The sequence below is a fragment of the Burkholderia sp. BCC0097 genome, assembly GCF_902832985.1.
Lineage (GTDB): Bacteria > Pseudomonadota > Gammaproteobacteria > Burkholderiales > Burkholderiaceae > Burkholderia > Burkholderia orbicola.
Genome location: NZ_CADFDM010000003.1, coordinates 115,344 through 228,798 on the forward strand (window position 1 = coordinate 115,344; position 113,455 = coordinate 228,798).

The following is a 113,455-nucleotide window of genomic DNA, read 5'->3' on the forward strand; positions in this document are numbered from 1 at the left end:
CTGGTACACGTACTGGGCCACGCTCGTGTCGCAATGGCAGGCGCGCCGGATCGAGCAGCAGGCGCTGGCCGAAAGCCTGTTCGCCTGCGCCGACTACCTGCTCGCACGCGCGCAGTTCTACGACCTCGACGCCGATCTCGACGAGTGCTACCGCAATCTCGTCGCCCGGCAGATCACCGCGGTCGAAACGCAGGAAACCGCGCGCGACATCGTGCTGCGCAACCTGCCGAAGCTGCGGCGCGGCAAGCTCGATCCCGGCCGCACGACGATGTACAACCTGTTCATCAACAGCGTCGACCTGCACGAGCTGTTCGTCGGCGCGCACACCGATTACCCGCTCGTGCGCAACACGTTCGGCGGCTCGGACCTGATCATTTTCTATCGCGACCTGATCCGCAAGGCCGCGGCCGATCTCGAGGAGGTCGGCCTCGCGGTGCTCGAAAACCGCGCGCCGCATTCGCACATCAGCGTGAAGGCCGAGCTGCGCGCGATCGAGTACGAAATCGAGCTGATGCGCAAGAAAAACTTCGCCGCCACCCACGCGGAAGCCTATGCGGCCGTGGTCGCGACGTTCCGGCGCATCTGGAGCGCGACGCGCCTGATCGACCGGATGCGCCGCAACCTGTCGGGCCACACCGATCCGCAGCAAACCGAACTGAAGATCGACAAGGCGCTCACGCGCTTCCTGCAGCGCCGCCGCATGTCGCCGCTGCTGATCTTCTCGAACCTGAACATGCGCTCGCCAAGCTTTCGCCATGCGCTGCGCGTGACGATCGCGGTGGCGGTCGGCTTCTGGATCGGCCGGCTGCTGCCGCTCACCAACGCATACTGGATCGTGATGACGACCATCATCATCCTGAAGCCCGGCTATTCGCTGACCAAGCAGCGCAACGCGGCGCGTATCGTCGGTACGCTGATCGGCTGCGCGGCGAGCGTCGCGCTGATCTACACGGTCAAGGATACGCACCTGCTGATCGCGATCATGTTCGGGTCGATGGTGATGAGCTACAGCCTGCTGCTGTTCAACTATGCGGCGAGCGTCGTGTTCACGTCGTCGTACGTGCTGCTGATGTTTCACCTGCTCGCGCCAGGCAGCATGCGGATCATCGGCGAACGCGCGATCGACACGGTGGTCGGCTGCATGATCGCGATCGCCGCGAGCCGGCTGTTCCCGTACTGGGAATACCGGCTGATGGGCAAGCTCGTCACCGACATGCTGACGTCCACCCGCAAGTATTTCGAGGCCGTGTGGCGTGCCGGGCGCGGCATGTCGCCGCCGCCGGTGCCGACCGCCGACGGTGCCGCCGTCGTCGCGGGCGTCGCCGCCGCGATCGAATCCCCGACGGCCAGCCTCGACGACGACTACCGCTACCGGCTCGCGCGCAAGGACGTGCACATCGCGTTCGCGAATCTCGGGCAGGCGTTCCAGCGGATGATGATCGAGCCGAAGGCGCACCAGCGCTTCGTGCCCGAACTGAACGACCTGCTCGTGCAGACGCACGTGCTCGGCGCGCAGATCACGGCCGCCGCGCCGCTGATCCGCAGCGCATGCGCGGCCGACGGCGGCCTCGTCCACGACGATGCGCTGCAGCGCGGCCTCGCCGCGGTGCTCGACAATCTCGAGAAGGCCGAGGCCGGCGAGCCGCCGCCCGCCGACCAGCTCGAAACGTCGAAGCAGATCACGCGCGATCTCGATGCGATGGTCGTGTCCGCGGAAAAATCCGACGCGGTCGGCGCCGAACTCACGCACGACCTGAAGGTGCTCGCGCACCAGTGCAAGCAGATGCTCGCGTCGTCGCTGCTGATCCGCAAGGATGCGAGCGTGATCCGCCTGCCCGCCTGAGCGCGGAGGTCCGCGCCGGCAGGCCGGCCCGCGCACGACGCGGCCGGCCAGCGGCGCGCTTCGATTCAACGATTCCCGAAGCATGCTCCACCCGCTCCACGCGGCCCGCGCATCCGGCGCGCGCCAGGTCTCATTCCGCACGCCGCGCCAGTCAGGGAATACCCGATTCCGGTCACCGGGTCCCGCTTGTTATCATTCGTCCACACCCAAGTTGTATATACAACTTGGGCCAATCGAACCGGCCCTGCTCGCACGGTTCGTCGCATAAAACGATCTCGGAGACTCGATGAAAAACTTGCAGCGCCACCTGAGCGCGCGGCACATCCGCTTTCTCGCGCTGGGCTCGGCGATCGGCACGGGCCTGTTCTACGGCTCCGCGTCCGCGATCCAGCTTGCCGGCCCGGCCGTGATCCTCGCGTACATCCTGGGCGGCGCGGCCGTCTACATGGTGATGCGCGCGCTCGGCGAGATGGCCGTGCGCGAACCCGTCGCCGGCTCGTTCGGCCACTACGCAACCGAGAACCTCGGCCCCTTCGCGGGCTTCGTCACCGGCTGGACCTACACGCTCGAAATGGTGATCGTCGCGATCGCGGACATCACCGCGTTCGGCATCTACATGGGCTTCTGGTTTCCGGACGTCCCGCAATGGATCTGGGTGCTCGGCGTCGTCGCGATCATCTGCGGGCTGAATCTGTGTCACGTGAAGGTGTTCGGCGAGCTCGAATTCTGGCTGTCGATCATCAAGGTCGGCGCGATCGTCGCGATGATCGGCGGCGGCGTCGCGATCCTGCTGACCGGCATGCGCTTCGGCCATTCGGCCGACGTGCCGACCTTCGCGAACCTGTGGAACCATGGCGGCTTCTTCCCGAACGGCATCGGCGGGCTGATCGCGTCGCTGTCGGTCGTGATCTTCGCGTACGGCGGGATCGAGGTGATCGGGATGAGCGCCGGCGAGGCGAAGGACCCGGAGCGCGTGATTCCGCGCGCGATCAACGCGGTGCCTGCACGCATCCTGCTGTTCTACGTGCTGACGATGGTCGTGCTGATGTCGATCAGCCCGTGGACGGGCGTCGGCAGCGACGGCAGCCCGTTCGTGCAGATCTTCTCGGCGCTCGGCGTGAAATCGGCCGCGACGATCCTGAACCTCGTGGTGATCAGCGCGGCGATCTCGGCGATCAACAGCGACATCTTCGGCGCGGGCCGGATGATGTTCGGGATGGCGCGGCAGGGTCAGGCGCCGCGCGTGCTGATGACGACGTCGCGCCACGGCGTGCCGTGGGTCACGGTGCTCGTGATGGCCGGCGCGCTGTTGGTGGGCGTGCTGCTCAACTACCTGATGCCGAAGGACGTGTTCCTGGTGGTCGCCGCGATCGCGACGTTCGCGACCGTGTGGGTCTGGCTGATGATCCTGCTGTCGCAGGTGGCGATGCGTCGCCGTCTGTCGAGTGCCGAAGTCGCCGCACTGAAGTTCAAGGTGCCGCTGTGGCCCGTCGCGCCCGCGCTGACGATCGCCTTCATGGGCTTCGTGATCGTGATGCTCGGCTGGTTCGAGGATACACGCGTTGCGCTGTATGTCGGCGCGGCATGGCTCGCGCTGCTCGCGGCCCTGTTCTACGCACGAATCCGTCCGAAATTCGCACCTGCGTCACGTTGACGCACGGCTGACTGGCCGATGCGGCGCGCTGGTTCCGACGCGCCTTTCGATGCCCCGGTTCCGCGCGGCGCCCGTCGCACCGGAAGCCGCGGATCGACTCCCGTGGCATGCCCCCCGTACGCGACCCAATCGGGCCGCGTCGCGGCGCGTCAGTGCGACGCCGCGCTCGCGGCCTCGGCCGGATGGGCCTCGTCGTACGCGTGCTTCTGCGAAATCGCGTTGTACAGGATCGTCCCGATCACGAGCAGCACGGCCACGACGATCAGGATGCTCACGTTGCGGACAGGGTTCTTCTTGCGCTGATCGTTCATGGTCGGTGCGGCTCCGTCAAATTCGTCGAAGCGGGCATTCTACGCGCTTGCGCCCACACTGCGCCGCCCCGTTCGCCGCCTTGCGGCCCTGGCTTCTCCTCCGCTTTCCGCCAGCTTTCGATTGTTAATCGTTCCCATTTCGATCTAGAATCCGAAGTCTTTCATTTTGTAATGTTTCGGGTCGCTCGGGCGGCAGGCGCGCCCCGGAACGCTCCCTCGTCCACCTGCCGCACCGGAGTCTTCATGTCGAATCCGCGCACCCGCCTGCTGCCGCTCGCCGGCGCCCTCGCCCTGGCTGCCGTTGCCTTCGCGCCGCTTGCCCACGCGGCCGAGGAAGTGAGCCTGTACACCACCCGCGAGCCGAAGCTGATCCAGCCGCTCATCGACGCGTTCACGAAGCAGAGCGGCGTCAAGGTCAACACGGTGTTCGTGAAGGACGGCCTGCTCGAGCGCGTGAAGGCGGAAGGCGCGCAGTCGCCGGCCGACGTGTTGATGACGGTCGACGTCGGCAACCTGCTCGACCTCGTCGACGGCGGGCTCACGCAGCCGGTGCGCTCGAAGGTGCTCGACGACGCGATACCCGCGAACCTGCGCGCCACGAACGGCGACTGGTACGCGCTGTCGTTGCGCGATCGCGTGCTGTACGTCGAAAAGGACCTGAAGGTCGACGCATTCCGCTACGAGGATCTCGCCGATCCGAAATGGAAGGGCAAGGTCTGCATCCGCTCGGGCCAGCATCCATACAACACCGCGCTCGTCGCGGCGATGATCGCGCACGACGGCGAGGCCGCGACCGAAAAATGGCTGCGCGGCGTGAAGGCGAACCTCGCACGCAAGGCGACCGGTGGCGACCGCGACGTCGCGCGCGACATCCTCGGCGGCATCTGCGACGTCGGCCTCGCGAACGCTTACTACGTCGGCCACATGAAAAACGCCGAACCGGGTAGCGATGCGCGCAAATGGGGCGACGCGATCAGGGTCGTGCGCCCGACCTTCGCGAATACGAAAAGCGGCGGCACGCACGTGAACATCAGCGGCGCGACGGTCGCGAAGCACGCGCCGCACAAGGCCAACGCGGTGAAACTGCTCGAATATCTCGTGTCGCCGGAAGCGCAGGCGCTGTATGCGCAGGCGAACTACGAATACCCTGTGCGCGCGAACGTGAAGCTCGACCCGGTGATCGCCAGCTTCGGCACGCTGAAAGTCGATCCGCTGCCGCTGGCGGACATCGCGAAGCATCGCAAGCAGGCGAGCCAGCTCGTCGACAAGGTCGGCTTTGACAACTGACGCATCGCCTCCGGCCCGCGCCTATCGCGAGCCGCGCGGCCCACGTCCGCGGCTGCGACTACGCGCGGGCAGCCTGTGGCTGCTTGCGGCGCTGACGATCGCCGCGGCGGTCGCGGCGCCGCTCGCGGTGCTCGTGGCCGCCGCATTCGACGCCGATCTCGCGCACTGGCGGCATCTCGCCGAATTCGTCCTGCCGCAGGCGCTCGTCAATACGCTCCTGTTGCTCGCCGGGGTCGGCACGATCGTGTCGATCGTCGGCACCGGCTGCGCATGGCTCGTCACCGCCTACGATTTTCCCGGTCGCCGGATCCTGACCTGGGCACTGCTGCTGCCGCTCGCGGTCCCCACCTACATCGTCGCGTTCGCGTATCTCGATTTGCTGCATCCGATCGGCCCCGTGCAGGGCGCGATCCGCTGGCTGCTCGGCTTCGACAGCCCGCGCCAGTTCCGCCTGCCCGACCTGCGCTCGCTGCCCGGCGCGATCTTCGTGCTCGGCTTCGTGCTGTACCCGTATGTCTATCTGAGTACGCGCGCGATGTTCGTCACGCAATCCGCGAGCCTGCTCGAAGCCGCGCGCACGCTCGGCGCGGGCCGCCTCGCGACGTTCTGGCGCGTCGTCGTGCCGTTGGCCCGTCCGGCGATCGCGGTCGGCGTGAGCCTCGCGCTGCTCGAAACGCTGAACGATATCGGCGCGTCGGAATTCCTCGGCGTGCAGACGCTGACCGTGTCCGTCTATACGACGTGGATCACGCGCTCCGATCTCGCCGGCGCCGCGCAGATCGCGCTGGCGATGCTCGCGATCGTCGTCGGCATGATCGCGCTCGAACGCTATGGGCGCCGCCGCCAGCGCTACGCGCACGGCCGGCGCATGCGGCCGATCGCGCCGTGCCGCCTGACCGGCGCGGCCGCGCTGGGCGCCGCCGTGCTCGGCTGGCTGCCCGTCCTGCTCGGCTTCGGCGCGCCGGCCGCGTACCTCGCGGTCGAAACGGCCAAGCGGCTGCACCTCGTCGGCGGCGTCTCCGCGCAACTGATGACCGGGCTCGCGAACACGCTGACGATCGCGACCGCCGCCACCGTCACGACGCTCGCGTGCGGGCTCGTCGTCGCGTGGGCCGCGCGCGCGCAGCGTGACAGCGCCCGTGCGGGCCCTGCCCGCCTGTGCGCGCGGATCGCAAGCCTCGGCTACGCGGTGCCAGGCACCGTACTCGCGATCGGCCTGCTGATTCCGTTCGCGGCGGCCGACCGGCTGTTCGGCGCGGCGCTCGGCCGCGACGGGCTGCTGCTGATGGGTTCGGCGACCGCGCTCGTGATCGCCTATACCGTGCGTTTTCTCGCGATCCCGGCCGGCGGCATCGAGGCCGGCCTCGCGCGCATTCCGCCGTCGCTCGAACAGGCCGCGCGCTCGCTCGGCGAGACGGCCAGTGGCACGTTGCGCCGCGTCCACCTGCCGCTGTTGCGGCCCGCGCTCACGACGAGCGCGCTGCTGGTGTTCGTCGACGCGATGAAGGAGCTACCGGCCACGCTGCTGCTGCGTCCGTTGAATTTCGACACGCTCGCGACCTGGCTGTATGCGGAAGCCGCGCGCGGCACCTATGAAGAAGGCGCGGTCGCCGCGCTCGCGATCGTGCTGGCCGGGCTCGTGCCCGTGATCCTGCTCGCACGCACCCGCCACAAGATCGGAACCTGACACCGTGAACCTGCTCGAACTCGACGACCTCTGCGTCGCCTACGACACGCCGCACGGCCGCCGCACCGTGGTCGACGGCCTGAGCCTCGCGCTGCCGCGCGGCGACATCGGCTGCCTGCTCGGCGCGTCCGGCTGCGGCAAGACCACCGTGCTGCGCGCGATCGCCGGCTTCGAACCCGTGCGCATGGGGCGCATCGTGCTGGACGGCACGCCGGTCGCGGCGCCGTCGCTCGACGTGCCGCCCGAGCGGCGGCGCATCGGCATGATGTTCCAGGATTACGCGCTGTTTCCGCACCTGAGCGCGGCCGACAACGTCGCGTTCGGCCTGCGGCGCATGCCGAAGGGCGAACGGCGCCTGCGCGTCGCGGAGCTGCTCGACCTCGTCGGCCTCGCCGATTCCGGCGACGCGTATCCGCACGAACTGTCGGGCGGCCAGCAGCAGCGCGTCGCCCTCGCACGCGCCCTCGCGCCATCGCCGGAATTGCTGCTGCTCGATGAGCCGTTCTCGAATCTCGACGTCGATACGCGCGAGCGGCTTGCGTTCGAGCTACGCGACATCCTGAAGCACACGGGCCACACCGCGATCCTCGTCACGCACAATCAGGCGGAAGCGTTCGCGATCGCCGACCGGATCGGCGTGATGAAGGACGGCCGGCTCGCGCAATGGGATACGCCGTATGCGCTGCACCATCATCCGGCCAGCCCGTTCGTCGCGGATTTCGTGCGCCGCGACGCGCTGGCCGACGAACGCGCGCGCGCACTGGCGCGCGGCCGCTGAAGCCGCGCCGCCGGCGCGGCGACAGGCCCGTCAGGCGGGCTCGGCCAGATCGCGCACGGGCAGCGCGGTCGAATACTTGATCTGCTCCATCGCGAACGACGAACTGACGTCGAACAGCGGCACCGTGCGGATCAGTTGCTTGTAGACGCGGTCGTAGTCGTCGATGCCGGCCACGACGACGCGCAGCAGGTAATCGGTCTCGCCACTCATCCGGTAGACCTCGACCACTTCCGGCATGTCGCGCACCGCCTGCGTGAAACGCTGCGCCCATTCCTCGGTGTGCTGGTTCGTGCGGATCGCGACGAACACGGTCGTGCCGACGCCGAGCTTGCGCGGATCGCACAGCGCGACCTGCGCGCGAATCGCGCCGGTTTCCTTCAGCCGCTGCACGCGCTTCCAGCACGGCGTCTGCGACAGGTTCACGCGCTGCGCCAGCTCCGCGATCGGCAGCGTGGCATCCGCCTGCAGCAGCTCCAGCAGCTTGCGATCGATGGCGTCCATTTCTCCATTCCCTCGTCGATAGAAATTTATTCTATTCATCCTGCCCAACGGGGAACAATATGAAAAGTGTCTCGGCGCGTCGACCGGTGTAAATACCGATCCGCCGCGCGCGCCGCCCCAAACGAAACAGGCGACGCCACCCGCGAAGGGTGGCGTCGCCCGACATCGTCGCGCGTCGCGGCTTGCACGCCGCGCCCGGGCCGGCGCTCACACGCCGCCGGCCGCCACGCCGATCAATACGCGACCGTCGCGATCTCGCGCACGAAGCTGTCCTGCTCGAGCGCGTCGACGAACGCGACCGCGTAGTCTTCCGCCGAGATCTTGCTGTTGCCCTGCGCGTCCACGATCAGCTTTCCGACGCCGGTGCGGAACGTGCCCGTGCGCTCGCCCGGCGCGATCAGCGCGGCCGGCGCGAAGAAGGTCCAGTCGAGATCGGTGACCGTCTCCAGGTAGTCGAATGCATCGCGGTGCGCGAGCGCCTGCGGCTTGTACGCGTCCGGAAAACCTTCGGTGTCGACGAGCTGCTTGCCCGGCGCGACTTCGAGCGAACCGGCGCCGCCTACCACGACGAGCCGCTTCAGGCCGGCCTGGCGCGTGCCGGCGACCAGCGCCTTCGCGGCCGCGACGACTTGCGCCGCATCTTCCTGCTTCGGGCCGTACGCGCTTGCGACGACGTCATGGCCCGGCAGCGCGGCGGCGATGCTGGCCGCGTCGAACAGGTCGGCCGCCTTCGCGGTGATGCCGTCGCCGGATGCACCCGGATGGCGCGACAGCGCGGTGACGCGGTGGCCGCGTCGCACGGCTTCCGCCGCGATGCGCGAGCCGATCGTGCCGGTGGCGCCGAACAGCGCGATATTCAACGAACGTTGCGTCATATCGATTCTCCAGTAATGAAAATATGTAACACAGTTAATTACACATAAGGCCGAAAAAAACGGGGTGAAGCCCCCGTTGCGCCGATCGCCGCGCGTACGCGCCGTCCGGCTTCCTGCCCTGCCCGCCGTCGGTCACCCGCCGGCGCGCGCCGCCCGTTGCGTGCGCTGCTCCCGATCCAGCATGTCGGCTGTCACGTCGACCAACGTGCGCGTGGCGAGCGAAGCCTCCATCGCGCGCTGCGCGTCGCCGATATAGCCGGTCAGCACGCCCTGGATGTGCCGCCCGACGAGACACGCCGGATTCGGCGCCTCGCGGTGCAGCGCGAACAGTTGCGCATCGTCGACCGCGCGATACACGTCGAGCAGCGTGATCTCACCGGGCTCGCGCGCCAGCAGCGCACCGCCGCCCGCGCCGAGCTGCGACGTGGTCAGGCCCGCGGCCGCCAGCATCGACAGCAACCGGCGAATCAGCGCCGGATTCGTATTCACGCTGCCCGCGATGATGTCGGACGACAACGGCACGCCTTCCTGCATCGACAGCAAGGCAAGCACGTGAACGGCAAACGCGAACCGGCTGCTGGTATTCATTCCTGACTCACTCGGCGACGCCGGCCGACCCGCAACCGGCGACATGTGTAACCATCATAATTACATTTTGCGAATCGTGCAAGCCCGCGTCATTCACTGCTCGCGGGTTTGGCCCCCGCGGCGCTCTGCTGGCTCCACTGCTGGAGTTTCTTGCCGGCTTCGGCGATCTTCGCGCCCGCTTCGGAAGCCGCATGCGCGACGACCGCGGACGCCGCCGCGTCGATCTGCGCCTGCGCCGCCGATGCGAGGCCGCTCGCGGACAGCGGCGGCACGGCCGACGCCGCGGACGCGATGCCGGCCTTCGCCGCGTTGATCTGTTGATTGACGGTGCTCGCCACCTGGTCGAGCGCCTTGGCCGCATTGTTCGCGGCATCGGCGGCCGCGCTCGCGGCCGTATCGGGTTGCGCGGCCGGCGTGCCGGACTTCTCGCAGCCCGCGAGCAACAGCAGCGCACCGGCGGCCACGGCCGTCAGCACGAACTCGGGCACGCGACGCGCCCGCGATGTCTTCATGTTCATCAGCAATCTCCGGCCGCGCGTGGCGCGACCTCGTGGTTGGACCGGTGTCGATGATACCGCCTGTGGAACAGGCCAAATGACGACCCGTTATTAAAAATGCCTTTCAATTTCGGATTCGTCTGATTCAATCGCACGCGCCACGCCTCTAAAGTGGGCACGCTTCGCTCCGCTTCGTACGTGTCCCCCTTTTCCTCGTTTTCCTCGTTATGGCTTTCCTCGTCGACTGGCTCATCGCTCTGGCCGCGCTGCTCGCCTCCACCCTGTTCCTGTGCCTGCGTGCGCCGTCGGCGCATCGCCTCGCCGAATCCGGGCGTCCGCGCCGCATCGCCTGCGCGCGCCTGCTCACGCAGGCCGTGATCGGCTTCTGGACCGCGGCCCTGATCGTCGCGCAAGGCATCCTAGGCGCCGACGCCGACGGCCAGTCCCTCGCGGGCTTCGCGGCGCTTGCCTTCGCCTCGCTCGGGCTGACGACCGTCGCCGCCTACTGGTCGGCCTGCGCGCTGAGGCTGCGCCGGCCGCCCGCGCTGTTCGCACGGCACTGACGCGCCAGATCGGTGCGTGATACCGCATCACCGCGCACCGCCTCGTTCATCATACGCACCAGTTCAGCACGTCTCGCACCACCTGCGTGCAATCGACGCGCCGCTCGAGCGGCGCCGATCCCGCCTCGATCCCGTGCACGATTCACCGGAATGCCGCATGGCGAGGCATCCAGGCACCAATTCCACGCAATCGTTCCCCAGCTTGGCTCGATATTTGCATTCCTTGCCCGTTTTTTGCGCAAGGAAGCCACGGCATGGATGGTCTGAAATCCGGCGTCGACACACTGTTCCTGTTGATCGGCGCCGTCATGGTGCTCGCGATGCACGCGGGCTTCGCGTTTCTCGAACTCGGCACGGTCCGCAAGAAGAACCAGGTCAACGCGCTCGTGAAGATCCTGGTCGACTTCTCGGTGTCGACGCTCGCGTACTTCTTCATCGGCTACACGATCGCGTACGGCGTCGAATTCTTCGACGACATCGGCACGCTGTCGCAGCACAACGGCTACGCGCTCGTGCGCTTCTTTTTCCTGCTGACGTTCGCGGCGGCGATCCCGGCGATCGTGTCCGGCGGCATCGCCGAGCGCGCGAAGTTCAACCCGCAGCTCGTCGCGACGCTGATCATCGTCGGCTTCATCTATCCGTTCTTCGAAGGGATCGCCTGGAACGAGCGCTTCGGCGTGCAGGCCTGGCTCGCGCACGCGTTCGGCGCGCCGTTCCACGACTTCGCGGGCTCGGTCGTCGTGCACGCGTTCGGCGGCTGGGTCGCGTTGCCGGCCGTGCTGCTGCTCGGCGCGCGCCACGGCCGCTATGCGAAGGACGGCCGGATCGCCGCGCACCCGCCGTCGAACATCCCGTTCCTCGCGCTCGGCGCCTGGGTGCTCGCGGTCGGCTGGTTCGGCTTCAACGTGATGAGCGCGCAGACGCTCGACAAGATCAGCGGCCTCGTCGCGGTGAACTCGCTGATGGCGATGGTCGGCGGCACGCTCGCCGCGTGGATGGCCGGCCGCAACGACCCGGGCTTCACGTACAACGGGCCGCTCGCGGGCCTCGTCGCGGTATGCGCCGGCTCCGACGTGATGCACCCGATCGGCGCGCTCGTCACGGGCGCTGCGGCCGGCGCGCTGTTCGTCGCGATGTTCACCTGCGTGCAGAACCGCTGGCGCATCGACGACGTGCTCGGCGTCTGGCCGCTGCACGGGATGTGCGGCGCGCTCGGCGGCCTCGCGGCCGGCGTGTTCGGGCTGCCGGCGCTCGGCGGCCTCGGCGGCGTGTCGTTCCTGTCGCAGCTCGTCGGCACGCTCGGCGGCATCGCGATCGCGACCGCGGGCGGCGCGCTCGTCTACGGCGCGCTGAAGGCGACCGTCGGCCTGCGTCTCGATCGGGAAGCCGAATTCGACGGCGCCGACCTGTCGATCCACCGCATCTCGGCCACGCCCGAGCGCGATTGAGCGCAAACGCTTGCGACCGGCGTCCGTCAGCTCGCCTGACGGACGCCCGACGCTTCATTACGTTTTCGATTCAAAAAACTTTCATCTAGCGTCCTTACACTTCCGTCCAGTTTTCAATATGCCTTCGCGAAGCTTGCCGCTCGCCCGCTTCGCGAAGGCCATTCTTCCAACAACCGAAACTGGACTCCACATGCCCGCGTTGCCCAATGCTTCCCGTCGTCAGGCCCTGAAGATCCTCGCCGGCGCGCCGATGCTTCCCCTTTCCGGCCTCGCGCTGCCGGCCCTGCTGACGGGTTGCGGCGGCGACGACGGTCCCGCGTCGACGCCGGCGCCGGTCGCCGCTGCCTATACGTCGGCGGCATTCTCGGCGATGGCCGCGCCGACGCTCGACAACGCGGCCGCGATGGCCACGACGACGGTCGGCTCGACGCTGTCGGTGTCGTTCTCGGACGGCTCGTCGCGCAACTTCAAGCTCGCGTACAAGCCGTTCTTCGTGACCGGCGACATGGTGCCGGACGGCAAGGGCGGCACGACGCTCGCGGGCGGCTACTACGACATCAACAACCAGCCGATCATCGATCGCTCGGTCGCCGGCAAGGAGCGCCAGTTCTATTCCGACTGCCCGGACGGCAGCTCGCTGCTGACGCTGAAGAACGCGAACGTGCCCGGCGTGAAGGGCAACACGGTGTTCGCGGTCGTGCAGTTCGAATACACGACGCGCGACCAGGCAAGCGCGTCGCAGTACGGCCAGCTGCCGTCGCCGATCGCCGTGCTCACGCTCGACCAGGATCCGGCCACCGGCGCGCTGAAGGTCGTGAAGTACCACAACGTCGACACGTCGAAGGCGCACGGCCTGTGGATCACCTGCGGCGCGAGCCTGTCGCCTTGGGGCACGCACCTGTCGAGCGAGGAATACGAGCCGGACGCGACGAAGGCCGCGACCGACGCGCAGTTCAAGGCATTCAGCAAGAACACGTTCGGCGACGAGACGAAGGCGAACCCCTACCACTACGGCCATCTGCCCGAGATCACCGTGAATCCGGACGGCACCGGCACCGTGAAGAAGCACTACTGCCTCGGCCGCATCTCGCACGAGCTGATCCAGGTGATGCCGGACCAGCGCACCGTGATGATGGGCGACGACGCCACCAACGGCGGCCTGTTCATGTTCGTCGCCGACAAGGCGGCCGACCTGTCGGCCGGCACGCTGTACGTCGCGAAGTGGACGCAGACGTCGTCCGCCGGCGCCGGCACCGCGACGCTCACGTGGATCAAGATCGGCCACGCGACCAGCAGCGAGATCGAAACGCTCGCGAACACGCTGAAGGCGTCGGACATCATGGATCTGGTGACCACCGATCCGAACGATGCGAGCTACACGAAGATCCACTTCGGCGGCAAGTTCAACTGGATGCGCGTGAAGCCGGGAATGGAAAAGGCCGCCGCGTTCCTCGAAACGCACCGCTATGCGGCGCTGCTCGGCGGCAGCATGGCGTTCACGAAGCTCGAAGGCACGACCGTGAACGCGAAGGACAAGATCGTCTACACGGCGATGTCGCGGATCGAAACGTCGATGGTCAAGGGCAACGCGGTGTCGCGCGACGTCGCGGTCGACAAGAAGATCGCCGCGGGCGCCGTCTACGCGCTGAACCTGAAGGCCGGCCAGCGCGACACGACGGGCGGCGCGATCGACAGCGAATGGGTGCCGGTCGACATGGGCGCGCCGGCCGCGCTGGTCGGCGAGGATCTCGCCGCGGCCGACGCGCTCGGCAACCTCGCGAACCCGGACAAGATCGCGAACCCGGACAACCTGAAGTTCTCCGAGAAGCTGCGCACCCTCTTCATCGGCGAAGACTCGGGCATGCACGTGAACAACTTCCTGTGGGCGTACAACGTCGACACGAAGTCGCTCTCGCGGGTGCTGTCGTGCCCGGCCGGCGCCGAATCGACGGGCCTGCACGCGGTCGACGAGATCAACGGCTGGACCTACATCATGAGCAACTTCCAGCACGCGGGCGACTGGGAATCGCCGCTGCACGACAAGGTCAAGCCGACGCTCGACCCGCTCGTGCGCGCGAACTACAAGGATCGCTTCGGCGCCAGCGTCGGCTACCTGACGGCCGAGCAGACCAGCATCAAGCTCGCGAAGGGCTGATTCCCACGCGAGGAGGAGGCGTTGCTCCGTTGACCGGGCGCCTCCGACCAGGCGTCGTTTCTTCATCACCGTTCATTCGTCGGCGCTCCACGCCGTTTCACGCGCGATGCCCACTGCGGGCGTCGCGCTTTTTTTTGCGTGCGGGGATCGTGAGAGCGGCGCACATCGCACCTGCAAGCAGGCGCGAAGCAGCCCTGGACAGGCGTTTGCGGCGATCGGGGGATAATACGGGCCTGACGCGTCCGGGTGGACGGTCGGAAAGACAGGCAAAAAAAAGCGCCACGGAGACCGTGGCGCTAAAAAAGTTCTAGCCATTCCGAGGGCCGTGCTAGAACCTGAGAGACTGCGCGAAACATCGTTGCCGGTTAAACTCTTGAAACGATGTTTCGAAAACGTGAGACATTCTTTCCGTTTCCGCCCGACAAGTCAAGCGGTATTTGCACCGGTTCATGCACTTTCCGGCAACGCTCATTTGAGCGTTTTCCTAATAAACCAAGGGTGAACCCGTAAAATCTCATCGAATGACCGGTTCACCCGCGGAACATGCATCCTTTGACAATAGTCCTACAATACCAACAAAATTGAAATCGAGTTTCGGAATTAGAGAGAATCCCTCGTGTCGACAACTGTAACCTCTCCCGCGTCGCGGGACCGTGAATCGTCGCCCGACGAGATCACCGCCCTCGCCCGCGGCCTCGCCGTGCTGCGCCGCATCGCGGCTGCCGACGCCCCCGTCAGCAATCGCGAACTGACCGAATTGACCGGCATCCCGAAGCCGACCGTCTCGCGTATCACCGCGACGCTCGTCAGCGCCGGCTTCCTGTTCCAGTTGCCCGACAGCGAGCGCTTCGTGCTGACCGCGTCGGTGCTCGAACTGAGCCACGGCTTCCTGCGCAACTTCGACATCCGCGCGCGTTCGCGGCCGTTCATGATCGAACTGGCCGAACGCACGTCGCTGTCCGTGCATCTCGCGGTGCGCGACCGCCTCGACATGGTCGCGATCGACGTGATCCGCCCGCGCTCGGCCGTGCTCGTCACGCGCCTCGAGATCGGCTCGCGGATGGACATCGCGCGTACGGCCGTGGGGCGCGCGTACCTCGCGGCGCTCGAGGACGACGAGCGGAGGCAACTGCTCGAGTCGCTGCGCACCACGGCCGGCGACGACTGGCCGCACGTGTCCGCTCGCCTCACGCCCGCGCTCGACGAAGCGATGCGCGACGGCCACGCGATCGCGATCGGCGAATGGCGCGAGGGCCTGAATGCGGTCGCGGCCGGTTTCGTCGGCCCGTCCGGTCAACGCTATTCGGTGAATTGCGGCGGCGCGGCGCACCAGTGTCCGCCCGAATGGCTGCAGGAACACGTGGTGCCCGCGCTGCAGGAATGCATCGCGAAAATCACCCGCGAAATCGGCGGCGCGCCGGCCCGGCGCGTCGGCGTGTAATCGTTTCGTCATCGCCGTGTCGCGTTCTGTAACGACCGTAACCCGTTGAAAGATAGACCGCTGGACTGTAACGGGGACGGCACGTAGGATCATGCCCATCGTCGCGCCGCATTCGCGGTGCGCACCGCTCTTTTCCCGCGGATCGGCGGGGCCCCGGACCGAGCCGGGCCGCCCCGTCCCGTCACCCGCACGCCCACGCGCAGCCCAGCAGTCCGATTTTCCGGCCCGCCGCGCCGTCTTCCTGACAGAACACGATGGATAACGAACAAAAGCCCACGCCCCCTTCGAAAGACTCCGCGCCCGCCGCTGCACGGCGCCCGCGCCGCACGCTTCTGATCGGCACCGTCGCGGTCGTCGTCATCGGCGGCCTGCTGTGGTGGCATCCGTGGAACCGCACGCCCGCGACAGGCAGTTCGGCGCAAGGCGCGGGCGCCAGCGCGGCCGCAGGCAGCCATCGCGGCCGCGGCGGCCCCGCTGCAATGGCGAACGTTCCGCAGCCGGTGCAGGTCGCCCCCGTGACGCAGGGCGAGATGCCGATCGTGCTGTCCGCGCTCGGCACCGTCACGCCGCTCGCGAACGTGACGGTCAAGACGCAGCTGTCGGGCTACCTGCAGTCGGTGTCGTTCCAGGAAGGCCAGATCGTCAAGAAAGGCGACGTGCTCGCGCAGATCGACCCGCGCCCGTACCAGGTCGCGCTCGAGAACGCCGAAGGCACGCATGCGCGCGACGCGGCGCTGCTCGCGACGGCCCGCCTCGACCTGAAGCGCTACCAGACGCTGCTGTCGCAGGACTCGATCGCGTCGCAAACCGTCGATACGCAGGCATCGCTCGTCAAGCAGTACGAAGGCGCGGTGAAGACCGACCAGGCCGCGATCGATTCCGCGAAACTCAATCTCACCTACGCGCGCATCACGGCGCCGGTCTCCGGCCGCGTCGGCCTGCGCCAGGTCGACCCCGGCAACTACGTGACGCCGGGCGACACCAACGGCATCGTCGTGATCACGCAGTTGCAGCCGATGAGCGTGATCTTCACGACGTCGGAAGACAACCTGCCGCAGATCCTCAAGCAGGTGAACGCCGGCCAGAAACTGTCGGTCACCGCCTACAACCGCAACAACACCGTGCCGCTCGAAACGGGCTCGCTCGCGACGCTCGACAACCAGATCGACACGAGCACCGGCACGGTCAAGCTGCGCGCGAATTTCGATAACAAGGAAGGCATGCTGTTCCCGAATCAGTTCGTGAACACGCGGCTGCTCGTCGACGTGATGCGCAACGCGACGATCGTGCCGACCTCCGCCGTGCTGACGGGCTCGATCGGCCAGTTCGTCTATGTCGTGAAACCCGACAACACGGTGACGGTGCGCAAGGTCACGGTCGGCCCGGTCGACGGCGAACGCACGAGCATCGTCAGCGGCGTGACGCTCGGCGAGCGCGTGGTGACCGACGGCTCGGACCGTCTGCGCGAAGGCTCGAAGATCTCGATTCCGGCCGACAAGCCGAAGGACGCATCGGGCGCGCACGGCGCACGGGCCGCATCGGGTGCATCGGCTGCGTCCGGTGCCGGCGGCCATCGCGGCGGACACCGGCACGGCGCGTCGCAAGCCGCGGCCCCCGCGGCCCAGTAACGCGCGGGCCGCTCGATGAATCCATCCCGCCTCTTCATTCTCCGGCCGGTCGGCACCGCTCTCCTGATGGCGGCGATCATGCTGGCCGGCCTCGTGGCGCTGCGCTTCCTGCCGCTCGCCGCGCTGCCCGAGGTCGACTACCCGACGATCCAGGTCCAGACCTTCTACCCGGGCGCGAGCCCGGAAGTGATGACGTCGTCGGTCACCGCGCCGCTCGAACGCCAGTTCGGGCAGATGCCGTCGCTGAACCAGATGTCGTCCCAAAGCTCGGCCGGCGCGTCGGTGATCACGCTGCAGTTCTCGCTCGACCTGCCGCTCGACATCGCCGAACAGGAAGTGCAGGCCGCGATCAACGCAGCCGGCAACCTGCTGCCGTCCGACCTGCCCGCTCCGCCGATCTACGCGAAGGTGAACCCGGCCGATGCGCCGGTGCTGACGCTCGCCGTCAAGTCGAAGACGCTGCCGCTCACGCAGGTGCAGGATCTCGCCGACACGCGCCTCGCGATGAAGATCTCGCAGATCGCCGGCGTCGGCCTCGTCAGCCTGTCGGGCGGCAACCGCCCGGCCGTGCGAATCCAGGCGAACCCGACCGCGCTCGCGAAGTACGGGATGAACCTCGACGACCTGCGCACGACGATCTCGAACCTGAACGTCAACACGCCGAAGGGCAACTTCGACGGTCCGACGCGCGCGTACACGATCAACGCGAACGACCAGCTGACGAGCGCCGACCAGTACAACAGCGCGGTCGTCGCGTACAAGAACGGCCGCCCGGTGATGCTGACCGACGTCGCGACGGTCGTCGCCGGCTCGGAGAACACCAAGCTCGGCGCGTGGGTGAATTCGGACCCGGCGATCATCCTGAACGTGCAGCGCCAGCCGGGCGCGAACGTGATCGCGACCGTCGACGCGATCAAGGCGCAGTTGCCGAAGCTGCAGGAAACGCTGCCGGCCGCGCTCGACGTCGAGATCGTCACCGATCGCACGACGATGATCCGCGCGGCCGTGCGCGACGTGCAGTTCGAGCTGCTGCTCGCGGTCGGGCTCGTCGTGCTGGTGATGTACCTGTTCCTCGCGAACGTCTACGCGACGATCATCCCGAGCCTGTCGGTGCCGCTGTCGCTGATCGGCACGCTCGCGGTGATGTACATGGCCGGCTTCTCGCTGAACAACCTGTCGCTGATGGCGCTCACCATCGCGACCGGCTTCGTCGTCGACGACGCGATCGTGATGATCGAGAACATCGCGCGCTACGTCGAGGAAGGCGAATCGGGGCTCGAGGCCGCGCTGAAGGGCTCGCGGCAGATCGGCTTCACGATCATCTCGCTGACGGTGTCGCTGATCGCGGTGCTGATCCCGCTGCTGTTCATGGGCGACGTGGTCGGGCGCCTCTTCCATGAATTCGCGATCACGCTCGCGGTGACGATCGTGATCTCGGCGATCGTGTCGCTCACGCTCGTGCCGATGATGTGCGCGAAGCTGCTGCGCCACTCGCCGCCGCCCGAGAGCCACCGCTTCGAGGCGCGCGTGCACCGCGCGATCGACTGGGTGATCGCCCGCTACGCGGTCGCGCTCGAATGGGTGCTGAACCGCCAGCGCTCGACGCTCGTCGTCGCGCTGCTGACGCTCGGGCTGACCGCCCTGCTCTATGTCTACGTGCCGAAGGGCTTCTTCCCCGCGCAGGACACCGGCGTGATCCAGGCGATCACGCAGGCGCCGCAGTCGATCTCGTACGGCGCGATGGCCGAACGCCAGCAGACGCTCGCGGCCGAGATCCTGAAGGACCCGAACGTCGACAGCCTCACGTCGTTCATCGGCGTCGACGGCAGCAACATCACGCTGAACAGCGGCCGGATGCTGATCAACCTGAAGGCGCGCGACGAACGCACCGAAACCGCCGCGCAGATCATCCGCGACCTGCAGCAGCGCGTGTCGAACATCACCGGCATTTCGCTGTTCATGCAGCCGGTGCAGGATCTGACGATCGACTCGACGGTCAGCCCGACGCAGTACCAGTTCATGCTGACGAGCCCGAACTCGGAAGAATTCGCGACCTGGGTGCCGAAACTCGTCGCGCGACTGCAGCAGGAGCCGTCGCTCGCCGACGTCGCGACCGACCTGCAGAGCAACGGCCAGTCGGTGTACATCGAAATCGACCGCGCGAGCGCCGCGCGTTTCGGCATCACGCCGGCGACCGTCGACAACGCGCTGTACGACGCGTTCGGCCAGCGCATCGTGTCGACGATCTTCACGCAGTCGAATCAGTACCGCGTGATTCTCGAATCGGAGCCGAAGGAGCAGCACTACGCGCAATCGCTGAACGACATCTACCTGCCGTCGGCCGGCGGCGGCCAGGTGCCGCTGACGTCGATCGCGTCGTTCCACGAGCGGCCGTCGCCGCTGCTGGTCGCGCACCTGTCGCAGTTCCCGTCGACGACGATCTCGTTCAACCTCGCGCCGGGCGCGTCGCTCGGCGAGGCCGTCAAGGCAATCGAGGCCGCCGAGAAGGACATCGGGCTGCCCGGCTCGTTCCAGACGCGCTTCCAGGGCGCGGCGCTCGCGTTCCAGGCATCGCTGTCGAACCAGCTGTTCCTGATCCTCGCGGCGGTCGTCACGATGTACATCGTGCTCGGCGTCCTGTACGAGAGCTACATCCACCCGATCACGATCCTGTCGACGCTGCCGTCGGCCGGCGTCGGCGCGCTGCTCGCGCTGATGATCACCGGGCACGACCTCGACATCATCGGGATCATCGGCATCGTGCTGCTGATCGGCATCGTGAAGAAGAACGCGATCATGATGATCGACTTCGCGCTCGAGGCCGAACGCGTCGAAGGCAAGCCGCCGCGCGAGGCGATCTACCAAGCCTGCCTGCTGCGCTTCCGGCCGATCCTGATGACGACGCTCGCCGCGCTGCTCGGCGCGGTGCCGCTGATCGTCGGCTCCGGCGCGGGCTCCGAGCTGCGCCAGCCGCTCGGGATCGCGATCGCCGGCGGCCTGATCGTGTCGCAGGTGCTGACGTTGTTCACGACACCCGTGATCTACCTCGGCTTCGATTCGCTCGCGCGCCGCGTCCGCAGCTGGTTCGAGCGGCACGGGCCGGGCGCCGATGCAGGCAAGCACACGGGTGCATAACCGATGAACCTGTCGCGCCCCTTCATCACCCGCCCCGTCGCGACGACGCTGCTCGCGCTCGGCGTCGCGCTCGCGGGCCTGTTCGCGTTCATCAAGCTGCCGGTGTCGCCGCTTCCGCAGGTCGACTTCCCGACGATCTCGGTGCAGGCGTCGCTGCCGGGCGCGAGCCCGGAAACGGTCGCGACCAGCGTGACGAGCCCGCTGGAGCGGCACCTCGGCTCGATCGCGGACGTCTCCGAAATGACGTCGACGAGCACCGTCGGCAATGCGCGGATCATCCTGCAGTTCGGCCTGAACCGCGACATCGACGGCGCCGCGCGCGACGTGCAGGCCGCGATCAACGCGGCGCGCGCCGACCTGCCCGCCGCGCTGAAGAGCAATCCGACCTACCGCAAGGTCAACCCGGCCGATTCGCCGATCATGGTCGTATCGCTGACCTCGGAGACGGCGTCGCCTGCGAAGGTGTACGACGCCGCGTCGACGGTGCTGCAGCAGTCGCTGTCGCAGATCGACGGAATCGGCCAGGTCACCGTGAGCGGCTCCGCGAACCCGGCCGTGCGCGTCGAGCTCGAGCCGCAGTCGCTGTTCCACTACGGGATCGGCCTCGAGGACGTGCGCGCGGCGCTGGCTTCCGCGAACGCCAATGCGCCGAAGGGCGCGATCGAGTTCGGCCCGCAGCGCTTCCAGCTCTATACGAACGACCAGGCGTCCCAGGCGTCGCAATACCGCGACCTCGTCGTCGCCTACCGCAACGGCTCGGCCGTGCGGCTGTCCGATCTGTCGGACGTCGTCGATTCGGTCGAGGATCTGCGCAACCTCGGCCTGTCGAACGGCAAGCGCGCGGTGCTCGTGATCCTCTACCGCTCGCCCGGCGCGAACATCATCGAGACGATCGACCGCGTGCGCGCGGCGCTGCCGCAGCTCACCGCGTCGCTGCCCGCCGACATCACGGTCACACCGGTGCTCGACCGCTCGACCACCATCCGCGCGTCGCTGAGGGACACCGAACACACACTGCTGATCGCGGTCAGCCTCGTCGTGATGGTCGTGTTCCTGTTCCTGCGCAACTGGCGCGCGACGCTGATCCCGAGCGTCGCGGTGCCGATCTCGATCGTCGGCACGTTCGGCGCGATGTATCTGCTGGGCTTCTCGATCGACAACCTGTCGCTGATGGCGCTGATCGTCGCGACCGGCTTCGTCGTCGACGACGCGATCGTCGTGCTCGAGAACATCTCGCGGCACATCGAGAACGGCAAGTCGCGGATGCAGGCCGCGTTCGACGGCGCGCGCGAAGTCGGCTTCACGGTGCTGTCGATGAGCATCTCGCTCGTCGCGGTGTTCCTGCCGATCCTGCTGATGGGCGGGATCGTCGGGCGCCTGTTCCGCGAGTTCGCGCTGACGCTGTCGCTCGCGATCGCCGTGTCGCTCGCGGTGTCGCTCACGGTCACGCCGATGATGTGCGCGCGCCTGCTGCCCGAACAACACGACCCGCAAAGCGAGGGCCGCTTCGGGCGCTTCCTCGAACGCGGTTTCGCGCGCATGCAGCGCGGCTACGAGCGCTCGCTGTCGTGGGCACTACGCCGGCCGTTCTTGATCCTGCTGACGCTGTTCGCGACGATCGGGCTGAACGTCTACCTGTACGTCGTCGTGCCGAAGGGCTTCTTCCCGCAGCAGGACACCGGGCTGATGGTCGGCGGCATCCAGGCCGACCAATCGACGTCGTTCCAGGCGATGAAGCTGAAGTTCTCTGAGATGATGCGGATCGTGCAGGGCAACCCGAACGTGAAGAGCGTCGCGGGCTTCACCGGCGGCACGCAGACCAACTCGGGCTTCATGTTCGTCACGCTGAAGGACCGCACCGAGCGCAAGCTGTCGGCCGACCAGGTGATCCAGCAGCTGCGCCCGCGGCTGGCGGACGTGGCGGGCGCGCGCACGTTCCTGCAGGCGGCGCAGGACATCCGCGTCGGCGGCCGGCAGAGCAACGCGCAGTACCAGTTCACGCTGCTCGGCGATTCGAGCGCCGACCTGTACAAGTGGGGGCCGATCCTGACCGAGGCGCTGCAGAAGCGCCCCGAACTGACCGACGTGAACTCCGACCAGCAGCAAGGCGGCCTCGAGGCGATGGTGACGATCGACCGGGCGACGGCCGCGCGGTTCGGCATCAAGCCCGCGCAGATCGACAACACGCTGTACGACGCGTTCGGCCAGCGCCAGGTCTCGACGATCTACAACCCGCTGAACCAGTACCACGTCGTGATGGAAGTCGCGCCGAAGTACTGGCAGAGCCCGGAGATGCTGAACCAGGTGTGGATCAGCACGTCGGGCGGCAGCGCGAACGGCTCGCAGACCACCAACGCGGCCGCCGGCACCTTCGTCGCGACCTCGGCCGGCACGTCGAGCGCCGGCACGGCCGCGCAGAGCGCCGCGGCGATCGCGTCCGATTCCGCGCGCAACCAGGCGCTCAATTCGATCGCGGCGAGCGGCAAGTCGAGCGCGTCGTCGGGCGCGTCGGTGTCGACCTCGAAGTCGACGATGATCCCGCTGTCGGCGATCGCGACGTTCGGGCCGAGCACGACGCCGCTGTCGGTCAACCACCAGGGGCTGTTCGTCGCGACCACGATCTCGTTCAACCTGCCGCCGGGCGTGTCGCTGTCGCAGGCAACGCAGGTGATCTATCAGACGATGGCGCAGATCGGCGTGCCGCCGACGATCGTCGGCAGCTTCCAGGGCACCGCGCAGGCGTTCCAGCAGTCGATGAACGATCAGCCGATCCTGATCCTCGCGGCGCTGCTGGCCGTCTACATCGTGCTCGGCATCCTGTACGAGAGCTACATCCACCCGATCACGATCCTGTCGACGCTGCCGTCGGCCGGCGTCGGCGCGCTGCTCGCGTTGCTGCTGTTCAAGACCGAGTTCAGCATCATCGCGCTGATCGGCGTGATCCTGCTGATCGGCATCGTGAAGAAGAACGCGATCATGATGGTCGACTTCGCGATCGACCAGACGCGCAACCACGGGAAGTCGTCATTCGACGCGATCCACGAGGCGTGCCTGCTGCGCTTTCGCCCGATCATGATGACGACGATGGCGGCGCTGCTCGGCGCGCTGCCGCTCGCGTTCGGCAACGGCGACGGCGCCGAGTTGCGCGCGCCGCTCGGGATCGCGATCGCCGGCGGCCTGGTCATGTCGCAGGTGCTGACGCTCTATACGACGCCGGTCGTCTACCTGTACATGGACCGGTTCCGCGTGTGGGCCGAGAAGCGCCGCAACCGCCGCGGCAATACCGGCGGGCCGGCGGTCGCGGGCGAGTGACGAAAGCGGCTGCCCTTCCGAGCTGCCCCCAAGAGTTGGGACATTATCCCGACCCTTGGGGGGTCATGAACCGCCTGGATTTCCTGGACAGCGCCGAGCGTTAGTGTCCGGTCTTTCAGCGGCCGTCTTTTGCGCTTGATTGCCGGGCTTGATTGCCTGCCGCAATCGGCTATCGTGTGTCCATGCCCACCGCCGCCCCGCCGCACGAGAACCCGCCATGAACGTCCAGCTCAACCACACGATCGTCTGGTGCCGCGACAAGCATGCGTCGAGCCGCTTCCTCACCGAACTGCTGGAATTGCCGCCGCCAACGCCGTTCGGCGCGATGCTGGTCGTCGCGCTCGACAATGGTGTGTCGCTCGATTTTTATGAACAGGCGGGGGAGATCCGGTCGCAGCATTACGCGTTCCTGATCGACGAAGCCGGCTTCGATCGCGTGCTCGCCCGCATTCGCGAACGCGGACTGTCGCACTGGGCCGATCCGGCGAAGCGCCAACCTGGCGACATCTATCGCCACAACGGCGGACGCGGCGTGTATTTTGACGATCCGGACGGTCACTTCCTCGAAGTGATGACTCAGCCGTATGGGCTGAACCGGTAGCGCGGCAGGCCGGCATTGCGCCGGCCCGGATGACACGGCGCGGGGTGTCGCCCGATTGCGGACGAAACCCGGCCGATCGTCAGACTGTCGCCGGCTGCCAGCTACCGTTACCCGGCTACTCGGCGGCGGCCGTCGTCTTGCGCGGCCGGCGCGCGCGCGGTGCCGCCTTGCGGGCCGGTTTCTTCGGCTTGGCGGCGGCCGGCGCTTCGGCAGCACCTTCGGGCGTCGCGTCGACCGGCGCGACGTCGTGCGACGATTGCGCGGCCTCGTCCCGAGCGCCGGACGCGCGAAGCGCCGGTTCGGCTGGCGCCGCCGCGTGCCGCTCGTCATGCGCTGCATCGCGATGCGATTCGTCCCCCCGCTGGCCGGGCGCGTGCGCATCGCCACCGTGCGTCGCATCGCTCTGCGCAGCGGCGTCCGGCTTGCCGGCCGCGGGGCGACCGGCACCCTTCGCGGCCGCGCCCTTCTTCGCGCCGGTCTTCTTCGCCGCGCTCTTGCGCGCACGCTTGCGGCCATCCTTCGCGTCGCCGTGCGCTTCGGCCACGTCGGGCGTGGCGGGCGCATCGGGTGTTTCGGCCGGCGTCGCATCGGCAAGCTCGGCAAACTCCGCGTCTTCCGCGTCGTCCGCCTCGACCTGCGCGCTTTCATGGACAACTGCTTGCGCACGCTGCCCGCGACGGCGCCCCTCGCGGCCAGCCGGCACCGACTCCGCCGCGCGCGTACCGTAGTGGCCGCCGTGGTGTGCCACGCCGCCTTCACTCCCTGCGGCAACGTGCTCGGCTGCGGCCGACTGACGAGCCCGCGACACGAACGCGCCCGACTTGTCGTCGCGTCCCACTTCGAGCAGCCCGCGCGCCTGCGCCTCGTCGAGCAGGTTGCCGAACGCGCGGAACCCGTAGTACGACTCGTTGAAATCCGGCTTGCGGCGCTTGATCGCGCTCTTGAGCACCGACGCCCAGATCTTGCCGACGTCGTCGCGCTCCGACGCAAGCGCGTCGAACGTCTCGACCGCGAGCGCGATCGCCTCGGCCTTGCGCGCATCCATGTCGTGCTTGCGCGACGGCTCGTCGGGCCGCTTCGCGCCGCCGTTGCCCGCGCGCTGCTGCTGTTCGCGCTTCGCGAGCGCACGCTGCTGCTCGCGCACCAGGTCGTCGTAGAAGATGAATTCGTCGCAGTTCGCGACCAGCAGATCCGACGTCGATTTCTTCACGCCGACGCCGATCACCTTCTTCGCGTTCTCGCGCAGCTTCGACACGAGCGGCGAAAAATCCGAATCGCCGCTGATGATCACGAACGTATCGACGTGCGACTTCGTGTAGCAGAGGTCGAGCGCGTCCACGACGAGCCGGATGTCGGCCGAGTTCTTGCCCGACTGGCGCACGTGCGGGATCTCGATCAGCTCGAAGCTCGCCTCGTGCATCGACGCCTTGAAGCCCTTGTAGCGATCCCAGTCGCAATAGGCCTTCTTCACGACGATGCTGCCTTTCAGCAGCAGGCGCTCCAGCACGGGCTTGATGTCGAATTTCTCGTACTTCGCATCGCGCACGCCGAGCGCGACGTTCTCGAAGTCGCAGAACACGGCCATGCTGACGTTGTCCAGGGGTAATGCCATGTGTACTCCAACCGGTGGGCCGCCGCGTTATTCACACGTAGCGGCGAAAAATGCATCGCGCACATGATAGCCGGTCGGCGCGTCATTCCCGCATCCGTGTGAATGAATGAACGCCGGTGCGCCGCGGGCCGGTACGCCCGCAGCCGGTACGCCCGCAGCCGGTACGCCCCTTATTACACACCCGCCGCCGGGTCGATTCGACATTACACTTGAGTTATCGGTCGTCCGTCCCTATCTGGATGGATGACGCATCGAGCAAGGAGCGGTTTCATGACGACGAAGGTACTGCTGATTGGCGCGACCGGCCGGACGGGCCAGGCCTGCGCGGATCTGCTGCTCAAGCAGCCGGAGTTCGAGGTCACGGCGCTCGTGCGCCGGCACGGCTATGCGCTGGCGGGCGCAAGGGTCGTCGAGGCCGATCTGACGAACGATTTCTCGCACGCGTTCCAGGGCATCACGCACGTGATCTACGCGGCCGGCTCGGCGGAATCGGACGGTGCGACCGAAGAGGAGCAGGTCGACCGCGACGCGGTCGCCCGCGCGGCCGGCTACGCGCTGGCCTACAACGCGCAGAAGCTCGTGGTGGTCAGCTCGCTGTCCGCGTACCGGCCCGAGCAGGGCCCGGACGCGCTGCGCCACTATTCGCAGATGAAGCGCGAAGGCGACGACCGCGTGATCGCGTCGGGCGTCGACTACGTGATCCTGCGTCCGGGCCCGCTCACGGACGATCCGGGCGTCGGCAAGATCGCGCTGACCGACCGCTGGCTCGAGCCGGCGCCGCCCGTATCGCGCCAGGATGTTGCATGGGCCGCGATCGAGGCGATCAAGCTCGGCATCTCGCGCAAGATCGTCGGCTTCGTCGGCGGCAGCGTGCCGATCGAACAGGCATTGCGCGCGTAACACGTCGTGCGCGCCGCCCGAAAGGGCGGCGCATGCCCGTGCCGACGGCCCGCACGACGGGCCGTTTTCACACGCCGGGCAGCCGCTTACTGCTTCGGATGCGCGTCGGCCCACGCCTTCACGGCAGCGAGCGTGTTCTCGACGTGCTTGTCGGGCGACAGGCTCGTGTATTCGTAGAGAACCTTCCCTTCCGGCGAAATCACATAGGACACGCGGTTCGCCCGGTCGAGCGCCGGCAGCTTCGCGTCATATTCGCGGATGATCTTCGCGTCCGGGTCGGCCGCCACCGGGAACTTGCTGCGGCACTCGCTCACCGAGAACTTCGTCAGCGTGTCGATGTTGTCGGCCGACACGCCGATCACCGTCGCGCCGTAAGCCTTGTAACGGTCGACCGCATCCGCGAACGCATGCGCCTCGATCGTGCAGCCCTTCGTGAACGCCGCCGGATAGAAATACAGCACGACCGGCCCCTGCTTCAGTGCGTCCGCGAGCGAGTACGTGTAAATCTTGCCGCCCAGCGACGCCTGCGTCGTGAAATCGGGCGCCGCGGCGCCCGGCTTCAGTTCCGCCTGCGCCAGCAGCGCATGGCCGGCCACCAGCGCCGCCATGGCGCCCAGCAACAGTTTTCGCTTCATCTGCGTCCTCATTTCTTATAAAGTCAGCCTCGATGCAGGCCACTCAGGCGTTCGCCTGTCGAACACCAGCCTCGTTGATCCGGACCGCGACAGCGCCGCCCGCGGCCGGCCCGTTAAAGATTTCTGACAGTCTGCCGTTATTCCTTCCGGACAACCGGTTCCAGCCCTTCACGTCAGCGAGAAACATGGAAGCCAACAGGAAACAGACGTCACGCAAGGGCTCCTGGCGCAGCGCCTTGCATACGCTGCGACGTTTCGCTCGGTCGGGCGGCGCGCTGATGCCCGCGCGCGCCGTCGCGCCGCGCCGCGACGACTCCGTGCGCAACTGGCTGGAACAGACGGTCGGCACGGTGGATTTCCTCGCCCACGTCGACCGCGAGCTGCGCTTTCTGTACGTGTCCGACGCCAGCCTGCGCTTCATCGGCTACCACCGCGACTACCTGCATACGCTAACGTTGCGCGACCTGATCGCCGAACAGGATACCCCGGCGCTCGAAGGCCTGCTCGCCCGCGCCGCACGCTCCGGCCAGGTCGAGAAGGCGACGATGTGCATCGTCAAGTCGCTCACCTACCCGCTGGACGTCGAGATCCGCGCGTTCAAGAGCCGCCACCACGGCGTCGACGGCTTCGCGATCGCGGCGTTCGACGTGTCGTCGTGGCGCGCGCTCGAGGCTCGCCTGACGTACGAAATGCACCACGACCCGATGACGGGGCTCGACAACCTGTCCGCGCTCGTGCCGGCGCTGATGGCCGCGCAGCAGACGGCCGACGAGGACGGCACCTGCGCGGCGCTGCTGCTCGACCTCGACGACTATCAGCGGATCAACCGCGCGCTCGGCTATGACGCCGGCGACATGCTGCTGCGCGAGACCGCGCAGCGGCTGAAGGCGCTCGTCACGCCGAACGAGCGGCTCGCGCGGGTCGCGAGCGACAAGTTCGCGGTCGTGCTGGGCGCGGCGGACCGCGCGCAGGCGAGCCATGCCGCCGATGCGCTCGCACGCCGGCTGCAGGCCGCGGTGCGCGAGCCTTATGTATTCCAGGGGCAGACCGTGCACCTGTCCGCGAGCATCGGCATCGCGCTCTATCCCGACGAACGTGCCGCGCCGCACCGGGCGCAGCATCACAGCCCGCTGCTGCGCCGCGCCGACCACGCGCTCGCGCAGGCGAAGGCGTCGGGCGGCAACGCGCTCGCATTCCATGCGCCCGTCGACGATCCGGCCGACGCCGAACGGCTCAAGCTCGAGGCGGATCTGTACGACGGCGTGCGCAACGGCGAGTTTTCGCTCCATTTCCAGCCGATCACGCGCAGCCAGTCGGGCGCGGTGGTCGGCGTCGAGGCACTGATCCGCTGGCGCCATCCGGTGCACGGCCTCGTGCCGCCGGCCACCTTCATCCCGCTCGCCGAATCGATCGGCCTGATCAACTACCTCGGCAACTGGGTGCTCAAGGCCGCGTGCATGCAGCTCGTCGCCTGGGACGGCCAGGGGCTCGCGCTGCAATATGTGGCGGTCAACGTGTCGCCGCAGCAGTTCCGCGACCCGCGCTTCACGCAGAGCGTGCGCGAGGCGATCGCGCTGACCGGCATCGACCCGCGCCGCATCGTGCTCGAAATCACCGAAAGCCTGCTGATGCACGATCCCGCGCACGCGAAAATCCTGCTCGAGGAGCTGACCGGTCTCGGCATCCGCTTCGCGATCGACGATTTCGGCACCGGCTATTCGAGCCTCGCCTATCTGCAGCGCTTCCCGCTCGCGAAGCTGAAGATCGACCGCAGTTTCGTCGAGAACCTGCTGACGTCGCGCAACGACCGCGCGATCGTGTCGGCGGTGGTCGGCCTCGCGCAAACACTGGATCTCGAGCTCGTCGCCGAAGGCGTCGAGACCGAGGCGCAGCGCGCGCTGCTGTCGGAGATGGGCTGCAATCACATCCAGGGCTGGCTCGTCTGCCAGGCGCTGCCGTCCGAGGAGCTCGCGCGGCGCTTCGAGGCGCAGCAGCTGCACCTGCACGCCGCCGCCTGACGCGCGCGGCGAACCGAACAGATCCGTATGTCAACCACCGAATACCTGCCCCGCACCGCGCTGCTCGACAAGCTGTGGGCCCGGATGAACGAACGGGGCGATTTCCCGCTGCTGTCGGAATCGCTGCGCGCGACGATGGCCGCGATGAAGAACGACGACCTCGACTTCACCGCGCTCGTGCGCGTCGTGCTGTCGGACTTCGCGCTCACGCAGAAAGTGCTGCGGCTCGCGAACTCCGCGATGTACATGGCGTTCGGCGGCAACATCACCACCGTGACCCGCGCACTGATGGTGCTCGGCATGGACGCCGTCGGCCATCTCGTGGTCGGGTTGAAGCTCGTCGACCATTTCCATCAGAGCACGCCGCGGCGCATCGACGCGAAGCTGGCGCTGAACCGCGCGCTGCTGTCCGGTTGCGTCGCGCGCAAGCTCACCGAGCGCGCCGAACTGCGCTCGGGCGAGGAAGCCGTCGTCTGCACGCTGATGCGCCAGGTCGGCAAGCTGCTGGTGGTCTGCTATCTCGACAGCGAATGGGATCACATCCGCCGCCGCGCGGCCGAGTTGAACGGCGACGAATCGGCCGCCTGCGTCGACGTGCTCGGCGTCGGCTTCGACGAGATCGGTCTCGAAGCCGCCGCGCGCTGGCGGCTGCCCGACGTGATCCGCGCGGGGATGGCCAACGGAGATCACGCGGCGCACGCCGACGCGTTCGACGACGACGGCGACGCCCGCCACGCGGACCCGGCGGCAGACGGCGGCCCGGCCGACCGCATCCGCTGGCTGCGCGCGGTGAGCCGCTGCTCGACCGACGTCGCCGGCGCGCTCGTCATGCCCGCGAGCCCGCAGCGCGACGCGCGCATCGCGACGCTCGCGCAGCACTACGGCGCGGAGCTCGACATGGAATCCGACGCGCTCGTCGAGATCGCCGAGCGGCTCGCGCGCGAGGAAGCGAGCGACACCGTGATGCGCGAGATCGTCGAGCTGCGCGCGAACGCCGATGCGATCGCACGCGCGCAGGCCGCGCCCGAGGCCTGCCTCGAAGCCGGTCTGGCCGACCTGCGCGCGCTGCCGTCCGAGCACGTGCTGACGCCGGTGCTCGCGCTCGCGTCGGAAAGCCTGCTGGCCGGTCTCGCCTTCACGCGCACCGTGATGTTCGTGCGTCACGACGACGGCACGTTCGCCGCGCGCCTGGGCTTCGGCCCCGGCGTCGATACGGCGCTCGACCGGCTGCGCTTCGACGAACGCTTCGAGCCGGACGTGTTTCATCTCGCGATCTCGAACTCGGTGGGCATCTTCATCGAGCAGGCGCAGGAGCCGAAGATGATGAAGCGCCTGCCCGCGTGGTATCTCGACGCGTTCGACGACACGCGCGCATTCGTGCTGTTGCCCGTGCGCGTCGGCACGACGAGCGTCGCGCTGCTGTACGGCGACTGGGCCGGCGCGCAACCCGCACGCAAGATCTCGCAGCAGGAGATGGCGGTGCTCAACGAACTTGCGCGCGAGCTGGGGCGGTTCTTTCCCGCTCAGCCCGGCTGACGGCCGGCGCGCGTCCGGCGTTTTCGCTCCCCAAAAGAAAAACCCGGTCGCATCAGCGGCCGGGTTTTCTTTACAACAGCGTGCGCTCGAGCGATGCGCTTACTTGAGCGTCACGGGCACGCTGAAGTACTTCTTCGCGAGGTTGTCGATCGTACCGTCGGCCTTCAGGTCCTTCAGCGCCTGATCGAGCGCGGTCTTCAGCGCCGCGTCGTTCTTGCGCAGGCCGAAACCGACGCCCGAGCCGAGGATCTCGGCGTCGCTGACCGTGCCGCCCGCGAACGCGAAGCCCTGCCCTTGCGGCTTCGTCAGGAAGCCCTTCGAGCCGGCTTCCGAATCCTGGAACGTCGCGTCGAGACGGCCCGACTTCAGGTCGGCGTACGCCAGATCCTGCGTCTGGTACGGCACGACTTCAACGCCGGCCGGCGCCCACTTCTTCTTCGCGTACGCTTCCTGGATCGTGCCCTGCAGCACGCCGACGCGCTTGCCCTTCAGCGATTGCGGGGTCGGCAGCAGGCCGCTGCCCTGCTTCGCGATCAGCTGGTTCGGAATCGTATAGATCGGATCGGTGAACGCGATCGCGTGCTTGCGCTGCTCGGTGATCGTCATGTCCGAGTTGATCGCGTCGAACTTGCGCGCCTGCAGCGCCGGGATCAGGCCGTCGAAGTCGTTCTCGACCCACACGCACTTGGTCTTCAGCTTCGCGCACACCGCGTTGCCGATGTCGATGTCGAAGCCGGTCAGCTTGCCGTCGGGCGTCTTGTATTCGAACGGTGCGTACGAGGCCTCGACGCCGAACCGGATCTCCTTCAGATCCGCGGCAAACGCGCTGCCTGCCGCCATCGCCGATGCCGCCACCACCGCATGCGCGGCCACTTTACGCCAATCCAACTTCATCAGGTGTTCTCCTCGATACTCGAATGTTCCGGAACTACGGGCGCATGCATCATTGCAGGGTCGGATGACACCGACAATGCCGATGCGGCGCCGTGATGCGGCGCAACAGCCGCAAGGCCGCGATTGTACCAATCCGCGCGGCCCGATATGGCAAAGGGGCCACCGATGCGCGATGCTGCGCTGCGCGCCCGGCGGCCGCCACGCGCCCCGTCGAACTTGCAAGACGGTGTCGCAAATACGCAAGCGCGACACGCCCGCGGGCCGCGCGACGGGCGGGCGTTATCTCAAACATGAATGGGGCGCGAGACGATGCGCGGACCGCGAGTCGCCGCGGCCCGCACGATCGCGCATCGATCAGACGAGTGCGGCCAGCGTGTCGCGCGTCGTGTCGACGACGAGCAGACCGGCGCGCAGGCCGGGCTTCACGGTCGGGTTCGGAAACACGATCCGTTCCACGTCGTGCTTCACCGTATAGCGGTAGTCGCCGTCCTGCGCGAGCACGGTGCCGCGCGCGAACGCGGTGAAGTTCGCGACGTCGGCCGCGACGAACAACTCGAGCGCGTCGCTCTGCTTCGTGATCTGGTCGATCACCGTGAAGACGCGCGGCAACGTGGCACCGCCTTCCGCCCGCTCACCCGACACGAGCTTGCGCACCGCGCGATCGGCGGGCGCGAAGCGCGTCAGGTCGTTCTGGCCGAACGGCCGCACCTTGCCGAGCTCCAGCGTGCACGCGAGCGCGCCGCAATGCTCGGCGGTGAAATGCGAATACGTGTTGCCCTTCGCCGTATGCAGCAGCACGGCCGCGATGCGTGCATCGCCGAGCCATTCGACCATCGCGCGCGTGGGCGGTGTGCCCGTGTGCGGCAGCAGCGCGAACTGTTCGAACACCGATGCGCGAATCGCCGTGTGCATGTCGATATGCCAGCGTGCGCTGCCCGCCGGCGCCGCCGCGAAGAACGCGGATGCCGCCGCTTCGAGCTGCGCGGCGCGCGGCGCTTCGCGGCTCGCGGGCACCTGCGCGTGACGACCGCTGAACAGGCGGTTCAGGTCGTCGTCGAGATAGCGTTCGCCCGCGCGCATCGCCGGCACGTTGCCGAGCACGACGAGCAGCCGGCACGCGAGCGGCAGCGCACCCGCCGCGAGGTCGCGCACGAGCATCGACAGCAGCTCGATCGGCGCGGTCTCGTCGCCATGCACGCCGGCTGACACGAGCACGCTCGCACGCGCCGCCGCGTCGGCGGCTGCCGGCTCGAACGCGAGCAGCCCGTCGCCCAGCCATTGCCAGCGCACCGCGCCGCCCGCGCAGGCGCCGTCCCGTTCTGCCGGCGCCTCACCAGCGAGCGTGAACGCAAGAAAATCGTCGAGCAACGCGGCGGCCGGCATCCGTGCCTCAGCGCTGGAAGTCATACAGCGAACCGACACGCAGGATCTGCGTGAGCTCGTCGAGCGCCGTGCGCGATTCGTCGAGCAGCGCCGGATCGGCGAGGTCTTCCGGTGCGAGGCGATCGCGATAGTGCCTGTCGATCCACGCGTCGAGCGACGCGAACAGCGTGTCGTTGATCCACACGTTCGACGTAACGGCCGCGCGCTCCGCATCGTTGAGCACGACGCGCAGCCGCAGGCACGCGGGGCCGCCGCCATTCTTCATGCTTTCGCGCAGGTCGAACACGAGCACGTCGTGAATCGGGCCGTTGCCGGCAGCCAGTCGGTCGAGATAGGCGGCGACATTCGCGTTCTCGCGGCATTCCTGCGGCACGACGAGCACCTGCGAACCATCCGCACGCGACAACAGCTGGCTGTTGAACAGGTAGGACGTCACCGCGTCGTTCACGCTCACCGCCGCGTCGGGCACCTCGATCACGTTCAGGCGCGCACCGCGTGCGTCGAGCGCGGCGGTCAGCGTGTCGTAGATCGCCTGCTTGTTGACGAACGCGCGTTCGTGCGTGAACAGCGTGTCGCGGTTGCCGACCGAGATCACGTCGTTGTGGAACACGCCCGCGTCGATCACGTCCGGGTCCTGCTGCGCGTAGACCGTCGCTTCCTCCGCGAGCCCGTGGCGATGCGCGACCGCGCGGCTCGCCTCGAAGGTCTGACGTGCCGGGAAGCGCTTCGGCTCGGGGCCGCGACGGTATTCGGCACGGCCGTACACGAAGAATTCGATGCCCGGCTTGCCGTATTCGGCGCAAAAGCGCGTATGGTTCGCCGCGCCTTCGTCGCCGAGTGCCGGCGTGCCCGTCAGCGCTTCATGCACCGCGAAGTGCGTGGGGTCCGCGAACAGCGTCGACAGCGTGCGGCGCGTCGCTTCGTGCTCGATCGCGCGATGCAGCTTGCTGCACAGGTTCGCCGGCGTGAAGTGCACGCGGCCGTCGCTCGTGTCGGCCGACGGGCTGACGGTGGCCGCGTTCGCGGTCCACATCGCCGACGCCGAGCTCGCCGCGGCGAGCAACTCGGGCGCCTGCTTCGCGGCCTTCGCGATCACGTCCGCGTCCTTGCCGGAGAAGCCGAGCTCGCGCAACAGGCGCAGCGACGGCCGCTCCTGCGGCGGCAGCACGCCTTGCGCGAAACCGAGATCCGCGAGCTGCTTCATCTTGCGCAGCCCCTGCTTCGCGGCGGCCTTCGGGTTCGCGGCCGACTTCTCGTTGTTGAGCGACGCCACGTTGCCGAACGACAGCCCGGCGTAGTTGTGGGTCGGGCCGACGAGCCCGTCGAAATTGGCTTCTTGTGCGTTCATCGTCGCTCCCTCGATCAGAAATGCAGGCCCGGCGACAGGCTCGCGGGCAAAGTCAGTTGCGTGCTTTCCACCGACGCCATCGGATACGCGCAATAGTCGGCCGCGTAGTACGCGCTCGGGCGATGGTTGCCCGAGCGGCCCGTGCCGCCGAACGGCGCGGCGGACGATGCGCCGTTGGTCGGGCGGTTCCAGTTGACGATCCCGGCGCGGATCGTGCGGCGGAAGTGCGCCCATGCGTTCTCGTCATCGGCGAGCAGCCCGGCGGACAGGCCGAACGCCGTGTCGTTCGCGCGCTCGATCGCGTCATCGAACGTCGCGTAGCGGACGATCTGCGCGAGCGGGCCGAAATGCTCTTCGTCGGGCAGGTTCGCGACGCCCGTCACGTCGACGATCGCGGCATTCACGAAGCCGAGGCGCGGATCGCGCTGCGTCATCGCGATGATCGGCTTCGCGCCCTGCTCGATCAGGCGCGACTGCGCGTCGACCAGCTTCGCGGCCGCGCGCGCCGAGATCACCGCGCCCATGAACGGCTGCGGGTCGGCGTCGAACACGTCGGCCGTGATCTTCGACGTGACGTCGACGAAGCGCGCGAGGAAGCGGTCGCCGAACGCGCCCTGCGGCACGAAGATGCGGCGTGCGCACGTGCAGCGCTGGCCGGCCGACAGGAACGCCGACTGGATCGTGTGATGCACGGCCGCGTCGATGTCCTCGACTTCGCCGATCACGAGCGGGTTGTTGCCGCCCATCTCGAGCGCGAGCACGATTTCCGGACGGCCGCCGAACTGCTTGTGCAGCAGCGTGCCGGTGTCGGAGCTGCCGGTGAAGAACAGCCCGTCGATCTGGCGGTGATTCGCGAGCGCGATGCCCGTGTCCTTCTCGCCCTGCACGAGGTTCAGCACGCCGGCCGGCAGCCCGGCTTCGCTCCACACCTCGACCGTTGCGCGCGCAACGCCCGGCGCAAGCTCCGACGGCTTGAACACCACCGTGTTGCCGGCGATCAGCGCCGGCACGATATGGCCGTTCGGCAAGTGGCCGGGGAAGTTGTACGGGCCGAACACCGCGACGACGCCGTGCGGGCGGTGACGCAGCACCGCGACGCCGTCGGCCATGTCCTGGCGCTTCTCGCCGGTACGTTCCTGATACGCCTGGATCGAGATGCCGACCTTCGCCGCCATCGATGCGACTTCGGTGCGCGCTTCCCACAGCGGCTTGCCCGTCTCGCGGCCGATCGCGGTCGCGATCGCTTCCTTGCGTTCGGTGAGCAGCGCGGCGAAGCGCTTGACGATCGCGCAGCGGGCTTCGAAGTCGAGCGCCGACCAGCCGGCGAATGCGCGGCGTGCGCTCGCGACCGCGCGGTCGACGTCCGCCGCCGATGCGCTTTCGCCCTGCCACGCGATTTCGTCGGTGCCCGGGTTGCGCGACGCGAAGACGGGGCCCGAGCCTGCGACCCAGGCGCCGTCGATGAAGAGTTCCGTCATGATTCGTTTATCCCTGTTTGACTTTGAGCGGCAGCACGCGGACCGGATCGCCGGCCTTCACGTCGAGCGCGACGGCATCGTCGGCCGACAGCACGAACGATCCGTTCGCGACCACGCCCGGCGCGACGCCGACGCGGAAATCGCCCAGCGACGTGTTCGACACCAGCGACCGGGGGGCGTCGTCCCGCGCGTCGGGCACGCCGATCGCGACCGGTACGACGACGCTCTCGCGCACCGTGCGCAGGTCGTTGACGTGGCATTCGAGCACGGGGCCCGCGTCGAAGATGTCGACGTGGTTCTGGTAGCGCAGCCCTTCCGCTTCGAGCATCTTGCGGGCCGGCAGCGTGTCGCGGTGCGTGAGCCCGACCGCGTCCTGCGCGTCCTGCGGCAGCAGGTCGACGTACACCGGATAGCGCGGCATCAGTTCCGCGAGGAACGACTTGCGGCCGTGCGAGCTCAGGTAATCGGCCGCGTTGAAATCGATCTGGTAGAAGTGCGAACCGACCGCGCGCCAGAACGGCGACGTGCCGTCCTCGTCGAAGTGGCCGCGCAGTTCCGCGCAGATGCGTTCCGGAAAGCGGTCGCGGAACTGCGCGATGAACATGAAGCGCGAGCGCGACAGCAGGCCGCCGACGCCGCCCGTGCGATAGCGCGGGCTCAGGAACAGCGAGCACACTTCCGCGTAGCCCGTCAGGTCGTGCGAGATGTTCAGCGCGGACATCCGCGTCCACACGCCGAGCTCCTGGCTTGCATGCACGACCGTGCTCACGCGGTAGTTGTAGAACGGCTGTTCGAGGCCGACCTGCGTTTCGATCCCGCACACGCCCGCGATGTCGCCCGTCTTCGATTCTTCCATCACGAAGAAGTAGCCGGCTTCGCCTGGCGCGGCCCGACCTTCGAGCGTGCGGCGCGAGCGTTCGATGCGCGCGGCGAGCGCGTCGCGGTCGGGCTTGAACGTGGTCAGGCCCGGCCCGGTTTCCTGCGCGAGCGACACGAGCGCGTCGACGTCGCCCGTTTGTACGACCCGAACGACGATCATGCTGCGTCTCCCTTCAAATCTTCATCGTCGCGGCGGTGCAGCGGCACGCAGCGCACGACATCGCCATCCTTCACGTCGAGCGCCGCGCGCACGTCGCCGGCCAGCGGCGCCTCGGCGCCGCCCGCGTCGGCCGCGTCGCCCGGCAGATCGGCCAGCACGCAGCGGAACGATTCGCCGCTGCCCGTCGACACCATGTACGCGACGTCGCCCTGCTGGTGCGCGGCCTCGCGCACGACGCGCTCCGACGCCTGCTTCACGCACGCGGTACGGTCGACCTGCGCGGTCAGCACCGGGCCCGCGTCGAAGATGTCGACGAAGCGGTCGGGCTCGAAGCCTTCCTCGAGGTGGATGTCGTACGCGAGCAACGCCGTTTCGTTCGGCTCGCCGAGCACGCGCTGCGCGGCTTCCGGCAACAGCGGCACATACAGCGGATAGGCCGGCATCACTTCCGCGATGAACGTGCGGCTGCGCCCGCCCGATGCGATGTCGACGTCCGTGAAGTCGCGGCCGAAGAACTTGCGGCCCACCGCTTCCCAGAACGGCGATGCGCCGTTGCCGTCGCTCACGCCGAGCAGCAGCGTGAACACTTCCGGCGTGAAGCGGCGGCGGTTCGCGGCGATGTACATCATGCGGGCGCGCGAGATCAGGTGCGCGGCCGCGTCGCCGCGCAGCGACGGATCGACGTAGAAGCCCGCGAGCCGGCTCTTGCCGGTCAGCTCGTGCGACATCGTGAGCGCGTGGATCTTGCGGTTCACGTGCAGCTCGCGCGACGCGTGGATCAGCGCGTCGTTGCGGAACGCGTAGAACGGTTCCGAGTAGCCGGCCGCGGCCACGATGCTCGCCGTGCCGAGCAGCTTGCCGGTCGACGAATCCTCGAGCACGAAGAGGTAGAACTCCTCGCCAGCGAAGTCGACGTCCGCGCGAAACGAATCCTCGGAGAGCGCCACACGCGCTTCGAGCGCCGCGCGGTCGTGCGGCAGCGAGTGCAGGACCGGCTGCGCGGTGCGCGCCATGTGCGCGAGCGCATCGAGATCCGTGAGTTTGCCGGGGCGAACAAATAGCATCGTCGTTCCTGTCTGCGATGGACGCGCCGATCAGCGCGCGGTGGCTTCCTGGGCCGCGAGCACCTGCTCGACTGCTTTCTCGAAGCGCTTCACGCCTTCGTCGAGCAGGTCGAACGGGATCACGAGCGACGGGACGAAGCGCAGCACGTTCGGGCCGGCGATCAGCATGATCAGCCCGTTCTCGGCGGCGGCCGTGACGAAGTCCTTCGCGCGGCCGTCGAATGCGGCGGTGAGTTCCGCGCCGACCAGCAGACCCTTGCCGCGGATGTCCTTGAAGATGCCGAAGCGCGCGTTGATGCGTTCGAGCGCGCCCTTCAGGCGCACGCTGCGTTCGCGCACGCCTTCCAGCAGCGCCGGGTCGCCGATCAGTTCGACGACCTTGTCCGCGATTGCCGATGCGAGCGGATTGCCGCCGTACGTCGTGCCGTGCACGCCGACCTTGAAGTGCGCGGCCAGTTCGTTGGTCGTCAGCATCGCGCCGATTGGGAAGCCGTTGCCGAGCGCCTTGGCGGTCGTCAGGATGTCCGGCGTGACGCCCGTGTCCATGTAGGCGTAGAACTGGCCGGTGCGGCCCACGCCCGTTTGCACTTCATCGAAAATCAGCAGTGCGTCGTTGGCGTCGCACGCTTCGCGCAGTGCCTTCAGGAACGCCGGATCGGCGGGGATCACGCCGCCCTCGCCTTGCACCGGTTCGACGATCACGGCGCAGGTTTTCGGGCCGATCGCGGCCTTCGCGGCTTCGATGTCGTTGAACGGCAGGTGCTTGATGCCTTCCGGCACCGGGCCGAAGCCTTCCGAGTATTTCGGCTGGCCGCCGACGCTGACCGTGAAGAACGTGCGGCCGTGGAACGACTGCACGAACGACACGATTTCGTATTTGTCCGCGCCGTGGCGGTCGAACGCGACGCGGCGTGCGAGCTTCAGTGCGGCTTCGTTCGCTTCCGCGCCCGAGTTCGCGAAGAAGGCGCGGTCGGCGAAGGTCAGCGATTCGAGGCGCTTCGCGAGGCGCAGCACTGGCTCGTTCGTGTAGCCGTTGCCGATGTGCCAGAGCTTGCGGCCTTGTTCGTCCAGCACCTTCAGCAGTTCGGGGTGGCCGTGGCCGAGCGACGTTACCGCGATGCCGCACGCGAAATCGATGTACTCGCGGCCGGCCGTATCCCACACGCGGGAGCCCTCTGCGCGATCCGGCACGAACGGGGCGGGAGAAAATACCGGCACCATCACTTCGTCGAATGTCTGGCGGGTCACGGTCGAGGTCGTCATGGTCGTTCCTTTCGGTTTCGTAAGAGGGTTCAACAGGATCAAGTTTAGGTAAGGGTGACGCAAGCGTCTTGCGGAATTGCGACGGGTTCTATCGGAAGGTTTGGGTTTTGCCCTCCCGGGGCGGGGGGCGGCTACGCCGTGTCGGTATTTTGGGGCTTTTTCTGGCTTGTCTGTGGTCGGCTTCCCATGTCGTGAAGCACCTGCAATCGTGTCGGTCTATTAGCGTCGCCCCTGCGCGGGGCAGCGGTCACTTTTCTTTGTCTTGCCAAAGAAAAGTAACCAAAAGAAAGGCGCTCGGATATCGCATGACCTCCCGGTGCCATCGCCAACAAAGTGGTCCGCACAAAAGTGTCCGCGCCAGTCAGGAATCCGGAGTGGTTCGAGCAATGGTTCTGACACCACTCCCTACACAACAGAGCGGTATACCGCCCCCTAGCTCCGTCCTCGCTTCGCTCGGCCGACAGGTCCACCCCCACCCAATCGCTATCACCAGCCCCCTCACAAGGAACCAACTTTCGATAAGCAGGAAATTCGCCACTCGCAAGAAAAATGGGGCGGCAAGCACATCGATGTCACGAAAATACCGACCGTCGAATAATCGGATCACACAAATGCTGGGAGCAGAAAAAATGCCTGGCACTCGACGGTTTACGCAGAGAAGCACGAACGCGATTGCATGACCGCCCCTGAAGTACCTTGCAGCCGAGCGCAGCGAGGATGGAGCTAGCGGACGGTATACCACTCCGCGGTGTAGCGAGTGGTGTCAGAACCATTGCTCGAACCACTCCGGATTCCTGACTGGCGCGGACACTTTTGTGCGGACCACTTGGGACGCTATGGCACCGGTAAGTCATGCGTTATCCGGGCGCCTTTCTTTTGGTTACTTTTCTTTGGCAAGACAAAGAAAAGTGACCGCTGCCCCGCGCAGGGGCGACGCTAATAGACCGACACGATCACAGGTGCTTCACGCCAAACGCGGGCGGACCACCAAACAACCCAAGTCAAAACCACCCTCAATCCTTCCCGCGCTCGACGAGCGCCCCCCCACGAGGTTCGCTGCCGCCGCCAGTCTGCTTTTCGAGCCACGCCCGCCGATCCTCCCGAGGCGTAACCCCGAACCTTTCGCGATAAGCGTTAGAGAAGTGCGCAGCAGAAGAGAACCCACAAGCGAGCGAAACCTGAACGACGGACTTGCTGGTCCGCTGCAACTGAGTCCGCGCCTTGAGCAGCCGAAGATTGAGGTAATACTTGGAGGGCATCGCCCCGAGATACTGCCGAAAGAGGCGTTCCAGCTGTCGGCGCGACACGCCGACCAACCCGGCGATCTCATCGGTAGTAAGCGGATCCTCGACATTGGCTTCCATCAAAAGCAACGCGTCATTGAGCCGAGGATGCCGCTCCCCCGGAGCAGTCACAAAGGGAATCCTCTGCCGCTCCTCGCCGCTGCGCAGCGTGCCGGCCCCCAGCGCATCGGCAATCCGCTCCGCGAGATCCGCCCCATGCTCCCGGCCAATCATGGCCAGCATGAAATCGACGGTCGCCTGCCCACCTGCACAGGTCGCCCGATCGCGATCGATCTCGAAGATCTGCTGCGTAACGATCGACCGCTCGAACTGCTCGGCGAACTGCTGATACGTCTCCCAGTTCACGCTCACGCGATACCCGGAAAGCTGCCCCGCCATCGCGAGCCACCACACGCCGTGATGAATCCCGGTCACGACGGGCGTACGCTGCCCGACCCGCGCGAGACTCGCGAGAAACAGCCGGTAATCGGCAAACTGCTGAAACCGCTCGGACACGACGATCAACCAGTCGCACGCGATCGCATCGTTGAACGCCGCATCGGCATGCCACTGCGCGCCGCCGGCGAGCGGCACCGGCCGCCCGTCCCACGAACACACCTGCCAGCGGTACAGCAGCCGCCCGTCGATTTCGTTCGCGAGATTCAGCGCATCGACGATCGGCCCCACGCCCGACATCGACACGGGCGGCAATGCAACGATCGCCACCTGCGTCGTGCGGGTGGCGCCTGCGGGACGAGACACCGGTACCACGGTTGAAACCTGCCCTGTCGCGTTACTTGAGACTGCCCGACAGGAACTGCTTGAGCCGCTCGCTCTGCGGGCGCACCAGCACTTCCTTCGGATCGCCCTCTTCCTCGGTCCGCCCCTGATGCAGGAACATCACGTGGTTCGACACGTTGCGCGCGAAACCCATCTCGTGCGTGACGACGATCATCGTACGGCCTTCCTCGGCCAGCTTCTGCATCACCTTCAGCACTTCACCGACGAGTTCCGGATCGAGCGCCGAGGTCGGCTCGTCGAACAGCATCACGTCCGGATGCATCGCCAGCGCACGGGCGATCGCCACGCGCTGCTGCTGGCCGCCCGACAGATGCGACGGATACTGCTTCTCGACGCGCGGCGGCAAACCGACCTTCTCGAGATACTCGCGTGCGCGGTCCTCGGCTTCCTTCTTCGAAATGCCGAGCACGTGCACGGGCGCTTCCATCACGTTCTCGAGCACGTTCATGTGCGCCCACAGGTTGAAGTGCTGGAACACCATCGCAAGCTTCGTGCGAATGCGCTGCAACTGCTTGTGATCGGCGACTTCGAGCGCGCCGGCACGGTCGGTCTTGGTGCGCACGGCCTCGCCGTCGACGACGATCTGCCCCGCATTCGGCCGCTCGAGGAAATTGATGCAGCGCAGGAACGTGCTCTTGCCCGAGCCGCTCGCGCCGATGATGCTGATGACGTCGCCGGCCTTCGCGTTCAGCGACACGCCCTTGAGCACCTCGTTGTCGCCATAGCGCTTGTGGATGTCGACCGCGGCAAGCTTGACGGAAGCGGACGCGCTCGTTTGAGTGATCTCGGCCAACTGGCTCTCCTCGAAGTAATTCAATGACGGGCGGCCGCGAGGTACGCGAGCCAGTGGCGCTCCGCGCGGCGAAACGCCGCGACGAGTGCGAACGATACCGCAAGATAGATCAGCGCGGCGATCCCGAACGACTGGAACGCCATGTAGGTCGCGGAATTGGCATCGCGCGCGACCTTCAGGATGTCCGGCACGGTCGCGGTGAACGCAACGGTCGTCGCGTGCAGCATCAGGATCACCTCGTTGCTGTACAGCGGCAGCGCGCGGCGCAGCGCCGACGGCAGGATCACGCGGCGGTACATCGTGAACGGCGACATCCCGTACGCGCGCGCCGCCTCGACCTCGCCGTGCGGAATCGCGCGGATCGCACCGGCGAAGATCTCGGTGGTGTACGCGCAGGTGTTCAGCGCGAACGCAAGAATCGCGCAGTTGAAACCGCTGCGGAAGAACGCGTCGAGCAGCGAGTGCGAGCGCACGAACTCGAGGCTGTACATGCCCGTGTACATCAGCAGCAACTGCACGTAGAGCGGCGTGCCGCGGAACACGTACGTGTAGAACCGCACGGGCATCGACACCCACTTGTTCCTCGACACGCGCGCGACCGCGAGCGGCACCGCGCACACGAAGCCGAGCGAAATCGATGCGACGAGCAGCCACAGCGTCACCGCGAGGCCGGACAAACGCTGGCCGTCCCAGAAAAGGAACGCCTTGCCGAATTCCTGGAGGATCTCGATCATAGTTCTGCGTGCCGCACGCCCATGGAATAACGCTTCTCGAGCTGGATCAGCACGAGGTTGGAGACGGTCGTGATCGCCAGATAGATCAGCGCCGCGACGAGGATGAAGAAGAACATGTTGAACGTGCTCTTGCCGGCGTCCTGCGCGGCCTTCACGACGTCCGCGAGACCGATGATCGACACCAGCGCGGTCGCCTTCACGAGCACCTGCCAGTTGTTGCCGATGCCCGGCAGCGCGAAGCGCATCATCTGCGGAAACATGATCCGCGCGAACACGCGCGCGCCGCTCATCCCGTAAGCCGACCCGGCTTCGAGCTGGCCGCGCGGCACCGACAGGAACGCGCCGCGAAACGTCTCGGTGAAGTACGCGCCGTAGATGAAGCCGAGCGTCAGCACGCCGGCCACGAACGGATCGATGTCGATCTGGTTCCAGCCGACGAGGTCGGTGAACTGATTCAGCCAGATCTGGATGCTGTAGAACAGCAGCAGCATCAGCACAAGATCGGGCACCGAGCGGATCAGCGTCGTATAACCGGTCGCGATCGCTCGCAGCACCCGGTTGTGCGACAGCTTCGCCACCGCGCCGATCAGCCCCAGCGCCACCGCAGTGGCGAGCGACAGCACCGACAGCTCGATGGTCTGCACGGTGCCGGCCCAGAGGACGGGACCAAAGCCGTAAAGGAACACGCGCGTCTCCAGAGTTGAATGAATGCCGACGCGACTGCCTGCCCCGCGCCGGGGTGACGCGGATAGTCGCAAGCGAAATTGATTGCCTCAAATCACCGTGCGCGCGGTTGCTGCGTCGCAACAATTCGTCCCACCATTTCTGCGCACGGCCTACGCCACTGTTTCAAAAGGAAAAAACCCGCTTCCTGACAGTCAGATGACGCGCCGGGAAGCGGGTTTTTTGCAATTTTCCGGTCGCTTTTTCGATATAGCGCCGGGCTGGCCGTCAGGCCGAATGGGCAGGTCCGGACCCACGCCACACAATCTCTCGCTCATGCCGCGACACGATGCGCGCCTGCGCGCCGATTCGACGCGATCCGTGGCGGCTTCCGATTTTTTGCATCTACAAAAACTTCTTGCTCCCTCATGTTTTTGCATCCACAATTAGTCGAAATTCCATTCGTTTTCGACGAAGCCAAGGATCTGTCGAACCGGCTGAAACACGGCATCTCGTTGCGAATGGCCGAATTCGCCGAGTGGGAAGCCGCGCGCACGTGGCCGGACACCCGCCGGGACTACGGCGAGGTACGCTGGATCTGTCTGGTGCCGATCGGCGCGCGCCTTTACACGGCGATCGTCGTCCCGCGCGGTCGCGCGCTGCGTGTCGTCAGCCTGCGAAAAGCCAACAACCGAGAGATGATTCGATATGAAGAAGGCGGTTAAATTCATACGCAACACGCCCGAGGAAGAAGCGGCGATCGCGCGCGGTATCGCCGCCGATCCGGACGCCCGTGAACTCGGCGACGAAGAAATCGACGCGATGGAGCCCTTCGTCGAGGTCGTCGCGAAGAAATTCGGGCGCCCGAAGCTCGAGCACCCGAAGGAGCAGGTCAGTATCCGCTACGACGCGGACATCCTCGCCGCGTTCCGGGCAGAGGGCCCGGGCTGGCAGACGCGCATGAACGACGCGCTGCGCGACTGGCTGAAGAAACGCCGCGCGTGAAGGTCAGCGCCCTTTCAGGATGTCGGAGCGCGAGGTCGTATAAACGAGCCCGTCCGGGCCGAAATGGACGTTGAAGAACGCGTCGGTGTTGACGCCGTCCTCGAGCCAGCGCCAGCTCCAGACCGTCTCGGGCTTCAGCGGATATTGCGCGATGTCGCCGGGCTTGCCGAGCAGGCGCCGCACCTCGTCCTCGTCCATCCCCGGGCGCACTTTCGCGAAATTCTCGGCGGTCAGCACCTGCGTCGCGCCCGTGTAGCGCCCGTTCGCATCGAGATCGACGAACCACGTCTGGTTGCCCATCGGGCCGCGCGGATACTCGAGACGCTTCGAGCCGTCGGTGAACGTGCGCTCGGTCTCGGGCTTGCCCATCGTGCCGCGCACGTCGGCCTCGGTCGATTCGCCGACCTTCAGCCCCTTCAGCAGCAGCGGCGCGGGCTTGATCGCGTTGAAGAAGTCCCTGATACGTTGCACGTCGAGATGGCCTTGGTCATCGCAACCGGTCAGCGCCAGCGCGGCGGCCAGCATCATCACGGAAAGCAGCCGGAAACGGAAAATCATCGGAAGAGTGGCACGTCGAGAAAACACGCGGCAAGGATACCCGCGCGACGCCAAAAGCGCGAGACGCGCCGTGCAGCCCGTCCCGTGTTCAGTGCGTCGTTTCGGTTTCGGTCCGGGTTTCGGACGCCCGGTTCGCCGGCGGCGCGGTGCGCGGCCCGGCCGACGGCACGCCCAGCCGGCGGCGCGTGCGCACCAGCTCGGCAAGCTGCCACGAGCCGAGCGCGAGGCAGCCGAACAGCACCTCTCGGCCGCGCTTGACGACCGCGAGCGACAGCGCCGTCTCGCGATCGACGCCGAACATCTGCGCGAGCAGCACGACGGTCGCTTCCTGCACGCCGAGCCCGCCCGGCACCATGAACGCCGCATGCCGCACCGCCTGCGTCATCGCCTCGATCGCGATCGCGCCGCCGATCGACACCGGGTGGCCGAGCAGCGTGAGCGCCCAGTAGATCTCGAGCGCGCCGAGCACGTAGCCGGCCAGTTGCCAGAAGAAGGCGCTGAACAGTAGGCCCGTGCGCGACATCAGCGAATCGATGTCGGCGTCGAGCCGGCGGCCATCGACGCCCTGCAGCAGCCGGTGCGAATCGCCGAGCAGGCGGCCCGCGAAACGCTCGATCGCATGGAAGATGCCGCCGCGCCGCATCAGCACCACGCCGAGCACCGGCAACGGCAGCGTCAGCAGCAGCGCGAGGGCGATCGTGCCACCGCCCATGTTGTCGGTCGTCGCGAGCAGCAGCACGAGGCCGAGCGCCGCGAACGCATACTGGACGACGATCGTCACGAGCACCTCGACGATCACCGACGCGGTCACACGGCTCGCGTCGGGCACCTGCCAGCGCGCGAGCCGGATGCCGACGATCTCGCCGCCGATCCCCACCACGGGCAACAGCCGGTTCACCGCCTCGCGCACAGTCGCGATCCACCACAGGAACGGCAGCGAACTGCGCCGGTCGAGCAGTTGGTGCCATGCATACGCATCGAGCAGCAGCGGCAGCGCGTGGAACGGCACGAGCCACAGCAGCGCATAGCCGGCGCGCGCGAGCATCTGCGACACGTCGCCGATGCCTTCGTGCAGCCCCAGCGCGAGCAGGATGCCGATGCCGATCGGCCAGCCGAGCCACTTGATCCATTTGCTCATGACGGCTGTGCTCCCGGTGCGCGCGACGCGTGCGCGCCGCGCCGTGCCGCAGGCTCGCCGAATACGTCGGCAAACCCGCCGGTCGCGACGCCCGCCGCCTTCAGCGCGGCCGCGACGCGCGGCGACAGCAGCGCATCCAGTTCGTCGACCGGACGGTAGCCGGCCATCGTCGGCGTGATCGGGCCGTCTCCGGCCTCGGCCGGATGGCAGTAGATCTCGCCGACGCCCGGCGGCAGCTTCGCGAGCGCGTCGAGCAGTACGGCCTCGTCCATCGCGCCCGTCTGCTCGATGCCGACCACGTAATCGTTGTGCGCGAGCCCTGCCCGGTCGAGCCGCGCGCGGACCAGCGCGATCCACGGCTTCAGCAGCGCGGGCGCGCTCGTTTCGTACGGCAGCCGCACCGCGCGCAGCCCGTAGTCGCGGCCGATCTCGATGATCATCGACAGCACGGTCGGATGCAGGTGGAAATGCTTGTGCGCGTTCACGTGGTCGAGCGGCAGGCCGCTCGCCGCGAACGCGTCGAACTGCGCACGGATCTCGCGGCGCAGTTGCGCACGCACGTGCGGCAGGAAGAAGAAGCGGCAGCCGTCCTTCGCCATCGCGTCGCCGAAGCGCCCGTCGGGCCCGACGAGCGCGGGAATCTCATGCGCGGGCAGCGTGGCCGGCCCGTCCGCGAGCACCAGGTGCAGGCCGACCGCGAGCGACGGCAGCCGCCGCGCGCGTTCGATCGCATCCTGCGCGGCGGGGGCGCCGACCATCAGGCTGGCGGCGTTCAGCACGCCGTCGCGGTGCGCGCGCTCGACCGCCGCGTTGACGCGCGGGTGCAGCCCGAAGTCGTCCGCGGTGAAGATCAGCGCCCGCGCCGCCCGCTGCGTCGCCACGGATCAGGCCTCGTGCGCGCGCAGGAAGCGGAAGAATTCGACGCCTTCGCGCAGGCGGCGCTTCATCATGTCCCAGCTCGTCAGCATCTCGCGCACGATCTCCCAGATCTTCGACGGACGGAAGTAGAACTGGCGATAGAACTGCTCGAGATGGTGATAGATCTCGTCGCGCGACAGGTGCGCATAGCCGATCGCCGCGAGCTGCACGCCTTCCTTGCTCACCAGGTTGATGGTCTTGTTCTCTTCCATCCAGCCGTTTTCCACGGCCTGCTTGTAGAGCGTCGTGCCCGGATACGGCGCGGCGAGCGAGACCTGGATCGTGTGCGGATTGATTTCCTTCGCGTACTCGATCGTCTTCTTGATGGTCTCCTGCGTCTCGCCCGGCAGGCCGAGGATGAAGGTGCCGTGGACCTTGATGCCGAGCTTCTTGCAGTCCGCGCTGAAGCGGCGCGCGAAATCGGTGCGCACGCCCTTCTTGATGTTCACGAGGATTTGGTCGTCGCCCGATTCGAAGCCGACCAGCAACAGGCGCAGGCCGTTTTCCTTCATGATCTTCAGCGACTTGTACGGCACGTTGGCCTTCGCGTTGCACGACCACGTGATGCCGAGCTTGCCCAGGCCGATGGCGATGGCTTCGGCGCGCGGCAGGTCGTCGGTGAAGGTATCGTCGTCGAACATCAGTTCCTTCACTTCCGGCATGTTGTCGCGAATCCACTTCGCTTCCGCGAGCACGTTCTCGACCGAGCGCGTGCGGTAGCGATGGCCGCTGACCGTCTGCGGCCACAGGCAGAACGTGCAGCGCGACTTGCAGCCGCGGCCCGTGTAGATCGACACGTACGGATAGTTCAGGTAGCCGATGAAGTAGTTGTCGATCTTCAGGTCGCGCTTGTAGACGGGCGCGACGAACGGCAGTTCGTCCATGTTCTCGAGGATCGGACGCGCTTCGTTGTGCTCGATCGAGCCGTCCTTCGCGCGCCAGCTCAAACCCTTGATCTCGGGGAACGGCTTGCCTTCGGCGAGTTCCTTGCAGGTGTAGTCGAATTCCTCGCGGCACACGAAGTCGATCGCCTCGCTCGCCGTGAGCGAGTTGTGCGGATCGACCATCACCTTCGCGCCGACCATGCCGACCAGCATCGACGGCTTCATCTTCTTCAGATCCTGCGCGAACATCGCGTCGGTCGGGAACGACGGCGTGCTCGTGTGAATGATCACGAGGTCGTAGTCGTTGGCGATCTTCAGCGTTTCCTCGACCGACAGGCCGTCGGCCGGCGCATCGACGACGCGGCTGCCCGGCACGAGCGCGGCCGGCTGCGCGAGCCAGGTCGGATACCAGAAGGAACGGATTTCGCGCTTCGCCTGATAGCGCGAGCCGGCTCCGCCGTCGAAGCCGTCATACGAAGGGGCCTGCAAGAACAGCGTTTTCATGAATGCTCCGGTAGCCTGCATAGTTCGTTTCGTTACAACGATTCAGTCAAAAAACCGCGGGCCGCCACGCCGGCGCCCGCCTCTCTGTCATGTCGCGCCGCGCGGCTTCGCCGTGCGACGCGTCTCGGCCCGCGGGCCGGGTTCGATCGACGGCCCTAGCGGCCGTCCACTGCTTCCACGGCCGCCGCCGTCGCGCGTTCGCCGCCGACGACCGTCATCCTGGCGCCGCGCCACACGACGTGCGTGCCGAACACGGCCGCGAGCCACTCGAGCGCGAGCAGCGTGTCGCGCACCGCGACGAGCGGCAGGTCGCGCCAGAACGCGCGCCAGCCGTCCTCGCCGCGCGCGTGCAGCACGAGCCGGCCGAATGCGCCGAGCGCGGCCGCCCCGCCCGCCAGCGTGCCGGCGAAGGTGCCGTCGAGGCGCAACGCGAGCGCCGCGCCGATCGCGAGCCACGGCACGGTAAACGTAATGAACAGGAACGCGAAGCCGGCCGGGTTCAGCGAACGGATCGTGCGCAGCCAGCGCGTCTCGCGGTGCCACAGCGGCCCGAACGACGACTCGATCACGTCGGTCGCGACCTCGACCTCCGACAGCACGGTGCGCCGCCCGAGGCGACGCGGCAGCTCGGCCAGCCAGAAATCGTCGGCCAGTTCGTCCTTCAGCGCGACGAGCCCCCCGATCCGGTCGAGCGTGTCGCGCGTGAGCGCGAGCGTCGCGCCGAAGCCGAAGCGGCTCGAGCGGCCGAGGTGCGTGATGCGCACCGACGGCGCGAACCAGGCGTCGACGAACTGCGCGCCGATCCGCGTCCAGAAGCCGCCGACGCTGCGCGCATGATACAGGCACGTGACGACCCCGACCGACGGGTCGGCGAGCGGCGCCGTGACACGCTCCAGATAGTCGGGCTGCACCGCGATGTCGCTGTCCGCGATCACGATGCGGCCATACTTCGCGCGCTCGGCGAGATTGATCAGGTTGCTGACCTTCAGGTTCTTGCCATGCACGCGCGCGTCGATCACGAGCGTGATGTCGCACTCCGGATGATCGGCGCGCAGCCGCTCGACGACGGCGATGGCCGGATCGGCCGACGATGCGACGCCGAACAGCACCTCGTAGCGAGGATGGCGCTGCGCGCAGAAGGTCGCGAGGTTTTCATACAGGTGCGGCTCCGCGCCGCACAGCGGCTTCAGCACACTGACCGGCTCGAAGCCGTCGCGCACCGCGGTGCGCGGCGTGCGCGGCCGCGGCGCGAAGGCCGCGACGACCGCGTAGCCGGCCGCGGCCAGCGTGAAGACGATCAGCAGCCAGTCGAGCAGCGTTGCGGCGGGCGTCATGCGCGAGGCCTCCCGGCGAATGGGGCGCCATGGCAAACGCTTGAGCGTGATTGAGCGTGATGCGGTATTCCGACAACGACGAACGCGGGCACGACCCGACTCCTTGTTCCAGCAGCGTCTGTAATGGGGGAGGCACGACCCGTTGTTCGGGTGCGGCCATGCCCGGCTTCGCGTGGCGTATCCCCGCGCAGCGCCCGGACGGCATGCGGGAAGACTCGAATGGCTCCATCGGCACAAGATGGGCAGGCGCCGGATTTTAGCAGTCCGCGCCCCCCCGCGCGCGGCGCTACGAGAAACGGACTGGTGCAATTCCAGCAAAGCTGAGCGGTCGACGAACCTTATCGGCCCGGCCACGTTCACATTAGCGTAAGCACTTTGCAGGCGTATTGCAGTCTTTAAAATCAAACGTTTCGTGCAAATTTGTATGTCGATGCGGTTTCACTTCCAATCGCCGTAAAGTTTGGTAATTAATCAGCGATTAGCTTGATTTTCGCAACGATCGTCGCAAGCAACCCTGCACCCCTGTAAGGCGCATGGGTATCCGCGCGCCACCAGCACGTTCCGGAACCCTTTGGCAAAATCGTTGGCATTTGTTGCGTCAGCGCATCACCACGCCACCCCGTTTCAAAGGTCTTCCGATGACACCGTTTTCCGTACTCGATCTCGCCCCCATTCCGGCCGGCGCCGACGCCTCGCAGGCGTTCCGTAACACCGTCGATCTCGCGCAGCATGCGGAACGCTGGGGCTACCAGCGCTACTGGCTGGCCGAGCATCACAACATGCCGGGGATCGCGAGTGCGGCCACCGCCGTCGTGATCGGCCACGTCGCGGGCGCCACGCGGACGATCCGGGTCGGCTCGGGCGGCGTCATGCTGCCGAACCATGCGCCGCTCGTGATCGCCGAACAGTTCGGCACGCTCGCGTCGCTGTATCCGGGGCGCATCGACCTCGGCCTCGGCCGCGCGCCCGGCACCGACCAGACCACGTCGCGCGCGCTGCGCCGTGACCTGATCGGCAGTGCCGATTCGTTTCCGGACGACGTCGCGGAGCTGCTGCGCTACTTCGCGGAGCCGGTACCCGGCCAGCGCGTGCGAGCGGTACCCGGCGCGGGGCTCGACGTCCCGGTGTGGCTGCTCGGTTCGAGCCTGTTCAGCGCGCAGCTCGCGGCGATGCTCGGGTTGCCGTTCGCGTTCGCGTCGCACTTCGCGCCGGATTATCTGATGCGAGCGCTCGAAATCTATCGCGCGCAATACCGGCCGTCGGCCGCGTGGCCGAAGCCGCATGCGATGGTGGGCGTCAACGTGTTCGCGGCCGAGACCGACGACGAGGCGCGGCGCCTGTTCACGTCGCTGCAGCAACAGTTCATCAACCTGCGGCGCGGCACGCCGGGCAAGCTGCCGCCGCCCGTCGACGCGCTCGAGGCGAACGAACTCGAGCTCGCGACCGTCGCGCATTCGCTGTCGTTCGCGGCGGTCGGCTCGCGCGACACGGTGCGCGACAAGCTGCGCGACCGCATCGCGCAGACGGGCGCGGACGAGCTGATCATCACCGCGCAGATCTACGATCACGCCGCGCGGCTGCGCTCGTTCGAACTGACCGCGCAGATCCGCGACGAGCTCGCGAACGAGGCACGCTGACGGCACGACCGCGCGCGGCCTGCCGCCTGCCCCGCGTCACTGCGGGTGCACGGCCTCCAGCCAATCGAGCAGCGCCTTGTGGAACGCGTCGGGGTCCTGGATCTGCGGCGCGTGTCCGAGCGCCGGAAATTCGACGAGCTGCGCGCCGGGAATCGCGGCCTGCGTGCGCTTCGCGAGTTCCGGATAGCGGCCGAGCTTCGCGTGCACGTCGGGCGGCGCGACGTCCTTGCCGATCGCGGTCGTATCCTTATCGCCGATCATCAGCAGCGTCGGCACACGAATCGCGCCGAATTCGTAGACCACCGGCTGCGTGAGGATCATGTCGTAGATCAGCGCGGAATTCCACGCGACCGCGTCGCGGCCGGCGCCGCGATACATCCCGGCGAGCATCTGCACCCAGCGCTCGTACGACGGCGCCCACTTGCCCGCGTAATAGGTCGACTGCTCATAGCGGCGAATGCCATCGGCGTTGGTCTTCAGTTCGCGCGCATACCAGTAGTCGACCGACAGCGGCGGCACGCCGAGCGCCTTCCAGTCCTCGAGGCCGATCGGGTTCACGAGCACGAGCTGGTCGGTCGCCTTCGGATACATCAGCGCATAGCGGATCGCGAGCATCCCGCCCGTCGAGTGGCCGACGATCGTCGCCGACTTCACGCCGACCGATTCGAGCAGCGCATGCGTATTGCGTGCGAGTTGCTGGAAACTGTACTGGTAGCGCTCGGGTTTCGACGACTTGCAGAAGCCGATCTGGTCCGGCGCGATCACGCGATAACCGGCGCGGCTCAGCACGCCGATCGTGTCCTCCCAGGTCGCCGCGCAGAAGTTCTTGCCGTGCAGCAGCACGACGGTGCGGCCGTTCGGGTGCGCGGGCTGCACGTCGAGGTACGCCATCTCGAGGGTTTCGCGCTGCGACACGAACGCGTACGCGTGCACGGGCGCCGGATACGCAAATCCTTCCAGGCGCGGGCCGTAAGCGGGCCCGTCGTTGGCGGCGGGCGTCACGGCAACGGCCGCAACCGGCATCGCGCACGCGGCGGCGGCGCTCACGCCGAGCACGGCGGCACGCGCGACGGACAACATCTTGCAAATCGAAAGCATGGCGATCACGGTGGTTGGGGACGCGCGCGGGCGGCCGGGCTGCAGCGGGGCCGTCTCGCGCCCCGCGATTCTACGCGGTCGCGTGACGACGGCGCGCAACACTCCGGGGCCGCGCGACTTCCGCGCGTGTGACGAACTCGGGTATCGTGTGACGTGACCCTGAAACGCGTGCAGGCGAATTCCCATGAAAAACGTCCTCAGCATTCAGTCGCACGTCATCTACGGCCATGCCGGCAACAGTGCGGCCGTGTTCCCGATGCAGCGTCTCGGCATCAACGTCTGGCCGCTCAACACCGTCCAGTTGTCGAATCACATGCAGTACGGCCACTGGGCCGGCAGCGCGATCGACGCCGCGAAGATGGAACAGCTCGTCGACGGCATCGCCGCCATCGGCGCGCTCAAGCGGTGCGACGCGGTGCTGTCCGGCTTCCTCGGCTCGCCGCCGCAGGCACGCGCGGCGGTCGAGATCGTGCGCACGGTAAAGGCAATGAATCCGAACGCGTGGTACTTCTGCGATCCGGCAATGGGCCAGACGGGCGGCATCCGGCCCGAGCCCGGGGTCGAGGAATTCATCGTGGAGGAGGTGCCCGCGCTCGCGGACGGCATGTCGCCGAACCACACCGAACTGCAGAAGCTCGCCGGGCGGCGCATCGAGACCGTCGCCGAAGCCGTCGACGCATGCCGCGCGCTGATCCGCCGCGGCCCGCAGATCATCCTCGTCAAGCATCTGCACGACCGCAACAGTCCGGCCGACCGTTTCAACATGCTCGCCGTCACCGAGACCGAAGCGTGGATCGGCCAGCGGCCGCTGTATGCATTTCCGCGCCACCCGGTCGGCGTCGGCGACCTGACCAGCGCGATCTTCGTCGCGTGCCGGCTGCGCGGCGATTCGGTGCGCGCCGCGTTCGAGCACACGCTCGCGGCCGTCCATGCGGTGGTGAAGGCCACCTACGACGCGCGCCGCTACGAGCTCGAACTCGTCGCCGCGCAGGACGAGATCGCCCGCCCGAGCGAATGGTTCGGCGCGTGGGTGACCGACGCCTGACGCGTCGGCACTCCCCTGCGCTGCTCCAGCGCGCCGCTGTCCCGCTGTCCCGCTGTCCCGCTGTCCCGCTGTCCCGCTGTCCCGCTGTCCCGCTGTCCCGCTTTCCCGCTTTCCCGCTTTCCCGCTTTCCCGCTTTCCCGCTTTCCCGCTTTCCCGCTTTCCCGCTTTCCCGCTTTCCCGCTTTCCCGCTTTCCTGCTTTCCTGCTTTCCCGTTGCAGCCGACCTGCCGACGCCGCATCCCGCTGCCCGTTCGCTGCCCGTGCAAACGTTTCCGGACTTCACATGAATGACACCGATTCCTCGCTATGCTCGCGGCGGCACGCACCGGCGCAGCCGCATCCTGCGACCCGGTGCGCGCCCTTCCCGCAGGTCCCGCCAATCGGCTCCCTCTTTACCCCACGATAACGACCATGACCCGATCGAACCGTCGTGACTTCCTGCGCGTCGCCGCCGGCACCGCCGGCGCCGCCGCGCTGAACCTGTTTCCGCCCGTGATCCGGGACGCGCTCGCGATTCCCGCGAACCGCCGCACCGGCACGATCCGCGACATCGAACACATCGTGATCCTGATGCAGGAGAACCGCTCGTTCGACCACTACTTCGGCACGATGCGCGGTGTCCGCGGCTTCGGTGACCCGCGCCCGCTGCGCCTCGCGAACGGCAAGTCGGTGTTTCACCAGCCGGTCGGCCCGGCCGAACTGCTGCCGTTCCACCCGGGCGCCGACAAGCTCGGCCTGCAGTTCCTGCAGGACCTGCCGCACGGCTGGCAGGACATGCACGCCGCCTGGAACAAGGGCCGCTACGACCAGTGGGTGCCGAACAAGGGCACCACGACGATGGCGTACCTGAAGCGCGACGACATCCCGTTCCACTACCAGCTCGCCGACGCGTTCACGATCTGCGACGCGTACCACTGCGCGATCCCGAGCTCGACCGACCCGAACCGCTACTACATGTGGACGGGCTACGTCGGCAACGACGGCACGGGCGGCGGCCCGGTGCTCGGCAACGAGGAAAAGGGCTACGGCTGGACGACCTATCCGGAAGTGCTGGAACAGGCCGGCGTGTCGTGGAAGATCTACCAGGACGTCGGCACGGGGCTCGACGCGAACGGCTCGTGGGGCTGGACGCAAAACCCGTACATCGGCAACTACGGCGACAACTCGCTGCTCTACTTCAACCAGTACCGCACCGCGCTGCCCGGCACGCCGCTGTACGACAAGGCGCGCACCGGCACCAACATCAGCGCCGGCGGCACGCTGTTCGACGTGCTGCAGCAGGACGTGAAGAACGGCACGCTGCCGCAGGTGTCGTGGATCTGCGCGCCCGAAGCGTATTCCGAGCACCCGAACTGGCCGGCGAACTACGGCGCGTGGTACATCGAGCAGGTGCTGAAGGCGCTCGTGTCGAACCCCGACGTGTGGAGCAAGACCGCGCTGTTCATCACGTACGACGAAAACGACGGCTTCTTCGACCACGTGCCGCCGCCGTTCGCGCCGCAGTCGCGCGAGAACGGGCTGTCGACGGTCGCGACGACCAACGAGGTGTTCGCCGGCGACGCGTCGCACATGGCCGGCCCGTACGGGCTCGGGCCGCGCGTGCCGATGCTGGTCGTGTCGCCGTGGACCAAGGGCGGCTGGGTCTGCTCGCAGACCTTCGATCACACGTCGCTGCTGCAATTCATCGAGGCGCGCTTCGGCGCGCAGTATCCGGTCACGGCCGCCAACGTGTCACCGTGGCGCCGCGCGGTGTGCGGCGATCTCACCGCCGCATTCGACTTCGCGACGGCCGATGCCGGCTGGCCGACGTTGCCCGACACGAGCGGCTACGCGCCGCCGGATCGTAACCGCCACCCCGACTACATCCCGGTGCCGCCGCTGCTGCAGAAGCTGCCGAAACAGGAAGCCGGGCTGCGTCCGGCGCGCGCGCTGCCGTACGAACTGTTCGTGCACGGCCGCGTCGAAGCCGCCAACGGCCAGTTCCGGCTGACCTTCGCGAACACGGGCCGCGCGGGCGCCGCGTTCCAGGTCCAGTCGCGCAACCGCGTCGACGGCCCGTGGGCGTACACGGTCGAAGCCGGCAAACGTATCGCCGATACGTGGAGCGCGGCCGCGTCGCTCGGCCTGTACGACCTCGACGTATACGGCCCGAACGGCTTCTACTGCCATTTCCGCGGCCCATTCGCGACGGGCGTGGGCAGCGCGAACGTGAACCCGGAGGTGATCTACGGCTACGACGTCGCGAACGGCAACATCACGCTGCGCCTGATGAACCGCGGCCACAAGGCCGTGCGGCTCAAGGTCACGAACGCGTACGGCCACGGTCACGCGCGCACGTTCGACCTCGCGCCGGGCGCGCACGTCGACGATTACTGGGACCTGCGCGGCAGCCACGGCTGGTATGACCTCACCGTCAGCGACGGCCGCCTGCTCGGCTTCCTGCGCCGCTTCGCGGGCCACGTCGAAACGGGCCGCCCGAGCACCAGCGACCCGCTGATCCGCACGACCGCGTCGCACGACGACGCCGAAGCCGCGTCGGACGCCCTGTCCGACTGACGTCGACCCACGCGCGGCGCGACCCGCCTGACGGGCCGCGCCGCGTTGTTGCCCGCACCGCCCCCTTCTCTGCGCCCGTTGCGTTCGCGACGGGAAACTCCCGATACCGGCGGCCGCCGCTCGCGCGGAAGCTATGCGCAAATCCGCATCGAATGCGCGACAAATTTCCAAGACCCGCGCATATCGGCGACCTATATATCGAAGCAATCGGGGCTCTTCGCGGAGCCTGACGGGAGATGTTTCCGAGGATCACGATGCCGACCTCCCCGCCCGATTCCGAGAAGCGGTCGAACCGCCCGCCCGTCGCACGCGCCCGGCCCGCCCGGGCGCGCGCGGTACCCACTCGCCGGTGTCGAACAAGAGGAACAACATGAAATTCCGTCATTCCCTGCTGTCGGTGTCGATTGCATCCGCGCTTGCCCTTCTCTCGCAACAGGCTGCCCAGGCCGCCGACACAACCGACGTGAAGGTCGGCTTCGCCGCGCCGCTCACGGGCGTGAACGCCGGCTACGGCAAGGATCTGCAAAACGGCGTGCAGCTCGCGCTCGACGATGCGACCGCGCAGAAGGTGCAGATCGCCGGCAAGCCCGCCCACTTCAATCTCGTCGTGCAGGACGACCAGGCCGACCCGCGTATCGGCGTGCAGGCCGCGCAGGCGCTGGTCGACCAGAACGTGTCGGTCGTGGTCGGTCACTTCAACTCGGGGACGACGATTCCGGCGTCGGTGGTCTACGACAAGGCCGGCATTCCGGTGATCGACCCGGCCGCGACCAACCCGACGCTCACGTCGCGCGGGCTCGCGAACATGTTCATGGTGATCGCGACCGACGGCCAGAATGCCGGCAACGCGGGCAAGTACGCGGTCGAGGTGACGAAGGCGAAGCGCATCGCGATCATCGACGACCGCACCGCGTTCGGCCAGGGCGAGGCCGACGAATTCGAAAAGGCCGTGAAGGCCGCTGGCGGCAACCTCATCGGCCGCGAGTTCACCAGCAACCAGGCGGTCGATTTCCGTGCGCAGATCACGAGCCTGAAGGCCAAGAATCCCGACCTGATCTTCTTCGGCGGCCTCGATTCGCTCGCCGCCAACTTCATCAAGCAAATGCGTCAGCTCGGGCTGAACGCGCAGTTCGTCGGCGGCGGCGGCGTGAAGGACAACGAGTTCATCAAGATCGCGGGGCCGGCCGCCGAGGGCGCGATGGCGTGGGAATACGGTCAGCCGCTCGACGAGCTGCCGCAGGGGAAGGATTTCGAGGCGCGCTTCAAGAAGCGCTTCGGCGTCGACGTGCTGTCGTATGCGCAGTTCGGCTACGACGCGGCGTGGGCGGCGATCAAGGCGATGCAGGCGGCCGGTTCGACCGACCCGAAGGCCTATCGCCCGGCGCTGAAGAAAATCGACTTCCAAGGCGTGACCGGCCGCATCTCGTTCGCGAACGACGGCTCGCTGAAGAGCGGGATGTCGACGCTGTACCAGGTGAAGAACGGCGCGTGGAAGACGATCGTGACGAAGGGAGGCTGATCGGCGATGCAGGCGGCCGGCGGCGGGAATGCCGTCTGGCCGCTGAGATCGAGTCTATTGCGCCGATCTCATATGACGACTGATGTTAAAGCAATACCAGCGGACCCGCGAGCGCGCGAGCCCCGTGACGCAACGGTCAGCCCGCCTCGGCCTCGGCTGCCTCGTGCGCGCGGCGCAGGCGCTCGCGGCTGTTGGTGAGGTGCGTGCGCATCGCGGCGCGCGCCGCTTCCGGGTCGTGGCGCGCGATCGCCTCGTAGATGTCCTCGTGCTCGTGGTTCAGCCGGCCGACGTAACGCTCGAGGTCGTCGCCGGCAAAGCGCGCTGAATTCACCCGCGTACGCGGAATGATCGACGTGCCGAGCTGCGTCATGATGTCGACGAAATAGCGGTTGCCGGTGGATTGCGCGATCTGCAGGTGGAACTGGAAGTCGAGCTGCGCGGTGTCGCGGCCGCCGCCCGCGCCCGTCGCGATCGCGTCGAGCGCACGCCGCAGCGCGGCGAGGTCGGCATCGTTCGCGCGCTGCGCGGCCAGGCTGGCGCACTCGCTTTCGAGGCTGATGCGCAGCTCCAGCACCGCGAGCACGTCGCGCAGCGTCGTGATCGTCGCGGGATCGATGCCGAGCGTCTGACGGCGCGACGGCTCCAGCACGAAGCTGCCGATGCCGTGGCGCGTCTCGACGAGGCCGCTCGCCTGCATCCGCGAGATCGCCTCGCGCACGACCGTGCGGCTCACGCCCTGCGCCGCCATGACTTCGGTTTCGGTCGGCAGCTTGTCGCCGGGACGCAGCGTGCCGTTTTCGATCTGCGCGGTCAGCGCGTCGACGACATCTTGTGCGAGGCTGCGTGCGCGACGGCGCGGCGCTGCGGGAAGCGTAGGCACGGACATGTGGCCGGTTCCTTTTTGAATGATCGTAATGTGAGCCGAGGGTTTACGCGGGGTTTGAGCGAAAGCCGATGATTCATTATACTGCGTCACAAGTCATCCGACGACTGATGATCGGCGCACGGATCTCCTGTCGACTCAGGTCGGCTGTTCAGCACCGCCCGGTCCCGTGCGTGACGATCGACCCGCGTTCGCGTTCTGCGCTCCGCCGGCCCGGTTGTCGCTTCCACCCCATTCGGGTTGCGTCGACATGCGGGGCTTGCGCGCCGCGCACGTCGGTTGTCGAATGATCGCACCTCCCGCCGCGCGCGGCAAAGCTTTTGCCGCACGGCATCGCCCACTCTTTCGCCATCGCCGCCCATGAACGCCGTCACTGCCTCGCCCTCCCACGACACGCCGCGCATCGTCGACCTGCAAGCGATTCCGGTCGCCGGCCACGACAGCATGCTGCTCAACCTGAGCGGCGCGCACGGCCCGTTCTTCACCCGCAACCTCGTGATCCTGAAGGACAGCGCGGGCCGCACGGGCGTCGGGGAAGTACCGGGCGGCGAAAGCATCCGCCGCACGCTCGACGACGCGCGCGCGCTCGTCGTCGGCCAGCCGGTCGGCAACTACCATGCGGTGCTCAACGACGTGCGGCGCACCTTCGCCGACCGCGACGCGAGCGGCCGCGGGCTGCAGACCTTCGACCTGCGCACGACGATCCACGCGGTCACCGCGCTCGAAGCCGCGCTGCTCGACCTGCTCGGCCAGCATCTCGGCGTGCCGGTCGCCGCGCTGCTCGGCGAAGGCCAGCAGCGCGAACGGGTCGAGATGCTCGGCTACCTGTTCTACATTGGCGACCGCACGAAGACCGCGCTCCCCTATCGCGACGGCCGCGGCGCGACCGACGACTGGACGCGCGTACGCGACGAAGCCGCGCTGACGCCCGAAGCCGTCGTGCGGCTCGCCGAAGCCGCGCATGCGCGCTACGGCTTCAACGACTTCAAGCTGAAGGGCGGCGTATTCGACGGGGCTAGCGAGATCGAAGCCGTGACGGCGCTCGCCGAGCGCTTCCCCGACGCGCGCGTGACGCTCGATCCGAACGGCGCCTGGTCGCTCGACGAAGCCGTGCGACTGTGCCGCGATCAGCATCACGTGCTCGCGTATGCGGAAGATCCGTGCGGGGCGGAGAACGGTTACTCGGGCCGCGAGGTGATGGCCGAATTCCGCCGCGCGACGGGGCTGCCGACGGCGACCAACATGATCGCGACCGACTGGCGGCAGATGGGCCATGCGGTGCAGTTGCACGCCGTGGACATCCCGCTCGCCGATCCGCACTTCTGGACCATGCAGGGGTCGGTGCGGGTCGCGCAGATGTGTCGCGACTGGGGCCTCACGTGGGGTTCGCATTCGAACAACCACTTCGACGTGTCGCTCGCGATGTTCACGCACGTCGCGGCCGCGGCGCCGGGCCAGGTCACCGCGATCGATACGCACTGGATCTGGCAGGACGGCGAACGGCTGACGCGGGAGCCGCTGAAGATCGAGAACGGCTTGGTGGAAGTGCCGAAGCGGCCGGGGCTCGGCATCGACATCGACATGGATGCGGTCGCGCTCGCGCACGAGCTGTACAAGCAGCACGGCCTCGGCGCCCGCGACGACGCGGCGGCGATGCAGTACCTGATCCCGGGCTGGACGTTCAACAACAAGCGCCCGTGCCTCGTGCGCTGAGCGTGGGAGGGACCGGGCGGCAAGGTCGCCCGGTCATGCGCGGCTGGGCGCCCCTGACCGGATGTGCCTAACAGGGCGTCCCTGACCGGGCGTCCCTATCCCCCGCGCCATCCCCAACGCGGCGGACAGTCAGACGATCTGCTTGAGCGCCGCGTCGAGCGCGAGCACCGCGACGCGGTCGCCTTCGGTCGCGAGCGGCGCGCGCATCACGATCTGCCGGTTGTGGCCGACCGCCGCCGGCGAATCCCACAGCAGCTCCACCTTCGGTCGATTGAACAGGCTGCCGCGGCGCGGCGGCACGACCGCCGGCTGCGCGTCCTGCTCGCCCGCGGCGGGCGCGGCGGGTGCGACCCGGCCGGGCCAGCGCACCGACAGTTCGCGCGCATCGTACTGGCCGACCTTGCGGCTCTCCATCCAGACGATCGCGGTGCGCGTCAGCACGTCGAGCGAAATCGCATACCGGCCGACCGCGAAGCGGCGCGCGGCCACGTTGGTCCGCCACAGCGGCCGCGGCCGGCAGATCCATACGATCGCCGCATAGAGCGCCGGCGCGGCGACGAGCCAGCCGTTGGTCGCCGTCACCGCGTGCAGCGCGCGGCGCCAGCCGGCCGCCCACGTGAACGCGCCGATCGACCACACGGCGAACAGGAAGCCGATCAGCGCGAACGCGCGCAGCGCCTGGCGCAGCCACTGCGGCAGCGGATGGAACGGCCGCTCGGCCCGAGCGGCGGCGCCCGGCAGGGCCAGCAGCAGGAAGATCAGGATCAGGTAGATGAATGCCCACGGCGACGACACCATCGCCGACAGCGACGAGCGATAGCCCATCTGGGACATCGAGAACAGCCAGCGCGCGAGCAGCACGAGACCGATCGCGCGCAACGCGAAGATCACACCGGCGCCGGGGGCCGGCGCTGCGCGCGTGGTTTTCGTTCTCGCCAAGACTGCTCTCCTCTGGATAGTCGTACCGGGCCGGATTTCACGGCACGGCGGCCATTATAGGGACATTACCGTCTGGACAGATGGCCGGATGGCGTGCCGGGCCGCTTCGAGGGCCGTTCGCGGCGCCGGGCGCGGCGAGAATACAACACATCCGCGCCGCAGATGTGACAACGCCCCGCCGGAAAATCCGGACGGGGCGTCGTGACGGCCGCGCGCCGCCATGCGGCGGCGGCCCGCGATCAGCTTGCGTTGACTTCGCGGAGCACCGTGCGGCGCTTCTGGCGCAGCAGTTCCTCGTAGCCCTTCACGTAGTTCTGCGCCATCACCTTCGACGAGAAACGGGCTTCGAACGCGGCGCGAACCTTCTCGCGCGGCAGCGTATCGAGGCGCTTGAGCGCGGCGACGGCCGACAGTTCGTCTTCGACGACGAAGCCCGACACGCCGTTGTCGATCACTTCCGGCACCGAGCCGCGCTTGAACGCGATCACCGGCGTGCCGCAGGCCATCGCCTCGATCATCACCAGGCCGAAGGGCTCCGGCCAGTCGATCGGGAACAGCAGCGCATGCGCGTTGCCGAGGAATTCGGTCTTCTCCGACTCGCTGATTTCGCCGATGTACTCGACGTGCGGCAGCGCGAACAGCGGCTTGATCTTCTCTTCGTAATACGCGCGGTCGGCCTTGTCGAGCTTCGCGGCGATCTTGATCGGCAGGCCGGCCTGCTCGGCGATGCGGATCGCCGTGTCGACGCGCTTCTCCGGCGAGATGCGGCCGAGGAACGCGAGGTAGCTCGGCTTCACGTTCGGGATCGGCGTCAGCAGGTTTTCCGGCAGGCCGTGGTAGACGGTCGACAGCCAGTTCGCCTGCGGCAGCGGGATGCGCTGGTTGTCGGAGATCGACACGACCGGCACGTCGCTGAACGCATTGAAGATCGGCTGCAGTTCCGGCAGGTCGAGACGGCCGTGCATCGTCGTCAGATGCGGGACCGGCTGGCGCGAGAACAGCGAGAACGGGTAATAGTCGATGTGGCAGTGCAGGACGTCGAACTCTTCCGCGCGGCGGCGCACCTGCTCGAGCAGCAGCATGTGCGGGGCCATCACGTCGCGGATCGTCGGGTCGAGGCGCAGCGCCTGCGGCCAGCACGCTTCGAGCTTCGCGGAGGTCTGCGAATCGCCGCTCGCGAAGAGCGTGACGTCATGCCCCATCTCGACGAGTGCTTCGGTGAGGTAGGACACCACTCGCTCGGTACCACCGTACAGTTTCGGGGGTACCGCTTCATGCAACGGAGCGATTTGGGCGATTCGCATGCGTAACTCCTAAAAAATCGGCAAAAAACCAGGTTTGGGTCGGCAACCTGCCGGCGGTCCGGGCTGGATGCAGGCCGTCCGAACATCGGACGAATCAGCCTGCCGGGAGCGTCGAACCCGCGCTGCTCAAGGAGCGTCGGCGACGCGACAGGCATAGAACGTTTGAAACGAAGACCCGTTGACAGGGGTTCGTAAAAAAACCTGGAATCGAACCCGGAGCCGATTATCTAGGGTTAATCCCGATACGGCGCGCGACATTTCAAACACTTTACTTTGTTACAAAGGCGCAACACTTTGCAACCCGCGGACTTGGGCGTCCGTTCTAGAGTGGAAGGCCGTTTTGGCGATCCTTGTTAACCCGCAGCTGCCGGCAGCGTGATTCCGGCACACGAGGCAGAACGGGGATGCCGGATTTTATCTCAAAATTGAACGCGAGCCCCCGGCCAAGGCAAGATTCGCGCAGCGCGACGCGCGGCCTTGTTTACAATGCCGGATTATTCAGTCCGAGCGAACGCCGGCCTGCGATCCAGCCGCCACGCTCAATCACCGAATCACCGCACGCATATTTTGGAATCTCTCACCCCTGCCCAGCGCAACGCCCACAACGCGAAGCTGTCGAGCTACGCGCACCGGCCGATCGCGTTCCTGTTCCGCTACATCCGCCTCCACCCGGTCGCGCACCTGGTCGTGCTTTGCAGCGTGCTGGCCGCCGTCGGCTGCGCGCTCGGGTCGCAATATGCGATCAAGCACCTGATCGACGTGCTGGCGACCGGGCGCCATCATCCCGGCCCGCTGTGGAGCGCGTTCGCGCTGCTCGTCGGCCTGATCGCGGCCGACAACCTGCTGTGGCGCGTCGGCGGCTGGGCCGCCGCGCACACGTTCGTCGCGGTCACCGGCGACCTGCGGCGCGACCTGTTCCAGTACCTGATCGGCCATTCGCCGACGTATTACTCGGAGAAACAGCCGGGCACGCTCGCCAGCCGCATCACGGCCACGTCGAACGCCGTCTACACGTCGGAGAACACAATGGCGTGGAACGTGCTGCCGCCGTGCATCGCGGTGATGGGCGCGATCCTGATGATCATCGTCGTCAATCCGTTGATGGCGGCCGGCCTGCTCGGCTGTTCGGCCGTGCTGTCCGTCATCCTGTTCAAGCTCGCCGGCCGCGGCTCGGCGCGCCACCACGCATTCGCGGCGAAGGCCGCGGCGGTCGACGGCGAGCTCGTCGACGTGATCGGCAACATGGGCCTCGTGCGCGCGTTCGGGATGACGCTGCGCGAACAGAGGCGCTTCAGCGCGACGGTGAAGGCCGAGATGGACGCGCGCCAGCAGAGCCTGTTCTATCTCGAGAAGCTGCGGCTGCTGCATGCGGTGATCACCGCGATGCTGTCCGCCGGCCTGCTCGGCTGGGCGCTGTGGCTGTGGGACCAGGGCCGCGCGACGTCGGGCGACATCGTACTCGTCAGCTCGCTCGGCTTCACGATCCTGCACGGCACGCGCGATCTCGCGGTCGCGCTCGTCGACGTCACGCAGCACGTCGCACGCCTGTCGGAAGCGGTGAAGACGCTGCTCGAACCGCACGGCATGCCGGACCGCTCGGACGCACAGCCGCTGGCGGCCACGGGCGGCCGCGTCGACTTCGAGCGCGTGACGTTCGCGTACCCGCACCGCCGCCCGATCCTCGACCACTTCGACCTGCATATCGAGCCGGGCCAGCGCGTCGGCCTGATCGGCAAGTCGGGCGCGGGCAAATCGACCGTGCTCGCGCTGCTGCAGCGCTTCTACGACACGCAGGACGGCGTCGTGAAGGTCGACGGCCAGGACGTGAAGGGCCTCACGCAGGACAGCCTGCGTCACGCGATCGCGCTGGTGCCGCAGGACATCTCGCTGCTGCACCGGACGATCTACGACAACATCGCGTACGGCCGCCCCGACGCGACCCGCGACGAAGTGCTCGCCGCCGCGCGCGACGCGCGCTGCGCGGAGTTCATCGAGGCGATGCCGGAAGGCTATGACACGATCGTCGGCGACCGCGGCGTCAAGCTGTCGGGCGGCCAGCGCCAGCGCATCGCGATCGCGCGCGCGATCCTGAAGGATGCGCCGATCCTGCTGCTCGACGAAGCGACGTCGGCGCTCGACAGCGCGTCCGAGGAAGCGATCCAGAGCGCGCTCGACCGCCTGATGGTCGGCCGCACGGTGATCGCGATCGCGCACCGCCTGTCGACGCTGCGCAACTTCGACCGCATCATCGTGATGAACAACGGCAAGGTGATCGACGACGGCCCGCCCGACGTGCTGCGCAACCGCCCCGGCCTGTACCGCGACCTGCTCGCGAAACAGCACGGCCGCCATCATGCGGCGCCCGACGGCAACACGCCGACCGGCGAACGCGTGGCCTGACGCACCGGCATCCGCCGACAAAAAAAGCCGCCGTGCTTGCGCACGGCGGCTTTTTCAATTGCAGCGGAAGCAATAAATCAGATCAGACCTGCTGCAGATCGCGCAGGAAATTGTCCCGCCACACCGACACGTTGTTCTCGCGAAGCTGCGCGATCATGTCCGCGTAACGCGCACGCCGCTCGGCGAGCGACATCGTCAGCGCCTGCGACAGCGCATCGGCCATCCCGTCGATATCGATCGGATTGACGATCAGCGCGCCCGTGAGCTCGCGCGCGGCGCCCGCGAAGCGCGACAGCACGAGCACGCCCGGATCGTCCGGATTCTGCGCGGACACGTACTCCTTCGCGACGAGGTTCATCCCGTCGCGCAGCGGCGTGACGAACCCCACGCGCGCGAGCCGGTACAGCGCGGCCAGCACCTGACGGTCGTACTGACGGTGAATGTAGAGGATCGGCGCCCAGTCGAGCTCCGCGTAGCGCCCGTTGATGCGCCCCGACTCCGCTTCGAGCTGCAGGCGGATGTCCTGGTACGCGCGGAGATCCGCGCGCGTCGACGGTGCGATCTGCAGGAACGACACGCGGTTGCGGATCGACGCCTGGTGCTCGAGCAGCTTCTCGAAGGCCCGGAAGCGCTCGACGAGCCCCTTCGAATAATCGAGCCGGTCGACGCTCATGATCAATTGCCGCCCGCGCAGCGACGTCGCGAGCGTGCGCACCGCCTTGCCGTGCTCGCCCGCCTGCGCGAGCGACGCGATCTCGTCCGGATACACGCCGATCGGATAGGCGGCCGCGCGCAACGTCTGGCCGAACGCCCGTACGCGCACCGTGTGCCCGTCGTGCTCGACCTCGCCGTCCGCCTCGAACTCGACGTAGTCGCAAAACGCGCGCAGGTCGGGCTCGGTCTGGAAGCCGAGCAGATCGAACGCGCACAGCGACTCGACGAGCTCGCGGTGCGGCGGCACGTTGACGAGCACCTGCGCGGCCGGAAACGGGATGTGCAGGAAGAAGCCGATGCGGTTCTTCACGCCGGCGTCGCGCAGCGCACGCGCGAACGGAATCAGGTGATAGTCGTGCACCCAGATCACGTCGTCGTCCTGCAGCAGCGGCACGAGCTGCTGCGCGAGCCAGACGTTGACGCGGCGGTAGCCGTCGAATTCGTGGCGATCGTACTGGATCAGGTCCGCGCGGTAATGGAACGCGGGCCACAGCGTCGCGTTCGAGAACCCGCGGTAATACTGATCGTAATCGCGGCGCGACAGCCCGACGGTCGCGAACGTCACCGGCCCGCGCTCCTCGATGCTGATCTGCGGCTGCGGCGCGCCGGACGCGACCACTTCGCCGCTCCAGCCGAACCACATGCCGCCGGTTTCCTTCAGCGCGTCGTAGACGCCGATCGCAAGGCCGCCCGCCGCCGGTTCGCCTTCCGAAATCGGCGCGACGCGGTTTGAAACGATGATGAGCCGGCTCATGCGTGCGGTTGCCCCGCGCCGAGCCAGCCCGCGATCTGCTCATGCAATGCGTCGACCGAATCGAGCCGCATGCGCGCGGACGTCTCGCCCGCGCCGACCTTGATCGACAGGCCGCCGCGCGCGTTGACCACCGCGAAGCCCTTCTCGTCGGTCAGGTCGTCGCCCGCGAACAGCGGCACGCGGCCCGCAAACGGCGGCTCGTCGAGGAATGCGGCGAGCGCGCGGCCCTTGTCGACGCCCTTCGGCTTGATCTCGAACACCATCTTTCCGGGTTGCAGCACGTACGCATCCGCATAGTCGGCGACGAGACGCTCGGCCGCTTCGCGCGCCACCGCCTCGCGCTCGGGCGCATTGCGAAAGTGCAGCGCGACGGCCGCGCCCTTGATTTCGAGCAGCATGCCCGGATGGCGGTCGACCACGCCAGCGAGCTCCCGCTCGATGCGCAGCAGGCGTTCGTCGTTGAAGCCGATGCGCTGCGTGTCGCCGTTCGCGTCGCGGCGCTCCGCGCCGTGCAGGCCGGCGATCGGCAGGCCGGGCATCTTGAGGAAGGTGTCGAGGTTGTCGATGCCGCGCCCGGACACGATCGCGACCGCGCCGTGCGAGCGGCGCGACAATTCGTCGAGCAGCGTCAGCAGCGACGGCGGAACGTGAATGCTGTCGGGAGTGGGCGCGAGCTCGACGAGCGTGCCGTCGAAGTCGAAGAAGAACGCGGTATCGGTCAGGGACAGGGAAGCCGGAACGGATTGCATCGATTCGATAGTCTGAGGGCGACCGGAAAAGGCAGGCCGCCGCTGCGCGAATGGAGTTGTGCGCATCTTACCGCGCCTGCGCCCCCAGATGGGCGAAACCACGGCGGCGCGGACATCGCATCGGCTCCCGCGTCAACTGCGACATATTGCCCCGCTCGCCCGCGCCGTATCGGTTTCGAAAGGACGCGGGCGCGCGAATTGCGCTACAGTCGCAACCGCCTGCCGCGCGGCGCATGGCATCGCGCCCCGGCTATCCATCCAGTCCGATCGAGCCCCAGGATGTCGTCTGCCCGCCCCGCGCCGCACCGGCGCCTCTCCCGCCTCATCCGCACGGCCGCGGCCCTCGCCGCCGCCGTGGCGCTCGCCGCGTGCACGCACGACGAGCCGCGCTGGAACCTGACCAACGTCACCGGCCACCTGCCCGACCTGTCGTTCAAGCTGACGGGCGGCGATGGCCATCCCGTCGACGCCGATGCGTTCCGCGGCCGCGTCGCGCTCGTCTACTTCGGCTACACGCACTGCCCCGACGTCTGCCCCGAAACGCTGGCGCGGCTGATGGAAGTGCTGGCGAAGCTCGGGCCGCGGGCGGACGACGTGCGCATCCTGTTCGTCTCGGTCGACCCCGCGCGCGATACGCCGCAGGCGATGCAATCCTATGTCGCCGCGTTCGACGCCGCGCATGCGCGCGGCCTGACCGGCACCGACGGCCAGATCGAATCGCTGGCCAAGCGCTATCGCGTCGCGTACCAGATGGAAAAACGCGATCCGTCCGGCGGCTACGAAGTGACGCACAGCTCGGCCGTCTACATCTTCGACGCGACCGGCCGCGCACGGCTGCTCGCGACCGATCGCGATTCGCCCGACGCCATCGCCGCCGATGTGCGCCGGATCATCGACACTGCCTCCACGACCTGAATTCCGCAATGAACAAGAAAACGACCCTCAAGACGCTCGCCCTCGTCGCCGCGCTGTGCGCCGGCGCCCACGCGTATGCCGCCGGCGCGATCAGCGCGCAGAACGCGTGGGTGCGCTGGCTGCCGAACAAGCTGCCCGCGGGCGGCTACGTGACGCTCGTGAACACCGGCGACAAGCCGATCGATCTCGTCGACGTCGACAGCCCCGACTACGGGATGGCCATGCTGCACCAGACGGTCTCGAACGGCTCGACGCAGAAGATGGAGATGGTCGACAAGCTGACGATCCCCGCGCGCGGCAAGGTCGACATCGCGCCGGGCGGCTATCACTTCATGCTCGAGGAGCCGAAGCACGCGATCAAGCCGGGCGACACCGTGCACCTGCGCCTGAAATTCTCCGACGGCGAGACGGTCGATGCGCCGTTCGCCGTGAAATCGCCGGCCCAGGCGAAGTGATGCGCACGCGATGAATCTCCTGTACTGGCTCGATCCGTGGGAGCCGTCGCCGACCGTGGTCGTCGCGGTGCTGACGGCCGCCGTGCTGTTCGCGCGTGGCGTGAAAAAGGCGAAGGTGTCGCCGCTGCGGCAGTTCTCGTTCTGGTTCGGGCTGACGGCGCTCTACATCGCGCTGCATACGCGGCTCGACTATTTCTTCGAGCATGAATTCTTCATGCACCGCGCGCAGCACCTCGTGCTGCATCACCTCGGGCCGTTCTTCATCGCCCTGTCCTATCCGGGCGCGGCGATCCGCGCGGGCATTCCGTTCCGCTGGCGGCAGCGCTTCGTGCGCCCCGCGCTCGCGTGGGCGCCGGTGCGCGCGACGCTCGACGTGGTGTTTCATCCGGTCGTGGCGGTCGTGCTGTTCGTCGGGCTGATCTATTTCTGGCTGCTGTCGCCGATCCACTTCGTCGCGATGCTCGACTGGCGTCTCTATCGCGTGATGAACTGGAGCATGGTGATCGACGGGCTGCTGTTCTGGTGGCTCGTCGTCGATCCGCGTCCCGCGCCGCCCGCGCGGCTGTCGCCGGGCCGCCGGATCCTGATCGTCGTCGCGGCGATCCCGCCGCAGATCGCGCTCGGCGCGCTGATCTTCTTCACGCCGCACGAGTTGTATCCGATCTACTCGATCTGCGGCCGCGCGTTCACGTGGCTGAGCCCGCTGCGCGATCAGCAGATCGGCGGCCTGCTGCTGTGGATTCCCGGCTCGATGATGAGCGTGATCGGCGCGCTGATCGCGCTGCGGCACTGGCTGCGGCTGTCCGCCCGCGGGCGCCTGATCGGCGAGCGGGTCGCGCGGCGCATGGACGAGCCGCCCGTCGCACGCGCCGCGCGCTGATTGCCGCGCGGCGCGGCGCGCATCACGCGCGCGCGCTGCTCATCCATACGTGCGGGATGCCATCCTCGTCGTGCACGTCCGAACTCGGCGTGAAGCCGAATGCCCCGTAGAAACGTTGCAAGTGAGCCTGCGCATGCAGGCTCACCGGCGTATCCGGCCATTGCGCGCGGATATGCTCGAGCGCGCGCGACAGCAGCCCGTTGCCGAGGCCCGCGCCGCGAAATGCGGCGGTCGTCAGCACGCGGCCGATGCGCACGTCGGTATGCTGCGCGTCGGGCAGCAGCACGCGCAGATAGCCGGCCAGGCGGCCGGCCGGATCGAAGGCCGCGAGGTGCCACGCGGCCTGGTCCGCATCGTCAATGTCGCGATACACGCAGTTCTGCTCGACGACGAATACGGCGCTGCGCGCTTCGAGGATCGAATAGATTTCGCGCGCCGTCAGCGCGTCGAAGGATTTCCAGCGCCAGTCGAGAAGATCGGCGGTGCTTGGGGATGCGGCGGGTGCGGAAGCGTTCATGTGCGGTCCTGATTCGGGCGCGCCGGCCGGCGCGCGGCAACCGTCGATTATGCCTCGAAGCGTCCGACCCGCGCGATCGCCCGCCACGCACGAAAAAAAGGCCCCGCATCGCGCGGGGCCTGCTCATCATGCCGTCATGCCGGCATCTGGCCGAAGCGGCCGCTGTTGAAGTCCTCGATCGCGGTACGGATCTCCGCTTGCGAGTTCATCACGAACGGACCGTAGCCGACCACCGGCTCGTCGATCGGCTCGCCGCTCAGGATCAGCAGCTTCGCGTCGCCGTTCGCTTCGATCTCGACGTCGCTGCCGTCGCGGCCGAGTTGCACGAACTGCGCTTCGCGCGCCACCGTCTCGCCGTTCACCAGCACGGTGCCGCTCAGCACGACCACCGCGAGCGTCCGCCCTTCGGCGACCGGGAACCGCGCATGGCCGCCCGCCGCGAGCCGCACGTCCCACACGTCGATCGGCGTGTGCGTGCGGGCCGGGCCGCGCCGTCCGTCGAGTTCACCGGCGATGATCCGCGCGCGCCCCGCGCCGTCCGGCAGCTCGACCACCGGGATATCGGCGTTCAGCAGCGTCTGGTAGCCGGGCGCGCCCATCTTGTCCGCGGCGGGCAGGTTCACCCACAGCTGCACCATCTCGAGCGGGCCGCCCCGCTTCGTGAACGCTTCCGAGTGGAATTCCTCGTGAAGGATCCCGCTCGCGGCCGTCATCCACTGCACGTCGCCCGGGCCGATGGTGCCGCCCGCGCCAGTCGAGTCGCGGTGCGCGACTTCGCCGTCATAGACGATCGTCACCGTTTCGAACCCGCGGTGCGGATGCTGGCCGACCCCGCGGGGCGCGGTCGCCGATTCGAACGTCGCGGGGCCGGCGTAATCGAGCAGCAGGAACGGGCTCAGGTGCGTGCCATGAGACTGGTAGCTGAACATCGAACGCACCGGAAAACCGTCACCGACCCAATGGCCGCGCGGCGCACTGTACACACCCTGGATCTTCTTCATTGCCCTTCTCCATATTGCGGCGAAACCCGTGTTTCGCATCCATGAATGACAATATAGAGATGGAACGATCGATCCGGTAGACTGCCGAAATCGCACTCAGCGTTCCATTTCATGAACGATAAAGCGCGGGATCTGAACGATCTCTACTATTTCGTGCAGGTCGTCGAACACGGCGGCTTCGCGCCGGCCGGGCGCGCGCTGGACATGCCGAAATCGAAGCTGAGCCGCCGCATCGCGCTGCTCGAGGCGCGGCTCGGGATGCGGCTGATCCAGCGTTCGACGCGCCGCTTCACGGTCACCGACGTCGGCCAGACCTATTACGCGCATTGCCGCGCGATGCTCGTCGAGGCCGATGCCGCCGACGAGGCGATCGCGCTGCTGCACGAGGAGCCGCGCGGCATCGTGCGCGTCAGTTGCCCGATCGTGCTGCTCGATTCGCTGGTCGGCGCGATGATCGCCGCATTCATGGCCGCGTGCCCGCGCGTCGAGATTCACCTGGAAGCGACCAATCGGCGCGTCGACGTGGTGGGCGAAGGGATCGACGTCGCGATCCGCGTGCGCCCGCCGCCGCTCGAGGACAGCGATCTCGCGCTGCGTGTGCTCGCCGAACGCGGCCAGTGCCTCGTCGCAAGCCCCGCGCTGCTGCGCGAGCAAGGTGTACCGGCCGTTCCCGCGGACCTGACGCGCCTGCCGAGCCTCGATCACGGCGTGCCGCAATCCACGCACGTATGGCGGCTGCGCGGGCCCGACGGCGCGCATGCGGAAATCCATCACCAGCCGCGCTACGTGACGGGGGGCATGCTCGCGTTGCGCGCGGCGGCCGTCGCCGGTGTCGGCATCGTGCAGTTGCCGACGATGATGGTGCGCGACGAGGTTTCGCGCGGCGAACTGGTCACGGTGCTGCCCGACTGGGCGCCGCGCCGCGAAATCGTGCACGCGGTGTTCGCGTCGCGCCGCGGGCTGTTGCCGGCGGTGCGGGCGCTACTCGACTTTCTGGCCGAGCGGTTCGCCGAACTCGAACCCGACTGAGCGAGCCGCATCACACACGACCACGCGCTGCAGACCACGCACGGGTGCCGTAGACTGCGGTACGCGCAGTGCGCCTTCAGTGCGCCTTTTTGACAACCCCTATCGCTTTCCCGCCATGTTCACGCTGTCCAACGACCCCACCGCCTCCAAGGCCGATCAATACGCGACGCTCGTCGAGCAGGCACGCGCGCTCGTCGAATCCGAACGCGACCTGACCGCGAACGCGGCGAATTTCTCCGCGCTCGTCTATCACTCGCTCGATCGCCTGAACTGGGCCGGCTTCTACTTCTTCGACGGCACCGAGCTCGTGGTCGGGCCGTTCCAGGGCAAGCCCGCATGCGTGCGGATCGCGCTCGGCAAGGGCGTGTGCGGCACGGCCGCGCAGACCCGCGAGACGCAGGTCGTGCGCGACGTGCACGACTTTCCCGGCCATATCGCGTGCGATGCGGCGTCGGAATCGGAAATCGTCGTGCCGCTGGTGGCCGGCGACGGTACGCTGATCGGCGTGTGGGACGTCGACAGCCCGGTCGCCGCGCGCTTCGACGACGAAGATCGCGCAGGGATGGAGGCGCTGTGCCGCGTGTTCGTCGAACACGCGTGGCAGAAGGCGCGCGGTTAAGCGTCGCGGCGTCGCGGCGCTGGCCGCCGCGAACGACACGGGCCCCGCGAAGGGGCCCGTTTCATTGCAACACCGCGCCGCCGCATGCGGCGCACGGCCGGCGTCAGGCCGCGTGCGAGCCCGACAGCGCCGCGAACGCCTGCGGCTTCGCGTCCTCGGTCAGCACCTCGAAGCCGGTTTCCGTCACCACGACCATGTGTTCCCATTGCGCGGACAGCGAATGGTCCGCCGTGACGACCGTCCAGCCGTCGGCCAGCACGCGCGTGTCGCGCTTGCCCGCGTTCAACATCGGCTCGATCGTGAAGATCATCCCCGGCCGCAGCGGCAGGCCGGTGCCCGGACGACCGTAATGCAGCACCTGCGGCTCGTCGTGATAGACGTCGCCGATGCCGTGCCCGCAATACTCGCGCACCACGCTGAACCCTTCGCGATGGGCGACCTGCTGGATCGCATAGCCGACGTCGCCGAGCGTCGCGCCGGGGCGCACCGCGCGGATGCCTGCGTGCATCGCCTCGTAGGTCGCCGCGACGAGCCGCCGCGCGAGTTCGGTCGGTTCGCCGACGAAATACATGCGGCTCGTATCGCCGAACCAGCCGTCCTTGATCACCGCGATGTCGAGGTTCACGATGTCGCCGTCGCGCATCGGCCGCGACGTCGGAATGCCGTGACAGACCACGTGATTGACCGACGTACACAGCGTCTTCGGATAGCCGTGGTAGCCGATGTTCGCGGGGATCGCGCCCAACTCGTCGACGATGTATTCGCGGCAACGCGCGTCCAGCTCGTCGGTGGTGACGCCCGGCTTGACGTGCTCGGTGATCATCGTCAGCACCTGCGACGCGAGCTTCGCGGCTTCGCGCGACTTGGCGATTTCCGCGGCACCACGGATCGGGATTTCGCGTTTCGCCATCACGCCACCTGCTCGATGCTATGCGCGGCCGTCTCGGCCGGCCCCACGTCGCCGCCCCGCGCCTCGGCGTCGATCAACATCTTGCAGATGTCGCCGTAGGACAGCGCCGGGTTGAGCTCCGCCAGCATCCCGACGCGCAGCCAGTGCTCGGCCTGCGCGTTGATCGAACGGCTCAGCGCTGTGCTCGTCGAGCGCAGCCGTTCATGCATGTGCTCGGAAATCTTGATGATGCCCATATATCCCCAATTAAACGAAACGTAGCTGTTTCGTATATTACGCTGCACACGACGACCGGGCAAGCCGTTCGCGTCCCGCCGAATCGCCACGGGAAATGTCGTTGACACCGAATTCCAGTTTACTGGAAAATCAATCCATCATGAAAGAATCCTCGATCACCGTGGCCGACGACACCGGCATCAACGAGCGCATTGCCCGGCGCGTGCGTGACCTGCGCACCGTTCGAGGCTACACGCTCGACGCGCTGGCCGCGCGTTCTGGCGTCAGCCGTTCGATGATCTCGCTCATCGAACGCGCATCGGCCAGTCCGACGGCCGTCGTGCTCGACAAGCTCGCGGCGGGGCTAGGCGTATCGCTGGCCGCGCTGTTCGGCGGCGACCGGGACGACGCGCCCGCGCAGCCGCTCGCACGGCGCGCGCAGCAGGCCGAATGGCGCGATCCGGCATCCGGCTATGTGCGGCGCAACCTGTCGCCAGCGGGCTGGCCATCGCCGATCCAGCTCGTCGAGGTCGACTTCCCGCCCGGCGCGCGCGTCGCGTACGACAGCGGCGGGCGCGAAAGCGCACCGCACCAGCAGGTGTGGATCATCAGCGGCCGCGTGGACGTTACGTTGGGCGATACGCTTCATGAACTTCACGAAGGAGACTGCCTGGCCATGCGACTCGACCAGCCGCTGATCTTCAGCAATCCGTCGTCGCATGCCGCGCGCTATGTCGTCGCGATCTGCGATGTATCCGCCGCCGGCGTGCGCAGCGCGTGATGCGCGCGCCGCATGCGCACCGGTTTAGACCCAACAGGAAGGAACCCGCATGAACTCCCCCGCCCCCACCCAGCGCGACGACGTGCACCTGATCGACTGCAGCGAGGCCGAACACGCGGCGGCCATCCTCGCGATCCTGAACGATGCGATCGTGAACTCGACCGCGCTGTACGACTATCGGCCGCGTCCACCGGAGGCGATGGTCACGTGGTTCGCGACGAAGCGCGCGGGCGGCTTTCCGGTCATCGGTGCCGTCGACGCAGCGGGCACGCTGCTCGGCTTCGCGAGTTGGGGCACGTTCCGCGCGTTCCCGGCGTTCAAGTACACGGTCGAGCACAGCGTCTACGTGCGCCACGACCAGCGCGGTCGCGGGCTCGGCGAACTGCTGCTGCGCGAAGTGGTGCGGCGTGCGCGCGAAGCGCAGGTGCACGTGCTGGTCGGCTGCATCGACGCGACCAACGCCGGCAGCATTGCACTGCATACGAAACTCGGGTTCGTGCATTCGGGCACAGTTGCCGAGGCGGGGTTCAAGTTCGGTCGATGGCTCGATGCGGCGTTCTATCAGCTGAAGCTCGAGACGCCGGCGCAGCCGGTGGATGGGTGATCTCGCGTGGTGGCCGTCGGACGCACCATGTCCGACGGTCGCAAAGCGATGCAGAAAAAGAAAAGCCCCGCCGAAGCGGGGCTTTTTCTGGAGGCGCGAGCCGGAGTCGAACCGGCCTAAACGGCTTTGCAGGCCGCTGCATAACCGCTTTGCTATCGCGCCAAAAGCGGACTGTCCGGATGCCGTGAGGCAAGCGACAGATTTTTATTCGAGGACCTTAAGTCCATCAAATAAAAAGGGAAGCGTGGCTTCCCCATTACTTGGAGCGGGAGACGAGTCTCGAACTCGCGACCTCAACCTTGGCAAGGTTGCGCTCTACCAACTGAGCTACTCCCGCATTGTCCTGCATCTGCAGCGCTTTGCCGTACCACACGCTGCCAGAAAAATCTGGAGCGGGAGACGAGTCTCGAACTCGCGACCTCAACCTTGGCAAGGTTGCGCTCTACCAACTGAGCTACTCCCGCATGTGTCCTGCATCTGCAGCGCTTTGCCGTACCACGCGCTGCCAGAAAAAACTGGAGCGGGAGACGAGTCTCGAACTCGCGACCTCAACCTTGGCAAGGTTGCGCTCTACCAACTGAGCTACTCCCGCGTATTGCTACGCTACTGCTTCCCCGTCACACACTTACTTCGTCGTGCAGCGGAGAAGCGAGATTATGTCGAAGGCACATTCGTGTGTCAAGGGCTTTTCCAGCCCTTTTTACAAAAACCACCGCCGCTCAGGCAACGCGGGTCACGCACCGCCGCGCTCGCGAATCTGCGGCCAGGCGAGCTTCATGTAGTACAGCATCGACCAGATCGTCAGCACCGCGGCCAGATACATCAGCCACTCGCCCCACACGCGCGTATCGATCGTCACGATGCCGAGCGGCAGCGGCCCGTAGAACAGCAGCATCGGAATCGCGACCATCTGGCACGCGGTCTTGAACTTGCCGAGCTGGTTCACCGCGACGCTCTTCGACGCGCCGATCTGCGCCATCCATTCGCGCAGCGCCGAAATCGCGATCTCGCGACCGACGATCACCAGCGCGATCGCCGCGTCGACCCGCGAAATCTGCACGAGGATCAGCAGCGCGGCCGTCACCATCAGCTTGTCCGCCACCGGGTCGAGAAAGGCACCGAACGACGACGTCTGGTTCCACTTGCGCGCGAGGAAGCCGTCGAACCAGTCGGTCAGCGCGGCGAGGATGAAGATCGCCGCCGCCGCGAGATTGCGGTGCGCACCGCCCATCACCGTGTCCGGCAGATAGAACACGCCGACGACGAGCGGAATCAGCACGATCCGTACCCACGTCAGGAAAATCGGGAAATTGAACGGCATGGCATGCGGGACAGTAAAGGATTCGCAATTGTGCCGTGTCGACCGGCCTGCCACAAGAACGCTGGCAACGCAGCCGGCCCCACGGCCGCGTCAGTGAAGCTGCTTGTAGATCTGCTCGGCGAGCGCGTGCGAAATGCCCTCGACGCTCGCCAGTTCCTCGACACTCGCGGCCACCACGCCGCGCAACCCGCCGAAGCGCGCGAGCAGCCGCTGCCGGCGCTTCGCGCCGACGCCTTCGAGCTCCTCGAGCCGCGACGTCTGGCGAGCCTTCGCCCGCTTCGCCCGCATGCCGGTGATCGCGAAGCGGTGCGCCTCGTCGCGAATCTGCGCGACGAGCATCAGCGCGGCGCTCTCCTTGCCGAGTTCGAGCGGCGCGCGGCCGTCCGCGAACACCAGCGTCTCGAGGCCGACCTTGCGCCCCTCGCCTTTCGCGACGCCGACCAGCATCGACGTGTCGAGGCCGAGCTCGGTGAACACCTGCCGCGCGATCTCGACCTGACCCTTGCCGCCGTCGATCAGCACGATGTTCGGCAGCAGGCTCGACGCCTCGGCCTGGCGGGTCGACTCGCCGTCGATGCCGGCCGCTTCGTCGACGGCCGCCGCCTGCGCGGCCTGCTCGACCATCTTCTCGTAGCGGCGCGTGAGCACCTGCCGCATTGCCGCGTAATCGTCGCCCGGCGTGATGCCCGTGATGTTGTAGCGGCGGTATTCGCTCGACTGCATCTTGTGATGGTGATAAACGACACACGACGCCTGCGTCGCCTCGCCCATCGTATGGCTGATGTCGAAGCACTCGATCCGCAGCGTCGCGAGATCGTCGCTGTCGTAGCTGAGCGTGTCCGCCAACGCGCGCGTGCGCGCCTGCTGCGAACCCTGCTCGGACAGCAGCCGCGCGAGCGCGAGCCGTGCGTTCTGCTCGGCCATCGACAGCCACGCGCGCCGCTGTCCCTGCGGCTGCCGCACCAGCGACACCTTGTGGCCGGCCTGCTCGGACAGCAGCTCCAGCAGGTCGCGGCTCGCGGGCGCATGGCTGACGACGAGCACCGGCGGCACGCGGTTGCCGAGATAGTGCTGCGCGATGAATGCGTCGAGCACCTCGGCCTCGACCGACGCGGCCGCCGCCGCGCCGCGCGCGCTGCCCGCCTCTTCCGCAGGCTGATCGGGCACCGTGTCGACCGGCGCGTCGGCCACCGCATCGACCGCCTCCGCCGGCTCGACCTCTTCACCGAGACCGCCTTCGGCGAGCGTCAGCGCACTTTCGACGTGCGTCGGGAAATACGCCTTGTCGCCGAGGTGCCGGCCGCCGCGCACCATCGCGAGGTTCACGCACACGCGTCCGCCCTGCGCGACGACGGCCAGGATGTCGACGTCGCTGTCGCTGCCGACCTCGATCGCCTGCTGGTGCAGCACCGTCGCAAGCGAGCTCATCTGGTTGCGCACGGCCGCCGCCTGCTCGAATTTCAGCTCGGCCGCGAACGCGTGCATCTTCTGCTCGAGTTCCTTCATCACTTCGGACTGCCGGCCGAGCAGGAAGCGCGCGGCGTTCGACACGTCGACCGCGTAATCCTCGTCGGAGATCGCGCCCACGCACGGCGCCGTGCAACGCCCGATCTGATGCAGCAGGCACGGCCGCGTGCGGTTGTTGAAGACCGAATCCTCGCAGGTGCGCAACTGGAACACGCGCTGCAGGATCTGGATGCTCTCGCGCACGGCCCACGCGCTCGGGAACGGCCCGAAGTACTGGTTCTGCTTGTCGACCGAGCCGCGGTAGTAGGCCATCCGCGGAAAGCGGTGCGCGGTGAGCTTCAGGTACGGGTACGACTTGTCGTCGCGAAACAGGATGTTGTAACGCGGCGCGAGCGCCTTGATCAGGTTGTTCTCGAGCAGCAGCGCTTCGGCTTCCGAGCGCGTGACGGTCGTTTCGATGCGCGCGATGCGCGTGACCATCATCGCGATGCGCGGCGACAGTTGCGTCTTCGTGAAATAACTCGACACGCGTTTTTTCAGGTCGCGCGCCTTGCCGACGTAGAGGACGGCGCCCGCCGTGTCGTAATAGCGATAGACGCCCGGCATGTGCGGCAACTGCGCAAGGATCTTCTTCGGTTCGAACGGAGTAGCGGAGGCTTCTGGGGATGTCATGCGTGATCCGGGCGCCTTGTAACGCGGAACGGGTCTATTAGAATCGCCAGTTTAGAGCATTCACCCGTCCGCTTCGATGCCACGCACCTCCGCTGTCCCCCTCCCCGCCGTGCCGCTCGCGCCGGGCGAACCGATCGCCTGCGACCTCTTCTGCACGGTGATCGACAATTTCGGCGACATCGGCGTGTGCTGGCGCGTCGCGCGCCAGCTCGCGCACGAGCACGGCTGGCAGGTTCGGCTGTTCGTCGATGACCTGCACACGTTCGCGCGCCTGCTGCCGGAAGTCGACCCCGACGCGGGGCGGCAGACGGTCGATGCGATCGTGATCGAGCACTGGCATGCGGAAGTCGGCGACGCGCTGGACATCGCCGATGTCGTGATCGAGGCGTTCGCGTGCGAGTTGCCCGGCCCGTATCTCGCGGCGATGGCGCGGCGCGCGCGCCGCCCCGTGTGGATCAACCTCGAATACCTGAGCGCCGAGGACTGGGTCGCCGATTTCCATTTGCGGCCGTCGCCGCATCCACGCTATCCGCTGCTGAAGACGTTCTTCTTCCCGGGCCTGTCGGCCGGCACCGGCGGCGTGCCGAAGGAGCACGACCTCGACGCGCGCCGCGCGGCCTTCGACGCCGATCCGGCAGCCCGCGCCGCGTGGTGGCGGCGCGCGACCGGCGGCATGCCGCCCGCGCCCGGCACGACGGTCGTCAGCCTGTTCGCCTACGAAAACCCGGCCGTCGACGCGCTGCTCGCGCAGTGGCGCGACGGCCCGTCGCCCGTCGTCGCGCTCGTGCCGACCGGACGCCTGTCACCCGCCGTCGCGCGTTTTTTCGGGGTCGAATCGTTCGAGGCGGGTGTACAGGCGCGCAGCGGCAACCTGATCGCCCATGGCCTCGCGTTCGTTCCGCAGGCCGACTACGATCCGCTGCTGTGGGTCGCCGATCTCAATTTCGTGCGCGGCGAGGATTCGTTCGTCCGCGCGCAGTGGGCGCGCAAGCCGTTCGTTTGGCACATCTATCCGCAGGCCGACGACGTGCACCTGCCCAAGCTCGATGCCGCGCTCGCGCACCTGTCGGCCGGCCTCGCCGATGCACCGCGCGCCGCGCTCGAGCGGTTCTGGCATGCGTGGAACGGTGCCGGCACGCCCGACTGGGCCGATTTCTGGCAACACCGCGCCGCGCTTGACGCCAATGCGCTCCGCTGGGCCGACGCGCTCGCGGCCGTCGGCGATCTCGCCGGAAAGCTGGCGGAATACGCAAAATCTCAGTTAAAATAAGCGGTTATCCGACGGCTGACCACGCAAGCGCTCGCGTTTGGGCTCCTGGCGCCCACCGGAACGCACCGCCGCTTGCGCCGTCAGCCGTTGCGCAACGCTCAGGCACCTATTTATTTGATTTGATCAGGACAGTTTTTTATGAAAACCGCACAGGAACTCCGCGTAGGCAACGTCGTGCAGATCGGCAGCGAAGCATGGGTCATCGCAAAGGCGGAATACAACAAGTCGGGCCGTAACTCGGCCGTCGTCAAGATGAAGATGAAGAACCTGCTGTCCAACGCAGGTCAGGAATCGGTCTACAAGGCTGACGACAAGTTCGAGGTCGTCGTGCTCGACCGCAAGGAAGTGACGTACTCGTACTTCGCCGACCCGATGTACGTGTTCATGGACGCCGACTACAACCAGTACGAAGTCGAAGCCGAAATGATGGGCGAAGCGCTGAACTACCTCGAAGACGGCATGGCTTGCGAAGTCGTGTTCTACAACGAGAAGGCGATCTCGGTCGAACTGCCGACGGTCCTCGTTCGCGAAATCACCTACACGGAACCGGCCGTCAAGGGCGACACGTCGTCGGGCAAAGTGCTGAAGAACGCGAAGCTGGCGACTGGCTTCGAACTGCAAGTGCCGCTGTTCTGCAACACCGGCGACAAGATCGAAATCGATACGCGCACGAACGAATACCGCAGCCGCGCGTAATCGTCCGCGATTTCCGCATCGAACAAAGCGCCCTTCGGGGCGCTTTTTGTTTGTCTGGCACCAACAGCTGCCACAAACCGGAGCCATACGCAGCACAAAAGCCACCGGTAAAGATATTCAATTTGTATCATCGGTAACTGTTTTATAGCGCCGGAGAAATAATGCGCGTGACGCGTTCGGCGGGGCATAAAATCAGTCTTTAATCCGACATGCGGCTGCGGCCCGCTGGCCGACAGCCCGCCTCTCTTGACTCGACTCGCGTCCACCATGCCACACGCCCTGATTGTCGAAGACGATCCCAACAGCCTGTCCGGCCTCACCGCGCTGCTCGCCGCAGACGGCTTCTCGGTCGACACGGCCACGTCGCTCGCCGAAGCGCGCACGGCGCTCGGCCGCTCGATTCCCGACGTCGTGCTCGTCGATCTGAACCTGCCGGACGGCAGCGGGTTCGACCTGCTCCAGCACCTGCCGCAGCAACAGCCGAACGGCTCGCTGCCCGTGATCGTGCTGACGGGCAACGCGACGGTCGAGAGCGCCATCGAGGGGCTGCGTCACGGCATCTGGGACTACCTGCTGAAGCCGATCAACATCCCGCGCCTGCGCAGCCTGCTCGCGCGGATTCCCCGCCCGTACGAACTGATCGACGAAGTGCAGTCGCTGCGTGCCTCGCTGCGCCATCTCGGCCGCTTCGGCGCGCTGGTCGGCCGCAGCGACGCGATGCAGCACGTGTACGACATGATCGAGCACAACGCCCGCACCGAAACGGCCGTGCTGTTCTCGGGCGAAGCCGGCACCGGCAAGAAGCTGGCGGCGCGCACGCTGCACGACCTGAGCCGGCGCCGCAAGGGGCCGTTCGTCGCGTTCGACTGTCGCATGCTCGTGCAGGCCGGCCGGCACGGCGCCTCGCTCGACAGCGTGCTGTTCGGCCATGAGCGTGGCGCGTTCGACGGCGCCGAGCGCCGCGAGTCGGGCCTGTTCGAGCAAGCCGGCGGCGGCACGCTGTTCCTCGACGAAATCACCGCACTGCCGCTCGTGCTGCAGGAAGCGCTGCTGCATGCACTCGATTCGCAGAACTTCATGCGGATCGGCGGCACGAGCTCGATCACCAGCGATTTCCGACTGATCGCGGCCACGCGCCGCCCGGCGCGCGAAGCGGTGGCGAACGGCACGCTGCGCGAGGATCTGTGGCTGCGCCTCGACGCAGCGTCGATCACGATGCCGCCGCTGCGCGAGCGCGACGGCGATGCGCTCGCGATCGCGGACGCGCAGATCGACGAACTGAACCGGGAAGCGCGCGCAACCGGCCGCAGCACGACCGACAAACGCGCGGCCCCGGGCTTCGTGCGCGAATGCCTGTCGTACGAATGGCCGGGCAACGTGCGCGAACTGCAGGAGCGCGTGCGCTTCGCGTACGACGCATCGGGCGACTTCATCGAGACGCTACGGGCGGGCGAGGCCAGCTTCTCCGCCGGCGCCGCGCTGAACGGCAGCAGCGTGCAGATCAAGGTCGGCACCCCGCTGTCCGACGTCGAGGATCTGCTGATCCGCGCGACGCTTGACGCGGTCGGCGGAACGCGCCACCGCGCGGCGACGCTGCTCGGCATCAGCCCGAAGACCCTGTACAACAAGCTGCAGAGAATGAAAGTGAATTGAGCGGACAGCCCCCGGATACGGGCGCTGGCCGGATCTGACCGTTAGTTGCGTGTGAATCCGTTCCAGCGACGCCCCGAATCAGGCCATCGCAATCCGTAATAAAAAAGCCGCGCTAGTGCGCGGCTTTTTCGTTTGGAGCAACCGGAACGGCGCGACCCGCGCCGCCCCCTCCGCTTATGCCAGCGCGCTGCTCAGCAGCGCCTGCGCCTGCAGATACTCGGGCTGCGCGATCAGCTTGTCCCACTTGAGCGCCTTGCCGCGCGCGCGCATCCGCTTGAGGCGCCGCACCGACTCGGCCGAGGCGCGCGCCTTCAGCCCGTTCAGCACGACTTCGGCCGCATCCGGCTGGTTGCAGACGAGCACCATGTCGCAACCGGCGGCAAGCGCGGCGTCGGCTGCCTGCGTGAGCGTGCCGCCTTCGCGGGCGGCCTCCATCGACAGGTCGTCGCTGAAGATCGCGCCCGTGAAGCCGAGCTTGCCGCGCAGGATGTCCTGCAGCCACACGCGCGAGAATCCGGCCGGCCGCTTGTCGACCTGCGTGTAGATCACATGCGCCGGAATCACCGCGGACAGCGACAGCCCGAGCCAGTCGTACGGCGCGACGTCCTGCTTGAGGATCGCGTCGAGCGTGCGGTCGTCGGTCGGCAGCGCGACGTGCGAATCGGCCTCCGCGAAGCCGTGCCCGGGAAAATGCTTGCCGCAGTTCGCCATGCCGGCGAGCGACAGTCCGTGGTTCAGGCTCTTCGCGAGCAGCGTGACGACGCGCGGGTCGCGATGGAACGCCCGATCGCCGATCACCTTCGAGTGCCCGTAGTCGAGATCGAGCACGGGCGTGAAGCTCATGTCGATCCCGCACGCGCGCAACTCGGCGGCCAGGATGTAGCCGACGGCGGTCGCGACCTTCGTCGCGAGCAGTACGTCGCGATCCCAGAGTTCGCCGAGGCGACGCATCGCGGGCAGCACCGTGAAGCCGTCGGTGCGGAACCGCTGCACGCGCCCGCCTTCGTGATCGACGGCGATCAGAATGTCTTCGCGCACCGCGCGGATCGCGTCGGTCAGCGCGGTCAGCTGCGCGCGATTCTCGAAGTGCCGCGCGAACAGGATCACGCCGCCGGTATTCGGATGCGCGAGGCGCCGCGCATCGTCGCGCGACAGGGTCGTGCCGACGACGTCGAGCATGACCGGGCCGGGAGTCGTTTTCATCGAATCGGGAATTCCGTCAGGAGGAGGTTCGGGAAACAGGTACAGGAGCAGGCGCGGCGTCCGTTTTAGCGTCCGTCTCGGCGACCACGAACGACACCGCGTAGTCGCGTTCGTCGCTGACCGTCACCCGCGCCGTGATGCCGCGCGCGGCCAGCCAGTCGGCCAGCTCGCCCGAAGCGACCACGTACGGCTCGCCGCTCGGATGGTTGAGCGTCTGCAGCGCGCGCCACGTCATCGGCCAGTGCATGCCGAGCCCGATTGCCTTCGAGAACGCTTCCTTCGCGGAGAAGCGCGTCGCGAGAAATGCGATGCCGCGTGCCTCGGAGCGTGCGCGCCGGGCATGGAACACGCGCAGTTCGTCGGGGCCGAGCACCTTCTCGGCAAACCGGCCGCCCGTGCGTTCGAGCACGGCCGCGACGCGGCTCACCTGCGCGATGTCGGTACCGATGCCATAAATCGCCATGTCAGTCTCCGCCGGGGCGGCCCGGCGAAGCCGGGTCAAGCGCGTTGCAAACGGCGTGCGGGGCGCGACGGCCTCGCATCGTCAGCGCGCGCCGCCGTGCAGCGCGGCGACGCGTGCGGCGACCATGATCGCCTTCATCTCGCGCACCGCGTTGTCCCAGCCCGCGAAAATCGCGTGCGCGACGATCGCGTGGCCGATGTTCAGTTCGACGATGCCGTCGATCGCGGCGATCTGCTGCACGTTCGTGTAGTGCAGCCCGTGGCCCGCGTTGACCTTCAGGCCAAGCCGCGCGCCGGCCTGCACGCCCGCGACGATACGCTCGTATTCGCGCTGCTGCTCGGCTTCGTCGCGCGCTTCGGCGTAGCGGCCCGTATGCAGCTCGATCACCGGTGCGCCCGCTTCGTGCGCGGCGCGGATCTGCGTGTCATCCGGGTCGATGAACAGCGACACGCGCACGCCCACATCGGCGAGCTGCTTGCACGCCGCGCGCACGGCCTCGAAGTGGCCGGCCACGTCGAGACCGCCTTCGGTCGTCAGTTCCTCGCGCTTCTCCGGCACGAGGCACGCGTCGTGCGGACGCACTTCGCACGCGATGTCGAGCATCTCGGCCGTGACCGCGCATTCGAGGTTCATGCGCGTCTTCAACAGCGGGCGCAGTTCGCGCACGTCGGCGTCGACGATGTGACGACGATCCTCGCGCAGGTGCAGCGTGATCGCATCCGCGCCCGCCTCTTCGGCGGCGAGCGCCGCGCGGATCGGATCGGGATAGCGCGTGCCGCGCGCATTGCGCAGCGTCGCGACGTGGTCGATGTTCACGCCGAGGTCGATGGCGGTGGGCGTTGTCAGGAAGAAGCTCATAGGTTTTGCAGGTCGATCAGGATCTGACGCGTGGCGAGCGGCGTACCGCCGAGATAGGTGTTCAGCAGGAAGCGCATCAGCGTCTTGCTTTGCGCAACCGTCTGGGCTCGATGGTAATCGTCCTGTTCCATGTCGAGCAACGTCTGCCCGGTGATGACCGGCCAGTGCGACGGCACGTCGTCGTCCGCATTGCGCACACCGCGTTCCGGATCGAACACGTAGCGGCGCTCGGGTTCGACCGCGCGGCGGGCGACCGTGCGGTTCAGCGCCATCGCATAGCCGGTCTCGCGCAGCAGCACGCGTTCGAACGAACGCAACACCTGCACCGCGGGTTCGCCGTGCGCGAGGCGCGTGAGAGTCAGCACGTAATGATTGAACAGCGGCGGCTGAGGATCCTCGCGCGCGCAGAATTTCACGAGCAGCTCGTTCGCGTAGAAACCGCACAACAGCCCGTCGCCGCCGAGCGGCAGCATCCCGCCGACCCACTCGGCGCCCGTCAGCGTGCGCACCTCGGATTTGCCGGACCACGACAGCAGCAGCGGCTGGAACGTCTGCAAGACGCCGCGCAACGCGGAGTGCGGGCGCTTCGCGCCCTTCGCGACGAGGGCGAGCCGGCCGTGGTCGCGCGTCAGCACGTCGACGATCAGGCTCGTTTCCCGATACGGATAGCTGTGCAGCACGAACGCCGGCTGTTCGGCGACGCGGAAATCGGACGTGCGAGACGTCGCGCGCCGCGCCTTGCGCGGCGGTTCGGGCGGTGCCGGCAGCGGCGCGTCGTTCGCGCCGGCCGTCACCGCGTCTTCGGTCGACGTCAGCGCGTCATTCGTACCCATAGGCACGCAGCCCCGCCTCGTTGTCGGCCCAGCCGCTCTTCACCTTCACGAAGGTCTCGAGGTATACGGGGCCGTCGAACAGCTTTTCCATGTCCATCCGCGCCTCGGTGCTGATCTGCTTGAGCTTCTCGCCCTTCTTGCCGATCACCATCGCCTTGTGCGAATCGCGCTCGACGAGGATCGTCGCGAAGATGCGCTTCAGGCGGCCCTCTTCCTCGAACTTGTCGATCAGCACGGTGCTCGTGTAAGGCAGCTCGTCGCCGGTCCAGCGAAACACCTTCTCGCGCAGGATTTCGGCCGCGAGAAAACGCGAGCTGCGGTCGGTCAGCTCGTCCTCGCCGTAGATCGGCTCGCCTTCCGGCAGGTACGGCTTGATCGTGTCCAGCAGGCGCTTGATGTCTTCCGGCTTCTGCGCCGACAGCGGCACGAGCTCGGTGAATTCGCGCAGCTCGCTCACCTTCTGCATGAACGGGAACAGCGTGGCCTTGTCGTTCACGCGGTCGATCTTGTTCGCGATCAGAAGCGTCGGCATGCCGGGCGGGATCAGGTCGAGCACCTTCTGGTCGTCGGGCCCGAAGCGGCCGGCCTCGATCACGAACAGGATCACGTCGACCGACGTCAGCGTCGACGTGACCGCGCGGTTCAGCGAACGGTTCAGCGCGGTGCTGTGACGGGTCTGGAAGCCGGGCGTGTCGACGAACACGAATTGCGCGTCGTCGAACGTGTTGATGCCGGTGATGCGGTGGCGGGTCGTCTGCGCCTTGCGCGACGTGATGCTGATCTTCTGGCCGACGAGTGCGTTCATCAACGTCGACTTGCCGACGTTCGGGCGGCCCACGATCGCGATCATGCCGCAACGGAAACCGGTAGGAGCGGGAGTGTTCATATCGTTTGGGAGACAGGTTCGGAAACGGCCGCGCGGCGCGCGGCACGATCGCTGGGCAATTCAGTGGTCGGCATCGGCCACGCGCGCCTGCGCGGCGGCAAGGCTCGCGCCGCCGGGCGGCGTGTCGGCGTCGGTCGCCGCGGCATCGCGTGCGCGCGCAGGCGTACGCGCGGCGGCGTCGGCACTCGCGGCGGGCTTGTCGGCCGACGACGATGCCGGATCGGCTGCATGGCCGGCTTGCTTGTCGGTTGCGCGCGGCGCGGCCTCGGCGGGCTTTTCCGCGGCCTTGTCCGGCCGCTCGGCCGGTTTGTCGGCAACCTTGTCGGCCGCCGGCTTCGCCGCCCGTTCGCCCTTGTCCGTGGCCGGCTCGACATGCGCCGCGCGAATCGCGGCCATCGGCGCGACGGCCGGTTCAGCGCCCGCCACCGCAGCAGCAGCCGCGGCGGTGGCAGCCGGCACCGCACCCGCCGCTCTCGCCTCGCGCGCCGCCGCACGTTCCTTCCGCTCGGGCGAGCGCAGGTCGAGCGCTTCCTGCACACCCTTCACGCCCGGCACGATCTCGGGTTCGACATGCTTGGACCCGCGCGCGTTTTTCGAGCGCTTCGGCTTCGCGGCCAGCATCGGCGCGGCCGCCATCACTTCGTCGAGCGCCTTCTTCGCGGCAGCCTGCTCGGCCGCCCGCCGGCTCGCGCCGGAGCCCGATACCTTCACGTCCAGCTTCGGCACCGTGCACTCGACCTCGAACTGCTGATTGTGCGCCGCACCATGCGTCGCGACGACCGTATAGGTCGGCAGCGCGATCTTGTGCCCCTGCAGATATTCCTGCAGCAGCGTCTTCGCGTCCTTGCCGAGCGTACGCGGATCGATGTGGTCGAGAATCGGGATATAGAGGCGCTTGATGACCCCTTGGGCGGCTTCGAAGCCCCCATCGAGGAACACGGCCCCGATGATGGCTTCGAACGCGTCCGCGAGGATCGACGGGCGACGGAACCCGCCGCTGCGCAGTTCGCCCTCGCCCAGCCGCAGGCCGTCCGAGATATTCAGGGCCTGAGCAATTTCGTACAGCGACTGCTGCTTGACGAGATTGGCGCGTACGCGCGACAGGTCACCTTCGTCCAGCTTGCCGAAACGCTGGAACAAAAGGGCGGCCACCGCGCAATTCAGAACGGAATCGCCGAGAAACTCGAGCCGTTCATTGTGCGTGGCACTGTGACTGCGATGGGTCAAAGCCTGGCGCAACAATTCCGCATTGCGAAATTCGTAGCGCAGCCGGCTTTCCAACTGGGATGAGGGCATGTGCAGGAGTATAACGCGGGCGCCCGGTCGGGCCGAAACGGCACGGCCGGACGCGAAAAGGCGTGACGAGGCGGTGTTACCGCCGGTTCTTAAAGTAGTTCGGCAATACGCGACGCGGCCCGTGCGTCGCGTATTGCGTGTGAATCGAATGCGGTCAGTTGAAGGAGCCGATGCGCTTCAGGTCGCTGAAGTTCATCCAGATGAAGAACGCGCGGCCGACGATGTTCTGGTCCGGCACGAAACCCCAGTAGCGGCTGTCCGCGCTGTTGTCGCGGTTGTCGCCCATCATGAAGTAATGACCGGGCGGCACCTTGCAGATCACGCCGCGGCTGTTGTACGTGCAGTTGTCGCGATACGGATAGTCGTATGCGCCCATCACGAACGGCGGCACGGCCGGGTTGTTGAGAATCGCGTTCTTCTTGTTGCCGATCGTTTCCTCGAACTGCTTCGCGTAATTCTGGCGCTCGTCATCGAAGAAATCGGGCAGCGGCGTTTCGGGCACCGGCTGGCCGTTGATCGTGAGCTGCTTGTCCTGGTACGCGACCGTGTCGCCGGGCAGGCCGATCACGCGCTTGATGTAGTCGACCGACTCGTCCTTCGGATAGCGGAACACGACGACGTCACCGCGCGACAGCGGGCTGCCCTGCGTGATCTTCGTGTTGGTGACCGGCAGGCGCAGCCCGTACTCGAACTTGTTGACGAGGATGAAATCGCCGACGAGCAGCGTCGGCACCATCGAGCCCGACGGGATCTTGAACGGCTCGACGACGAACGAACGCACGACGAACACGGCCAGGATCACCGGGAAGAAGCTCGCCGTGTACTCGAGCCACCACGGCTGGCGCAGCTTTTCGTCACGCAGCTTCGAACGCGTCTGCGCCGCGTTTTCGTCCGCGAAACGCTTGTCGATGCGCGACTGCTGGCGATCGAATTCCTCGATCGCCGAGTCGGCCGCCTTGCGACGCCGCGGCAGGAACACCAGTTTGTCCAGCACCCACGCTACGCCCGTCACGACGACGAGCACAAAAAGAATCAGCGCAAAATTCATAAAAGGATCAGTCCTGTTATTTGTCTTCGACGCGCAAGATCGCGAGGAACGCCTCCTGCGGGATCTCGACCGAACCCACCTGCTTCATGCGTTTCTTACCTTCTTTCTGCTTCTCGAGCAGTTTCTTCTTCCGCGTGATGTCGCCGCCGTAGCACTTCGCGAGCACGTTCTTGCGCAGTGCCTTGATGTTCTCGCGCGCGACGATGTGCGCGCCGATCGCGGCCTGGATCGCCACGTCGTACATCTGGCGCGGAATGATCTCGCGCATCTTCGCGGCGACTTCGCGGCCGCGGTATTGCGATTGCGACCGGTGCACGATGATCGACAGCGCGTCGACCTTGTCGCCGTTGATCAGCATGTCGACCTTCACGACGTCCGACGAACGGTATTCCTTGAACTCGTAGTCCATCGACGCATAGCCGCGCGACACCGACTTCAGGCGATCGAAGAAGTCGAGCACGATTTCCGCCATCGGGATCTCGTACGTGAGCTGCACCTGGCGGCCGTGATACTGCATGTTGATCTGCGAGCCGCGCTTCTGCTCGCACAGCGTGATCACCGAACCGACGTAGTCCTGCGGCATGTAGAGATTCACGGTGACGATCGGCTCGCGCACTTCCGCGATGCGGCCCGGCTCCGGCATCTTCGCCGGGTTCTCGACCATGATCGTCGAGCCGTCGCTCTGCACGACCTCGTAGACGACCGTCGGCGCGGTCGTGATGAGATCCATGTCGAATTCGCGCTCGAGCCGTTCCTGCACGATTTCCATGTGCAGCAGCCCGAGGAAGCCACAGCGGAAACCGAAGCCGAGCGCCTGCGACACTTCCGGCTCGTACTGCAGCGATGCGTCGTTCAGCTTCAGCTTCTCGAGCGATTCACGCAGCGCGTCGTACTGGTTCGCCTCGACCGGATACAACCCCGCGAACACCTGCGGCTTCACTTCCTTGAAGCCCGGCAGCGGCTCGGCAGCGGCCTTGGCCACGTGCGTGACGGTGTCGCCGACCTTCGCGGCCGTCAGTTCCTTGATGCCGGCGATGATGAAGCCCACCTGCCCGGCCGACAGCGACTCGAGATTGCGCGACTTCGGCGTGAACACGCCGACGTGCTCGACCGGATACTGCGCGCCGGTCGCCATCATCTTGATCTTGTCCTTCGGGCGCAGCGTGCCGTTGACGATGCGCACGAGCATCACGACGCCGACGTAGTTGTCGAACCACGAATCGATGATCAGCGCCTGCAGCGGCGCGGCCGGATCGCCCTTCGGCGGCGGCACCTTCGCGATCAGCGACTCGAGCACGTCTTCCACGCCGAGGCCCGTCTTCGCGCTGCAGCGCGTCGCGTCGGTCGCGTCGATGCCGATCACGTCCTCGATCTCCTCGATCGCGTTCTCGGGATTCGCGGCCGGCAGGTCGATCTTGTTCAGCACCGGCACGACCTCGACGCCGAGCTCGATCGCCGTGTAGCAGTTCGCGACCGTCTGCGCCTCGACGCCCTGGCTCGCGTCGACCACCAGCAGCGCGCCTTCGCACGCGGACAGCGAACGGCTGACCTCGTACGAGAAGTCGACGTGCCCCGGCGTGTCGATCAGGTTCAGGTTGTAGACCTTGCCATCGCGTGCGCGATAGGACAACGCGGCAGTCTGCGCCTTGATCGTGATGCCGCGCTCGCGCTCGATGTCCATCGAGTCGAGCACCTGCGCTTCCATTTCACGGTCGGCGAGGCCGCCGCATACCTGGATGATGCGATCCGCGAGTGTCGACTTGCCATGGTCGATGTGCGCGATGATCGAGAAATTGCGAATATGATCCATTCAGTGCCGATCAAGCGAAAAAGGCGCGCTCGACGACTGCGGAGCACGCCTTGTGTAAGTCGGTGAAAAAACGGCTTATTTTAGCCGAAAAGGCTTACGCCGGGCGGGATTTCGGACGCCCGCCCCGCGGGAGCCCGGCGGGGCGCCCGCCGGATCGAGCCCCGTGCGAAGCGGCGTCGGCCGACGGCAGGCCTGGTTCAGCGCCGGGCCGCCAGCGCGTCGCGCACCCGCGCATCGTCGAACCGGTGGCGGCACACTTCCGCGCCGTCCAGCAGCAGCACGGGCACGTCCTCGTCGTAACGCGCGACGAGCGCCGCATCGGTGTCGATGTCGACGTAGTCCACCGCGACGCCGAATTCGGCCGCCACCGGCGCCAGTGCGTCGCGCATGTCGTCGCACAGGTGGCACCAGCCGCGGCCGTAGAGCGTGAACATCGGCGCGTTACTTCTGGCGCGGCCGCACGGGCACGAACTGCGTGTTGTCGCCACGTCGCACGAGCACCGCGACTGCCTTCTGCGGATCGAGCTGCGCGGTCACGTCGGCGAACTGCTTCGCGCTTGTGACGTCGGTGTCGCCGACGCGCAGCACGATGTCGCCGCGCTGCAGGCCCGCACGGGCGGCCGGGCCGTCGACGCCGTCGATCTGTACCCCGTTCTTCAGCTTCAGCGTCTTCAATTGCTCCGCCGTCAGGTCGCTGACCGTCAGGCCGAGCGAATTGGTCTGGCGCGGCTTCTGCGGCGCGTTCTTGCGCTGCTCGGCCTTGGCCGTCGACTCGGCCGGCGTCTCGGCGATCGTGATCGGCAGATCGCGTGCCTGACCCTTGCGCCACACGTTGACCGTCGCCTTCGTGCCGGGTTTCGTGTCGCCGACCATGCGCGGCAGGTCCGACGCCGCGTCGACCGGACGGCCATTGAACTTCAGGATAATGTCGCCCGGCTGGATACCGGCCTTGTCGGCCGGGCCGCCCGGCTCGACACTGCTGACGAGCGCACCTTCGGCCTTCGGCAGCCCGATCGAGTCGGCCACGTCCTTCGTCACCTCGCCGATCGCCACCGCAATCCGGCCGCGCGTGACCTTGCCCGTCGCCTTCAGCTGGTCGGCCACGCGCATCGCTTCATCGATCGGGATCGCGAACGAAATGCCCATGAAGCCGCCGGTGCGGCTGTAGATCTGCGAGTTGATGCCGATCACCTCGCCCTGCATGTTGATCAGCGGGCCGCCCGAGTTGCCGGGGTTCACCGCGACGTCGGTCTGGATGAACGGCAGGTAGTCGCCCGTGTTGCGGCTCTTCGAGCTGACGATGCCGGCCGTGACCGTGTTGTCGAGGCCGAACGGCGAGCCGATCGCGACGACCCACTCGCCGACGCGCACCTTGTTCGAATCGCCGATCGCGACGACCGGCAGGTTCGACGCCTGGATCTTGACGACCGCGACGTCCGTGCGGTCGTCGACGCCGATCAACTTCGCCTTGAATTCACGCTTGTCGGTCAGCGTCACGTAGATGGTGTCCGCATCGTCGACGACGTGCGCATTGGTCATCACGTAACCGTCGGCCGACACGATGAAGCCCGAGCCGACGCCGCGATTCTGCTCGGTGTCCGGCCCATTGTCCGGCGCCGGCGCGTTCTTCGGGTTGCTGCCGTTGCCGCCGCCGTTGCCGGGCGTCTGCGGCAGCGGAATGCCGAAGAAGCGCCGGAAGAATTCCGACATGTCGCCGTTGTCGAAGCCGGGCGGGAGCATCCCGCGCGGGCCGCTCGTCGGCACGTTGGCGGTGGTCCGGATGTTCACGACGGCCGGCCCGACCTTTTCGACCAGATCGGCGAAATCGGGAAGGCTGGCAGCCGGAGGCGTGACAGCGACCGCGGTTTGCGGGACGAGCGGCAGGCAGGCACACAGCGCCGCCGCCGCGAGCACTTTGCGCAGCGTGAGTTTCGTCATGTCGGAAGCCGTAGCGTTACTTGGAAGCCTTGTATTCTATGGCAGACGCGAACTGCTGCAACGTCGCCGGCGGCACTTCGCCGAGCACGGTGATCCAGTAGTCGCCGCGGCGCTTCACGAGAACGTGCGTCGCACCGGTGCTGCCCGCGCCTTCCTTGCGCGTATTCTTTTCGGCCGGCTCGATGAAGACCGAGATCGTCGCGAGGCCGTCGGTGAAGACGGCCTGGTCGACCGGGATCGGCGGATCGCCCGCATCGCGCGCGGCCATCGGCCGGCGCACTTCACGAATCTTCTGGAAGCCGGCGACGCTCGGCGCGAGTTGCCAGCCCTGCGCTTCCATGTCGACAGCCGCGACCGGCGGACGCACGACCGTCCAGCCGCTCAGGTTGTGCATGCCGGCTGCAATCGCGGCCTTGTCGCCGCTCGCGCCGCCCGTCTGCAATTGCGAGAACGCGATCTGTTCGAGCACGTGATCGTTCGCGTCGAGCGTCTGCGAACGCAGCAGCAGCCCGGTGCGCGCGTCGGCCCACAGCTTGTACGTGAAACGGTAGGCGTCCTTCGGCACGAGTTCGACGACCTGCGCGTCGATCCCGGCCACGCGGTCCTTGCCGAGCGACTTCGCATCGTAGACGGACATCACGTGCTCGCCACTCGCGCCGAGCAGCGCGGGGAACGAGTCGCGCGTCTGGCGGCGCTCGACCACGCACAACTTGCGCTCGGGCACGAACGTGTACAGCTCGTCGTTGTGCCGCAGCAGCTTGCGCGGCTTGCCGTCGAGCGTCTCGATCCGCTCGAACTCGCCGTCGCGGGACGAGACGTGCGCGATGCGCGACGACTGCACATACCCGCCGCGCTGGTAGACGAACGTACCTTCGTAGCTCTGCTGTTGCGCCGCCTGCTGGACGCGGTCGAGCCAGTCGGCGGCGCCCTTGCGGGTCGCGACGGGATCGTCCGGTTGCTGGGCGCTGGCGGGAAGGGATTGAACGGACAACAGGGCGGCTGCGCAAAGCAGGAGGGCCGGCAGCCGCTTCCATCCGGAGATGGCGTGATTCAACTGCAATGTCCGCATCGGGTTTATTGGCCTGGCGTGGTGGTCACGGCAGCGCGGATCAGCGGCATCGAACCCGTGACGACGGGCTGCTGGGCGAATTGCTGGTGCGCTTCAAGGTATTGGTCGAGGCTGGCGTCGCGAATGATGTTGACGTCCTGCAGGCCCGGCTGGGCCGATGCCTGCGCAACCGTCACGCGCTGCAGGTTGCCGTTCTGCGGCGCGCCTACCGATGCGACCTGCACGGCGCCCGGCGCACCGGCCGTCTGCATCTGCGGGACGACGATCCACGTCAGCGTGGCGGCCGCGGCGGCCACCGCGAACGCGGGCACGACGCGGCGGCGCAGCGACAGCAGCTTGCGCGCGGCCGGCGCGGCCGCCGGTGCCAGCAGGTGCGGCTCGCTTTCGAGCGCAGCCGACATGCGCGCGGTGAACGCGACGCTCAGCGCGGGCTGGAGCGCGAGCTCGTCCGAGCGCAGCGCATCGCCGATCAGGTGGTAATGGGCCCACACGGCGCGATCCGCGCGGTCGAGCTCAGCCAGAAACTGCCCGTGATCCGGGCCCTCGAACATTTCGCCGTCGACCAGCGCGGAAAGGCGCTCGCCGCGCGAGCACGCTTGCGATTGCGTATTGACCGACCCCATGATGCTCCCCATCTTGCACACCCCGTCGTGACTTCACGACTCTATCCGTAACTAGACCCCGACCCGCGTCGTTCCGCCCGTCGCGCTTACCAGCGCTTGCCTTCGGGCGTATCGAGCAGCGGACGCAATTTGGCAGCGATTGCTTCGCGCGCACGGAAGATCCGCGACCGGACCGTCCCGATCGGACAGCCCATCATTTCCGCGATCTCTTCATAGCTCAGGCCCTCGATCTCGCGCAGCGTGATTGCCTGGCGCAGTTCTTCGGGCAGCAGAGCCATTGCAGCGTTGACCGTTTCGGCAATCTGCTTGCTCATCAACATCGACTCAGGCGTGTTGATATCCCTTAGTTGGTCTGCGTCGGAGAAAGTTTCCGCTTCCTCCGCATCGGCCTCGGTCGAGGTCGGCGCCCGGCGGCCTTGCGTCGCAAGGTAGTTCTTCGCCGTGTTGACGGCAATTCGGTACAACCACGTATAGAACGCCGATTCGCCGCGGAATTGCGGCAGCGCACGATACGCCTTGATGAACGCGTCCTGGGCCACATCCTCGACCTCGGCGGGATCCCGCACGAGGCGCGAGATCAGCCGAATGATCTTGCGGTGGTATTTGGAGACCAGGAGTTCGAACGCCGCCTTGTCGCCCTTCTGTACGCGCTCGACCAGAGCCTGATCGATTTCTTTTTCACTCACCTGACAAATCCGTTAACTAGGGATGCAACGCGGAGCGTTATTGTAGCGTTCCGGCGCCGGACGCTGGTTACGGTCGGTAACCGCGCCGCCGTCATGCCCGCCCCGCCGCCCCGGCCGTTCTCGCCAGCACCGACAGCGCACTGAACGACGCGGCGTCGAGCGCGTCGGCCGGAATCAGCAGCGGCCGGGCCCGCCGGGCGCCCTGCCCGACCGACAGCACCAGCAGCAGGCTGCTCCAGTGCGCATGGCCCGTCACGCGGCCACGAGCCAGCAACCGCCCGGTGCGGCCAAACGCCGCAATCTCCCCGAACGCATCGATTTGCAGCTCGGCCGGCAGCCGGCGGGCGCAAGTGCGCGCCGCCCATACGGCCAGCAGTGCCGCCGTCGCGGCCGACATGCCTGCGCCGGCGGCAGCGCCCGCGCGCGGCGCCCAGAACAGGTACGCCGAGGCGGCAGCCGACGCGACGAACGCGGCCAGCACGAGATACGACACGGCCGAGGCCCGCAACGCAAAGCGCTGCGGACGCCCGGCCGGAGCATCGAATGGACTCGTCAAGCGATTCGACGTCAGACGCGCTTGAACACCAGCGTGCCGTTGGTGCCGCCGAAGCCGAAGTTGTTCTTCACGGCTACGTCGATCTTCATGTCACGCGCGGTGTTCGCGCAGTAATCGAGATCGCACTCGGGGTCCTGGTTGAAGATGTTGATGGTCGGCGGCGACACGTTGTTGTGCAGCGCCAGCACCGTGAACACCGATTCGAGGCCGCCCGCGCCACCCAGCAGGTGGCCCGTCATCGACTTCGTCGAGTTGACCACCATCTTGTACGCATGCTCGCCGAAGGCCGCCTTCACCGCGTCGGACTCGTTCTTGTCGCCCAGCGGCGTCGACGTGCCATGCGCGTTCAGGTACTGCACCTCGTCGGCATTCAGGCCGGCGTCGCGCAGCGCCGCGACCATGCAGCGGCGCGGGCCGTCCATGTTCGGCGCGGTCATGTGGTACGCGTCGCCCGTCATGCCGAAGCCCACGACTTCCGCATAGATCTTCGCGCCGCGCGCCTTCGCCGCCTCGTACTCCTCGAGCACCATCACGCCGGAACCCTCGCCCAGCACGAAGCCGTCGCGGTCCTTGTCCCACGGACGCGACGCGGTAGCCGGATCGTCGTTGCGGGTCGACAGCGCGCGCGCGGCGGCGAACCCGCCGATGCCGAGCGGCGACACCGTCGATTCGGCACCGCCCGCGACCATCACGTCGGCGTCGCCGGCCTGGATCAGGCGCGCGGCGAGGCCGATGCTGTGCAGACCGGTCGTGCAGGCGGTGACGGCCGCGAGGTTCGGGCCCTTCAGGCCGAACATGATGCTCAGGTGACCCGAGATCATGTTGATGATCGAGCCCGGCACGAAGAACGGCGAAATCCGGCGCGCGCCGCGATCGACGTAGGTCTGGTGCGTATCTTCGATCATCGGCAGGCCGCCGATACCGGAACCGACCAGCACGCCGATGCGTTCCGCATTGGCTTCGTTCACTTCCAGCCCGCTGTCCCGGATGGCCTGGACGCCGGCGGCGATGCCGTAATGGATGAACGTATCCATGTTCCGGGCTTCCTTCGCCGGGATGTACTCCTCGGCGCTGAAACCCTTCACTTCGCCCGCGAAATGGCAGGCGAGGTTCGACGCATCGAACTTCGTGACGGTGGCGATACCGGACTTGCCGGCGACGAGATTGGCCCAGCCGTCGGCAACATTATTGCCAACAGGCGAAATCAGCCCCAGGCCTGTAACGACAACACGACGGCGGCTCACGGTAACCTCTTTTCCATTATTGGATGACAAAAACAAAAGCCACAGTGGCCACAGGAACCAGCCCTGCGAGCCCTGTGGCTGTTAGTCCGTCCGGCGCGAAGCCGGCAGGATGGCGCGTCAATCGCGAAGATCGCGGCGACGTGGCGGACAAGCGCGAAAGGCGCTTACGCCTTGACGTTTGCGCGAGCGTAGTCGATCGCTTGCTGAACGGTCGTGATCTTCTCTGCTTCTTCGTCCGGGATTTCCATGCCGAACTCGTCTTCCAGAGCCATCACCAGTTCGACCGTGTCGAGCGAGTCCGCGCCCAGGTCGTTCACGAACGAAGCTTCGTTCTTGATCTCGGCTTCCGCGACGCCCAGTTGCTCAGCGACGATCTTCTTGACACGTTGTTCGATGTTGTCCATTACCCCTCCGAGGGAAAGTTCAGATTTACAAGTGCGCGCATTTTATCAGGTTTGCTGACGCCAAAACGCGCGTTGGCTTGATGGTCGATCAAGCGCCGGTCCGCCTGAAAAACGGGATACGGCGCGGATGGTAAACGAAAACCGTTACGACATGTACATGCCGCCGTTCACGTGCAGCGTCGTGCCGGTGATGTAACCGGCCTGCGGCGATGCGAGGAACGCGACGGCATGGGCGATGTCCTCCGGGCTGCCGAGGCGGCCGAGCGGAATCTGGGTCTTGAGCGCGGCCTGCTGTTCTTCCGGCAGCGTCTTCGTCATGTCGGTGTCGATGAAGCCCGGCGCCACGCAGTTCACCGTGATGCCGCGGCTGCCGATTTCACGCGCGAGCGCCCGCGTCATGCCCGCGACGCCGGCCTTCGCGGCCGCGTAGTTGACCTGACCCGGATTGCCGGCCGAGCCGACCACCGACGTGATGTTGATGATACGGCCGCCGCGCGCCTTCATCATCGGGCGCAGCACCGCGCGCGACAGACGGAACACCGACTTCAGGTTGGTGTCGATCACCGCGTCCCAGTCCTCGTCCTTCATCCGCATCGCGAGCTGGTCCTGCGTGATGCCCGCGTTGTTGACGAGCACGTTCAGCGCGCCGAATTCCTTCACGGTCGCATCGATCAGCGCCTCGGCGGCGGCCGCGTCGTTGACGTTCAGCACCGCGCCGCGGCCCGTGACGCCCGCTTCCGCGAACGCCGCGGTGATCGCGGCGGCGCCCGATTCGCTCGTCGCCGTGCCGATCACCGTCGCGCCCAGGCGCGCGAGTTCGAGGGCGATCGAACGGCCGATGCCGCGCGACGCGCCGGTCACGATCGCAACCTGTTTATCGAGAGTCTTGTCCATGAATCGAATATCCGTTGCTTGGGAAAAGGCGCCGCGTCACGCGGTCGCGAGCTTGAGCGCTTCGTCGAGCGAAGCCGGATCGAACACCGAGGCACCGACCAGGTTGCCGTCGATGCGCTTCGTCAGACCGGCGAGCACCTTGCCCGGACCGCATTCGATCACGTGCGTGACGCCCGTGCCGGCGATGTGCCGCACGCACTCGACCCAGCGCACCGGGCCCGCGGCCTGGCGCACCAGCGCATCCTTGATCGCGGCCGGATCGCTGACCACGGCGACGTCGATGTTGTTGACGACCGGAATCTGCGGCGCCTTCACGTCGACGTTCGCGAGATAGTCGCGCAACTGGTCCGACGCCGGCTTGAGCAGCGACGAATGGAACGGCGCCGACACCGGCAGGGGCAGCGCGCGCTTCGCGCCCTTCGCCTTCGCGATTTCGCACGCCTTTTCGACCGCGGCCTTGCTGCCTGCGATCACCACCTGCGCGGGCGCATTGAAGTTCACCGCTTCGACGACGCCCGCTTCCGTGGCTTCGGCGCATACCGCGCGCACCGTGTCGTCGTCGAGGCCCAGGATCGCGGCCATGCCACCCTGGCCTACCGGCACGGCCGCCTGCATTGCCTGCGCGCGGAAGCGCACGAGCGGCACCGCGTCCTTGAACGCGAGCGCGCCGGCCGCGACGAGCGCCGTGTATTCCCCGAGGCTGTGGCCGGCGACGATCGACGGCGCCGGGCCGCCTGCCTGCTGCCACGCGCGATAGCACGCGTACGCCGCGGTCAGCATCACGGGCTGCGTGTTGGTGGTCAGGTTCAGCTCTTCGGCCGGGCCCTCGGCGATCAGCTTGCCGAGATCCTGATTGAGTGCATCGGACGCTTCCTGAAGCGTCTCGCGCACGACGGCCAGATCGGCGAATGCGTCGAGCATCCCGATCGCCTGCGAGCCCTGCCCCGGAAAAACGAATGCAAATTTCATATCGTCCCCAATTGAATCGATTCGGACGGCGCGCACGAACGGCGCGCCGATGGGACCCGCGCGCGGCAATGCGCGCCGCGGATCAGAAGCGGAAGACCGACGCGCCCCAGGTGAAGCCGCCGCCGACGCCTTCGATCAGCACGTGCTGGCCACGCTGGATGCGGCCGTCGCGCACCGCGGCGTCGAGCGCCAGCGGGATCGACGCGGCCGACGTGTTGCCGTGCTGGTCGACCGTCACGACCATGCGCTCCTGCGGCAGGCCGAGCTTGCGGCAGGTGCTGGTCATGATGCGGATGTTGGCCTGGTGCGGAATCAGCCAGTCGATTTGCTCGGGCGCGAGATTCGCCTTCGCGAGCGCCTCGATCGCGACCTTTTCGAGCACGTTGACCGCCAGCTTGAACACGGCCTGCCCGTCCATGTGCAGGAACGCGCTGCCGTCGATCACGCCGCGATTGACGTTGCCCGGCGTGCACAGGATGTTCGAGTAGCTGCCGTCCGCGTGCAGCGCGCTGCCGAGCACGCCCGGCTCTTCCGACGCGGACAGAATCACCGCGCCCGCGCCGTCGCCGAACAGCACGCAGGTCGTGCGGTCCTTGAAGTCGAGAATGCGCGAGAACGTCTCCGCGCCGACCACGAGCGCCGTACGGTGCTGGCCGCTGCGGATGAAGCTGTCGGCCGTCGCCATCGCGTACGCGAAGCCCGAACACACGGCCTGCACGTCGAATGCCGCGCCGCCGTTCTTGATGCCGAGCTTGTTCTGCAGCAGGCACGCGGTGCTCGGAAACACGAAATCGGGGGTCGAAGTCGCGACGATGATGAGGTCGATCGACTGCGGATCGACACCGGCCGCCTCGATCGCACGACGCGACGCCTCGAGCGCGAGATCGCTCGTCGTGACGTCCGGTGCGGCGAAATGGCGCGCATGGATGCCCGTGCGCGCCACGATCCATTCATCGCTCGTCTCGATGCCTTCCTTCGCAAGACGATCGGTCAGCTGCTGGTTCGTGACGCGGTCGGGCGGCAGGTAGCTGCCCGTGCCGAGCACGCGGGAATAGAGAGTCGATTGGGCCATTTATGCTTTAGAGGATTGCGCAGCGGAAGGTTCGGCGTGATGGCCTGCGGCCGGGCTTGCCTGGCCCGCGCCGCCCGCGTCGTGTTCGCCGTCGCCGAGCGACACTGAATTATCCGCCATCGCGCGCGCGAGGCGCTCCAGCACCCCGTTTTTGACGGCATCATACCCGCGTTTGATCGCCCACTCAAACGCGTAGGCGTCGGCCGAACCGTGGCTCTTGATCACGAGGCTCTTCAGCCCGAGCAGCGCCGCGCCGTTGTACTGGCGGTGGTCGACGCGCTTCTTGAAACGCATCAGCACGGGCAGCGCGAGCAGTGCCATCAGCTTCGACATCAGCGAGCGGCCGAACTCCTCGCGGATGATGTCCGACAGCATCTGCGCGAGCCCTTCGGACGTCTTCAGCGCGACGTTGCCGACGAAGCCGTCGCACACGATCACGTCGACGGTGCCCTTGTAGATGTCGTTGCCTTCCACGTTGCCGCGGAAATTGAGCGTGCTGGCGCGCAGCAGCTCGCCTGCGCGCTTGATCGTCTCGTTGCCCTTGATGACCTCTTCGCCGATGTTCAGGAGGCCGATCGTCGGGCGCTCCTTGCCTTCGAGCGCGGCCACGAGCGCGTGCCCCATCTCCGCGAACTGCAGCAGGTGCTGCGGCTCGCAGTCGACGTTCGCGCCGAGGTCCAGCATCATCGTGTAGCCGGTCGGGTTCGGCAGCGCGAACGCGATCGCGGGCCGCTCGATGCCGGGCAGCGTCTTGAGTACGTAACGGGAAACCGCCATCAGCGCGCCGGTATTGCCGGCGGAGATGCAGGCCTGCGCCGCGCCTTCCTTGACGTGGTTGAGCGCAACGCGCATCGAAGAATCCTTCTTCTTGCGCAGCGCCACTTCGACAGGATCGTCCATCGCCACGACTTCGGTGGCGGGCACGATGGTCAACGCGGGATCGTCGAGGGCTTTCAGCTTCTTCAGCTGAGCGCGAATCGCGCTTTCGATGCCGACGAGCATCAGATGCGCATCGGGATGCGCGCGGACGAACTTGACTGCCGCGGGAACGGTCACGGACGGGCCGTGGTCGCCTCCCATGCAATCGATTGTGAGCTTTACGGTCATGGAATGCGACGAATTTCAGGCACAAAAAAGCGGCAGTTGAATGCCGCCTTTTTGTTGAGCCAGGAAAGTGTCAAGCGAACCAGTTGTCACGCGAACGGCGAGCGTAGCGCGCAACGCGTGACTTGACGCTTAGTCGTTCTTCGTCTTGACGACTTTCTTGCCGCGATAGTAGCCGTTCGGGCTGACGTGGTGACGCAGGTGCACTTCACCCGTGCTCGGCTCGACTGCCAGCGGCGCTGCCGTCAGGAAATCGTGCGAACGATGCATGCCGCGCTTCGACGGCGACTTCTTGTTTTGCTGGACTGCCATGACTAACTCCTAAATAATTTTCCGGATTCTAACACAGCCCGATCCGGCGCTTAACTACCCTGGCCCAAAGCCCTTACGCCTTCCCGCGCCACAACTGCTTAGTGTTTCTTGGTGCCGTCACCGTCCTTCTTCAACGCTTGCAGCGCTGCGAACGGATTCGGCCGTTTGCCTTCGTCCCCGGCTTCGTCGGACTCCTCGTCCTCCTCTTCCGCGGGACCGCTCGCACCCGACACGAGGCTTTCGTGAACTGCCGGGCAAACCTCGTGCTTGGGCACGAGCGGCAACGAAAGCAGCAATTCCTCTTCGATCAAGTCGACGAGATCGAACTGGCGTGAGCCCACGATCACATCGGCTTCATCGTCGTCGAGCGGAAATTCTTCAGCTTCTTCTTCGGTCGCGACGACGCGGTACGTCATGTCCACGTCGAACGTCTGGTCGTACGGCGTCATGCAGCGCTGGCACGTGAGCCACGCATGGCCATGCACCGCGAGGCGCAGATACGGCTGCTGCCCGTCGGCGCCGTCGTCCTGCAACTCCTTCTGCGTGAACCCTTCCGCCTGCCACGTGAAGACCGTGTCGCGATCTGGCGCGTCCGTCGGCACTTCGTTTAACATGCGCGGCAGTTGCGAGAGGTGTACCGCGCCAGCTGCCTGCCGCCCGCCGCGGGCGAACTCGAACAGGTCGACCGCGTGCGGATCGAGCGCCGCCGCAGGTTTGCCAGAAGAAGTGTTCATGTGCGCTCCTGCCTACAGGCTGACTTGCGGGATCCGGCTTGGCACCGCTCGCGTACGGCTCATCGAAGGATGACGTACTTTACTTCCGAAGACCCGGCAGGCGCCACCAACGAAAGCCTGCCGACGAAAAGCGGGAAAGCATACCTGTTTTACCTTTTGCGGTCAATCACTTAAGCTTGCGTCCGCGCAACGCCGCGCCCCACCTGACGACTCACCGATCCAACCGACCATGCCGGATACCGTTTGCCGCCCGCCGCGGCTGATTCTTGCCTCCAGTTCCCGCTACCGCCGCGCGCTCCTTGAGCGCCTGGGCGTGCCGTTCGACGTCGTGTCGCCCGACCTCGACGAAACCCCGCTCGCCAGCGAAACGCCGGCCGCGACCGCGCTGCGCCTCGCCGGCGCGAAGGCGCGGGCCGTGGCCGCGACGATCGACGCGCCGGACGGCGTGCTCGTGATCGGGTCGGACCAGGTCGCGACCTTCGACGGGCACCAGATCGGCAAGCCCGGCACGCACGAGCGCGCACTCGCGCAACTCGTGTCGATGCAGGGCCGCGAAGTCGAATTCCACAGCGCGCTCTGCCTGTACGACAGCCGGACGGACGACGCGCAGGTCGAGGACATCGTCACGCACGTGCGCTTCCGCTCGCTGCCCGAGGCCGAACTCGACGCGTACCTGCGCGCGGAAACGCCGTACGACGTGGCCGGCAGCGCGAAGTCCGAAGGGCTCGGCATCGCCCTGCTCGACGCGATCGACTCGGACGACCCGACCGCGCTGGTCGGCCTGCCGCTGATCGCCCTCACGCGGATGCTGCGCGCCGCCGACTACCCGCTGTTTGCAACCAACCGTGGAGACCGCGCATGACCGCCGGCACGCTTTATCTCGTCCCGAACACGCTCGGCGAAGGCGACGAATCGATGCTCGCCGCCGTGCTGCCCGCCGCCGTGCAGGCGCGCGCCGGCACGCTCGGCTACTACATCGGCGAGAACGCGAAAACGACGCGCGCGTTTCTGAAGAAGATCGGCACGACGCGCCCGATCCAGGAAATCGAGATCAGCGAGCTGAACGTGAATACGCCGGCCGGCGCCATCGACCGGCTGCTCGCACCCGTGCTGGCCGGCGCGGACGCGGGCCTCGTGTCGGAGGCCGGCTGCCCGGCCGTCGCCGATCCCGGCGCGCTGCTGGTGCGCCGCGCGCACGAGCGTGGCGTGAAGGTCGTGCCGCTAGTCGGGCCGAGTTCGATCCTGCTCGCGCTGATGGCCTCGGGCCTGAACGGCCAGAGCTTCGCGTTCAACGGCTATCTGCCGGTCGATGCGGCCGCGCGCGCGAAACGCCTGCGCGAACTCGAGCAACTGTCGCGCAAGGCGCGCCAGACGCAGATCTTCATCGAAACGCCGTACCGGAATCACGCGATGCTCGACACGCTGGTCGCGACCTGTGCGCCGTCGACGCAAATATGCGTCGCAGCCGATCTGACCCTCGCGACCGAGACGATCGCTAGCCGCACGGTGGCGGACTGGAAAAAGGCGCCTGCGCCGAATCTGCACAAGCGCCCCGCGATCTTCCTGCTGCTCGCGAACTGATGCCGAGACCGGCGATCAGTTAACTTGAAGGCGGGCCATCGCGGCCCGCCGATTGTCGCCAGCCGTCAGCGCAGGCTGACCGACGCGCCGCCGGCCGTCAGCGCCTTCATCGCGGCGCCCCCGACAGCCGCGCCGAACTTGCGCGCGACGCGATTCGTCAGGCTTTCCTTCACCGTATAGTCGACCAGATCCGGCGCCTTCAGCACGTCGCGCGCGACCGTGTCGGTCGTGCCGTAGCCGTCGGCCAGGCCGAGCTCGACGCTCTTCTCGCCGGTCCAGAACAGGCCCGAGAACATGTCGGGCGTCTCGTGCAGCCGCTTGCCGCGGCCATCCTTCACGGCCTTGATGAATTGCGCATGCACCTGGTCGAGTAGCGCCTGCGCGTGCGCGTCCATCTTCGGCGTTTCCGGCGAGAACGGATCGTAGAAGCCCTTGTTTTCGCCCGACGTATGCAGGCGCCGCTCGACCCCGAGCTTGCCCATCAGCCCGGTGAAGCCGAACCCGTCCATCAGCACGCCGATCGACCCGACGATGCTCGCCTTGTCGACGAAGATCTTGTCGGCCGCGGACGCGATGTAATAGCCGCCCGACGCGCACATGTCGGTCACGACGACGTACAGCGGCTTGTCCGGATACTTGCCGCGCAACCGCCGGATCTCGTCGTAGACCATGCCGGCCTGCACCGGGCTGCCGCCCGGGCTGTTGATCCGCAGCACGACGCCGACCGTGCCGTCGTCGTCGAACGCGGCGTCGAGCGCCGTGTTGATGTCGTCGGCGTTCGCGTTGACGCCCGCCGCGATCTCGCCGTCGATCGTCACGAGCGCCGTATGCCGCCCGCTCGACGAGAACTTCGAATCGCTGGAGAAATCGATCAGCGCGAACGCGAGCAGCACGAACACGCCGAGAAACGCGAAGCGGAAGAAGATCTTCCAGCGCCGTGCCGCGCGCTGTTCCTTGACGGCCGCGAGCGCGATCCGCTCGAGCGCCGCGCGCTCCCAGCTCGGTTCACGGCTGTCGGGACGGGAGGAGGAATCCGGGGAATTCGGGGAATTCGGTTGGTCGGCCATGCAGTGATGTCGTCAGTCGGTCGTGGCGGGAGTGGCAGGATGCAGATCGGCATCGGGTAACCAGAATACCGCACGGCCGTCGGGCGTGTCGCGCTCGTCGACCTCGACCGGCCGCAGGCGGCCGCCGCGGCACGGACCGCCGACGCACTTGCCGGTATCCGGCGCGTAGATCGCACCGTGCGTCGCGCACATCAGATAGAGGCCCGACGACTCGAAGAACTGCCCTTCGGCCCAGTCGAGCTCCATCGGCACATGCGCGCAGCGGTTCAGGTAGCCGTAAGCGCGGCCGTCGTAGCGCACGAAGAACACGACGGCCTGCTCGCCGCGCAGCGTCGCGTCGACCCGCACGCCGGCACCGCCGTCGGTCAGTGCGGCCGATGCGCACACGCGCACGGCGTCCGGCGCCGCGCTCATGCGTGCTCCCGCAGCCATGCGGCCAGCGCGCCGACGTCCGGCGCGACGAAGCGCGGCGTGAGCGCCGCCAGCGCATCGGCCGTGTGCGCGCCGTACGCCACACCGACGCCGGCCGCGCCGGCGCTGGCGGCCATCTGCAGGTCGTGCGTGGTGTCGCCGATCATCACCGTGCGCGACAGGTCCTGCCCCAATTCCCGCGACAACTCGTGCAGCATCGCCGGATGCGGCTTCGAGAACGTCTCGTCCGCGCAGCGCGTCGCGTCGAACCAGCTCGTCAGCTTCGACTGGTCGAGCACGCGGTTCAGCCCGACTCGACCCTTGCCGGTCGCGACGGCGAGCAGGTAGCCCGTGTCGCGCAGCTCGGCGAGCAGCTCGCGCACACCGGCGAACAGCTCGATACGCTGATCGTCGAGCAGATAGTGATAGCGGTAGCGCTCGGCCAGCCGCGCGTAGTCGGACGGATCGAGGGTCGGAGCCGTGATCTGCAGCGCATCGCGCAGGCCGAGGCCGATCACGTAACGGGAAGCCTCGTCGGACGGCGTGGGCAGGCCGAGATCGCGGCATGCCGCCTGGATGCTATGCGCGATGTGCGCAGTCGAATCCATCAGCGTGCCGTCCCAGTCGAAGACGATCAGGTCAAATTGCTGTCGAGCCATGCGGTTCAGGCGGTATCGCGCAATGCGCTGAGTTGATCGAGAAAGCGCCGGCATTCGGCCGGCAACGGCGCATCGAACTGCAGCGCCTCGCCGGTCAGCGGGTGCGCGAGCTTGAGGCGGTGCGCATGCAGGAACATCCGTTTGAGCGACGGCTGAGCGTTCGCGCGCGCCAGCGCCTTGTTCAGTGCGAAATCGCCGTACTTGGCGTCGCCGGCGATCGGCAGGCCGAGATGCGCGAGGTGCACCCGGATCTGATGGGTCCGCCCCGTTTTGAGTTCCGCTTCGACGAGCACGTAGTCCGGCCAGCGGTCCACGAGATTGAACACCGTATGCGACGCGAGCCCATCGTCCTGCACGCGCACGCGGCGCTCCCCTTCCGGGGTCGAATACTTGAACAGCGGCGCCTTCACCGCGCGGCGCCGGCCCCAGTCGGGCTGCCATTCGCCGTGCGCGCACGCGAAGTAGCGCTTGTCCATCCGGTTCTCGCGGATCTGCTCGTGCAGGCCGACGAGCGCCGTGCGCTTCTTCGCGAGCATCAGGATCCCGGACGTCTCGCGGTCGAGCCGGTGCACCAGTTCGAGGAATTTCGCGCGCGGGCGGGCTTGGCGCATCTGCTCGATCACGCCGAACGCCACGCCGCTGCCGCCGTGCACCGCGACCCCGGCCGGCTTGTCGATGACGAGCATCGCATCGTCCTCGTACAGCACGTCGAAATTCGCGGGCGGCACGACCGGCGTGTCGGCGCGCGCGAGGTCGGCGGCCGCCACCCGCACCGGCGGCACGCGGACGAGGTCGCCCAGTTCCAGGCGGTACTGCGCGTCGATCCGGCCCTTGTTGACGCGCACTTCGCCGCTGCGCAGGATCCGGTAAATATGGCTTTTCGGCACGCCTTTACAGACGCGCAACAGGAAATTGTCGATGCGCTGACCGGCCGAGTTTTCGTCGATCTCGATCATCGATACCTGGCCGCTTGCGACCGAATTCTGGGATATTTTGCCTAACTCATTCATACTGAATATAATTTTGCCCAGCCTGACGTTGTGGGTGGCCTGTTCGGCCGGCCCCGGCTGAATCGGGCAAGGCGCAAGCGCAAACTGCTATTTTACTTGCGCCGGGGGTCCGCTGCTCGCCCCTAATCAAAGAGAAGCAGCAAGTTGCACGCACGGCGCCGCCCGTCGGCAAGGATCGCGCCCACAGGCGGATTCGGTCGGCAAGGCGCCGCGGTAACGGAAAGTTGGTTGAAAAGAATTTGATCGGCAGCCCGACGGCGCGAAGTGCGTCCGCAGGCTGCCGGTTGCGAAAATTACGGCGTTGCGCCCGATTTGGCCCCGCGAAGCGTGCGGGGCTTGGCGACGTCAAACCAGGGAAGTACACCCCAAGCGGGAAAGTCGGGCTGGATTCGATACTCCCCGCTGCGGCCCAAGCCGCAGCATCTGCCGCCCGTCGGCGCGCGCGACGCATTGCGCGCGCCCGTGGCAATGCCCGGATGAGGCTTAGCGCGCTTTTGCAGCGTGCGGTGTGTGAACGCCGTGCTTTGAAGCCGTATTCGCAGGTGCCCTATGGCCGCCGGCCCCGTCTTTCGGGCCCAAGCGCCTCTTCAGGCAATTCTCCCCGCCAGCATTCCCGCTCCAGCGTGCTCGTGACAACACAACAAGGTGCGGCCTGCCGTCGTTCCCGCCCTCGCGCCTGACAACCGCGAGGCGCCGGCAGCGGAGCCGCCTGGAGTCGTTCATGAAACGCATGCTGTTCAATGCGACGCAGCAGGAGGAGCTGCGCGTCGCCATCGTCGATGGGCAAAAGCTCATCGATATCGACATCGAAACCGCCGGGCGCGAACAGCGCAAAGGCAATATCTACAAAGGTGTCATCACCCGTATCGAGCCGTCGCTTGAAGCGTGCTTCGTCAACTACGGCGAAGACCGCCACGGCTTCCTGCCGTTCAAGGAAGTCGCCCGCCAGTACTTCAAGGATGGCATCGACATGCGCTCGGCGCGCATCCAGGATGCCCTGCGCGAAGGCCAGGAGCTGATCGTCCAGGTCGAGAAGGAAGAGCGTGGCAACAAGGGCGCCGCCCTCACCACCTTCATCTCGCTCGCAGGCCGCTACCTCGTGCTGATGCCGAACAACCCGCGCGGCGGCGGCGTGTCGCGCCGGATCGAAGGCGACGAGCGCCAGGAATTGCGCGAAACGATGGCGCAACTGCAGATTCCGGACGGCATGAGCATGATCGCCCGTACCGCGGGCATCGGCCGCAGCGCCGAGGAACTGCAGTGGGACCTGAACTACCTGCTGCAACTGTGGCGCGCGATCGAGGCCGCCTCGCAAAGCGGCAATTCCGGCCAGCCGATGCTGATCTATCTGGAATCGAGCCTCGTGATCCGCGCGATCCGGGACTATTTCCAGCCGGATATCGGCGAAATCCTGATCGACACGAACGAAATCCACGATCAGGCCCGCGCGTTCATGGACATCGTGATGCCGGACAACGTCGCGAAGGTGAAGCGCTACCACGACGACGTGCCGCTGTTCTCCCGCTTCCAGATCGAGCACCAGATCGAAACCGCGTACTCGCGTACGGTCCCGCTGCCGTCCGGCGGCGCGATCGTGATCGACCACACCGAAGCGCTCGTCGCGATCGACGTGAACTCGGCCCGCGCGACCAAGGGCGCGGACATCGAGGAAACGGCCACCCGCACGAACCTCGAAGCGGCGGACGAAGTCGCCCGCCAGCTGCGCCTGCGCGACCTCGGCGGCCTGATCGTGATCGATTTCATCGACATGGAATCGGCGAAGAGCCAGCGCGAAGTCGAGCAGCGCCTGAAGGACGCGCTCAAGCACGACCGTGCGCGCGTGCAGATGGGCAAGATCTCCCGCTTCGGCCTGATGGAGCTGTCGCGCCAGCGCCTGCGTCCGGCGCTGTCGGAAGGCAGCCACGTGACGTGCCCGCGCTGCAACGGCACCGGCCACATCCGCGATACCGAATCGTCCGCGCTGCAGGTCCTGCGGATCATTCAGGAAGAAGCGATGAAGGAAAACACCGCGGCGATCCACTGCCAGGTGCCGGTCGAGGTGACCGCCTTCCTGCTGAACGAAAAGCGTCAGGAAATCAACAAGATCGAGTCGCGCTTCAAGGTCGGCATCGTGCTGATCCCGAACAAGCACCTCGATACGCCGCACTACAAGCTCGAGCGCCTGCGTCACGACGACGCGCGCCTCGACGATCCGCGCGCGTCCTGGAAGATGGCCGAGGAAGCTGCCCGCGAACTCGAGTCGGAAACCGGCTACAGCAAGCGTGCCGCCGAAGTGAAGCCGAAGCAGGAAGCCGCGGTCAAGGGCATCACGCCCGAGCGCCCGGCACCGAGCGCGGCGCCGCAGCGTCCGGTCGAGCCCGTTGCCGCCCCCGCCCCTGCGCCCGTCGCAGCGGCAAGCGGCGGTTTCATCGGCTGGCTGAAGGGCCTGTTCGGCGTGTCGCCGGCACCGGCGCCCGCACCGGTTGCTCCGGCACCGGCGAAGGAGCAGGCAGCCCGTCCGGCTCGCGAACGCACCGAAAAGACCGAGCAGCGCGGCGGTGATCGCAACCGCAACCGTCGCGGCGGCGCCCAGCAGGCGCAAGGCGGCCGCGACCAGGCAGCCGCAGGCCGTGGCCAGCCGCAACGCCAGGAACGCGAAGGCAAGGAAGTGCGCGAACCGCGTGAAGGCCGTGAGCCGCGCGAGGGCCGTGAGTTGCGTGAAGGTCGCGAGGGCCGCGAAAACCGCGAAGGTCGCGAAAACCGTGAGGGTCGCGAAGGTCGCGAGGGCCGTGGCCCGCGCGAAGGTCGCGAGCCGCGTGAAGGCCGTGAGCCGCGCGAACCGCGCGAAAACCGCGAACCGCGCGAGCGTGCCGAACAGCCGGAAGGCGTCGAGGCAGCCGGCCGGGGCGAGCGCCAGGAACGCGGCGAGCGTCGCGAGCGCGGCGAACGCCGCAAGCCGACCCAGCATGCGGCCACGCTCGAGACCGTCACCCGCGGTGAAAACCATCCGGAACCGGAAACCGACAAGGCTGTTGCAGAAGCCCTGCCCGGCGCGGAACTGGCAGCCGATGCGGAAGCCGGCGCACGTGACGGCGAAGAACGTCGCCGTCGCCGTCGCGGCCGCCGCGGCGGTCGTCGCGAGCGCGAGGAAGACGGTGCAGTCGACCAGGCCGAGCAAGGCGTCGAAGTCGAAGGTGAAGTCGCGGCGCAAGCCGTGACGCCGGCCGCACCGGTCGCAGCCGAACCGGCCCACACGGCCGCACCGGCAGTCGCCGCGGCCGTGGCCAGCGCGGTCGCCGTCGAAGCCGTCGTCGAGCAGCATGCCGCACCGGCCGCTGTCGAAGCGCAGCCGGCACCGGCACGCGTCGAGGCGGTTCCGGCCGCCCCGGTCGAGCCCGCCGTCGCCGTCCAGGCAGCAGAACCGGCACCGGTCGCGCCGGTGATCGCGGAAGCGGGCCCGGCTCCGGTCGCGGTGTCGCCGACCGATGCGTTCGAAGTGCCGGCAGCCGCGCCGGCCGCTGTCGAGGCGCCGCAAGCTGCGCCGGTCGAGCAAACTGCTCCGGCCGCCGTGGCGATCGAAGCCGCTCCGGTGGTGGTCGAGCCGGTGGCAGTCGAACCGGCACCGGTCGAACCCGCCCCGGTCGAAGTCGTCGCCGCACCCGCGCCGGCACCGGCACCGGCTCCCGCCCAACCGGCAGCCGCGCCCGCTTCGGCGAGCCTGGATGTCGTGCTGGAGCAGGCCGGTCTCGTCTGGGTGAACACGGACGCCGACAAGTTCGCGGCCGCGCAGGAAGCCGCGTCGCGGCTCCCGCGCCCGGCCCGCGTGCCGCGCGAACGCAAGGTGCTGCCGCCGGCCGATACGGCCCCGATGCAGCAGGTCGAAACGACGCACCACTGAACGGCGCATCGCACGACCAGGAAAAGCCCGCCTCCGGCGGGCTTTTTCACGTCCGCGCCGAGGGTTTCCGCCCACCGGCCCCGTCGGCCGGTTGCGGCTAAAATAGCGGTCTGGTTCGCACTTCTTCCAACATGTCCCGACGCATCATTCCTCTCGCCGACGTCAGCGGGATGCCGGACGTCTCCGGCGTCGCGCATGCCCCCGACGGCACGCTGGCCGACACGTTCGCCAGGCCGCTGCGCGACCTGCGCATTTCGGTGACGGACCGCTGCAACTTCCGTTGCGTGTACTGCATGCCACGCGCGGTGTTCGACAAGGACTACCCGTTCCTGCCGCACAGCGCGCTGCTCACGCACGAGGAAATCGAGCGCGTGGCGCGGCTCTTCGTCGCGCACGGCGTCGAGAAAATCCGCATCACGGGCGGCGAACCGCTGCTGCGCAAGAACCTCGAATTCCTGATCGAGCGCCTCGCGCGCCTGACGACGCACGCCGGCCGCCCGCTCGACCTGACGCTGACGACCAACGGCTCGCTGCTGGCACGCAAGGCGCGTGCGCTGAAGGACGCCGGGCTCACGCGCGTCACGGTCAGCCTCGATGCGCTCGACGACGCGCTGTTCAAGCGCATGAACGATGCCGAGTTCGCGAGCGCCGACGTGCTCGACGGCATCTTCGCCGCGCAGGCCGCGGGCCTCGCGCCGGTCAAGGTCAACATGGTCGTGAAGCGCGGCACCAACGACAGCGAGATCCTGCCGATGGCCGAGCGCTTCCGCGGCACCGGCGTGATCCTGCGTTTCATCGAATACATGGACGTCGGCACGTCGAACGGCTGGAACATGACCGAGGTGCTGCCGTCGGCGGACGTCGTCGCGCGCATCGCCGAACATTTCCCGCTCGTGCCGCTCGAGCCGCACACGGCGGCCGAAACCGCACAGCGCTGGGCCTATGCGGACGGCAGCGGCGAGATCGGCGTGATCTCGAGCGTCACGCAGGCTTTCTGCGGCGACTGCACGCGCGCGCGGCTGTCGACCGAAGGCAAGCTGTACCTGTGCCTGTTCGCGTCGACCGGCCACGACCTGCGCGCACTCGTGCGCGGCGGCGCGAGCGATGCCGAGATCGCGACCGCGATCGCCCGCATCTGGCAGGCGCGCACCGACCGCTATTCGCAGCTGCGCGGCAGCGCATCGGCCGATACCGCGCCCGACGGCGCCGGCAAGCGCGTCGAAATGTCGTACATCGGCGGCTGACGCCTCCTTTCCGCCCGCGCACGATGCCCGCTCCCGCCTCTCCGTCGATCGCCGGTCTGCTGCTCGCAGGCGGGCGCGCCACCCGCATGGATGGTGTCGACAAGGGCCTGCAACTGCTCGACGGTACGCCGCTCGCGCTGCACGTGCTGCGCCGGCTGGCGCCGCAGGTCGACGAGACGCTGATCAGCGCGAATCGCCATGCCGATCGCTATGCCGAACTCGGTGCCCCGTTCGACGCGCGCATCATCGCGGATGAAACCTCTGACTTTCCGGGGCCGCTCGCGGGCCTGCTCGCCGGCATGCGCGCGGCGCGCGCACCGCTGGTCGCGTGCTCGCCGTGCGATACACCCTATCTACCCGTCGACCTCGTCGCACGGCTGCGGGCGGCGCTCGACGCGCAGCAGGCGGACATCGCGATGGCCGTTACCGTCGACGCGCAACAGATGCGCTCGCCGCAGCCGACGTTCGCGCTGCTGCGCACGTCGCTGGCCGACGACCTGGCCGCCCGGCTCGCGGCCGGCGACCGTAAGGTGCGTGCGTGGTACGCACGCCACAAGACGGTCGAAGTCGAGTTTCGCGACGAGCGTGCGTTTTACAATGCCAACTCCTGGCAGGAACTCGCCGCACTGGCCCGTCGCTGACGGCCCTGTGCCGTTCCCGCCCGGCGCCCGCCCCACGCGAAACCCGCGCCCCGGCACCCTCCTCGCGCCACCGGCCACGAACCCGATACGCCTTGCGGCGCAGTCCGACTGATGATCACGCAATCCTCGCCCGCCTCCCGAACCGCACCCGACCCCGATGCCCCGCTGTCGCTCGTCGACGCGCAGGCGCTCGCGTGCCGCTTCGCGGTGCCCGTCGACGCGTGTGACACGGTGACGCTGCGCGAGGCGCTCGACCGCGTGCTCGCGGCCGACGTGAGCGCGCCGTTCGACATTCCCGCATACGACAACTCGGCCATGGACGGCTATGCGTTCGACGGCGCCGCCGCGGCATTCGCATCGGCGCAGGGCGAGGTCGCGATGCCGGTCGCCGGCACCGCGTTCGCCGGCCATCCGTTCGACGGCCTCGTGGCGGTCGGTGCATGCGTGCGCATCATGACGGGCGCGCCGATGCCGGCCGGCTGCGACACGGTGATTCCGCAGGAACGCGTGCGCGTCGACGGCGACACGATCCGCTTC

Annotated in this window: 101 protein-coding genes and 4 tRNA genes (2 of these 105 only partly in view); 40 read left to right on the plus strand and 65 right to left on the minus strand. The window is 67.3% G+C overall.

The features are described 5' to 3' along the window. Both HWX07_RS10110 and HWX07_RS10115 read left to right on the plus strand, forming a co-directional pair. On the plus strand, positions 1 to 1,843 hold the 3' portion of the coding sequence (locus HWX07_RS10110) for an FUSC family membrane protein (RefSeq protein WP_175876231.1). 449 nt of this gene lie to the left of the window's left edge; the window shows 1,843 of its 2,292 coding nt (coding positions 450-2,292); the start codon falls outside the window, past its left edge; it ends in the stop codon at positions 1,841 to 1,843. Between the two features lie 286 nt (positions 1,844 to 2,129). Then, positions 2,130 to 3,497, plus strand: a complete 1,368-nt coding sequence (locus HWX07_RS10115) for an amino acid permease (protein ID WP_175876232.1) — start codon at positions 2,130 to 2,132, stop codon at positions 3,495 to 3,497. Positions 3,498 to 3,646: 149 nt separating this feature from the next. Here the strand turns inward: HWX07_RS10115 and HWX07_RS10120 are convergent, their stop codons facing one another. After that, positions 3,647 to 3,808 carry a hypothetical protein gene (locus HWX07_RS10120; RefSeq protein ID WP_006476417.1) on the minus strand — a complete coding sequence of 54 codons (162 nt, stop codon included), beginning with the start codon at positions 3,806 to 3,808 and terminating at the stop codon, positions 3,647 to 3,649. A 243-nt stretch (positions 3,809 to 4,051) separates the two neighbouring features. On the opposite strand from HWX07_RS10120, the gene HWX07_RS10125 reads away from it, so the two are divergent. From HWX07_RS10125 to HWX07_RS10135, 3 genes are read left to right on the plus strand one after another with little or no spacing between them, the layout of a single operon-like run. Then, positions 4,052 to 5,095: a Fe(3+) ABC transporter substrate-binding protein gene (locus HWX07_RS10125; RefSeq protein ID WP_006476418.1), complete on the plus strand. Its 1,044-nt coding sequence runs from the start codon at positions 4,052 to 4,054 to the stop codon at positions 5,093 to 5,095. Beyond that, a complete protein-coding gene (locus HWX07_RS10130; RefSeq protein ID WP_175876233.1) occupies positions 5,085 to 6,782 on the plus strand; it encodes an iron ABC transporter permease in 1,698 nt (565 codons plus the stop codon). The genes HWX07_RS10125 and HWX07_RS10130 overlap by 11 nt, the downstream gene beginning before the upstream one ends. 4 nt (positions 6,783 to 6,786) lie before the next feature. Next, the gene (locus HWX07_RS10135) at positions 6,787 to 7,560 is read left to right on the plus strand and encodes an ABC transporter ATP-binding protein (RefSeq protein WP_012328193.1); all 774 of its coding nucleotides are present in this window, start codon (positions 6,787 to 6,789) and stop codon (positions 7,558 to 7,560) included. Between the two features lie 30 nt (positions 7,561 to 7,590). On the opposite strand, the gene HWX07_RS10140 is transcribed toward HWX07_RS10135, so the two are convergent. The 4 genes from HWX07_RS10140 to HWX07_RS10155 all read right to left on the minus strand — a co-directional run bounded on the left by HWX07_RS10140 (position 7,591) and on the right by HWX07_RS10155 (position 10,042). Beyond that, positions 7,591 to 8,061: an Lrp/AsnC family transcriptional regulator gene (locus HWX07_RS10140; RefSeq protein WP_006484401.1), complete on the minus strand. Its 471-nt coding sequence runs from the start codon at positions 8,059 to 8,061 to the stop codon at positions 7,591 to 7,593. 233 nt (positions 8,062 to 8,294) lie between these two features. Further along, entirely contained in the window at positions 8,295 to 8,936 is a 642-nt protein-coding gene (locus tag HWX07_RS10145) for an NAD(P)H-binding protein (protein WP_175876234.1), read from the minus strand. A gap of 132 nt (positions 8,937 to 9,068) precedes the next feature. After that, positions 9,069 to 9,524: an Rrf2 family transcriptional regulator gene (locus tag HWX07_RS10150; protein ID WP_011545008.1), complete on the minus strand. Its 456-nt coding sequence runs from the start codon at positions 9,522 to 9,524 to the stop codon at positions 9,069 to 9,071. A gap of 89 nt (positions 9,525 to 9,613) precedes the next feature. Continuing rightward, positions 9,614 to 10,042: a hypothetical protein gene (locus tag HWX07_RS10155; protein WP_012328191.1), complete on the minus strand. Its 429-nt coding sequence runs from the start codon at positions 10,040 to 10,042 to the stop codon at positions 9,614 to 9,616. 206 nt (positions 10,043 to 10,248) lie between these two features. On the opposite strand from HWX07_RS10155, the gene HWX07_RS10160 reads away from it, so the two are divergent. From HWX07_RS10160 to HWX07_RS10195, 8 genes are all read left to right on the plus strand, one after another. Beyond that, positions 10,249 to 10,584, plus strand: a complete 336-nt coding sequence (locus tag HWX07_RS10160) for a hypothetical protein (protein WP_175876235.1) — start codon at positions 10,249 to 10,251, stop codon at positions 10,582 to 10,584. Positions 10,585 to 10,838: 254 nt separating this feature from the next. Then, a complete protein-coding gene (locus tag HWX07_RS10165) occupies positions 10,839 to 12,032 on the plus strand; it encodes an ammonium transporter (RefSeq protein WP_006476424.1) in 1,194 nt (397 codons plus the stop codon). Between the two features lie 190 nt (positions 12,033 to 12,222). Further along, positions 12,223 to 14,187, plus strand: a complete 1,965-nt coding sequence (locus HWX07_RS10170; protein ID WP_175876236.1) for an alkaline phosphatase PhoX — start codon at positions 12,223 to 12,225, stop codon at positions 14,185 to 14,187. A 616-nt stretch (positions 14,188 to 14,803) separates the two neighbouring features. Continuing rightward, positions 14,804 to 15,628 (plus strand): IclR family transcriptional regulator, encoded by an 825-nt coding sequence (locus HWX07_RS10175; protein ID WP_006476426.1) that lies wholly within the window; start codon positions 14,804 to 14,806, stop codon positions 15,626 to 15,628. A 254-nt stretch (positions 15,629 to 15,882) separates the two neighbouring features. Then, positions 15,883 to 17,256, plus strand: a complete 1,374-nt coding sequence (locus HWX07_RS10180) for an MdtA/MuxA family multidrug efflux RND transporter periplasmic adaptor subunit (protein WP_175876237.1) — start codon at positions 15,883 to 15,885, stop codon at positions 17,254 to 17,256. 15 nt (positions 17,257 to 17,271) lie between these two features. Continuing rightward, complete coding sequence (locus HWX07_RS10185; protein ID WP_175876238.1) at positions 17,272 to 20,391, plus strand: MdtB/MuxB family multidrug efflux RND transporter permease subunit; 3,120 nt, start codon at positions 17,272 to 17,274, stop codon at positions 20,389 to 20,391. Positions 20,392 to 20,394: 3 nt separating this feature from the next. Beyond that, positions 20,395 to 23,703, plus strand: coding sequence for an efflux RND transporter permease subunit (locus HWX07_RS10190; RefSeq protein ID WP_006476429.1), 3,309 nt, complete (start codon positions 20,395 to 20,397; stop codon positions 23,701 to 23,703). Positions 23,704 to 23,920: 217 nt separating this feature from the next. After that, positions 23,921 to 24,304 carry a VOC family protein gene (locus HWX07_RS10195; RefSeq protein ID WP_175876239.1) on the plus strand — a complete coding sequence of 128 codons (384 nt, stop codon included), beginning with the start codon at positions 23,921 to 23,923 and terminating at the stop codon, positions 24,302 to 24,304. A gap of 115 nt (positions 24,305 to 24,419) precedes the next feature. On the opposite strand, the gene HWX07_RS10200 is transcribed toward HWX07_RS10195, so the two are convergent. Next, positions 24,420 to 25,916, minus strand: a complete 1,497-nt coding sequence (locus HWX07_RS10200; protein ID WP_175876240.1) for an NYN domain-containing protein — start codon at positions 25,914 to 25,916, stop codon at positions 24,420 to 24,422. A 270-nt stretch (positions 25,917 to 26,186) separates the two neighbouring features. Here HWX07_RS10200 and HWX07_RS10205 point away from each other — a divergent pair, with 270 nt between their 5' ends. Beyond that, positions 26,187 to 26,816: an SDR family oxidoreductase gene (locus HWX07_RS10205; protein WP_175876241.1), complete on the plus strand. Its 630-nt coding sequence runs from the start codon at positions 26,187 to 26,189 to the stop codon at positions 26,814 to 26,816. A gap of 86 nt (positions 26,817 to 26,902) precedes the next feature. Here HWX07_RS10205 and HWX07_RS10210 read toward each other — a convergent pair whose 3' ends face one another. Then, positions 26,903 to 27,451, minus strand: a complete 549-nt coding sequence (locus HWX07_RS10210) for a peroxiredoxin (protein WP_175876242.1) — start codon at positions 27,449 to 27,451, stop codon at positions 26,903 to 26,905. A 278-nt stretch (positions 27,452 to 27,729) separates the two neighbouring features. Here HWX07_RS10210 and cdpA point away from each other — a divergent pair, with 278 nt between their 5' ends. Both cdpA and HWX07_RS10220 read left to right on the plus strand, forming a co-directional pair. Continuing rightward, the gene (gene cdpA / locus HWX07_RS10215; protein WP_208457107.1) at positions 27,730 to 29,469 is read left to right on the plus strand and encodes a cyclic di-GMP phosphodiesterase CdpA; all 1,740 of its coding nucleotides are present in this window, start codon (positions 27,730 to 27,732) and stop codon (positions 29,467 to 29,469) included. A 27-nt stretch (positions 29,470 to 29,496) separates the two neighbouring features. Further along, positions 29,497 to 31,005, plus strand: coding sequence for an HDOD domain-containing protein (locus HWX07_RS10220; protein WP_175876244.1), 1,509 nt, complete (start codon positions 29,497 to 29,499; stop codon positions 31,003 to 31,005). 99 nt (positions 31,006 to 31,104) lie between these two features. On the opposite strand, the gene HWX07_RS10225 is transcribed toward HWX07_RS10220, so the two are convergent. From HWX07_RS10225 to hisQ, 11 genes are all read right to left on the minus strand, one after another. Further along, positions 31,105 to 31,899, minus strand: coding sequence for an ABC transporter substrate-binding protein (locus tag HWX07_RS10225; RefSeq protein WP_175876245.1), 795 nt, complete (start codon positions 31,897 to 31,899; stop codon positions 31,105 to 31,107). A 354-nt stretch (positions 31,900 to 32,253) separates the two neighbouring features. Then, positions 32,254 to 33,282: a succinylglutamate desuccinylase gene (gene astE / locus HWX07_RS10230; protein WP_175876573.1), complete on the minus strand. Its 1,029-nt coding sequence runs from the start codon at positions 33,280 to 33,282 to the stop codon at positions 32,254 to 32,256. 7 nt (positions 33,283 to 33,289) lie between these two features. Next, positions 33,290 to 34,630 (minus strand): N-succinylarginine dihydrolase, encoded by a 1,341-nt coding sequence (gene astB, locus HWX07_RS10235; RefSeq protein WP_012328182.1) that lies wholly within the window; start codon positions 34,628 to 34,630, stop codon positions 33,290 to 33,292. Positions 34,631 to 34,644: 14 nt separating this feature from the next. Then, positions 34,645 to 36,108 carry a succinylglutamate-semialdehyde dehydrogenase gene (gene astD / locus HWX07_RS10240; protein ID WP_175876246.1) on the minus strand — a complete coding sequence of 488 codons (1,464 nt, stop codon included), beginning with the start codon at positions 36,106 to 36,108 and terminating at the stop codon, positions 34,645 to 34,647. A gap of 7 nt (positions 36,109 to 36,115) precedes the next feature. Beyond that, positions 36,116 to 37,147, minus strand: a complete 1,032-nt coding sequence (astA, locus tag HWX07_RS10245; protein WP_006476438.1) for an arginine N-succinyltransferase — start codon at positions 37,145 to 37,147, stop codon at positions 36,116 to 36,118. Continuing rightward, positions 37,144 to 38,211 (minus strand): arginine/ornithine succinyltransferase subunit alpha, encoded by a 1,068-nt coding sequence (aruF, locus tag HWX07_RS10250; protein ID WP_006476439.1) that lies wholly within the window; start codon positions 38,209 to 38,211, stop codon positions 37,144 to 37,146. Before aruF ends, astA begins: the two co-directional genes overlap by 4 nt. Positions 38,212 to 38,241: 30 nt before the next feature. Then, the gene (locus HWX07_RS10255) at positions 38,242 to 39,474 is read right to left on the minus strand and encodes an aspartate aminotransferase family protein (protein ID WP_006476440.1); all 1,233 of its coding nucleotides are present in this window, start codon (positions 39,472 to 39,474) and stop codon (positions 38,242 to 38,244) included. A gap of 1,013 nt (positions 39,475 to 40,487) precedes the next feature. Further along, positions 40,488 to 41,528 carry a GlxA family transcriptional regulator gene (locus HWX07_RS10260; protein WP_011544983.1) on the minus strand — a complete coding sequence of 347 codons (1,041 nt, stop codon included), beginning with the start codon at positions 41,526 to 41,528 and terminating at the stop codon, positions 40,488 to 40,490. 22 nt (positions 41,529 to 41,550) lie between these two features. Beyond that, positions 41,551 to 42,351, minus strand: coding sequence for an ATP-binding cassette domain-containing protein (locus HWX07_RS10265; RefSeq protein WP_006476442.1), 801 nt, complete (start codon positions 42,349 to 42,351; stop codon positions 41,551 to 41,553). Positions 42,352 to 42,371: 20 nt separating this feature from the next. Continuing rightward, a complete protein-coding gene (locus tag HWX07_RS10270) occupies positions 42,372 to 43,085 on the minus strand; it encodes an ABC transporter permease (RefSeq protein WP_006476443.1) in 714 nt (237 codons plus the stop codon). Next, positions 43,082 to 43,771 carry a histidine ABC transporter permease HisQ gene (hisQ, locus tag HWX07_RS10275; protein WP_012328180.1) on the minus strand — a complete coding sequence of 230 codons (690 nt, stop codon included), beginning with the start codon at positions 43,769 to 43,771 and terminating at the stop codon, positions 43,082 to 43,084. The genes HWX07_RS10270 and hisQ overlap by 4 nt, the downstream gene beginning before the upstream one ends. 405 nt (positions 43,772 to 44,176) lie before the next feature. Between hisQ and HWX07_RS10280 the strand changes: the two genes are divergently transcribed. Together HWX07_RS10280 and HWX07_RS10285 are read left to right on the plus strand one after the other, a co-directional pair. Beyond that, the gene (locus HWX07_RS10280) at positions 44,177 to 44,473 is read left to right on the plus strand and encodes a BrnT family toxin (RefSeq protein ID WP_175876247.1); all 297 of its coding nucleotides are present in this window, start codon (positions 44,177 to 44,179) and stop codon (positions 44,471 to 44,473) included. After that, complete coding sequence (locus HWX07_RS10285) at positions 44,457 to 44,753, plus strand: BrnA antitoxin family protein (protein ID WP_027805965.1); 297 nt, start codon at positions 44,457 to 44,459, stop codon at positions 44,751 to 44,753. The genes HWX07_RS10280 and HWX07_RS10285 overlap by 17 nt, the downstream gene beginning before the upstream one ends. Before the next feature lie 3 nt (positions 44,754 to 44,756). Here the strand turns inward: HWX07_RS10285 and HWX07_RS10290 are convergent, their stop codons facing one another. From HWX07_RS10290 to hpnI, 5 genes are all read right to left on the minus strand, one after another. Then, complete coding sequence (locus HWX07_RS10290) at positions 44,757 to 45,311, minus strand: hypothetical protein (RefSeq protein WP_175876248.1); 555 nt, start codon at positions 45,309 to 45,311, stop codon at positions 44,757 to 44,759. An 88-nt stretch (positions 45,312 to 45,399) separates the two neighbouring features. Continuing rightward, positions 45,400 to 46,449, minus strand: coding sequence for a lysylphosphatidylglycerol synthase domain-containing protein (locus HWX07_RS10295; protein WP_175876249.1), 1,050 nt, complete (start codon positions 46,447 to 46,449; stop codon positions 45,400 to 45,402). Continuing rightward, on the minus strand, positions 46,446 to 47,330 hold the full coding sequence (hpnK, locus tag HWX07_RS10300) for a hopanoid biosynthesis-associated protein HpnK (RefSeq protein WP_069232375.1): 885 nt from the start codon (positions 47,328 to 47,330) through the stop codon (positions 46,446 to 46,448). Before hpnK ends, HWX07_RS10295 begins: the two co-directional genes overlap by 4 nt. A gap of 3 nt (positions 47,331 to 47,333) precedes the next feature. After that, on the minus strand, positions 47,334 to 48,776 hold the full coding sequence (gene hpnJ, locus HWX07_RS10305) for a hopanoid biosynthesis associated radical SAM protein HpnJ (protein WP_347879187.1): 1,443 nt from the start codon (positions 48,774 to 48,776) through the stop codon (positions 47,334 to 47,336). Positions 48,777 to 48,910: 134 nt separating this feature from the next. Beyond that, a complete protein-coding gene (gene hpnI, locus HWX07_RS10310) occupies positions 48,911 to 50,089 on the minus strand; it encodes a bacteriohopanetetrol glucosamine biosynthesis glycosyltransferase HpnI (RefSeq protein ID WP_175876251.1) in 1,179 nt (392 codons plus the stop codon). A 638-nt stretch (positions 50,090 to 50,727) separates the two neighbouring features. Between hpnI and HWX07_RS10315 the strand changes: the two genes are divergently transcribed. Continuing rightward, positions 50,728 to 51,726 (plus strand): LLM class flavin-dependent oxidoreductase, encoded by a 999-nt coding sequence (locus HWX07_RS10315; protein WP_175876252.1) that lies wholly within the window; start codon positions 50,728 to 50,730, stop codon positions 51,724 to 51,726. Positions 51,727 to 51,762: 36 nt separating this feature from the next. On the opposite strand, the gene HWX07_RS10320 is transcribed toward HWX07_RS10315, so the two are convergent. Then, positions 51,763 to 52,824, minus strand: coding sequence for an alpha/beta hydrolase (locus HWX07_RS10320; protein ID WP_175876253.1), 1,062 nt, complete (start codon positions 52,822 to 52,824; stop codon positions 51,763 to 51,765). Positions 52,825 to 53,008: 184 nt separating this feature from the next. Here HWX07_RS10320 and pdxY point away from each other — a divergent pair, with 184 nt between their 5' ends. The 3 genes from pdxY (at position 53,009) to HWX07_RS10335 (ending at position 57,943) form a co-directional block, all read left to right on the plus strand. Further along, positions 53,009 to 53,869, plus strand: a complete 861-nt coding sequence (gene pdxY, locus HWX07_RS10325) for a pyridoxal kinase PdxY (protein WP_175876254.1) — start codon at positions 53,009 to 53,011, stop codon at positions 53,867 to 53,869. Between the two features lie 410 nt (positions 53,870 to 54,279). Beyond that, the gene (locus HWX07_RS10330; protein WP_175876255.1) at positions 54,280 to 56,424 is read left to right on the plus strand and encodes a phospholipase C, phosphocholine-specific; all 2,145 of its coding nucleotides are present in this window, start codon (positions 54,280 to 54,282) and stop codon (positions 56,422 to 56,424) included. Positions 56,425 to 56,794: 370 nt separating this feature from the next. Beyond that, complete coding sequence (locus HWX07_RS10335; RefSeq protein ID WP_175876256.1) at positions 56,795 to 57,943, plus strand: branched-chain amino acid ABC transporter substrate-binding protein; 1,149 nt, start codon at positions 56,795 to 56,797, stop codon at positions 57,941 to 57,943. A 136-nt stretch (positions 57,944 to 58,079) separates the two neighbouring features. On the opposite strand, the gene HWX07_RS10340 is transcribed toward HWX07_RS10335, so the two are convergent. After that, positions 58,080 to 58,829: a FadR/GntR family transcriptional regulator gene (locus HWX07_RS10340; protein ID WP_011544971.1), complete on the minus strand. Its 750-nt coding sequence runs from the start codon at positions 58,827 to 58,829 to the stop codon at positions 58,080 to 58,082. Positions 58,830 to 59,186: 357 nt separating this feature from the next. On the opposite strand from HWX07_RS10340, the gene gudD reads away from it, so the two are divergent. Beyond that, complete coding sequence (gudD, locus tag HWX07_RS10345) at positions 59,187 to 60,539, plus strand: glucarate dehydratase (protein WP_175876257.1); 1,353 nt, start codon at positions 59,187 to 59,189, stop codon at positions 60,537 to 60,539. 129 nt (positions 60,540 to 60,668) lie between these two features. Here the strand turns inward: gudD and HWX07_RS10350 are convergent, their stop codons facing one another. Next, positions 60,669 to 61,478, minus strand: a complete 810-nt coding sequence (locus HWX07_RS10350) for a hypothetical protein (protein ID WP_175876258.1) — start codon at positions 61,476 to 61,478, stop codon at positions 60,669 to 60,671. A gap of 239 nt (positions 61,479 to 61,717) precedes the next feature. After that, positions 61,718 to 62,782, minus strand: a complete 1,065-nt coding sequence (locus tag HWX07_RS10355; protein ID WP_006476459.1) for a glycosyltransferase family 4 protein — start codon at positions 62,780 to 62,782, stop codon at positions 61,718 to 61,720. A 567-nt stretch (positions 62,783 to 63,349) separates the two neighbouring features. Between HWX07_RS10355 and HWX07_RS10360 the strand changes: the two genes are divergently transcribed. Beyond that, the gene (locus HWX07_RS10360) at positions 63,350 to 65,182 is read left to right on the plus strand and encodes an ABC transporter ATP-binding protein (RefSeq protein ID WP_175876259.1); all 1,833 of its coding nucleotides are present in this window, start codon (positions 63,350 to 63,352) and stop codon (positions 65,180 to 65,182) included. Positions 65,183 to 65,264: 82 nt separating this feature from the next. On the opposite strand, the gene otsA is transcribed toward HWX07_RS10360, so the two are convergent. Continuing rightward, positions 65,265 to 66,650, minus strand: coding sequence for an alpha,alpha-trehalose-phosphate synthase (UDP-forming) (gene otsA / locus HWX07_RS10365; RefSeq protein ID WP_175876260.1), 1,386 nt, complete (start codon positions 66,648 to 66,650; stop codon positions 65,265 to 65,267). Then, complete coding sequence (gene otsB / locus HWX07_RS10370; RefSeq protein WP_175876261.1) at positions 66,647 to 67,399, minus strand: trehalose-phosphatase; 753 nt, start codon at positions 67,397 to 67,399, stop codon at positions 66,647 to 66,649. The genes otsA and otsB overlap by 4 nt, the downstream gene beginning before the upstream one ends. A 279-nt stretch (positions 67,400 to 67,678) precedes the next feature. On the opposite strand from otsB, the gene HWX07_RS10375 reads away from it, so the two are divergent. From HWX07_RS10375 to HWX07_RS10385, 3 genes are read left to right on the plus strand one after another with little or no spacing between them, the layout of a single operon-like run. Continuing rightward, positions 67,679 to 68,314 carry an SCO family protein gene (locus HWX07_RS10375; RefSeq protein WP_175876262.1) on the plus strand — a complete coding sequence of 212 codons (636 nt, stop codon included), beginning with the start codon at positions 67,679 to 67,681 and terminating at the stop codon, positions 68,312 to 68,314. 8 nt (positions 68,315 to 68,322) lie between these two features. Further along, on the plus strand, positions 68,323 to 68,769 hold the full coding sequence (locus HWX07_RS10380; RefSeq protein ID WP_175876263.1) for a copper chaperone PCu(A)C: 447 nt from the start codon (positions 68,323 to 68,325) through the stop codon (positions 68,767 to 68,769). Between the two features lie 10 nt (positions 68,770 to 68,779). Next, positions 68,780 to 69,649 carry a cytochrome c oxidase assembly protein gene (locus HWX07_RS10385; RefSeq protein ID WP_175876264.1) on the plus strand — a complete coding sequence of 290 codons (870 nt, stop codon included), beginning with the start codon at positions 68,780 to 68,782 and terminating at the stop codon, positions 69,647 to 69,649. 22 nt (positions 69,650 to 69,671) lie between these two features. Here the strand turns inward: HWX07_RS10385 and HWX07_RS10390 are convergent, their stop codons facing one another. Then, positions 69,672 to 70,166 (minus strand): GNAT family N-acetyltransferase, encoded by a 495-nt coding sequence (locus tag HWX07_RS10390; RefSeq protein WP_175876265.1) that lies wholly within the window; start codon positions 70,164 to 70,166, stop codon positions 69,672 to 69,674. 134 nt (positions 70,167 to 70,300) lie between these two features. Continuing rightward, entirely contained in the window at positions 70,301 to 71,167 is an 867-nt protein-coding gene (locus tag HWX07_RS10395; RefSeq protein WP_175876266.1) for a pirin family protein, read from the minus strand. Between the two features lie 111 nt (positions 71,168 to 71,278). Here HWX07_RS10395 and HWX07_RS10400 point away from each other — a divergent pair, with 111 nt between their 5' ends. Both HWX07_RS10400 and HWX07_RS10405 read left to right on the plus strand, forming a co-directional pair. Then, complete coding sequence (locus tag HWX07_RS10400; protein WP_175876267.1) at positions 71,279 to 72,196, plus strand: LysR family transcriptional regulator; 918 nt, start codon at positions 71,279 to 71,281, stop codon at positions 72,194 to 72,196. Positions 72,197 to 72,311: 115 nt separating this feature from the next. Further along, positions 72,312 to 72,815, plus strand: coding sequence for a GAF domain-containing protein (locus HWX07_RS10405; protein WP_175876268.1), 504 nt, complete (start codon positions 72,312 to 72,314; stop codon positions 72,813 to 72,815). Between the two features lie 103 nt (positions 72,816 to 72,918). Here HWX07_RS10405 and map read toward each other — a convergent pair whose 3' ends face one another. Then, positions 72,919 to 73,725, minus strand: a complete 807-nt coding sequence (map, locus tag HWX07_RS10410) for a type I methionyl aminopeptidase (protein WP_175876269.1) — start codon at positions 73,723 to 73,725, stop codon at positions 72,919 to 72,921. Further along, positions 73,725 to 73,961: a ParD-like family protein gene (locus tag HWX07_RS10415; RefSeq protein ID WP_053525569.1), complete on the minus strand. Its 237-nt coding sequence runs from the start codon at positions 73,959 to 73,961 to the stop codon at positions 73,725 to 73,727. Before HWX07_RS10415 ends, map begins: the two co-directional genes overlap by 1 nt. Positions 73,962 to 74,101: 140 nt before the next feature. Here HWX07_RS10415 and HWX07_RS10420 point away from each other — a divergent pair, with 140 nt between their 5' ends. Both HWX07_RS10420 and HWX07_RS10425 read left to right on the plus strand, forming a co-directional pair. Further along, positions 74,102 to 74,722 (plus strand): helix-turn-helix domain-containing protein, encoded by a 621-nt coding sequence (locus tag HWX07_RS10420; RefSeq protein WP_175876270.1) that lies wholly within the window; start codon positions 74,102 to 74,104, stop codon positions 74,720 to 74,722. Positions 74,723 to 74,771: 49 nt separating this feature from the next. Beyond that, positions 74,772 to 75,326, plus strand: a complete 555-nt coding sequence (locus tag HWX07_RS10425) for a GNAT family N-acetyltransferase (RefSeq protein ID WP_175876271.1) — start codon at positions 74,772 to 74,774, stop codon at positions 75,324 to 75,326. A gap of 88 nt (positions 75,327 to 75,414) precedes the next feature. On the opposite strand, the gene HWX07_RS10430 is transcribed toward HWX07_RS10425, so the two are convergent. The 6 genes from HWX07_RS10430 to uvrC all read right to left on the minus strand — a co-directional run bounded on the left by HWX07_RS10430 (position 75,415) and on the right by uvrC (position 78,786). Then, positions 75,415 to 75,488 (minus strand) — tRNA-Cys (locus HWX07_RS10430). A gap of 99 nt (positions 75,489 to 75,587) precedes the next feature. Continuing rightward, positions 75,588 to 75,663: transfer RNA gene (locus HWX07_RS10435), tRNA-Gly, on the minus strand. Between the two features lie 51 nt (positions 75,664 to 75,714). After that, positions 75,715 to 75,790, minus strand: a tRNA-Gly gene (locus HWX07_RS10440). Between the two features lie 52 nt (positions 75,791 to 75,842). Next, positions 75,843 to 75,918: transfer RNA gene (locus HWX07_RS10445), tRNA-Gly, on the minus strand. Positions 75,919 to 76,059: 141 nt separating this feature from the next. Next, a complete protein-coding gene (gene pgsA / locus HWX07_RS10450; RefSeq protein ID WP_006482193.1) occupies positions 76,060 to 76,647 on the minus strand; it encodes a CDP-diacylglycerol--glycerol-3-phosphate 3-phosphatidyltransferase in 588 nt (195 codons plus the stop codon). Between the two features lie 90 nt (positions 76,648 to 76,737). Then, entirely contained in the window at positions 76,738 to 78,786 is a 2,049-nt protein-coding gene (uvrC, locus tag HWX07_RS10455) for an excinuclease ABC subunit UvrC (RefSeq protein ID WP_175876272.1), read from the minus strand. A 76-nt stretch (positions 78,787 to 78,862) separates the two neighbouring features. Between uvrC and earP the strand changes: the two genes are divergently transcribed. The 3 genes from earP to HWX07_RS10470 all read left to right on the plus strand — a co-directional run bounded on the left by earP (position 78,863) and on the right by HWX07_RS10470 (position 82,405). Then, positions 78,863 to 80,056: an elongation factor P maturation arginine rhamnosyltransferase EarP gene (earP, locus tag HWX07_RS10460; RefSeq protein WP_175876273.1), complete on the plus strand. Its 1,194-nt coding sequence runs from the start codon at positions 78,863 to 78,865 to the stop codon at positions 80,054 to 80,056. 138 nt (positions 80,057 to 80,194) lie between these two features. Beyond that, positions 80,195 to 80,752: an elongation factor P gene (gene efp, locus HWX07_RS10465; protein ID WP_006476487.1), complete on the plus strand. Its 558-nt coding sequence runs from the start codon at positions 80,195 to 80,197 to the stop codon at positions 80,750 to 80,752. A 267-nt stretch (positions 80,753 to 81,019) separates the two neighbouring features. After that, complete coding sequence (locus tag HWX07_RS10470) at positions 81,020 to 82,405, plus strand: sigma-54 dependent transcriptional regulator (protein WP_175876274.1); 1,386 nt, start codon at positions 81,020 to 81,022, stop codon at positions 82,403 to 82,405. 174 nt (positions 82,406 to 82,579) lie between these two features. Here the strand turns inward: HWX07_RS10470 and nagZ are convergent, their stop codons facing one another. The 22 genes from nagZ to HWX07_RS10580 form a co-directional block, all read right to left on the minus strand. After that, positions 82,580 to 83,608: a beta-N-acetylhexosaminidase gene (gene nagZ, locus HWX07_RS10475; protein ID WP_175876275.1), complete on the minus strand. Its 1,029-nt coding sequence runs from the start codon at positions 83,606 to 83,608 to the stop codon at positions 82,580 to 82,582. A 16-nt stretch (positions 83,609 to 83,624) separates the two neighbouring features. Then, positions 83,625 to 84,071, minus strand: coding sequence for a holo-ACP synthase (gene acpS, locus HWX07_RS10480; RefSeq protein WP_175876276.1), 447 nt, complete (start codon positions 84,069 to 84,071; stop codon positions 83,625 to 83,627). Positions 84,072 to 84,152: 81 nt separating this feature from the next. Then, the gene (gene pdxJ, locus HWX07_RS10485; RefSeq protein ID WP_124677151.1) at positions 84,153 to 84,929 is read right to left on the minus strand and encodes a pyridoxine 5'-phosphate synthase; all 777 of its coding nucleotides are present in this window, start codon (positions 84,927 to 84,929) and stop codon (positions 84,153 to 84,155) included. Beyond that, positions 84,926 to 85,762 carry a DNA repair protein RecO gene (gene recO / locus HWX07_RS10490; protein WP_006476492.1) on the minus strand — a complete coding sequence of 279 codons (837 nt, stop codon included), beginning with the start codon at positions 85,760 to 85,762 and terminating at the stop codon, positions 84,926 to 84,928. Before recO ends, pdxJ begins: the two co-directional genes overlap by 4 nt. Further along, positions 85,749 to 86,648, minus strand: coding sequence for a GTPase Era (era, locus tag HWX07_RS10495; protein ID WP_006476493.1), 900 nt, complete (start codon positions 86,646 to 86,648; stop codon positions 85,749 to 85,751). The genes recO and era overlap by 14 nt, the downstream gene beginning before the upstream one ends. A gap of 60 nt (positions 86,649 to 86,708) precedes the next feature. Continuing rightward, complete coding sequence (gene rnc, locus HWX07_RS10500; RefSeq protein ID WP_175876277.1) at positions 86,709 to 87,944, minus strand: ribonuclease III; 1,236 nt, start codon at positions 87,942 to 87,944, stop codon at positions 86,709 to 86,711. Between the two features lie 154 nt (positions 87,945 to 88,098). Then, entirely contained in the window at positions 88,099 to 88,992 is an 894-nt protein-coding gene (gene lepB, locus HWX07_RS10505) for a signal peptidase I (RefSeq protein ID WP_006490870.1), read from the minus strand. Between the two features lie 16 nt (positions 88,993 to 89,008). Then, positions 89,009 to 90,802: a translation elongation factor 4 gene (lepA, locus tag HWX07_RS10510; protein WP_175876278.1), complete on the minus strand. Its 1,794-nt coding sequence runs from the start codon at positions 90,800 to 90,802 to the stop codon at positions 89,009 to 89,011. 197 nt (positions 90,803 to 90,999) lie between these two features. Beyond that, complete coding sequence (locus tag HWX07_RS10515) at positions 91,000 to 91,236, minus strand: glutaredoxin family protein (RefSeq protein ID WP_152855350.1); 237 nt, start codon at positions 91,234 to 91,236, stop codon at positions 91,000 to 91,002. A 7-nt stretch (positions 91,237 to 91,243) separates the two neighbouring features. After that, complete coding sequence (locus HWX07_RS10520) at positions 91,244 to 92,740, minus strand: DegQ family serine endoprotease (protein WP_175876279.1); 1,497 nt, start codon at positions 92,738 to 92,740, stop codon at positions 91,244 to 91,246. A gap of 16 nt (positions 92,741 to 92,756) precedes the next feature. Next, positions 92,757 to 93,809 (minus strand): MucB/RseB C-terminal domain-containing protein, encoded by a 1,053-nt coding sequence (locus HWX07_RS10525; RefSeq protein ID WP_175876280.1) that lies wholly within the window; start codon positions 93,807 to 93,809, stop codon positions 92,757 to 92,759. A gap of 5 nt (positions 93,810 to 93,814) precedes the next feature. After that, on the minus strand, positions 93,815 to 94,432 hold the full coding sequence (locus tag HWX07_RS10530) for a sigma-E factor negative regulatory protein (protein ID WP_175876281.1): 618 nt from the start codon (positions 94,430 to 94,432) through the stop codon (positions 93,815 to 93,817). Positions 94,433 to 94,518: 86 nt separating this feature from the next. Beyond that, positions 94,519 to 95,118 carry an RNA polymerase sigma factor RpoE gene (gene rpoE, locus HWX07_RS10535; protein WP_006490873.1) on the minus strand — a complete coding sequence of 200 codons (600 nt, stop codon included), beginning with the start codon at positions 95,116 to 95,118 and terminating at the stop codon, positions 94,519 to 94,521. A 91-nt stretch (positions 95,119 to 95,209) separates the two neighbouring features. Further along, positions 95,210 to 95,674, minus strand: coding sequence for a hypothetical protein (locus tag HWX07_RS10540; RefSeq protein ID WP_175876282.1), 465 nt, complete (start codon positions 95,672 to 95,674; stop codon positions 95,210 to 95,212). Between the two features lie 11 nt (positions 95,675 to 95,685). Beyond that, complete coding sequence (gene fabF / locus HWX07_RS10545) at positions 95,686 to 96,918, minus strand: beta-ketoacyl-ACP synthase II (RefSeq protein ID WP_124677153.1); 1,233 nt, start codon at positions 96,916 to 96,918, stop codon at positions 95,686 to 95,688. A 164-nt stretch (positions 96,919 to 97,082) separates the two neighbouring features. Continuing rightward, the gene (gene acpP, locus HWX07_RS10550; RefSeq protein ID WP_004197638.1) at positions 97,083 to 97,322 is read right to left on the minus strand and encodes an acyl carrier protein; all 240 of its coding nucleotides are present in this window, start codon (positions 97,320 to 97,322) and stop codon (positions 97,083 to 97,085) included. 144 nt (positions 97,323 to 97,466) lie between these two features. Further along, the gene (gene fabG / locus HWX07_RS10555; RefSeq protein ID WP_006476504.1) at positions 97,467 to 98,216 is read right to left on the minus strand and encodes a 3-oxoacyl-ACP reductase FabG; all 750 of its coding nucleotides are present in this window, start codon (positions 98,214 to 98,216) and stop codon (positions 97,467 to 97,469) included. 36 nt (positions 98,217 to 98,252) lie between these two features. Next, positions 98,253 to 99,185 (minus strand): ACP S-malonyltransferase, encoded by a 933-nt coding sequence (fabD, locus tag HWX07_RS10560; protein WP_175876283.1) that lies wholly within the window; start codon positions 99,183 to 99,185, stop codon positions 98,253 to 98,255. An 82-nt stretch (positions 99,186 to 99,267) separates the two neighbouring features. After that, the gene (locus HWX07_RS10565; protein ID WP_006489693.1) at positions 99,268 to 100,257 is read right to left on the minus strand and encodes a beta-ketoacyl-ACP synthase III; all 990 of its coding nucleotides are present in this window, start codon (positions 100,255 to 100,257) and stop codon (positions 99,268 to 99,270) included. After that, entirely contained in the window at positions 100,258 to 101,364 is a 1,107-nt protein-coding gene (plsX, locus tag HWX07_RS10570; RefSeq protein WP_006476507.1) for a phosphate acyltransferase PlsX, read from the minus strand. A gap of 129 nt (positions 101,365 to 101,493) precedes the next feature. Then, positions 101,494 to 101,673, minus strand: a complete 180-nt coding sequence (gene rpmF / locus HWX07_RS10575) for a 50S ribosomal protein L32 (protein ID WP_006051932.1) — start codon at positions 101,671 to 101,673, stop codon at positions 101,494 to 101,496. Positions 101,674 to 101,771: 98 nt separating this feature from the next. Then, a complete protein-coding gene (locus tag HWX07_RS10580) occupies positions 101,772 to 102,407 on the minus strand; it encodes a DUF177 domain-containing protein (RefSeq protein WP_175876284.1) in 636 nt (211 codons plus the stop codon). A 229-nt stretch (positions 102,408 to 102,636) separates the two neighbouring features. Here HWX07_RS10580 and HWX07_RS10585 point away from each other — a divergent pair, with 229 nt between their 5' ends. Both HWX07_RS10585 and HWX07_RS10590 read left to right on the plus strand, forming a co-directional pair. Next, complete coding sequence (locus HWX07_RS10585) at positions 102,637 to 103,269, plus strand: Maf-like protein (RefSeq protein WP_175876285.1); 633 nt, start codon at positions 102,637 to 102,639, stop codon at positions 103,267 to 103,269. Then, the gene (locus HWX07_RS10590; protein WP_011544932.1) at positions 103,266 to 103,988 is read left to right on the plus strand and encodes an SAM-dependent methyltransferase; all 723 of its coding nucleotides are present in this window, start codon (positions 103,266 to 103,268) and stop codon (positions 103,986 to 103,988) included. Before HWX07_RS10585 ends, HWX07_RS10590 begins: the two co-directional genes overlap by 4 nt. 65 nt (positions 103,989 to 104,053) lie before the next feature. On the opposite strand, the gene HWX07_RS10595 is transcribed toward HWX07_RS10590, so the two are convergent. Genes HWX07_RS10595 through HWX07_RS10610 form a run of 4 tightly spaced genes read right to left on the minus strand, consistent with a single transcriptional unit; the run spans position 104,054 to position 107,135 of the window. Continuing rightward, entirely contained in the window at positions 104,054 to 105,055 is a 1,002-nt protein-coding gene (locus HWX07_RS10595) for a S49 family peptidase (protein ID WP_175876286.1), read from the minus strand. 12 nt (positions 105,056 to 105,067) lie between these two features. After that, positions 105,068 to 105,469, minus strand: a complete 402-nt coding sequence (locus HWX07_RS10600; RefSeq protein ID WP_175876287.1) for a Rieske 2Fe-2S domain-containing protein — start codon at positions 105,467 to 105,469, stop codon at positions 105,068 to 105,070. After that, positions 105,466 to 106,125, minus strand: coding sequence for an HAD-IA family hydrolase (locus HWX07_RS10605; protein WP_006493743.1), 660 nt, complete (start codon positions 106,123 to 106,125; stop codon positions 105,466 to 105,468). The genes HWX07_RS10600 and HWX07_RS10605 overlap by 4 nt, the downstream gene beginning before the upstream one ends. Positions 106,126 to 106,130: 5 nt before the next feature. After that, complete coding sequence (locus tag HWX07_RS10610; RefSeq protein WP_011544930.1) at positions 106,131 to 107,135, minus strand: RluA family pseudouridine synthase; 1,005 nt, start codon at positions 107,133 to 107,135, stop codon at positions 106,131 to 106,133. A gap of 721 nt (positions 107,136 to 107,856) precedes the next feature. Here HWX07_RS10610 and HWX07_RS10615 point away from each other — a divergent pair. From HWX07_RS10615 to glp, 4 genes are all read left to right on the plus strand, one after another. Further along, the gene (locus HWX07_RS10615) at positions 107,857 to 111,033 is read left to right on the plus strand and encodes an Rne/Rng family ribonuclease (RefSeq protein ID WP_175876288.1); all 3,177 of its coding nucleotides are present in this window, start codon (positions 107,857 to 107,859) and stop codon (positions 111,031 to 111,033) included. 131 nt (positions 111,034 to 111,164) lie between these two features. Continuing rightward, positions 111,165 to 112,277, plus strand: a complete 1,113-nt coding sequence (gene moaA / locus HWX07_RS10620; protein WP_011544928.1) for a GTP 3',8-cyclase MoaA — start codon at positions 111,165 to 111,167, stop codon at positions 112,275 to 112,277. Positions 112,278 to 112,300: 23 nt separating this feature from the next. Continuing rightward, entirely contained in the window at positions 112,301 to 112,918 is a 618-nt protein-coding gene (mobA, locus tag HWX07_RS10625) for a molybdenum cofactor guanylyltransferase MobA (RefSeq protein ID WP_175876289.1), read from the plus strand. Positions 112,919 to 113,029: 111 nt separating this feature from the next. Continuing rightward, positions 113,030 to 113,455: the 5' end (the start) of a gephyrin-like molybdotransferase Glp gene (gene glp / locus HWX07_RS10630; protein ID WP_175876290.1), read on the plus strand. The gene runs 873 nt beyond the window's last position; the window shows 426 of its 1,299 coding nt (coding positions 1-426); the start codon lies at positions 113,030 to 113,032; the stop codon falls past the right edge of the window.

Excerpts from the sequence above, each read along its gene's own strand:
- otsB (WP_175876261.1), bottom strand. The coding sequence starts at position 67,399 with ATGCAATCCGTTCCGGCTTCCCTGTCCCTGACCGATACCGCGTTCTTC.
- hpnJ (WP_347879187.1), bottom strand. The coding sequence starts at position 48,776 with ATGCAGGCTACCGGAGCATTCATGAAAACGCTGTTCTTGCAGGCCCCT.
- HWX07_RS10525 (WP_175876280.1), bottom strand. The coding sequence starts at position 93,809 with ATGCGGACATTGCAGTTGAATCACGCCATCTCCGGATGGAAGCGGCTG.
- HWX07_RS10285 (WP_027805965.1), top strand. The coding sequence starts at position 44,457 with ATGAAGAAGGCGGTTAAATTCATACGCAACACGCCCGAGGAAGAAGCG.
- moaA (WP_011544928.1), top strand. The coding sequence starts at position 111,165 with ATGTCCCGACGCATCATTCCTCTCGCCGACGTCAGCGGGATGCCGGAC.
- HWX07_RS10185 (WP_175876238.1), top strand. The coding sequence starts at position 17,272 with ATGAATCCATCCCGCCTCTTCATTCTCCGGCCGGTCGGCACCGCTCTC.
- gudD (WP_175876257.1), top strand. The coding sequence starts at position 59,187 with ATGAACGCCGTCACTGCCTCGCCCTCCCACGACACGCCGCGCATCGTC.
- era (WP_006476493.1), bottom strand. The coding sequence starts at position 86,648 with ATGAACACTCCCGCTCCTACCGGTTTCCGTTGCGGCATGATCGCGATC.
- HWX07_RS10400 (WP_175876267.1), top strand. The coding sequence starts at position 71,279 with ATGAACGATAAAGCGCGGGATCTGAACGATCTCTACTATTTCGTGCAG.
- mobA (WP_175876289.1), top strand. The coding sequence starts at position 112,301 with ATGCCCGCTCCCGCCTCTCCGTCGATCGCCGGTCTGCTGCTCGCAGGC.
- HWX07_RS10195 (WP_175876239.1), top strand. The coding sequence starts at position 23,921 with ATGAACGTCCAGCTCAACCACACGATCGTCTGGTGCCGCGACAAGCAT.
- HWX07_RS10390 (WP_175876265.1), bottom strand. The coding sequence starts at position 70,166 with ATGAACGCTTCCGCACCCGCCGCATCCCCAAGCACCGCCGATCTTCTC.
- lepB (WP_006490870.1), bottom strand. The coding sequence starts at position 88,992 with ATGAATTTTGCGCTGATTCTTTTTGTGCTCGTCGTCGTGACGGGCGTA.
- HWX07_RS10140 (WP_006484401.1), bottom strand. The coding sequence starts at position 8,061 with ATGGACGCCATCGATCGCAAGCTGCTGGAGCTGCTGCAGGCGGATGCC.
- HWX07_RS10270 (WP_006476443.1), bottom strand. The coding sequence starts at position 43,085 with ATGATCGAGATCCTCCAGGAATTCGGCAAGGCGTTCCTTTTCTGGGAC.
- rpmF (WP_006051932.1), bottom strand. The coding sequence starts at position 101,673 with ATGGCAGTCCAGCAAAACAAGAAGTCGCCGTCGAAGCGCGGCATGCAT.
- aruF (WP_006476439.1), bottom strand. The coding sequence starts at position 38,211 with ATGCTATTTGTTCGCCCCGGCAAACTCACGGATCTCGATGCGCTCGCG.
- HWX07_RS10580 (WP_175876284.1), bottom strand. The coding sequence starts at position 102,407 with ATGAACACTTCTTCTGGCAAACCTGCGGCGGCGCTCGATCCGCACGCG.
- HWX07_RS10200 (WP_175876240.1), bottom strand. The coding sequence starts at position 25,916 with ATGGCATTACCCCTGGACAACGTCAGCATGGCCGTGTTCTGCGACTTC.
- recO (WP_006476492.1), bottom strand. The coding sequence starts at position 85,762 with ATGGGTACGAATGACGCGCTGACGTCGACCGAAGACGCGGTGACGGCC.
- HWX07_RS10210 (WP_175876242.1), bottom strand. The coding sequence starts at position 27,451 with ATGAAGCGAAAACTGTTGCTGGGCGCCATGGCGGCGCTGGTGGCCGGC.
- HWX07_RS10595 (WP_175876286.1), bottom strand. The coding sequence starts at position 105,055 with ATGGCCGACCAACCGAATTCCCCGAATTCCCCGGATTCCTCCTCCCGT.
- HWX07_RS10125 (WP_006476418.1), top strand. The coding sequence starts at position 4,052 with ATGTCGAATCCGCGCACCCGCCTGCTGCCGCTCGCCGGCGCCCTCGCC.
- uvrC (WP_175876272.1), bottom strand. The coding sequence starts at position 78,786 with ATGACATCCCCAGAAGCCTCCGCTACTCCGTTCGAACCGAAGAAGATC.
- HWX07_RS10150 (WP_011545008.1), bottom strand. The coding sequence starts at position 9,524 with ATGAATACCAGCAGCCGGTTCGCGTTTGCCGTTCACGTGCTTGCCTTG.
- HWX07_RS10340 (WP_011544971.1), bottom strand. The coding sequence starts at position 58,829 with ATGTCCGTGCCTACGCTTCCCGCAGCGCCGCGCCGTCGCGCACGCAGC.
- HWX07_RS10330 (WP_175876255.1), top strand. The coding sequence starts at position 54,280 with ATGACCCGATCGAACCGTCGTGACTTCCTGCGCGTCGCCGCCGGCACC.
- HWX07_RS10290 (WP_175876248.1), bottom strand. The coding sequence starts at position 45,311 with ATGATTTTCCGTTTCCGGCTGCTTTCCGTGATGATGCTGGCCGCCGCG.
- fabD (WP_175876283.1), bottom strand. The coding sequence starts at position 99,185 with ATGAAATTTGCATTCGTTTTTCCGGGGCAGGGCTCGCAGGCGATCGGG.
- HWX07_RS10255 (WP_006476440.1), bottom strand. The coding sequence starts at position 39,474 with ATGACGACCTCGACCGTGACCCGCCAGACATTCGACGAAGTGATGGTG.
- HWX07_RS10160 (WP_175876235.1), top strand. The coding sequence starts at position 10,249 with ATGGCTTTCCTCGTCGACTGGCTCATCGCTCTGGCCGCGCTGCTCGCC.
- pdxJ (WP_124677151.1), bottom strand. The coding sequence starts at position 84,929 with ATGAGCTTCTTCCTGACAACGCCCACCGCCATCGACCTCGGCGTGAAC.
- HWX07_RS10420 (WP_175876270.1), top strand. The coding sequence starts at position 74,102 with ATGAAAGAATCCTCGATCACCGTGGCCGACGACACCGGCATCAACGAG.
- HWX07_RS10115 (WP_175876232.1), top strand. The coding sequence starts at position 2,130 with ATGAAAAACTTGCAGCGCCACCTGAGCGCGCGGCACATCCGCTTTCTC.
- HWX07_RS10395 (WP_175876266.1), bottom strand. The coding sequence starts at position 71,167 with ATGAAGAAGATCCAGGGTGTGTACAGTGCGCCGCGCGGCCATTGGGTC.
- HWX07_RS10610 (WP_011544930.1), bottom strand. The coding sequence starts at position 107,135 with ATGAATGAGTTAGGCAAAATATCCCAGAATTCGGTCGCAAGCGGCCAG.
- acpS (WP_175876276.1), bottom strand. The coding sequence starts at position 84,071 with ATGGCGATTTATGGCATCGGTACCGACATCGCGCAGGTGAGCCGCGTC.
- HWX07_RS10470 (WP_175876274.1), top strand. The coding sequence starts at position 81,020 with ATGCCACACGCCCTGATTGTCGAAGACGATCCCAACAGCCTGTCCGGC.
- HWX07_RS10530 (WP_175876281.1), bottom strand. The coding sequence starts at position 94,432 with ATGGGGTCGGTCAATACGCAATCGCAAGCGTGCTCGCGCGGCGAGCGC.
- acpP (WP_004197638.1), bottom strand. The coding sequence starts at position 97,322 with ATGGACAACATCGAACAACGTGTCAAGAAGATCGTCGCTGAGCAACTG.
- HWX07_RS10375 (WP_175876262.1), top strand. The coding sequence starts at position 67,679 with ATGTCGTCTGCCCGCCCCGCGCCGCACCGGCGCCTCTCCCGCCTCATC.
- lepA (WP_175876278.1), bottom strand. The coding sequence starts at position 90,802 with ATGGATCATATTCGCAATTTCTCGATCATCGCGCACATCGACCATGGC.
- cdpA (WP_208457107.1), top strand. The coding sequence starts at position 27,730 with ATGCCCGCGCGCGCCGTCGCGCCGCGCCGCGACGACTCCGTGCGCAAC.
- HWX07_RS10205 (WP_175876241.1), top strand. The coding sequence starts at position 26,187 with ATGACGACGAAGGTACTGCTGATTGGCGCGACCGGCCGGACGGGCCAG.
- HWX07_RS10120 (WP_006476417.1), bottom strand. The coding sequence starts at position 3,808 with ATGAACGATCAGCGCAAGAAGAACCCTGTCCGCAACGTGAGCATCCTG.
- HWX07_RS10615 (WP_175876288.1), top strand. The coding sequence starts at position 107,857 with ATGAAACGCATGCTGTTCAATGCGACGCAGCAGGAGGAGCTGCGCGTC.
- astB (WP_012328182.1), bottom strand. The coding sequence starts at position 34,630 with ATGAACGCACAAGAAGCCAATTTCGACGGGCTCGTCGGCCCGACCCAC.
- efp (WP_006476487.1), top strand. The coding sequence starts at position 80,195 with ATGAAAACCGCACAGGAACTCCGCGTAGGCAACGTCGTGCAGATCGGC.
- HWX07_RS10295 (WP_175876249.1), bottom strand. The coding sequence starts at position 46,449 with ATGAGCAAATGGATCAAGTGGCTCGGCTGGCCGATCGGCATCGGCATC.
- HWX07_RS10380 (WP_175876263.1), top strand. The coding sequence starts at position 68,323 with ATGAACAAGAAAACGACCCTCAAGACGCTCGCCCTCGTCGCCGCGCTG.
- HWX07_RS10520 (WP_175876279.1), bottom strand. The coding sequence starts at position 92,740 with ATGACGAAACTCACGCTGCGCAAAGTGCTCGCGGCGGCGGCGCTGTGT.
- plsX (WP_006476507.1), bottom strand. The coding sequence starts at position 101,364 with ATGACCGTAAAGCTCACAATCGATTGCATGGGAGGCGACCACGGCCCG.
- pgsA (WP_006482193.1), bottom strand. The coding sequence starts at position 76,647 with ATGCCGTTCAATTTCCCGATTTTCCTGACGTGGGTACGGATCGTGCTG.
- astA (WP_006476438.1), bottom strand. The coding sequence starts at position 37,147 with ATGATCGTCGTTCGGGTCGTACAAACGGGCGACGTCGACGCGCTCGTG.
- otsA (WP_175876260.1), bottom strand. The coding sequence starts at position 66,650 with ATGAGCCGGCTCATCATCGTTTCAAACCGCGTCGCGCCGATTTCGGAA.
- HWX07_RS10280 (WP_175876247.1), top strand. The coding sequence starts at position 44,177 with ATGTTTTTGCATCCACAATTAGTCGAAATTCCATTCGTTTTCGACGAA.
- astD (WP_175876246.1), bottom strand. The coding sequence starts at position 36,108 with ATGACGGAACTCTTCATCGACGGCGCCTGGGTCGCAGGCTCGGGCCCC.
- HWX07_RS10180 (WP_175876237.1), top strand. The coding sequence starts at position 15,883 with ATGGATAACGAACAAAAGCCCACGCCCCCTTCGAAAGACTCCGCGCCC.
- HWX07_RS10590 (WP_011544932.1), top strand. The coding sequence starts at position 103,266 with ATGACCGCCGGCACGCTTTATCTCGTCCCGAACACGCTCGGCGAAGGC.
- fabG (WP_006476504.1), bottom strand. The coding sequence starts at position 98,216 with ATGGACAAGACTCTCGATAAACAGGTTGCGATCGTGACCGGCGCGTCG.
- astE (WP_175876573.1), bottom strand. The coding sequence starts at position 33,282 with ATGCCGGCCGCCGCGTTGCTCGACGATTTTCTTGCGTTCACGCTCGCT.
- HWX07_RS10515 (WP_152855350.1), bottom strand. The coding sequence starts at position 91,236 with ATGTTCACGCTCTACGGCCGCGGCTGGTGCCACCTGTGCGACGACATG.
- earP (WP_175876273.1), top strand. The coding sequence starts at position 78,863 with ATGCCACGCACCTCCGCTGTCCCCCTCCCCGCCGTGCCGCTCGCGCCG.
- HWX07_RS10190 (WP_006476429.1), top strand. The coding sequence starts at position 20,395 with ATGAACCTGTCGCGCCCCTTCATCACCCGCCCCGTCGCGACGACGCTG.
- HWX07_RS10355 (WP_006476459.1), bottom strand. The coding sequence starts at position 62,782 with ATGCGAATCGCCCAAATCGCTCCGTTGCATGAAGCGGTACCCCCGAAA.
- HWX07_RS10170 (WP_175876236.1), top strand. The coding sequence starts at position 12,223 with ATGCCCGCGTTGCCCAATGCTTCCCGTCGTCAGGCCCTGAAGATCCTC.
- HWX07_RS10585 (WP_175876285.1), top strand. The coding sequence starts at position 102,637 with ATGCCGGATACCGTTTGCCGCCCGCCGCGGCTGATTCTTGCCTCCAGT.
- HWX07_RS10165 (WP_006476424.1), top strand. The coding sequence starts at position 10,839 with ATGGATGGTCTGAAATCCGGCGTCGACACACTGTTCCTGTTGATCGGC.
- HWX07_RS10315 (WP_175876252.1), top strand. The coding sequence starts at position 50,728 with ATGACACCGTTTTCCGTACTCGATCTCGCCCCCATTCCGGCCGGCGCC.
- HWX07_RS10145 (WP_175876234.1), bottom strand. The coding sequence starts at position 8,936 with ATGACGCAACGTTCGTTGAATATCGCGCTGTTCGGCGCCACCGGCACG.
- pdxY (WP_175876254.1), top strand. The coding sequence starts at position 53,009 with ATGAAAAACGTCCTCAGCATTCAGTCGCACGTCATCTACGGCCATGCC.
- hpnI (WP_175876251.1), bottom strand. The coding sequence starts at position 50,089 with ATGACGCCCGCCGCAACGCTGCTCGACTGGCTGCTGATCGTCTTCACG.
- HWX07_RS10565 (WP_006489693.1), bottom strand. The coding sequence starts at position 100,257 with ATGGCCCAATCGACTCTCTATTCCCGCGTGCTCGGCACGGGCAGCTAC.
- HWX07_RS10600 (WP_175876287.1), bottom strand. The coding sequence starts at position 105,469 with ATGAGCGCGGCGCCGGACGCCGTGCGCGTGTGCGCATCGGCCGCACTG.
- nagZ (WP_175876275.1), bottom strand. The coding sequence starts at position 83,608 with ATGAAAACGACTCCCGGCCCGGTCATGCTCGACGTCGTCGGCACGACC.
- rnc (WP_175876277.1), bottom strand. The coding sequence starts at position 87,944 with ATGCCCTCATCCCAGTTGGAAAGCCGGCTGCGCTACGAATTTCGCAAT.
- HWX07_RS10405 (WP_175876268.1), top strand. The coding sequence starts at position 72,312 with ATGTTCACGCTGTCCAACGACCCCACCGCCTCCAAGGCCGATCAATAC.
- HWX07_RS10155 (WP_012328191.1), bottom strand. The coding sequence starts at position 10,042 with ATGAACATGAAGACATCGCGGGCGCGTCGCGTGCCCGAGTTCGTGCTG.
- HWX07_RS10605 (WP_006493743.1), bottom strand. The coding sequence starts at position 106,125 with ATGGCTCGACAGCAATTTGACCTGATCGTCTTCGACTGGGACGGCACG.
- map (WP_175876269.1), bottom strand. The coding sequence starts at position 73,725 with ATGGCGAAACGCGAAATCCCGATCCGTGGTGCCGCGGAAATCGCCAAG.
- HWX07_RS10385 (WP_175876264.1), top strand. The coding sequence starts at position 68,780 with ATGAATCTCCTGTACTGGCTCGATCCGTGGGAGCCGTCGCCGACCGTG.
- HWX07_RS10225 (WP_175876245.1), bottom strand. The coding sequence starts at position 31,899 with ATGAAGTTGGATTGGCGTAAAGTGGCCGCGCATGCGGTGGTGGCGGCA.
- HWX07_RS10415 (WP_053525569.1), bottom strand. The coding sequence starts at position 73,961 with ATGGGCATCATCAAGATTTCCGAGCACATGCATGAACGGCTGCGCTCG.
- HWX07_RS10320 (WP_175876253.1), bottom strand. The coding sequence starts at position 52,824 with ATGCTTTCGATTTGCAAGATGTTGTCCGTCGCGCGTGCCGCCGTGCTC.
- HWX07_RS10220 (WP_175876244.1), top strand. The coding sequence starts at position 29,497 with ATGTCAACCACCGAATACCTGCCCCGCACCGCGCTGCTCGACAAGCTG.
- HWX07_RS10425 (WP_175876271.1), top strand. The coding sequence starts at position 74,772 with ATGAACTCCCCCGCCCCCACCCAGCGCGACGACGTGCACCTGATCGAC.
- HWX07_RS10335 (WP_175876256.1), top strand. The coding sequence starts at position 56,795 with ATGAAATTCCGTCATTCCCTGCTGTCGGTGTCGATTGCATCCGCGCTT.